We start from the raw sequence: 115,343 nt of genomic DNA, 5'->3' as shown, positions 1-115,343 counted from the left end.
AGCAGCACGAGTTAAAGATACCTTCCTCAGCCCCCGACTTCAATATTATCTCCATTGGCTTTAGTACCATACACCAGCAAAAACTGCTAATTGGTTATACGTTTAATAAAATTATCAATGAAACAGACTTCACCACAATAGACACCTTCTATGTGGCTACCCTAGATGAAACAACACTAGAGCTCAAGGGAATCCAAAAAGATACCCGATCCACTTATCCCGGAGGGATCAATACGGTACAATCCTATAGTTTCAATGATGAAGAGGGAAACTATTATTTTATGGCTTGCCCAGGTATAGCTTTAGGAAATATTCCCTCAAAACCAACTGCAATCTTTAAAATTGATCAGAAGTCAACTCAAATTGACCCGAATTATTTCTTTGATTTAACAGCACAGACCCATAACCACGCTTATGGAATGTGGTACCTCGGAAACCATCAAGCGATTGTACGAAGCGAACGTAAAGATCGCTATACCGATTTTAGCGACCACCACTCTACTTATCAATTTGAATATTTTCTTGTTGACCTCAGTACCAAAAGCACACGCAAACTCAACCTACCATTTGACAAAGGCACCCGTAAAGAATCTGTACTTGTTGAAAATGGTAAAGCATATATCACCATTGATGACAGCTCAGACAAGCATCAGGTTTGGATTTATGATATCAAATCAGGAGAAATAAAGGTAGGCCTTCAACTGGATCAGGCTACGGACTTTATCGTAAGAATCGATCGACTAAATTAATTTCAACTGTAAGACAGACTTTTACAAAAAATTTTCTTTTTTTTCACAGTAGGACCTTCGGTAAATCTAGACTTACGCTACTTAGATAATATGTATTTAATCTAAATAAGTGTATGTCAAATTTTAGGGCGATATCTACCTGTGTATTGCTATCATTTTCTTCTACTCTCTTTGCCCAACAATACGGTGTATTGCAAGGTCAAATAAAAAGCTCAAAAGATGGGAGCTTATTACATTCGGTTAGTATCAAAATAAAAAATACGCAGCTAGGAACAACATCAGATCCATCGGGAAATTTTCAACTGTCGCATATCCCCTTCGGGAAATATAAAGTGCTTATATCTGCCGTAGGCTACACTAGCCGAGAGGTTCAAATTGATATACCTGCTACTGTTACAACAAAGATAAACATTGATCTAGATCCGTCAGCGCAACGATTGGGTACTGCTCAAGTTGATGGAAAATCGGAAAGTACAAAACTGAAGGAAACAGGATTTGCTGTTAATGCGATTGAAACTAGACAATTTGCCAATCTAAATCTCGACATCAATCAAGTACTATCTCGTAGTCTCGGTGTAAATATCCGCGAATCGGCGGGTCTAGGTTCTGATTTCAAATTTTCCATCAACGGGCTTTCAGAAAAACAAGTTCGCTTCTTTATTGATGGTATTCCAATGGAAAACTTCGGTTCAGGATTGACATTAAACAACATACCTGTCAACCTAATTGAACGCATCGAAGTATTTAAAGGTGCCGTTCCAGCGTATCTAGGTTCGGATGCACTCGGTGGTGCCGTCAATATCATCACCAATCAATCTGCCGGCAATATGCTGGACGCCAGTCTTGCTTATGGCTCCTTCAACACTATGCGTGCTGCGGTAAATGGTCGATTTACAGATCACAAAACTGGACTTTCTCTTCAATTAGGGGCCTTTCATAATCTTTCGGACAACAATTACTGGATGCGCAACAATCCTAAAAATGAGGCACCAATTAAGGTTATTGAAAATGAAGACATCGTAGAACGTGACGCCAAACGCTTTCACGATAGATATCGTTCCGATATGGCACAATTCGAAATTTCTTTATCCGACAAATCTTGGGCAGATAAGATTTCATTAGGATTGACTTATTCAGATTTCAACAAAGAAATACAGACTGGTGCCAGCCAAAACACCGTATATGGTGAACTTCGCAAAATAGGCAACTATATAATGCCTTCTTTCAAATACAAAAAAGACAACTTTTTGATCGAAAAGCTAAATATGAACGCCTATGCCTCTTATGGCATCGACAAATACCGTGTTATCGATACAGCTAGCCAAAGCTATGGTTGGGGTGGTGGAACAGGAATCCCTTTAGCAATTTCGGGAGAACTCAATGATATCAAAACCATCTATCATTATAAAAACAAAAGTGCGCTAATACGTACAAACTTTAGTTATGAGTTAGACGAATTCAACGCTCTCAACCTCAATTATAATTTTGCACATAGCAGCAGGTCTGCAGAAGAAGAACTTGGTAATGCGAAAAGCAATCCATTGGGGACTCCCAACACCATATCCAAAAATATCTTAGGACTCGCCTATCAAAATCTTGCATTGGACAAACGTCTCAGTACATCCATTTTTACGAAGTTGTACAACTTAGGAACATTTGCCAGAGATGTTGTCTATTTCAGTGGCAGCGATGGCAACGGTTATACAAATAAAGACACCCGGTTCAACAAGAACTATATCGGCTATGGCCTGGCCTCCCGATTCAGCCTAAGACAGAATCTCGGAATCAAGGCATCTTACGAACGTACCTATCGCCTCCCGGAATCTGAAGAAATGTTTGGTGATGGGATCAATATCATCGCCAATAACAAGCTGAAACCTGAGAATAGTAACAACATCAATCTCGGTTTTTATCTCAATCAACACTTTGGTAAACACAGCCTTAACTTTGAGAGTTCTTATTTCCTACGGTATGCACGCGATTTTATCTATTTCAAGCCTACGGGTGGGAAATTCTCCAGTTACCAAAATTTGGACAAGACTACAATCAATGGCATTGAAGCAGAATTAAAATATCAATATGCTAATTTGTTAGACTTTTCGATCAATGGTACGTACCAAAACTCAACGAATAAGTCCAAATATATTGATGGGCAAACCGCTAACCCCGATATAACCTATAACGACAGAGTGCCCAATCAACCTTGGTTGTATGGGAATCTCAATTTGAGCATCTATAAAAATAATTGGTTAGCACCGGATACTAAATTGCAGTTTATCTGGTCCTCAAACTACACACACTGGTATTACTTGGATTGGGAAAGTGTGGGTAGTAAGGAATCTAAAAACCAAATACCTACACAATTTATCCATAATGCAGCTCTTTCCTATTCTTTTGCAAAAGACAAATACAATATTTCTGTCGAATGCAGAAACCTGACCGATGAGCTGGCTTATGACAACTTTAGGTTACAAAAACCAGGGCGTTCATTTCACGTCAAACTCCGATATTTCTTAAATAGCTTTAATCACAATTAATTATGTTTTCAAAATTAAAATCCACAGCAATTCTCTTTAGCGCGGGCATTATTGCGACATTGGCCGCATGTTCCAAAAACAGTCCTGGAGGCGAAGTAGAACCTCCTGCACAGGAAAGTGCAAAATATGGTTTTGTTGTCCAGGCAGGAACACCAGCAGCAACTTACAATCTTGTAGCTAACTCCTTAACAGAAGGAACCCTTACCACTGCCTCTAACGGTGCAAAATCCAATTACGCAGCCATTACCTCAAAAGGTGAATTTTATTACGGAATCGACACAGATTCTAAAACATTAGTCAAATACACAAGTGATAACTCCAAAATTACAGTTGTCAAAGAAATTCCATTTCCTGCGATCAGCTGGGCGTATTACTCCAGTTTCTATAAATGGAAAGATGACAAAACACTGGTTCTGTTTAGTTCAGATGCTGCAATTCAATTTGAATATGCTATTCTCGATGTTGAAAACATGAAAATCACCAGCAGTGGTAAATTGAATATCCCCGGTTTAATGGATGGCTATTATTTCTGGGCTTACAATGCCGCTTTTATTGGTGATAAATTATACTTAGCCTACACACAGGAAAACAATGATACAGGCATCTCTGTCAGCAAAACGTATCTGGCTAGTATGGACTATCCTTCGATGAGCAATATTACAGTGACACAAGATGACCGCTTTACCTTCCCAAGTCATTACACCTTGAATGTACAGTCATCATTTACGGAAGATCAGACAGCCTATTTTATTACTTCGCCTACAATTTGGTCAACAAAAACAACTGGTGAACCTTTCGGAATCTTTAGGGTACAGAATAATTCAAAAGAGATCGATCCAACTTATTTCTACGAATTGACCGACCGTACAAAAGAAGAAGCTGTGGGACTTACATATGTAGGTAACAATAAGGCCGTCGTTAGAATCTTGGATAAAACTAAAATTAAGGACTCAGATTCTTATGGGACAGAATATATCACGAGCTTCTATTTGGTTGACGTAAAAGCGCAAACCAAGACAAAAATCAATATCCCATTGGCCAAAGGAACTCCTTTTGCCGAAAACGTAGTGGCGGATGGGAACAATATTTTCATTGCTGCGAATACAGCAGAGGGCTACTATGTGTATCAATACAACACTTCGTCTCAAGCTGTCTCTAGAGGACTAAAACTTGAAGGTATAAATGCCGTCAATAAAATGGTCAAATTATAACGATAATTAAAGAAGGTCGCTTTGTAAGCATGATGGAAGTACTATTCCTAATGCCTACAAAACGACTTTCCCACAGTCCTTACTAGGGGACGATGATCAAATCCGTCAATTATGTTAAGTAAAATTAATGCCTGGCTCCATCTTTGGTTAGGGCTTGCTGCCGGTATACCCGTCATTATACTGGGAATTACAGGCTGTGTACTTGTTTTTGAACATGACATCAAAGAATTAACAACAAACTATATCCACATCGAATCCCGAACAACAGAAGAGCAGCTTCCCCCTTCCGCAATTTACAGATCCGTAAAGAGGGTTCTGCCGGATAAAGATATAGCAAGCGCATGGTATTATGGACTTGATAAGTCCGTCAAGGTCAGTTTGGATCATTCCGATAGTCTGGTCTATGTAAATCCCTATACAGCGGAAGTATTAGCCATTGTAGATCATGAAGATTTCTTTCACTTGATGGATGAAGGACATCGCCATCTATGGATGCCTGTTAAAATAGGCCGACAGGTTGTTGGATGGAGTACCTTCATTTTCTTTATCCTGCTGATCACAGGGCTAATTCTTTGGTGGCCAAAAAAATGGAACAAAAGATCGAGAGAACAAAGTTTTACAATCAAATGGAAAGCGAAATTCAAAAGAATCAATTATGATCTACACAATGTGCTCGGCTTCTATTCACTGACAATAGCCTTAGTAATGTGCTTAACAGGACTCATTATGAGCTTTCCTTGGATAAGAAGTTCTGTAGTTTGGCTGACAGGCGGTTATCCAAATAGACCTAAAATAGAGAAAACGAATGAAGAAGAGCAAATTGACAGGCCTTTAAATGACGCGCTACGAGTAGCCGACCAAATTTGGTATAAGGTACGCTATGAGTATGCCAAGTACAACAAAGAAGCCGTTATTGTCCATTACCCCGAGCGTGAAGACAAAACAGTCTATGCATGTACCGACATGGAGGGTGGAACTTGGAGGGATCTCAATTTCGATCGATATACACTTGAATTGACAGGCAGAAAGCAAGGTCCCATTGATGAAGCGAATACCACCGAATGGCTGATGCGCTCCAATTATGCACTCCACACTGGCTTTATTGGTGGAATGACAACAAAAATCATCTATTTCATCGCCTCACTTGTATGTGCAACCTTACCAATAACAGGATTCTATATCTGGTGGGGAAAGAAAAGAAAAGCTATAAAAAAACCGAAACGCACACAATTAGCAACTACTTAGATTTTAGCAATACCGTAACCATACCATTATGCTCTACTTCAATCGTCATATCTTGAGTCTTCTATTCATTTGTACCGTATCCAGTAGCTTTGCCCAAAAAACCAGCCACATCAAAGGTCAAATTATCGGCGAAGATAAGCATGCCATTCCTTACGTCAATATCAGCCTTCATCAAGCAAAAGATGGCACATTAACGAAAACTATCGTCGCAGATAGTACAGGGCATTTTATTTTCGGAGACACAAAGGCAGGCCGTTATTATATAAAAGTAAAAAGCATCACGCATCAAGAGACCTTTAGTCCGCATTTCAGTTTAGATGAACAACTTGGCGGATACGATCTCGGCCAGATTGTGCTATTAATGAATAATGCTTATTTAGCAGAAGTGTTGGTTCAACGCAAAAAACAATTTATTGAACAGCAAAGGGATAAACTGGTATTCAATGTTGAAAACTCCATGCTTGCTGATGGCAATAATGGACTTGAACTACTCAACAAGCTACCAGGTGTAACCGCAGATGACAACGGAAGCTTAAGCATTAAAGGGAAATCAGGTGCTTCGGTAATGATCAATGGAAAACTGACTTATCTTTCCGGTGACCAACTGGCCAACCTATTGCGCAGCACATCTTCCATTGATATCAGCAAAATTGAGCTTATGTCCAACCCTAGTGCAAAACAAGATGCGGCCGGGTCAGCAGGAATTATCAATATTGTTTTGAAAAAAGGAATAAAACAAGGATGGAATGGTTCAATTTCCCTCAACGGTGGCACAGGCAGGGGCATGCACCTTGGCGGTAGTCTCAATTTAAATTACCGCACGGAGAAACTAAATGTATTCGCGATCTATAATCAGTATCATCAGAACCTTGAGTATTTTAACTCCCTCACACGCTACTTCTATTCGGATCAAGGTAACCTCCCCAAATCTTATACACAGCAGGAAAATAAAATACAGCCAAAGCTGCGGTCGAACAATTTTAGAGCTGGTATAGATTATAACATAGATTCCAAACAGACACTTGGTGTACTTATCAATGGCGGATTTGGCAAATATCCGAAGTATGAACCGACGACAAATAACTTCAGAAACTTTGACGATAATCAATTAATATGGTCCTCATCTACGATAACGGAAGGGAAAGAACGCTGGCGGGATATGCTCTACAATATCAACTACACGATCAAATTTAATGAGAAAGGGCACGAACTAAAAATCGACCTCGATCTTGTCGACCATTATTCCAAAATGGATCAGCAGCTAAACACGAATTATACGAAAGCAGATGGCACCCCACTCAACCAACCGTCGTCACGTCGAGGAGACATTCCCTCAGACAATAAAGTGTACGTCGCCAAGTTGGATTATACACTGCCCCTGGCCGAAGGGTATAAACTGGAGACAGGCTGGAAAGCAAGTCATGTACGTACAGAAAATGACCTGCATTATGACACCTTACAAAATGGTCAATACGTTCCTGACCTGACAACTAGCAACCATTTCATTTACAAAGAAACGATACAAGCGGGTTATATCAATTTATCCAAAAGCTGGACTAAAATTTCGGCACAGGTTGGTCTGCGAGGAGAACACACACGTACATCAGGCAATCAAATCACGCTGAATGAACAATTTGAAAAATCCTATTTCAAGCTATTTCCATCAGCATTTCTAACTTATGCCGTCAATGAAAAAAACAAATTACAGACAAGCTACAGTTACCGTGTGCAAAGACCATCATTTTGGGATCTCAATCCATTTCGTGTATATACCGATCCTTTTTCCTATTCGGAAGGCAATGCCCGTCTGAATCCTGCTTACGAGCATTCTCTTGAACTTGGCTATACATTTGTCAACAAATATATTTTTACCTTAAACTATGCGAAGAAAACCAATGTTGTTAACGAGATCATTGGTACGGATCCAGCCAATCCATACATTACCTACGAACGACCCGAGAATATTGGTTCGTTTAGAAATTACGGCTTGTCCATTATCGCCCCTACCCAATTGACAGCTTGGTGGTCAGCTACGCACTTCGCAAATTATTACCGTAATGAATATGATATTCCACAAGAGAATGGCTTGATCAGTCGAAAAGGCAATACGCTTACACTAAATAGCCAGAACACATTCAAATTGCCTAAAGATTGGTCTTTAGAACTAGGCGGGAACTACGTGTCCGGGCTGACAATAGGGTTAAGTCAGATCAAGAGTTACGGTCAAATATATACTGGCATCCAAAAAAATATACTCAATAAAAGAGCATCTGTCAAACTAGTGGTGAATGATATTTTGAGGACCAACAATCGTCGCTATGAGACCGTTTCGTCAACAATAAGGCTCGTAGGGAAATCGAACCCTGACAGTAGGACGGCTATCCTCTCATTTAATTATCGATTTGGCGGGGTTAGCGATTCGAACAGCCAGCGTTCAACCGGATCCGAGGAGATCAAAAATCGACTCTAAACTCGTGACAGTTAGCTAACTTTATACTAATGCCAAATTTTGTACCTTTGTAAAAAATTATCGAAGATGTCGGTCAAGATTGGTGAAAATATTGATTTGGGTAAATTCCCTTTGTTATTAGCTCCGATGGAGGATGTAAGTGATCCTCCGTTTCGCTATGTGTGCAAACAGAATGGTGTTGATTTAATGTATACTGAATTTATTTCTTCAGAAGGACTAATCCGTGATGCTGCCAAATCTGTTCAAAAGCTAGATATTTTTGAATATGAACGACCTATTGGTATCCAGATCTTTGGTGGAGACATCGAAAGTATGCGTCAATCGGCTGAAATCTGTACAAAAGCGGGCCCAAATTTAATCGATATCAATTACGGATGTCCCGTTAAAAAAGTAGTCTGCAAAGGGGCTGGTTCATCCCTGCTACAGGATATTGATAAAATGGTTGCCATGACCAAAGCTGTCGTTGAAGCGACAGATCTGCCTGTGACAGTGAAAACACGCCTTGGCTGGGATGACAATACAAAAAATGTATATGAGGTTGCCGAAAGATTACAAGACGTAGGCATCAAAGCACTGGCAATTCATGGACGTACGCGCGCACAATTGTACAAGGGTCAGGCGGACTGGTCCATGATTCGGGATATCAAACGTAATCCGCGTATCAAGATTCCAATTTTTGGAAACGGTGACGTAGACTCTGTCGAAAAAGCTGCGGCTTGGCGACAAGAATTTGAAGTTGACGGCATTATGATTGGCCGTGCAGCAATCGGATACCCTTGGATCTTTAGAGAAATCAAACATTTTTTCAATACTGGTGAGCGTCTAGAAGGACCTACCATTGCCGAACGTGTCGAGGTTTGCCGGACACATCTGAACAAATCCATTGAATGGAAAGGTGACAAATTAGGTATTTTTGAAATGCGTAGGCATTATGCGAATTACTTCAAAGGAATTCCTAATTTTAAAGAGTACCGAATGAAATTAGTCAGCTTACAAAGCCAGGCAGAGATCCTTGAGGTACTGCATGAGATTGAACACTCGTTCATAGCAGAACTTATCTAAAAATAAAAATGGCGACACCTAAACAGGTGTCGCCATTTTAGCCTATATCGAATAAATTAATTTCGTCGCAATAATTTCATTAACCCATTTTTTTCCAGAAAAAAGGTAACCACAAGTAGTATCAAAAGCATGGCATTACCGATCCAGATATTGCTATGGAAAACCTGAAAACTCAACCAGGAAATTACAAGTCCCAAGCCAAGGTAAACAGTAATCTTGATCATCTTGTAGGGTATAGGATAATATTTCTGTCCCCAATAAAGCGAAAAACCGATCATGACCAAATAGACCACTGTCGTAGACAAAACAGCTCCAACATAGGAATAAGTTGGAATAAGCCAAACATTAAGCACAATCGTCATTAAGGCTCCGATACCAGATATATAGAGTGCATATCGTGTCTGGTCCGTCAACTTGTACCAAATTGACAGGTTCATATATATCCCCAGAAGGACATAATTAAACAGTAAGATTGGAACAATTTTGAGCCCAGTCCAATAAATAGCGACTTCTGATTCGTTCCCTTTGATAAAGTATTTCAGCCAATCCAGATTGACTGTCAATCCAACCATAGCGACAACCATCAATATGACAAAATACTCCATAATTAAAGCATAGGTTTTGGAGGCATTTTGATTTTTAGAATAGGAAAAAAAGAACGGTTCAGCACCTAACCTAAAGGCAGTTACAAATAAACTTAAAAATACAGCTAATTTAGCCACTGCTCCATATATACCAAGGTCCCTAATTCCTACTTCACCAGGCAGTAGTTTTGGGAAAAACATTTTATCCAGATTTTCATTTATAATAAATGAAATATTTGCGATCAATATTGGAAAGCTATATTTCAGCATTTGATCCATTAACTTTTTATCCAAGGTAAGTCGGAATGTAAGCAACTCTGGCAAGAGCAAAATCAACGTAACGACACTAGCAAAAAGGTTTGATATAAACACATAGCCAATCCAGCCCTCCTTAAACCACGTTCCGGCAAATTCAGCCCAAAATGTATATTTATGTACCCAGTCAGGTAAGAAAATGATAAAGAACAAATTTGAAAGAACAGTAATACCAATATTAACGAACTTCAAGGCACTATATTTATACGGCCGACCTTCAGCACGCAATTTTGTAAATGGAACAACAGCAAGTGCGTCGGCAACAAGAATGAATGCAAAGTATTTAATATATTGCTCATAGAGGCTTACATCGCCACCATCAGCAAACCAAGCGGCAATTGGTCGCGTGAATACAAAAACTGACAGCAGGAGAATGCCCGAAGTAGCTAAGGTAACGAAGAAACTATTATTGTAGACTTTATTTTTATCTTGCGGTTCGACCTTCTGTAAATAACGGAAATAAGTCGTTTCCATACCAAATGCTAATACAGCATTCAACATAGACATCCACGCATAAAAATTAGAGTAGATACCATAGACTGCTGCATCTTTAAACTTACGGAGATAAAGTGGAGTCATCAAAAACCCTATCATTCTAGAAACGATAGTAGTTATACCGTAGATAAAGGTATCGCTGAGAAATTTTTTGATTGTAGACACTAGGCTTAGGATTGAACTCTTTTAACTACTTCAAAATTAGAAAAGCTTTTAAGTTCGCCTTCCTTGACTTCTACACTTTCAACAATTGCACCTTCGGGGCCTTCTTGGCAGAACTCCAACAGTGAATCCAGTGCAAAATCATCGCCCTCGGCTTCAATATAAACGGAACCATCTTTTAAATTGACAACAAAGCCTCTCACACCAACCTGATCTGCTACTGCTTTGGCTGTCAATCTAAAAAAGACTCCCTGAACTTTACCCCTTATTGAAATATTCAAATGTTTCATCTGTAACTTATTTTTATTCCATCGATCAGATGGAGCGTACCATATCTATAATTTTACGATTATAATTATGGACGTTTCATAAGGGCAAAAGTACAGAAGTTTTTGTAGAATTAAATACTAAGCTAGACGTTTAACTTTAACATCATCATTCAGACGCATATGTTCCATCCCTTGCAACAACACGATACCCGGTTTTTTACCGACCTCCAACGATCCAAACTCATCTTGAATATTTAATGCAATAGCGCCATTAATGGTAGCCCATTGGATAGTCTGTAAGAAATCAAGTTCCTCAAAATGCGTATGCAATACCTTAAGCTCCTCAAGGATAGATAAAGTATCGTTTGAAGCTAAACTGTCCGTTCCGATCACCAGACGCTGTCCAGCATTCATAAAATTATGAACCTTTGGCAATGTTCCTTCAATATAAAGATTTGCTTTTGGACATAAACACCACACCACATCACGGTCCATACGTTCTACAAAATCTAAATCTTTTAACGAAGTATAGGTATTATGAACCAACAGTAATCTATTCGGATAAGGTAAATAAGGAAGATAAGACTGAATGGAGTTTCTCGCCTGCGCCTTGATGGCATCAGCATTTTTTCCTATATTCTTATAAAAGTCTAAGAATTCACCCATTTTATAACGGAACAGCTTATTCTCTTCTTCACTTTCTTGATTGTGAATACTGATAATATTTGTTTCCGGAACCATTTTCTTGAATTTTTTGAAAAGTACCTTCGAACAAGAATAGGGAGCGTGGGGTGTAATGGATACATGACCATTCCTAAACTCTTGGGTTAATGATTTGGCCTCTTTTAATTTAAAATCAGCTTCCTCAGGTTCAATTCCCAGCACTTCCACAAATGTGTGATATAGAATCTGTGAATTTTCCTTCAATTTTGATGAATTATCAGTATTAGCATGATCCCCAACAGCGACAATACCATTTTCGTACATTTCCCGATCGGCTTTTGCCATAGCATCGTCTATTTTCTTCATCGATGCGGACCGCGTTGTCATTACCTTACTCAAAAAGCTCGGAAGTCCCGTACCTTTAGGAACGATCCCTTTCATATGTGACAATTCAATGTGACAATGTGCATTGATAAATCCTGGAATTATCACTCCATCGTATTTCTCAACCTTAGCTTTATCTGTAGATGTAAATGAAGTCGGGTCATAGATACCTTGAATTACCCCCTCCTCATCTACCGAAACAATACCGTCTTTTATCGGCATTGAAGTAATCGGTAGAATATAATTAGCGCTTAAATATTTTAACATTTTATCTCCTCACTATCAATTTAGTAACTAAAAAATTTTGACCTGTATGAATACATACCTCTAGTAGAAAAATTCATGCCAAGGTACCTAAAAAGAACAATAAATACCAAAAACAACAATTTGAATAAAAATTTAAACCAAAACGAAATAACTCGCTAAATACCTCCTTTTTCATTTGTCATAAATTACTTCTTTATACAGCATTTCAATTTTAAATTTATATATTCGCAGCATCGAATAGGGGTGCCTTGTTTTGTCAGGAACACAAATAAAGGCTGAGATTATACCCAACAGATTAAATTCTGTACACCTGATCCAGATAATGCTGGCGTAGGGAGAGGTTAGTTAAATAGTGCGGTCATAGTAACCCCTTGCTATGATTTGTTTAACTCAAACAAAATACATTACCATGATCAAATTTTTGATTTGTAGCTCCTTAGCTACTATTTCAAGCCAAATTGCTATTGCGCAATACAATCTGACAATTAAAACTGTAGACAAGATCAATCAGAATCCCTTACAGCATGTTTCCGTATCCATAGATGGTCAAGCTTCCTTTGCCGGCCAATCGGATAAAAATGGGCTGATTAAACTCTATCGCATCAATACCGGTAAACACCATCTCCAAATATCTTCTGTAGGTTATAAAACTTGGAGCCGAAATGTAGATGTTAAAGACAACTTGGAACTTACGGTCGAATTAGAACCCGCTACAATTCAAATGGAAGAGGTGCTTGTTCAATCTACCCGTGCCAAAAGAAATGCACCCACAACCTTTAAAAATATCTCCAAAGAGGAAATCTCTCGTAATAACCTCGGCCAAGATATCCCATTCCTTTTAAACCAGACTCCATCAGTTCAGGTAAATTCCGATGCCGGTGCCGGCATAGGTTATACCGGAATGACGATCAGGGGATCTGACAATCAACGAATCAATGTGACATTAAATGGGATTCCGCTAAACGATGCAGAGAGCATGGGGTCCTTTTTTGTCAACCTGCCCGACTTTGCCTCTTCTACCGAGAGCATCCAAGTTCAACGTGGTATTGGGACTTCAACGAATGGTGCGGGATCATTTGGAGCCTCATTAAATATTCAGTCCAATACTTTAGTCGAAACCCCTTACGCAGAACTCAACAATTCATTTGGCTCCTATAATACCTGGAAAAATACAGTCAAGGTAGGTACCGGACTAATTAATGACAAATTTGCCTTCAATGCCAGACTATCTCGAATCAGTAGCGATGGTTATATCGAGAGAGGTAGTTCAGACTTACAATCTTTCTATGTGGACGGAGGTTATTATGGCAAGAAACATATTTTAAAAGGAATTGTATTCTGGGGAAAAGAAAAGACTTATCAAGCCTGGAACGGCGTTCCCGAACCATTGATTACCGGAGATCGATCTCGCATGGATGATTATGCAGATAATGCACTCGAAATCTCCGGTGCGGAGAAGGATCGTTTCATGGACGCTGGCAGGAATTACAACCTATACACGTATAAAAATCAAACAGATAATTACACGCAGAAACATCATCAACTTCATTACACGAATATCCTGAGCGACAAATTGACGCTCAATACAGCCTTACACTATACAAGAGGTTATGGTTACTATGAAGAAATGAGACCGGGAGATAAACTAAGTAAATACGGTTTACCTAACGTCATCATTGGTAAGGATACCATACAAAAAACAGACTTAGTCCGCAGAAGATGGTTGGATAATTATTTTTACGGCATGACTTACGCCCTGAATTACAGACCGAATGATCAGCTTGAAATTACTTGGGGTGGAGCTTATAATCAATACAAAGGAAAACATTATGGCCAGGTGATTTGGGCACAATATGCATCAACAGGCTTTCTTGACGACAAATACTATTTCGGGAAATCACAAAAAAATGATTTCAGCAATTTCTTAAAAGTCGATTACAAACTAGACAAATGGATATTAATGGCCGATATTCAATATCGGAATGTAGATTACCACATGTATGGTGACGATGATAAGGTAAAAAATTATAATTATCATCCTAAGTTCAATTTCTTGAATCCTAAAGCTGGTGCAACTTATTTGCTAAATGATCATTCAAATGTATACGCGTCCTATGCCTTTGCACAAAAAGAACCTGTTCGTAAGGATTTTATAGAGAAAAATAGCGCATTACCTGACCCTACCCCAGAGAAAATGCAGGACATTGAATTGGGCTATCGCTTTACAAATGAAAAATTCAATATCGGGTTGAATGGATATGGCATGTTTTACAAGGATCAGTTGATCCCAACAGGTGAAATCAGTGATACTGGTTCTCCGATTCGACAAAATGTCAAAGATAGCTATAGAATGGGTCTTGAATTCGATGGATCATGGAACATCAGCAAGCAGTTCAATTGGAAAGCAACAGCTAGTTTCAGCCAAAATAAAATTAAAGATTTTGAAGAGATTGTGAAAGATATTAACGGCGTCGATCCCGATACCAAAATTTTCTATTCAAAGACAAATATTGCACTCTCTCCGGGAACTATATTGTCAAGTAACCTTTCTTATAGTCCAATAACATCACTTACATTCTCGTTTCTATCCAAATTTGTAGGAAGACAATATTTAGATAATTCATCTGCGAAGGAGAGAAGCATTTCCTCTTATTTTGTCAACAATCTGTTAGCAAACTATAGCTTTACAGCATTAGGCATCAAAAACATCAGTGCAGCATTACAGGTCAACAACATCTTCAACGAAAAGTACGAAGCCAATGGCTACACCTTTGGTTGGATGGAAGGTGATACCCGAAAATATTATAATTTTTATTTTCCTCAAGCACCAACGAATTTCCTACTGGGCTTGAATTTCAAATTCTAGAAACAATTTATTTAAATAAAAAAACGTCTCTTTTTTCCTGAGGAAGCAAGAGACGTTTTTTATTTAATATACCGGATAATTTGCACATTACATCGTGTTTGATAATCGGAATTTTTACCTTTGGTTTTATACTTTTCATTATGCGCGCAGTTATACAACGAGTGAAAAACGCCTCTTGCACGGTTGACAATCAGATTACAGGCCAGATCCAGAAGGGTTTAATGATTTTATTAGGAGTTGAAGAAGCAGACACAACAGAAGATCTGAAATGGTTAGGACAAAAATTCATCAACTTACGCATCTTCGAGGATGAACAGGGTTTGATGAATAAATCGATACAGGATGTAGACGGAAATATCTTACTCATCTCACAATTCACCCTCTTTGCTCAAACAAAAAAAGGAAACAGACCTTCCTTTATCAGAGCAGCAAAACCGGATAAAGCCAAACCAATGTATGAAGAAATGGCTTTACTGTTAAGTCAATTACTCCAAAAAGAGATTCAACTTGGCATATTCGGAGCAGATATGAAAATTGACCTACTGAATGATGGTCCAGTTACCATCGTCATGGACACAAAAGATAAGGACAACTTTTAATTTTTTATTGAACACAAGATGACTATTAAAGAAGCACAAGAGGTTATTGACAAATGGATCAATAGTACCGGAGTACGTTATTTCAACGAATTGACTAACACCGCCATACTCATGGAAGAAGTCGGTGAAGTTGCCCGAATAATGGCTCGACAATACGGGGAGCAATCTTTCAAAAAATCAGACAAAGAAGTCAATTTAGCAGATGAAATGGCCGATGTATTATTCGTTTTGATGTGTCTTGCCAATCAAACGGGAATTGATCTAACAGAGGCTCTGGAACAAAATCTTCAAAAGAAATCAATTCGGGATGCCGACCGCCATAAAAACAACGAAAAACTTAAATAATTAAGGATAGTGTTGTTTATACAACTCTTTGAGATAATATCTAAAATTTTAAATCGAATACGATGTATAAATTCATAACCTATTCGCTCATAGCGAGCATATGCTTTGCCTCTTGTGCGACAAAACAACAGCTAAATACTAAGGTCGAGCAGGCTAGTACTTTTAATAAGGCTGCCGTAGTCACAGCGCATCCTTTGGCTTCAGAAGTTGGTGTAAAGATTTTAAAACAAGGTGGAAATGCGATAGACGCTGCAGTTGCCGTACAATTTGCCCTTGCAGTGGTTTATCCCAATGCAGGAAATATTGGCGGCGGCGGCTTTATGCTCTACCGTGATCATAGCGGCCAATTGGACGCACTCGACTTTCGCGAGAAAGCTCCTTTAAAGGCATCACGAGATATGTATCTTGATGCACAAGGCAATGTTATTCCTGAACTGAGTCTGTATAGTCAATTAGCATCAGGTATTCCCGGTTCTGTTGCGGGTATGTGGGAAGCACACAAAAAGTATGGTAAATTACAATGGAAAGATCTCCTACTTCCCGCAATCCAGCTAGCCAGAACAGGTTTTAAAATCAGTCAAAGACAGGCCAATGAGTTTGAAAGCCATAAAGATCGTTTTGTCAAGCTGAACCCTGCTGGCGCCGCGATTATCAAAACTACCCTATGGAAACCTGGCGACCTATTTATTCAAGAGGAACTTGCAAAAACACTGGAAAGAATTGCGAATGATGGTCGAGACGGTTTCTATAAAGGTAAAACAGCAGACTTACTTGTCGCTGAAATGGATCAGGGAAAAGGAATTATTACACACCAAGATCTCTTGGATTACCAAGCACTTTGGCGTACTCCAATTTCCACAAATTATAGGGGCCACAAAGTTATTTCCATGCCACCACCTTCGAGTGGAGGAACATCTCTTTTAGCCCTGCTCAAATCTGTAGAGCAATTTCCACTACAGCGTTGGGGCTTTCAATCCGATTCAACTGTTCGTGTCATGATTGAAGCTGAACGCTATGTATATGCCAATCGGGCTAAATATTTAGGAGATCCTGATTTTATTAAGGTGCCGGTCCAACAGCTTATCGACTCCAGCTCAAATGCACATAAACTCAATTCATTCAATTTCCATAAAGCGACATTAAGCAAAGATGTCAATGCAGATGTCATTCCTGGTTATGAAAGTGAGCAAACGACACATTTCAATATCGTAGACGAACAAGGGAATGCAGTATCCATTACAACAACACTCAATGATTCTTATGGCTCAGGAGTATTTGTAGCCGGTGCAGGCTTCTTGTTAAACAATGAAATGGACGATTTCTCCGTCAAGACAGGTGTCCCAAACATGTATGGGCTTACAGGGGAAAAAGCGAACGAGATACAGCCCGGCAAAAGAATGCTTAGCTCAATGACACCCACTATTGTAGAAAAAGATGGTAAACTATTCATGGTTGTGGGAACCCCGGGAGGATCAACCATCATTACCTCTGTTTTTCAGACCATCCTCAACGTTATTGACTTCAGACAAAATGCCCAATCGGCTGTGAGCCTGCCAAGATTTCATCATCAATGGCTTCCTGATCGCATTGACGTCGAAAATAACGCAATCGATGTCAATCTACGTGACCAATTGACAAAAGATGGCTATACGATAAATCCGAGAGGGGCAATTGGCCGCGTGGAAAATATACTTGTATTACCAAATGGCAAATTACAAACAGGAGCCGACCCACGTGGAGATGATACGGCAAAAGGTTATTAGATTAAAAATGATTAAACTATTTGCGGCAATCTCGATCTTATAAGAAATAACGCATTATGATTCTTAAGAACTATAACACAATTTTCAGAACAACATTAGTTACGACATTTATATTGATCTTGTTTTCGAACTGTAAAATGCTGCAGGGGCCCGATTTTACAAAGGTACAGGTGGGTATGAGCAAAGCACAAGTTATTCAAAAACTTGGAAAACCAGATGCCATTGTGGCTGCAAAGAAGTATCAGGATGGTATTTTAGAAATCTACGAATATAATACTCCTCAGCTTGAAAATCCTACAGATTCAGCAGCAGGATTTCGTCAATATTGGTTACATTTTTTTAATGATGAGCTACAGGAATGGGGTACTAAACGTAATTATTCACCTCGAGAATACGATCATTATTACGAGAAATACAGAAGACATCATTAATTATGATGCAAAAAAAACCTGTTATCTGAGATAACAGGTTTTTTTTGTATAGGATGATCTTACATCATTCCACCCATACCGCCACCCATTGGAGGAGCACCAGCACCTACAGGGTTTTCTTCAGCTTCGTCAGCCAATACACACTCAGTAGTCAATAACATTGAAGCAACTGAAGCTGCATTTTCTAAGGCCACACGAGATACTTTAGTTGGATCAATTACACCAGCGGCGATTAAGTTTTCGTAACGGTCTGTACGTGCGTTGTAACCGAAATCTGCAGTTCCTTCTTTCACTTTTTGAACGATTACTGCACCTTCGATACCAGCGTTATTACAGATCTGACGTAATGGCTCTTCGATAGCGCGTTTGATGATGTCAATACCGATTTGCTCATCTTCGTTGTCACCTTTAAGGTTTACCAAAGCTTCAGTTGAGCGAATGAATGCAACACCACCACCAGCGATAATACCTTCTTCAACAGCTGCACGAGTTGCATGTAAAGCATCATCAACACGGTCTTTTTTCTCTTTCATTTCAACCTCAGTAGTTGCACCCACATATAACACGGCTACACCACCTGACAATTTCGCCAAACGCTCTTGTAGTTTTTCGCGATCGTAGTCAGAAGTTGTTGTTTCGATTTGTGAACGGATTTGAGCAACACGTGCTTTAATATCCTCTACATTACCCGAACCATTGATAATAGTTGTGTTATCTTTGTCAACTTGAACTTTTTCAGCTTGACCTAAGTAAGATAACTCAGCATTTTCTAATTTGAAACCTCTTTCTTCAGAGATAACAGTACCACCAGTTAAGATAGCGATATCTTCTAACATGGCTTTACGACGGTCACCGAAACCTGGAGCTTTAACAGCTGCAACTTTCAACGAACCACGGATTTTATTAACAACTAATGTTGCAAGTGCCTCACCATCTAAATCTTCAGCAATGATCAATAATGGTTTACCAGTTTGAACTTGTTTCTCCAAGATTGGCAACAATTCTTTCATGTTGCTGATTTTCTTGTCGTAGATCAAAATGTATGGATTATCTAATTCCGCTTCCATTTTGTCAGAATTTGTCACAAAATATGGCGACAAATAACCACGGTCAAATTGCATACCTTCCACAGTTTTTACTTCTGTTTCAGTACCTTTTGCCTCTTCAACAGTGATAACACCGTCGTTACCTACTTTTTCCATTGCTTGAGCGATCAAAGCACCAATTACTTCGTCGTTGTTAGCAGAAATAGTAGCAACTTGTTTGATTTTATTGTTGTCTTGACCAACTTCTTGAGATTGAGATTTCAAGTTAGCAACTACAGTTGCAACAGCTTTGTCAATACCACGTTTTAGATCCATTGGGTTAGCACCAGCAGCTACAGATTTGATACCTGGAGCAACAATAGCTTGTGCCAATACTGTAGCAGTTGTCGTACCGTCACCAGCTTGATCAGCAGTTTTAGAAGCGACTTCTTTTACCATTTGTGCACCCATATTTTCTAAAGCGTCTTTCAATTCGATTTCTTTCGCTACTGAAACACCGTCTTTAGTAATTACTGGAGCACCAAATTTTTTCTCAATAATTACGTTACGTCCTTTAGGACCCAATGTTACTTTAACTGCATTTGCTAAAGTGTCTACACCTTTTTTAAGGGCCTCGCGAGCCTCAACGTTATATTTTACTTGTTTTGCCATTTTTATATGAGTATTTAGTATTTCAAGAAGAATAATTAGAATTTAATATAAAATCGTAAGGCCGATCTGATCATTAACATATCTAATTTTACAACTCCACCAAAATAACCTATTAAATTTTTATTTGAGCCAAAAAGCTCCTTTTTAAATAACCTCGTCGTATGAATTAGATAACAGCGTAAATATCAGACTCACGCATAATTAAGTATTCTTTTCCTTCATAAGTGATTTCAGTACCTGCGTACTTTCCGTACAATACTTTATCACCAACTTTAACAGTTAACGGCTCGTCAACTTTACCTGTACCTACAGCAACTACTGTACCTTGAGATGGTTTTTCTTTCGCTGTATCGGGAATATATAACCCTGAAGCTGTTTTTTCTTCTGCAGGAGCAGCCTCTACTACTACTCTATCTCCGATAGGTTTGATACTTAATGCCATAATTAATTTACTTTTTATCTGTTATTGAATTTATTTTAATGTTATAATCGATATAAACACATCATCTTTTATGCCAATTGTAAATATGAAGGCTTATAAGACAATTTTTCACAGAAAACTAACATGCCGATCGACAAAAATTCATTTTGCTGTCACACTGTCATTTTCTGTCTGCCAGTCTTACTCCTCTCTGCCGCAGTTTCAATAAATTAACGCTATAGATACATTTCTTTGTCTTTCTTTTCAACCGAGTGTGGCGAGTCTACGGATACGAGACATAAAAAAGCCCCGTTTGCTTTCACAAACGGGGCCTATAACTTTTTACTGACAACTATTTTTTAGCTTCTTCAGCTGGTTTCGTTGCAGGTGTAGTCGCTGGAGCTTTTTCCTGAGATTGAGCAGGAGCTGCTTGCTCTTGTCCCGCAGGAACACCAGCAGGCTTTTGTCCAGTACCCAAGTTCAATGGACCTTGCTGCGCAGGAGTCTCGATTTGACCTCCCAAACCACCTTTAGATGTACTTGGTGATGTACCGATAATATTTACACCTAAGCTAAATATCATAATGGCAATAACCATGATCCAAGTACCTTTTTCCAAAAAGTCACCTGTACGTTTTACCCCCATAAGATTCGTTCCACCTGAAAAACCAGATGACAAACCTCCTCCTTTTGGATTTTGGATTAAAACCAAAAACGCTAAAATAATACTAGCTAATATGATTAGACCGATTAATAATCCTTGCATCTCTTATGTTATTAATTTAATTTCTTTTCTAATTCTGTTATGCGTGCCGCAAAGTAAGCATTTTTTTCTGGATATTTCAAAACTAATTTTTTGTAAACCTCTATTGCTTTTGGATATAAGCCTTGTTCCAGATAGATCTTAGCAAGCGTTTCGGTAACAAGCGAATGCTGATCCTCCGAGCTTTTTCTTGCTTTGTTCTCCAAGTCTAATTTTTCTGCTTGCAGGGGTTGAATCATAGGTTCTTCACGAATAAATTTTTCAATTACCTCGTCAGTTTTACGCGGTATCTGAAAAGCTATTGTCGTTTTAACTTCATCACTCAACTTTGCTTCAGGTGATTGCAAATGAAAGATATTCTCTCGAATCTGTTGATCTAATAGCTGGCTATCCAATTTCTCATGAATTTTAGCAATATCATCATTAGACGGCATCATTGGACCTAATGGAGATTTTACATAGGGCTGATAAGTATCAGCATATTCTAATCTCGTTTTATGTAACCACCATAGGAAACTATATGGCATCGTATCATCATCATAAACAGAAACACGCTCTTGACCATCGCTCCCTTCGACGACAGATTCCGCTAAAGGGGCAGCTACAGTGGGAATCTCCTCCGAATCGGCAATAATTTCTTGCTGCTGATCGTTGTTGGCTCTAAAATAATCTTTTGCAACCCCGGCTTGAATCAAACGATCCAATTCATCAACCTCCACGCTCTTCTCTTCAATTTCGACCAACCCTTCATCGTCGTTTAACACCTCTTCCGTAATAAATTCATCTTGCTGCGTTATTGGCGGAGGCGCTACCGCCGATTTACTATGAACAAATTCATACAGCCAACTTGGAGAGGATGCATAGAGTAAAGTAGAAGACAAATTCTGAACAGAACCATGTTTTCCAAAAACTTTACGGTCATAGACAAACCGTAAGCTTTGGGCATAGGGGTATTTCTCAATCAATGCTAAAATAAGATCTTCCTCTACGCTGTCCGGATGATTGATTGCTTGAAAAAAAAGCTCGTTATTGGGTAATGATATATTAAGATTCATCTTGAAAATAGAATTACCAATTAGCAAACGCTTTGTTATATATATCTTCAGTTAACATCTGAATAATTTCCTTACCCAAAGTTTCTTCCTGTGCACTCTGAAGGTTTCCGGCAAACTCCTTAAATCTTGTAAAAGGCTGCTCAAAATCATCCTTCGGATTGATTTTATTATGATAAGCGACTTTAATCGTAATAGTCAGCCTATTCATTGCTGCGCGGTCAGTCCCTGCTTCAACAGCCGCAGGACTTATTGTATACTCTGTAATAAATCCCTCAAAGGTAGCATCTCCATCTTGATTCACCTGACTCAATCGCGATTGATTACGGATACGCTCTTTGAGAGCTTCCGTAAAGTTCTGACTTAATGTCGGATAAACCAAAGGAGCTATATTTTCGAAATATTGAATATTGACAGTTTTCATTCCTTCGGGAATGGAACCTCCAGTAAATCCATATTTTACCCCACAACTATTCATTACGAATAGAAAGATGACTGTGAGAAGAGTATATAAAATTTTTTTTGACAACATCTGTAAACCTTAATCTAAATTTAAGTCTTTAATTTTTCTATACAAAGTTCTTTCAGAAATTCCCAGCTCTTGCGCAGCCGCTTTACGCTTACCGCGATGTTTTTTCAAGGCTTTCTTTATCAAATCAGACTCTTTATCAACAAGAGATAAAGATTCCTCGACTTCTTGGGCATCCTGCAGATATTCATCCTGTGAAACGGGATTTTTCAATACATTTGCAGTGTTTGCCGGAGAATGTATAGTTAACGTTGGTGTTGCAGTATAATTTTCCGGTTCTGACTTCAATTGTGGTTCAATCTCCTGGTACAATTGATTGATGTAGGGAGAGTTTTGATCAAAGGTGTTAGAATCGACACCTTTCTGTATCAATTCAACCACCAATTTTTTCAGATCAACCATATCCTTTTTCATATCAAATAGGACTTTGTACAGCAAATCTCTCTCTGAAAAATCTTCTTTTCCGTTATTATTTGAAGGAACTACCGCAGGCAAACTTGTACGTGATTCATTAGGCAAATAATTTTGAAGTACATGCGCATCAACAACACGTTCTTTCTCCAAAACAGCAATTTGTTCCGCAACATTTTTTAATTGACGTACGTTTCCGGGCCAGCTATAGTTCCGTAACATATTCTGTGCATCTTCGGTCAATTGAACCCCAGGGGTACGGTATTTTTCAGAAAAGTCCACAATAAACTTACGAAATAATAAGTTGATATCCTCCGGTCGTTCACGTAATGAGGGTACACGCAATGGTACAGTATTCAAGCGATAATAAAGATCTTCGCGAAATTTACCTTTTTGTACAGCTTCAAACACATTCACATTTGTCGCAGCAACAACACGTACATTTGTCTTCTGCACCTTAGATGATCCTACCCGTATATACTCACCTGACTCCAATACACGCAATAATCTCGCTTGCGTACCCAATGGTAACTCGCCTACTTCATCTAAAAAGATTGTTCCGCCGTCAACAACTTCAAAATACCCCTTTCTAGCCTCATGAGCACCCGTAAAAGAACCTTTCTCATGACCAAATAATTCGGAATCAATGGTTCCTTCTGGTATAGCTCCGCAGTTAACCGCAATAAAAGGACCGTGCTTACGTGAGCTCAATTGATGGATAATATGCGAAAAAACCTCCTTACCACTCCCACTCTCACCTTGTATTAATACGGAAATATCAGTTGGGGCCACTTGTCGCGCAATATCAATAGCACGATTCAACAACGGCGAATTACCGATAATTCCGAATCTATTCTTTATATCTTGGTTATCCATAAATTTCCTGTTGGAAATAAAATAATCTCAGTTTTTTAATCAACAATCTTACCCAATAATGTAGCAGAGGTACATGATTCGATAAGCACGTTCACATAGTCGCCTTGTTTAAATCGAGGGTCGATTGGAAATACCACTAAAGCATTTTGATCATTACGGCCACAAAAATCGAACTCAGACCTTTTTGAAAATCCTTCAACAAGTACTTTACAAACTTTTCCAACAAAATGTTGGTAACGATATAAACTATGATCGCGTTGTTTATTAATAACTTCTGTCAAACGACGTTTTTTTACATCTTCTGGAATATCATCCGCATATCTTTTCGCAGCCAAAGTACCTGGTCTTTCCGAATAGGCAAACATATAGGCAAAATCATATTTGACATAATCCATCATAGACAATGTTTCTTGATGTTCCGCTTCTGTTTCTGTACAGAAACCTGTAATCACATCCGTAGAAATAGCACAATCAGGTATAATACGACGGATTGCATCTACGCGTTCCATATACCACTCACGATCATATGTACGGTTCATCAATTCCAATACTCTGGAATTTCCAGATTGAACCGGCAAGTGAATATAATTACAGATGTTTTCGTGTGAAGCGATCGCATATAGGACCTCATCGGTAATATCCTTTGGATGGGAAGTTGAAAAACGAACCCGAAGAAGAGGGCTGACTTCTGCAACCATTGTAAGCAAAGTGGCAAACGTGACAGTTTCGCCCGGTTCCTCACCTTCAGCTACTGGAGCAGTAAATTTATAGGAATCCACATTTTGGCCCAACAAGGTAACCTCCTTATATCCTGCATTGAAAAGATCTTGAGCTTCCTTCACAATAGACTGTGGATCACGGCTACGTTCACGACCGCGTGTAAAAGGAACAACACAGAATGAACACATATTGTCACAACCACGCATAATCGAAATGAAAGCCGTTACACCATTTGAATTCAAACGGACAGGATTAATATCCGCATAAGTTTCCTCTCTCGATAATAAAACGTTAACAGCTTTAGCACCATCATCTACCTTATCAATTAAATTTGGTAGATCGCGATAAGCATCTGGCCCCACCACAACATCCACCAACTTTTCTTCTTCTAAGAATTTCGATTTTAGACGCTCGGCCATACAACCTAGTACTCCAACGATCATTCCAGGATTTTTTGCCTTAGCAGCTTCAAATTCCTTTAGACGATTGCGCACACGCTGTTCTGCATTTTCACGGATTGAACAGGTATTAATAAAAACAACATCAGCATCCTGATAATTCTTAGTGGTTTCAAATCCCTTATCCAACAAAATAGAAGCAACAATCTCACTATCCGAAAAATTCATTTGGCAACCGTAGCTTTCAATATACAGCTTGCGTCCATTACTTAAAGTCGGATCTTGTTCTAATAATAATGCCTCACCCTGACGAGATTCGTCGTGTTCCTTAGTGGTATGTGTTAAATCTAGCATAGCTCGATATTCAATAGAATATAATTTTTATTATTTCCGATGGAATAACCAATGCAATGACCTATCTTTTGGTGATCTGATTTTATGCCCTTAGTTATTTCAAAGACTACAAAGTTAGAAATTTAAATCCATATAATGACAGTTTGTCAGATAGAAATATGGTTTACGCTTTGTCAAATTTCACAAAAAAAGCGTCGATTAAATCAACGCTTTCTTATGACTCGAAATCAAGATAAATTTGTTCCAGGAGATTATTCCCGAAACCTATTTACTGACCTGCTTGTTGTTTTGCTTCTTTTTTCATTTGATCACCTGCTACAATAACGATCTCAACACGACGGTTTTGAGCGCGTCCTGCTTCCGTATCGTTGCTTGCAATTGGCTCAGAGAAGTTTCTACCTTCGGTTCTGATACGCGAAGAAGCTAAACCTTTCGAAACCGCAAATGCACGTACCGAATTCGCACGATCTAAAGATACCTTTTCATTTGCAGCCAATGTACCTACATTATCTGTATGTCCGATCACCAAAATTTCAGTACCTTGTTCTTTGTTCAAGGTTGTTACCAAATTTGCGATATTATCTTTAGCTGACGCTTTTAAATCTGATTTATTGAAGTCAAATAAAATACCTGAATCAAACTTAACCACGATACCTTCCGCAGATTGCGTAACTTCAGCTCCCTCAACAGTTTTAGAAATCTCAGCAGCTTGTTTATCCATTTTTTTACCGATCAATACACCAGCAGCACCACCAATAGCAGCACCTGCCAACGTACCGATAGCCGTATTACCAGCTTTACCGCCGATCAATGCCCCTAAAGCACCCCCAGCAACACCACCAATTACACCACCTTTAGTCGTATTATTTGTATTTTGGATTGTAGAACAACTTCCAAATAACATAGCTGAGGTCGCAACAGTCAAACCTAATACAGCTAATTTTCTATTCATTTTCATATGTATGCTATCTAAGACTTTTAATATTCAAATTAAATACCGTTCTACTAAAATCAAACAAAGTGCCAAAAGATATTTTTATCAACTTTTTTGTTACAAAACACTAAAAAAGGGCTATAAAACTTCCCGAAATGACGTTGATACGCTACAAAATCTTAAACCACCTTCTCCCATTCTTTATAAACAGCTAACAGCAGCAGAAGCAAAATGTTTTTACTTTTCTTGTGTCTTTACTTCAATATCGGGTAAAAGAGATCCTTTCGGCCTTCCTTTGGCATTAAAATCGTCCATAGACTGTTGCACATAATGCATCAGATCATACTGTCCCCAATGCTCCGCTAGATCAAATGATGGACGGTAGCGCACCATAAAAGCATCTAATTCTGTGCTATCCAGTTTCGTTAGATTTTTGACAGCCTCACGAGAAAAAATACGATCAACTTGTAGCTCCTCTTTCTCCCTGTCCATAAATCGCCCAAAACGCTTCGCATTTTTAGCTTCCCGTCCAAAAAGATTATAAAGGGCGGTTGCAGGACTGCCTAAATAGGTTCCAAATTTATTTTTACCACCATTATAAACACCCTTTTTACCGTAATTGCTCATGGCATCATTTAATTCCGCCTCTTTAGTCTTTCGCTCGACAACAACTGTTTCCAATCGAATACCCTCCTGCAATTCGACATAAAACTCATTCAGATTTGTCAGAACAGTTTTTACAGGAGAAAAACCAACTTTAGTGAAAGATAATGAATCACCAACAGATGCATCTATGGTAAAAACTCCAAAGGAATTTGTTAAAGTCGATCTGTGAGTCCTCAAATTCAGAACAACGGCATCACCGATACGATTACCATTACCTTTTTGCAATACCATTCCAGAAACTTTCTGAAGGTGTTGTGCCGTTGCCCCGAAACTAGTCAACAACAGCAAGAATAGCCCCAATATTCCTAAATGTATATGTATTATTTTCATCCTATTATTTCTCTTCAATTATCCCAATTGGTTTGCCTGTGGCATTCACTCTATACAAGTTCATTGGGTCAAACAGCCGCTTTCGCAAGAACAGTTTATAATTTATTTCACTCTTATGAATTATCCGTTACACCTAACCTACTTCGCTAAAAGTAATAATAGTTTGACACTTGTACTGTTAAAAAAGTTTAAATATTCTTTCTTTATCACTTGTAGGGATAAAAAACAAAATTAGCACCTTCTGCAACGACAACAAATAAACACATATAATCTTTCGCTGGTTTATAGTTTTGGATAAAAGAAGATTTTCGATCTTCCTGAATAATATCCATTTCTACAAATTCTTCCAATGTAGAGGCGTTTATTGTCCATTTCGTTTCCAATTCCTTGCGATCTAATATCACCTCACCAACGGAAACTTCATGCTGATGGGCCACAAAAATCGGATAATCGGAATAACCTTCTTCCACAATCTCCAGTGCGACTTCACGAATTGATTCACTATAAAAATCGAGATCTACCTGCAAGCTTTTCAATGGACTTTGCGCTGTAGGCGGCGTATTTTCCTCCCTTGCAGATCCCGAAAATAAATCTTCTACTTCCATAATTTTACTTCCTTATTTCTAACAGAACAACATTTTCAACATGTTGCGTATGTGGAAACATATCTACTGGCTTGATACGTTTCACCTCATATTTCTCACCTAATAACACGAGATCTCTTGCCTGTGTAGCAGCATTACAGCTGACATAAACAATGCGCGGCGATTCCATTTCCAACAAACGAGCTACCACGTCAGCATGCATTCCCGCACGTGGAGGATCTGTAATCACGACATCCGGTTTACCATGTTCAGCGATAAAATCTGGTGTCAACACATCTTTCATATCGCCAGCATAGAATTTTGTATTATTAATATTGTTGATGGATGAGTTGACTTTTGCATCTTCAATAGCAGTAGGAACATATTCTACACCAACAACTTCTTTCGCTTTCTTTGCCACAAAATTTGCAATCGTACCAGCACCAGTATATAGATCATAAACTAATTCATCACCTTTCAGATCCGCAAAATCACGTGTGATCTTATACAGTTCATACGCTTGTGCAGAGTTTGTTTGATAGAACGACTTAGGCCCTACTTTGTAACGCAGCCCCTCCATCTCCTCGTAAATAAAATCACGACCGGCATATACATGAATATCCTGATCAAAGATGGTATCATTACGTTTCTGATTTATAATGTACAATAAGGAAGCAACTTGTGGAAACTTTTCCTTAACAAAATCCATCAACAATTCAACCTGTCCTTCTTCTGGATAAGCAAACACCACAATTACCATCATTTCCCCGGTTGAAGAAATGCGAATAATCAAGTTTCGTAATACACCGCTGTGTTCACGTAAATCGTAGAAAGTCATACCTTGGCTAAGCGCAAAATCACGAATGGTATTGCGAACTTCATTTGAAGGATCTTCCTGCAGAAAACAGTGATCAATATCCAAAATTTTATCAAAACGTCCTGGCACATGAAAGCCCAGTGCATTCATTTCCAACGTCGATGCATCCTCATCTACAGATGTCAACCATTTTTTATTGGAGAACGTATATTCCAACTTATTTCTATAGTATTCCGTCTGAGTTGAGCCCAAGATCTCTTCCATCGAAGAAGTATCCACTTTTCCGATACGCGACAATGCATTGTCAACCGATTGTTGCTTAAATTTTAATTGTGCATCGTAAGTCATATGCTGCCACTTACATCCACCACAAACACCAAAATGTTCACAAAAAGGATCTACTCGATAAGAAGAGGCTTCATTTAAACTGGTGATACGAGCTTCCGCAAAATTCTTCTTCTTGCGCATAAGCTCCACGTCAACAACATCACCGGGAACAGCTTTTTCTACAAACAAAACCAAATCGTCGGTTTTTCCAACACCTCTACCCTCTTCGGCGATATCAATGATGGCAATATCTTTCAAGAACTTTTTCTCTTGCGGAATTCTTCTACTCATAGCTCGCAAAAATACAAATTTATACCGATTTTTCATCTGCATAAATTATTTATAGCCATTGATTCTCAACGATTACGGGACAGACTCATAAAGGATCAAGTGCAAAACCTATTTTCTTATTAGTAACCTTATTATAAGTCTCAAGCGAATAGAACACTGGGGTCAGATTCGGACCTTGTTCGTACCACCTTCGGACGACAACAGACACTGACCAGCCCCCGAACAGACTTTGTATAGACTCTGAACAGGAAAAACCTGGTCAAGATTCATTCAACAATTATCACTTATTCAATCAGTTCCGAAGGCTGTCCGAAGCAGGTACGAATACAATACGAAAACAGTAAACAATGTATCACAAAAGAATATTAAAACAACAACCTTACTGGACTGTTGCCTGAACGAGATAGGGCAGAATTTCCTTCTGAAAGGAAATAAAATTTTTGCGTACATCCGCATCAGAAACTGCAGTAAAAGCAAAAGAAAACACAATACTTTTACTTGACTTGATCAAAAAAGTCAATTTTTCTTCACTGACAGCTTCATTAATTTTTTCATTCTGAATAAAGGTACTTAGCAATAGAAATTCTAAATCTTCAGAAAGTGTTTTTAAATATTCCTGCGCATTTGCGGATTCCCGGATAAATTCCCAGCCAATCAACTCATTGCACGCAGTATAAGTCAGCCTGCTTACCCGTAGAATAGTAGATGCTAAAAAGGAAGCCATATCATCTTCATATTTTGTCGTTTTCAAAATATCCTGCAGACTAGCTCGAAGATAATCCATTAAAATAGCATGCAAAATCATTTCCTTACTATCAAAATACTTATACACAGTCGCTTTCGCAATCTTAGCTTTTTTTGCCAATGTATTCACACTGGTTTTATGATAGCCGTTTTGACGAAAGAGCTCACGTGCTGTTCTTTTTATGGATTCAATGATGTAATCTGGTTCCATATACTTTAGATAGTACGAATGTTGAATGTCAGCTAAAAAGAATAAAGACTAAAAAGCATCACACTGTTCTCTCACCTTGTTATAGAGAAGAATAATGTGATGCCATAACCTTTACGAATATTAATTTATATTAATTCCGTCTCAAATTGAGACAAGAAACGTGTATCATTTTCAGAGAAAAGACGTAAATCTTTAATCACATATTTAAGGTTTGTGATCCGCTCAATCCCCATACCGAAAGCAAAACCGGAGTATTTTTTACTATCGATACCACAATTTTCAAGTACATTCGGATCAACCATACCACAACCTAGAATTTCTACCCAACCAGAGTATTTACAAAGGTTGCATCCAGCACCTTTACAGATTGTACAAGAGATATCCATTTCGGCCGAAGGCTCTGTAAATGGAAAATATGAAGGACGGAAACGTACTTTAGTACCTTCTCCGTACATTTCCTGAACAAAATGATACAAAGTCTGTTTCAAATCAGCAAAAGAAACATTTTCGTCTACATATAAACCTTCTACCTGATGAAAGAAGCAGTGTGCACGTGCTGAGATCGCTTCATTTCTATACACGCGTCCGGGCATAATTGCGCGGAATGGCGGTTTACCCGCTTCCATCAGACGTACTTGAACCGAAGACGTATGCGTTCTTAGTGTAATATCATTACCTTCCTGTTTTTTGATAAAGAAGGTATCTTGCATATCACGCGCAGGATGCTCCGGCGGAAAATTCAGCGCCGAGAAATTATGCCAATCATCCTCAATTTCGGGACCTTCCGCAACAATGAAACCCAATTTTTTAAAAATTTCAACGATTTCTTTACGAACCAAAGAAATTGGATGTCTAGACCCCAACTGAAATCCCTGACCAGGCAGTGTTAAATCACTATCCAATTCTTGAGATTTTTGCTTTTCCCCTGACCCAAACTTCTCTTGGGCTTCTTTGAATGTATTTTCCGCCAACTGCTTAAATTCATTCAACACCTTTCCTAAAGTACGTTTCTCATCAGGCGTAACGGTTTTGAATTCATCAAAAAGATTTTTCACAATCCCTTTGGAAACCAAAAACTTCAATCTGAAATTTTCTACATCGGCTGAAGAAGAGGGTACAAATGCCTTAATTTCTTCAGTATACTGCGTAATTCTATCTTGCAACATAATTAGAGCAAACATAGCCAAAATTTCTGCCAAAAAAAAATTTTGCCATTCGGCTGACGATCACGAAAAAACACAAAGATGTAAATAAAGTAAAAGAGCAGACTGATGTGTCTGCTCCTAAATTTATTAATGTCTTTATTTTGAAAAGTAAAGTTTTTACATAATCACAAATTCTTCAACTTAAAATGGCAATGGATTATCCTCTTGATCATTCTCTGTAAAATCAACTTCCACTTCTTTGTCTTCGACTTTCTGTGCTTGTGTATTTCCAGTATTAGCAGCACTTACACCACCATTTGGCTCAAAGTCCGATTTTCTTCCCAAAAGCGTAAAGGTTTCAGCAACAACCTCCGTAGCGTAACGTCTAATACCTTCCTTATCCTCATAAGTACGCGTCCGTAATCGGCCTTCGATGTAAACTAACTTCCCCTTTGTTAGATACTTTACCGCCACGTCTGCCAAACCTCGCCACATCACAATATTGTGCCATTCGGTTTGTTCTACTCTTTTCCCGTCCTTGTTATACGTTTCTGATGTAGCTAATGGAAAACTGGCAACAGAGACATTACCTTCTAAATAGCGAATTTCGGGATCTTTCCCAAGATGGCCCACTAAAATGACTTTGTTAACTCCTGACATAATTTAAAAGCATAAATGGTTAAAAATTTGATCTTTCCAAAAAGGCAAAGATCAACTTGTGTTTAGCTAATTTATCTAAATCTTTTAAAAATACATAATCCCAATTGGATTTTTTTTGAATTAGATCGCCTTCTAACCGCACTTCAAAAAAGGTCGCATAGATATTCTGATGGCTCAAAACATGTTTTGTCTGAGTCTGTAATACCCGTAAATTTACATTGGCCCCAAAGTATCGAATAAAATCCTCATATTCAAGAAACTCCGGAATTGTCATCGAATGTTTTGATTCCAATAATGGAAACTCATATAAATTCTGCCACACATCTCCTTCTCCACGTTTGGACATCAAAACTTGATCATCTTCTTTAAGAATAAAGTAATTGAAATACCGGTCTCTACTTGCCTTCCCTTTAAGTTTAACAGGCAATTTATCCACTTCTCCTTTCAGCGCAGCATAACAGAACGGACGAAACATACAGACCTCACACAGGGGTTGCTTGGGCTTGCAGTGGATAGCCCCAAAATCCATAATCGCCTGATTATATAATGCAGGATGTACTTGATCGAGATTTTCTTTAGCTATAGCTGTAAAGATTTTCTTGCCTTCAGTAGAATTTATTGGGGTTTCAATACCATAATATCGAGAAAGCACACGAAATACATTTCCATCTAAAACCGCCTGAGCTTCATTATTAGAAAAAGAAGATATCGCAGCAGCTGTATATTCCCCTATACCAGGAAGAGTTATTAAAGTCTTGTAATCTATGGGAAAAACCCCATTATATTGGTCACGAACAATTTTAGCAGCTTTGTGCATATTTCTACCCCGAGAATAATACCCCAGGCCCTGCCAAAGATGAAGAATATCATCTTCCGCTGCATTCGCAAAATCAACAACAGTCTTAAATCGCTCCACAAAACGTAAATAGTAGGGTAAGCCCTGCTCAACGCGAGTCTGTTGCAGAATAATTTCAGAAAGCCATATTTTATAGGGATCTTTTGTTTCTCTCCATGGAAGATCTCGCTTATGTTGCTGATACCATGCTTGCAGTTCCTCACTAAATATCATAAAGGCAAAAATGCATAATTTTTACCTAATCCAAGCATTCGATCATTCAAGGATTGGCCTACGGATGTAGGTGATCTGCTCATCTGGTTCTAAAATAGTATTTTCCAATGCGATTGAACCGGTATACTTTTCTTTCAGTGCCTGATAGAGTCGCCCGTCATAAGAAACTGCAAATCGTCCATCTGCTTTTAAATAAACAGGTAAATGTCTATTCCCCACATCAAAACAAAATTCTCCTACAACCGATAGGTTTTGGCTATCGAGCAGCACACAAAGACAGGGTAAAATATTCACCTGGATAAAAAGGTCTCCCTGATGATAAATACATTGACCAGAACGCAATGCATTGCCTTCATCTCGTTGTATCCGGACAATATTCCCTCTTCTTGTTTTTCGCTGAATGACCCGCTTATTGACTTCATAATAGGAAATATCCAGAATATCGGAGTCACGGCCCAATTTAACATCATCAAAATCAGGGATGACATCAATTACGATCTCATTGAATATCCCATTCTTATGCATACTTAACCCCTTCTATCGCCCCTGTTTCAACAACTTTTCTACTACTTTTTCGAACAGACTTCTTATCCTCAACAAGCTCCTCCTCCTTCTCCTTCTCCTTCTCCTTCTCTATTGACCTTACCATGCTATTTTCTTTCTTTTCAGAAAGCTTATGCTGCGTAAAATCCCAGCACAACTGTCCTAGCATATGTAAGAAGTCGTATAATAGCTCGCCATCGGTCCCCAATGCACGCAGAATAACCACATCTGTCGATGCCTGCGTAAATCCATAAGAGATATCGTTATATTCGACTGTTAAGATCTCATCAAGCTCCTGTTTGAGTTCTTGCGCAAAAAGTGCAGAAAATAAAAATGTCGCCTGATGGGTATAACCTTCAAAAAACAACATTTTTTGGATCGGTTGACTTTTAGGGCTCATTAGCTGATTATCAATAAATGACAGCTTACCATTTCTAAAAATCTTCGTTTGTGTATGCAGCCTATTAAATTCAAAAGCTTCTTTCATGTGAATTCTCCCTACACTGATAATATCACCCCACATCAAAACCGCATCCTCTGCCAAATGAATGTGATTGCTGGCTTTGAAAATGGAATCTTTAAACGGCGTTACAGGATGTGGAATGTAATGAAACACGCCTCCTGCGTTAACATGTACATCCGTATGCTGTCCCGCTCCGGTTTTCATGGGATGTAGCTTATTGAATGACTGCGTGAAAAGCTTCAATTGTGCTTCCTCTTTCACATGAACATCAATATGTAGGTAATCGGTATCCATGATCCCTGGAGATGCGCTCATAATGATCATTTCCAAATGATCTGTCAACCCGGCCGCCCCATAATGCGTCAATTTATAGGGAGCATTATGATAACTTTCTTTCAATCTGCTTCTACCTTCTTCCCGGGCGACATTTAATACGATTTTACTATCCATATACGCTAATTTTTAACCTACCGGCTCCAACAGAGCATATTTTTTGATCCATGTTTTCACGTCTTCCAGGCCTTCGAGTGTCATTAGATTTGTAAAAATAAATGGCCGTTCACCACGCATGCGAATTGTATCCTGACGCATCACTTCCAGATCAGCATGTACATAGGGCGCAAGATCAATCTTATTGATCAGCAATAGATCTGAACGTGTAATGCCAGGCCCTCCTTTACGTGGCATTTTTTCACCTTCAGCGACATCAAGAACGAAGATGGTCAAATCTGCTAGATCAGGGCTGAAAGTTGCTGTCAGATTATCACCGCCACTTTCAACAAAAATTAGCTCTACATCTTCAAAACGATGAGCCAGTTCTTCGACTGCTTCAATATTCATCGAAGCATCTTCACGAATAGCTGTATGGGGGCAGCCGCCAGTTTCAACCCCAATAATCCGCTCCGCAGGTAAAGCCGAGTTTTGCTGTAAGTACATCGCATCTTCCCGGGTATATATATCATTCGTAACTACACAAATACTATAATTTGCCGACATTGAACGTGTCAAACGTTCAATGAGCGCAGTTTTGCCAGATCCAACAGGACCTGCAACACCAATTTTCACATAATTTCTCTTCGACATCTTTTATTTCTCCTTTTCTAATTTTTAAGAGATGTAAATTCTTGTATATAATTTCTCATGTTGCATGCATCGAATATCTTGCGCAATACAACAATTTCCGATCAGGTCATCATCCAATTCAGGTTGTAAAGCCACCAGTTTATTAATTAAAGGCTGCAGCTTAAACAGAATTTGCTGTGCATCCATTTGACTAATAGGAACTAGTTTTGCACAATTTGTCATAATGCCATTCAATGAATTATAATAAAAAGCACTCAGTGCATCTGTGTAACTAATTTGCTGTGCATGAGCAAACATGGCAAATGCCATCGCATAATGACCATGAAGCTCCTGTGTATTGATTGCCTTGAGATAGGTCGAGCAACGCTTGACGGGTTTTAACTTTTCCGTCAATTTTAAGAACCTTATGCCTAATTTCTTGCTAGCATCCCTAATCTCATAGGGAGCTTTAAATGCCGTAATCAAAGCATCAAGTTCCGCTATCTTCTTTTTTGTCGCCCTTGATTCACACAACTGCCAAGCCTTATGGAAAAAAGCGGCGTCGTTATAATAGAAACTATGTTCCAATAAGGTCTGTGCATATTCTTTTGCTGTTTTAGCATCATGTACAATCTCCTTATTAATATAAGTTTCCAATCCATAGGAATGGGTAAAACCTCCAATCGGAAATACAGAATCATTGATTTGCATCAATGTCAACAATGGATTCATATCTAGTTTTATTAATTTACATCCCTTTTGCCAGTGTAATTTTATTTTGGGCCACCGCATACTGATGGATCCGTAATGTATGGGTTCTTTCGATTACCCGGAGCTCCCTAGTCGGAGAGAAACCTGCCCTCTCCAGTGTTTCCCATAGTGGATTTTCATATGCAGCAATGATTTCGTGAGCTGCGTTAATGAAAACAGGAATGTGTTTATTGCCAATTTCAAGACATATCCGAGCCATATCCAGCACATTCTTAGGTCGCACAACAAGGCAAGGACAGGGTAATATCCGGACAACAATACGCAGCTCTTCTGTTTCAAACAGAATGTCACCATCAAACAAGGACTCCTCTCCTAGATTTTTGAATCCTATTTCTCGCCCCAGAACAGTGAACCCGCGGATCACACGTTTTTCGGTATCGAACCATTCGAGCTCTAAAAAATCCAGCTCTACAGAATCCTGTTCCAAACCATCCGTCCAAATATTACCCTTAACGTCACTTGCTAATAACATAGAGACCTCATTAGAATAAGAAGTAACGTTGTGCCATTGGAAGTTCTTTCAATGGTTCACAAGTAGCCAATACGCCATCTACAGTTACCTCATATGTTTCCGGATTAACCACGATATTTGGTGTTGCATGATTGTGTACCATATCCTTTTTCATCACGGTACGGCATCCCACTACCGGCAGACACTTCCGTGATAAGTTTAATTTTTGGATATTTCCATTCTCTAAAGACACTTTCGAAACAAAGTTGAAACACAGTTTTGAAACGGCTTTACCATAATTCCCAAACATCGGTCTATAGATAATCGGCTGTGGTGTAGGAATTGATGCATTGGCATCTCCCATTTTAGCCCCTAAAATCATACCTCCTTTGATGACCAGTTCGGGTTTTACACCAAACAGTTCCGGCTTCCAAAGAATCAAATCCGCATACTTTCCCTTTTCAATTGAACCGATATATTGATCAATACCATGTGCTTTCGCTGGATTTATGGTAAATTTGGATACATAACGTTTGACACGGAAATTGTCATTTCCTTTTCCTTGATCCTCAGCCAAAGGGCCGCGCTGAATCTTCATTTTATGCGCAGTTTGGAATGTACGGGAGATCACCTCACCTACACGTCCCATAGCTTGACTATCCGAACTCATAATCGAAAATACTCCCATGTCCTGTAAGATATCTTCAGCAGCAATTGTTTGTGGACGGATACGCGAATCCGCAAATGCCACATCTTCTTTCACATTTTTATCCAAATGATGACAAACCATCAACATGTCCAAGTGTTCCTCGGCGGTATTCACTGTAAAAGGTTTTGTAGGGTTGGTAGATGCAGGGAGAATATTGGGATACATGGCGATCTTAATAATATCCGGCGCATGCCCTCCACCGGCACCCTCTGTATGGAAGGTATGGATAACACGGCCATCTATTGCAGCCACAGTATCCTCCAGGAAACCTGCTTCATTAAGCGTATCTGTGTGGATAGCGACCTGTACATCATATTTATCAGCAACTTTCAATGCTGCATCAATCGTGGCCGGAGTCGCCCCCCAGTCTTCATGAATTTTTACGCCAAGCGCCCCTGCCTCAATCTGCTCCTCGATTGGCTTCGTGGTAGAAACGTTACCTTTTCCGAAAAAACCAACATTGATAGGAAGGTTTTCAAAAGCTTCAAACATACGCTCGATATACCACTTCCCAGAAGTCACAGTTGTTGCAAGTGTTCCATCAGCAGGTCCTGCACCACCGCCAATAAAAGTAGTTACACCAGAGTATAGAGCAGTTTCGATTTGCTGTGGTGAGATAAAGTGAATATGCGTATCGATACCCCCGGCAGTCAAGATATATCCAGCACCACCATGCACCTCCGTAGAAGCACCAATTACCATACCTTTAGTTACGCCATCCTGAACATCGGGATTTCCCGCTTTACCAATACCTACAATTTTACCATCCTTAATACCGATATCGCCTTTTACAATACCCCAGTGGTCAATGATAATGACATTAGTGATGCAAAAATCCAACACCCCCTCATCGCGCAAGGCACGAGCCGATTGCCCCATACCATCGCGAATAGTTTTACCGCCACCAAATTTGTTCTCTTCTCCGTAAACATTGAAATCTTTTTCAATTTCAATGAAAAGCTCTGTATCTGCCAGACGAACCTTATCTCCAGTGGTCGGTCCAAAAAGAGCAGCATATTTGTCTCTTGGGATATAAAGTTCCCCATCAACATATTTTACTGATGATTTATCTAAACCTAGTTTATCTAAACCAAGCGCATGTAGACCAACGGTAGAGCCCAAAGTGGTGAGCCCTACGACTTTAATCCATTCGCGTCTATTCCATCCTCCCATAGTTACTTAGATTGTCTGAATTTTAATTTTTTCATTTTATCAATGGCTTTGGTTTTCACCGATTGATCTGTATACTTCCCATTTGTCAATCCATTAAAACCGTGGATTTCCTTACTTCCGCCAAACTCAACCAGAACAACTGATTTTTGTTCCCCTGGTTCAAAACGAACAGCGGTACTGGCTGGAATATTCAAGCGCATCCCAAACGCTTTCTCTCTGTCGAAGGAAAGCAACTTGTTCGCTTCAAAAAAATGATAATGCGAACCTACCTGAATCGGTCGATCACCTTCATTTTTCACAACAATGCTTGTGGTTCTATGCCCAACATTAGCTTTGATTTCCTCTTTTTTTAAAATGTATTCTCCTGGAATCATATCATTCAATATTTATTAACGAATAGGATCATGGACAGTCACCAATTTAGTACCGTCCGGAAAAGTAACTTCGATCTGAACATCATGGATCATTTCGGGAACACCTTCCATGACTTGGCTCCTTTTCAATAAAGTAGTACCATAGGACATTAAGTCTGCCACAGACCTTCCGTCCCTAGCCTCCTCCATAATCTGGGCACTGATGTAAGCGATACACTCTGGATAATTTAATTTTACCCCGCGTTTCAATCGCTTAGCTGCCAATTCGCCGGCCAAATGCAACAGCAGCTTTTCTGTTTCTCTCGGTGTTAAACGCATAAAAAAATAATTATTTGTTAATTTGTTAAAGGAATTATTATAAAACTGGAATGGTAAAATAAGCCCCAAAGGCTAGGCGGTTGTACTGACTCTTGGCCATATCTATATAGCCCTTATAGTTTACGGTGTTACCGACGTAACCTAGATAAAACCGAAGATCCTGGTTATGAAACGGCTTATGTTGCAGCGCCGCAAAATAGGTCCAATTTTGGCGGAAATTCTTACCGAGTTGCTTATCATCCCGCGATCCCGCGATCTCATAACCACCTTTCAGTGCCAGCTCCCATTTTTTACTCAAAAATTGATCATAGCGCAATATCGCAGAGCTATAGTTAACGTCTTTTGCCAACACCCGATGATCACCAGTTCTACCATAAAACTCATTGATCGCAGAAGATGCAATCATTGCGTGATCAACACCGAGATAAGAGTACTGTAAGTCCAGATACAACATCTGCTTGGAAGTTTTGAACTTATTCGCCAAGGAGACTGAATGATTCGTATGCCCCTTTGCAAACTGTGAGATATTATAGGACCATTTGGTATTAAAACGCTTGTCCATAAATGCACCTACCCAAGTGAAATAGGCTCCCATTGGTACACTAGAGCGTTCCAAATCACCTACAGCAAAACCATTTCTTGTATGAAGCTCCATAAAACTATCATTGGTCGTGTTGTAAACTTGGGCATGCAACGAATGATTCGGGTTGACTTCATAGGATAACATTCCTCCGACTACAAAGAGATTCAATATACGGTCGACATAGTCGGTAAACTTATATTCGTAAATTGGGTTATTTTCGAACTCATAACTCCCAACCATCGCACTTTGCTTACCGGCCGTAACAGACCACTTCAGATCTTTTCCAAACTTGTACTTGATCAACGCCATATCCAATGCCCGCGAGCCATTATCCTGACTCGTTGGTGCAAATGACCTATTCAAACGAAAACGCACTTTATAAGAAAGTCGATCATTGTAATCTCCACTCATTAAAATACGAGCGTCATCAAGATTTGCTTTTGCCTGTGATGAACCATCTCCATTGTCTGTTTGCAATCCTGCTCTTAATAGGACATCCAGTTGAAATGATTTTGCTCTTGCGGGTTCATTCAACAGCAGACTGCTTCTCTTCGCTGGAATAGAATCCGTTTGAGCTTGCTCCTGAGCATGTAAGGAAGCTATGCCAAGCCCCAGTGTTGTAAAAAGTGAAAGTGTTTTTTTCATCCTTATGTTTTGTTCCAATATGGTCGGGAAGCGTTCCAGATTTTCAAATCATCATTCAATTTGAAAAATCAAGAAAAATCCCTGCGATATACCTATCTCTGGCACAAGTATATCACAGCCACCTAAAAATGGAATAAGGATGAGATTAAAATGAAATTAGAAAGGTGTTTTTGGGATTGTAACCACGACTAAAGTACCTTGACCTTCGGTAGAACGCAACATTAATTCGGCACCATGGAGATCAAAAATATTCTTAGCTAAAACAAGGCCCAAGCCATTTCCATAGATATCACCGACATTAGAAGCGCGGTAAAAAGAGGTGAAAATGTGCGGTTGGTCTTTCTGAGGAATGCCTATCCCTTGATCGAACACTTTTATCGTAATATTTTTGCTATCGCTACTAATTGCGACAACAACCTGCTGTCCGTTACCGTACTTAAATGCATTTGAAATAATATTGCTAAAAGCAATAAAAAACAGATCCGGATTGGCAAAAACTGTAAGTTCATCACTATCTTCTGGAATTTCCGTTAGATCAAAAGAAAGTTTTAACTCCTTGTGAATACTCTTTTCAGCTTTATAGATTTCATAAAGCAACTCATCAATTCGAATAATTACTTTATTGTCCACCTCACCCTTAAAACCCATCCGAGATAGTTGCAAAAGATTATTGATGATAAGCTCCATTTTATCAGCATATTTCGCGATTGTCTGCAATGAATAGTAAGCCTCATGTTCCTTTGGCAAAAGCTGCTGCGCTAATTCGGCCTCCCCTCCAATAATTGTCAGCGGGGTTTTAAGAGAATGAGAGGCATTTCCGATAAAACTCTGCTGAGATTGGACCGAAATATCCAATCGGCTAAGCATTGAATTTAAGTTTGCAATCAAAATACCCAATTCATCTTTACCATTACTGAATTTACTAAACAAGCGATGGTCCAAATGTGCGATATCAACTTTATCTAGATCATTGTTGATGTCCTTAATGGGTTTCAATAATCGGTCAGCAAAGTAAAAAGACATCAGTACGATTAAAAAAATAGCCAAAATTCCCCCTGTGATCAACGTGCGATCTAATTGGCGTTGTTCTTCATGACCATAATCATCGATCCCCTCCGATACCACAATCAAATTTTCGTGATGAAGATGATCGTAAAAGAATACAGCAACAAATGCAGTCTTCCCATCCATATACCTTCCCTTCCCATGGTGGATTACATCGGTATAGAATGTCTTTGGCATCGGTAGCTCGGGCCTGAATTGGACACTGTCACTCCCCTTGCTAACGCGAATGAGATGATCAGTTCCTTCAGATAGTTGTTTCAGGTACTTACGTTTTACCTGAATATAAAGTTCTCTGTTTTCATCTTTCTGATGGACGATATGGTCGCCGACAATTACAGCATTCTCTTCTAGCCGGTGAAAAAATTTGGTCTGCAGACTGTCGTAAGTGAAATAAGATACATAAATGGCAAAAACGACAAGCAGCAGCGTACTGATGATAGAAAAGAGGAGAACTATTTTGGTCCTAATTTTCATGACGGATTACATACCCCATACCGATCACGGTATGGATAAGTTTACGTGAAAACTGTTTATCGATCTTTTTCCGAAGATAATTTACATACACATCAACAACATTGGTACTTAAATCGACATCCATCCCCCATACCTCCTCTAAAATATCGATCCGGCTCAATACTTTATTTCGATTGAGCATTAAAAATTCAAGTAAACGAAATTCGGTGGCGGTAAGAATAATAGGAGAATTGGCACGTTGAACCGATTTACTGTCTCGATCCAATTGAAGATCATCAAACACCAATATGTTTTTCTGCTCCGTAATTGTTTTTGATTTACGGCTATAACGGCTTATTCGAGCCTTTAACTCCTCCAAGCGGAATGGTTTCGTCAAGTAATCATCTGCATCCCTGGCAAAGGCCTCAACGATATCCTCTGTTTGATTTAAAGCTGTCAAGATAATAATGGGAACTTCATTATTCGACATTCGAATATTTTTACAGACATCTAAACCGTTCATACCGGGCAGCATCACATCCAATAGGATGAGGTCATAATGATTCAGTCCAGCCATTTTTAAACCGGTATACCCATCCATGGCAATACTGATATGATAGCCCTCTTCTTTTAAGCCTCTTTCGATCAATGATATGACGGATGGTTCATCCTCTATAAGCAATAGTTCCACAGATATCTTTTTTAAGCAGTAAAAAATTCGAGGTTTGTAAAATACAAAATTAACATTTCACTTTTCCTGTAAAAGCGACATTCCTAAATTATTTCGTTTTTTCTTGACGGTTATATGATAGTAAGACTTAGCAATCCCTTTTGATCGGACTGCTTATACCTTGCTTTTGGGACTGACCTACCAAATACCGATGGGTTCCCTAGCTAAGACCTAGTTCGATAGGTCAACACTAGGTCTTAGCTAGGGGATTACTAGGAATAAGAGCGAATAAGGGGTACGACAGGAGCGAACAAACCCATAAGCACAAGTGAAGCGAAAATCATTTTTGAAACATCCTCCTCAAATAACGAAATATTATTTCAAAAACCCGTCTAAATTCGATATTTTTGTAGCTTAAAATCACAAAATGAAACAATTTCTTATTTGTTTGTCACTAATATTCTCTCTTTTTATAGAAAAAGGATTCACCCAGCAGAAGCTTTACAAAATTTCTTACCAATTTGCAGATCCTGAAACGGGTACCGATACTTCGGCTTCGGAGTTTATTAAAATATTAGCTGGAAATGGCGATGCGTTAATGCATGCCTTTATTTCGAAAGATCAGATGAGAATTGAGAATCTGCTTTTCGGAAAATCGGTACAAATAAGTAATATTTCTAAGGGTACATCCTATCTATTAGATGAAACAAACAAAACTTATTCTCCTACAGATTTAGCATCGGGTCAGCTTATTGAGACTTCAAATGAAAGTGATAATTATGCCTATTCCAGCGATTTTGAGATCAGTTTGGTTCCCAATGAGAAAAAAACCATCGCTGGTATTGCTTGCCAAAAAGCACTATTCAACATAGCTGGAAGCAAAGACAAACAAACGGAAATTACCGTCTGGTATGCCGCGCAATTACCAAAGCTCTACTGGGGAACCTACGATTATCTTGAAAAAGTACCAGGTGCAGCATTATATGTCGGATCCGCTGGACTGGGTATTGAAGCCAACAAAGTCGAGGAAATTAATTTTGACCAGTCACTCTTCGAAATTCCTGAGGGCTATGAAGAGGGGGAAGCTGAAGCAACTGTTGCCGACTCCACATTAAACGACTACTTATCATGGTATCAGGATCCCAGTACGGAATATTTCGGCGTACAAGACAGCTTAGGGAACAAATTAACACCTGCTAAATATACTGCAATCTATAGTTTCATAGGAGATTACGCCATCGTAAACGATGCTGCACAAATGTTTGGCCTAATAAACCTGCATGGTAAAGAAGTTATTCCATGTCAATATGAATCGCTAAGCCTAGAAACTGAAGGTGGCCCCGTGGTTTACATGAAGGATCTTAAGTATGGTCTATTGGATACAAACGGCAAAATATTGCTTCAAGCCAAATATGACTTTATTTCTGTGCCAAGCTCAGAATACGCTCTTTTCACGGAAGGAGAACATATTGGTGTCATGGATAAAAAAGGCACTGTTTTGCTTCCAGCAAAATACGAAACCATAGCAGATTTTAAAGATAATCTGGCATTAATTATTGCCAATCAGTCTTATCAGCTCATTAATAAAACAGGTATTAACCTACTCAAATCCGAGTATGAATTCCTGTCATTTGCCGGAGAGAAACTCTTGTTAGCATTCAAAGACGATAAATATGGATACATAGATTATAACGGAAATATTGTCGTACCTTTTAAATTGCAAAATGCGCAAGCTTTTGAAAACGGACTAGCACTTGTGACTGAGGACCTCGAAAATTTTTATTATATTGACACCAAAGGGAAGTTTATCAAGAAATATGAAGAGTAATCCACAGACATTCCACTTATCAACATTACATCGTGGAAAATATATGTTAATCTTGTTGACTTCGATCTTATTCATCGGAATGGGCATGTCTAAAGTTCCCATCCAGGAAATTCTCAAGATTATCATCGCTCTTTTAATGATTCCTTTAGCATTGTATGTGGCCATAAAATGTTCGACCTTGTCTTCTCTCTGGGTTCTGGACGATGATACGCTGCAGATTAGCAATGCGAAGAAAACGATTGTTTTTCCACTGAATCATATTTCCCACATTCGCAATCTAAAACGATCTGGGGGCAATTTGATTATTATTAACCAGAATAAAGGTCCTGCCTTTCGGACCTGGCGCAATAAATTATTTCAAAAAGAAGACGATCTTCCCCTACTAACAGAGGCACTAAAAGCAGCCAACATTGAATATTATGATATGTAAGCGTCCTCGGTAACATTTGTTACAGGCTTTTGCAGACACAGTATGTACCTTTGTAACATAACTTAAGAACATTGTTATGCTATTGGAATACATCAAACAACCATGGCCCTGGTATATCTCGGGTCCCTTAATTGCGCTGGTCATGTACCTCCTATTGAAACAGGGAAAGGATTTTGGCATGTCCAATAACCTACGTACCATGTGTACAGTATTAGGTGCCGGTAAATCATCTTCATTTTTCCGCTTTGATTGGAAAACCCAAGCCTGGAATTTATTGGTGGTTCTCGGAACAGTGATTGGTGGTTTTATTGCCCACTATTTTCTGAGCGATGGCACACCTACCGAAATCAATGAAAAAAGTATTGCAGACCTCAAGGAGCTTGGCATCATCGACCATATACAGGGCTACCTCCCCGAATCTATTTTCGTTTTTAATGGTTCCCTATTTCAGTTTACAATTCTGAGCATCGGTGGATTATTAATTGGATTTGGAACACGTTACGCAGGTGGATGTTCATCAGGTCATGCTATTTCAGGCTTAAGCAATTTTCAGCTTCCTTCCTTGATCGCTGTCATCGGTTTTTTCCTGGGTGGAATCATCATGGTTCATTTCTTATTTCCTTTAATTTTTGCATAAATGAAAGCATTAAAATTTATACTCATTGGCATACTGTTCGGGGTTATCTTGTACAAGTCGGAGGCTGCATCATGGTACAGAATCTACGAAATGTTTCAATTTAGATCCTTTCATATGTATGGGATTATTGGAACAGCCCTAACAACCGCCATTATTATCGTACAAATAATCAAAAGGAAACGACTCAAAGATAACAATGGTGAACAAATAGTGTTCCCTGACAAAGACAAAAGTATAACCCGATATCTAGTCGGAGGAACAATATTTGGTTTAGGATGGGCATTAACAGGTGCATGCCCCGGACCTCTATTTGCCTTAATTGGTGCCGGTTACTGGACACTGGGAATTGTCCTCTTATTTGCCTTATTGGGCACTTGGCTTTATGGCATATTACGAAATAAGTTACCACATTAACTGTCACAACCTATTTTATCATAAACTGTCCCAGAGATAGGAATCTAACGTCTGCGCCAATATTCAAAATTTTAAGAACAAAAAATGGAATCAATATTTATAGCTGGTTTTATATTAGCTGTCCTGGTCGGACTGTCAATGGGTTTGATGGGTAGCGGCGGAAGTATTTTAACACTGCCCATATTTGTTTATATTTTCCATATCGAACCTCAGTTTGCACTTGATTACTCCCTTTTTTCTATTGGTGTATTAGCGCTAGTCGGATCCATTTCTCCGCTAAAAAAACGCGAAATTGATTTAAAAACTACGGCAATCTTCCTCATTCCATCATTAATTTCGGTCTATTTGACGAAACGTTATCTTTTGGTGGCTATACCAGAATTGTTCCAAGTTGAAGGTATAGAAATTTCCAGAAACCATATCATCATGTTATTATTCTCCATCGTGATTTTAATTTCTGCAACGGCAATGGTACGAGGGAGTAAACATGTTCACATCAGTCCTTTCATCGGCGGACTAAGACAGCTATTGAAAATCATTTTGGTCGGATTACTCGTTGGGATCATGACAGGCCTGGTCGGTGCAGGTGGCGGGTTTATTATTGTACCAGCATTAGTGTTGTTGTTGGGAATCCCACTTAAACAGGCTATTGCCACATCGTTGTTCATTATCGGATTAAACGCTTCATTTGGTTTAATCGCTAATTATCACTTTTTGGAACATATGAATTGGGTTATATTAACTACCTTTACGTTAATCACTTTAATAGGCCTCCAAATTGGTTCCAAATGGAAAGACAAGCTGGATGCTGCAAAATTGAAGAATATTTTCGGGTATTTCTTAATTAGCATTGGCATCCTAATCTTTGTCTTTGAAATCATTCAATTTGTAAATCTTTAAAATCACACATTATGTTTTTTCAACACATTTTCGAATCATCTTTAGCACATTCGAGTTATATCATTGGCTGTCAAGCCAAAGGTGTCGCTATTGTTATTGATCCTAAAAGAGATGTAGACACCTATCTGGAGATCGCAAAAAAGAACAATCTAACCATAACACATATCGCTGAAACACATATACATGCCGACTATCTCTCCGGCACACTTGAATTAATTGCATTAACAGGCGCCCAAGCTTATCTATCCGATGAAGGTGGAGAGGATTGGCAATATGAATTTCCTCATATCGGACTAAAGGATGGAGATCAATTTCGTGTTGGAAATCTAATTTTCAAAGTCGTTCATACACCTGGGCACACCCCGGAGAGTATTAGTTTTGTATTGATCGATACACCGGCCACCATGGAGCCTGTCATGATCTTCACCGGGGATTTTGTGTTTGTCGGTGATATTGGGCGTCCAGATCTACTGGAAAATGCCGCCGGATTGGTTGGAACCAAAGAAATCGGTGCTCATCAGATGTTCCAGTCCTTAAAGTACTTCCTGACTCTACCTGATCATATTCAAGTATGGCCAGCACATGGTGCTGGATCTGCCTGTGGAAAAGCACTAGGTGCCGTTCCCAGCTCAACGGTGGGTTATGAAAAAATTCGCAATTGGGCGCTCCAGTACCAAAATAACGAAACTGCTTTTGTGAAAGAATTATTAGAAGGACAGCCCGAGCCGCCACGCTATTTTGCCATGATGAAAAAACTCAACAAAAAAGCTCGTCCAGTTCAGACCGAAGTACCACAATACCGCAAACTAACTAAAGGTACTTTCCTTGATTTATACCAAGCAGGAACGACATTAATAGATACTCGAAATAAGATTGATTTCGCAAAAGGCTATCTCCCGAATAGCATTAACATTCAGAATAACAAGACATTCAACACCTGGGCGGGTTGGGTACTTAATTATACAGAACCTTTCATTCTCATTGTCGAAGAAAGTCAATTGGATGACGTTGCCCGTAAGCTTATGCGTATAGGATTGGATCATGTCGCAGGCTATATTACACCTGATACAATTGCACAGCTTGGAATTACATTGGCCCATCAGCAACTGATCGATTTCGAGGAAATGAATGCAGCATTGGAGAAACCCAATACACAAATACTCGATGTACGCAATACAAGCGAATTTGCTGAAGGGCATTTACCCCACGCCACACATCTCTTTGTTGGAACACTAGTAGACAATCTCCATAAAATTGACCCAAGCAAACGACTTTACTTACATTGTCAATCTGGAGATCGGGCAACTATAGCGGCTTCCCTATTAGCAAAAAATGGGATCAAGGACGTCAAAATCTATAGTCCTTCAATTAACGAGTGGAAAGCAAAAGGCGGAGTACTTGTTCAACACGAATAAGAACAGGTACTTACTTCCCCTGATCGGTTTTCAATACAGCTACATAGCTGATTCATACCTGCTTCGCGCCACATTCGAAAATTCGCTATTGATTCTATACTGATCCTCCACCGGTTTCTTACTAAATGAGTAGAGGATCAGTAAAAAAAGAACAAATGTTCCGAAGCAAGTGCCAACAAAAGCCGAACCTATAAACTATTTCTGGTGATGCGCAAAAATTCTATCGCCTCGTCCTTCTTCTCTTCCATTTTGCCTTTTTTCTCGACAAATTGATGGTTATAGATAGTCAGATACTGATGATCATCAGTGTCCGACTCATAAACTTCTGCCGTAGCAAACGAAAAATGCTCTTCTTCGTCAGAAAGATGATCGTATACATAGGCAAAATCATGATTTCCCAACGAGCTTGCAACAGCTTCCTTATCATCCACAAATTTTAACCTTCCTGGCAATGCTCGTTTAGTCATCCATACTTCATCCTTCTCAGAAAACGGATAGATAGTAATACCACGGAAAGCCATGATGATGGGTGTAATCAGAATAATCCCCATCTCAATGGCCCAAACTGCCCATAATGCGCCGCCGGAAACCGGACTTTTTTTCAAGGTAAACGTTCCAACTTCATTCAATCCTTGCATCGCTTCCCAAATAAATGACGGATGTAAGAAAAATGCTTTGAATCCCTCCAGATTAAATGAAGATTTTACCCAAGTGTCTCCTCCCATGGTTCCTTCAGCATTATACATTAATGAAACAAATAAAGCCCACTGTGCATAAAAGCCCAAAATTGCAATCAATAAGGTCATCAAAATGGCTATACCTTTATTTCTTAATTTCCATTGTTTGAAACAGAAATTAAGAATATAGAATATTCCTGCGCCAAATCCCAACGTGATAAATACATTAAAATAAATAATAGGAATGAACCATTGCAAAGCGATGTAGACAATTGCTAAGATAACTGCACCGATGGCACCTAGCACAAGAGAGCCTATTAATGCCAATGCTGGAGCCTTTCCCGAGGGCTTATAATATAGATTTTCCATAAAAAAAAGTAAAATTGATTTTTAACTCAACAGATAAATCCCCTAACCAAAACCAAGCCAATTCTTATTAGACAGGGAAATTTTCGTCAAGATTTGATGACATTCACCACTGGCTTCTCGTTTAAGTGTCATTTATTGAGACAATTTTGTAAGTTTGGAGCATGAAAATCAAAATTATATCCTTTTTTACACTTGCATGTGTATTAAATATTTGGGGGGCAACAGTGAAAGCCCAAAGAAAAGGATTCTGGCAACAGAAAGTTGACTACAGCATGGACGTCAACGTGGATGAAAAAGCATACCAGTACGATGGAAAAATGACCTTGAAGTATAGTAATAATTCAGGCCAATCGTTGAAAAAAGTGTACTTTCACTTATATTTCAATGCTTTTCAACCAGGATCGATGATGGATTACCGCTTAAAAAACATCAGTGATCCCGACAAGCGAATGGTCACTAATCTAGGTACAAAAGAAAAACCAATATATCAGAGCCGTATCGGCGAGCTTAAGGCCAATCAGATTGGTTATCAAAAAATCAAGAGCTTGACAATGAACGGAGCTAACACCTCATTTAAGATAGATGGAACGATCTTGGAAGTCACTTTACCAACGGCAATCCAAGATGGAGAAACAGCCAGTTTCAATATGGAATGGACCGCCCAAGTTCCAGAGCAAATTAGACGGACCGGTCGAAATTCTGCGGAAGGAGTAGCACTTTCTATGGCACAATGGTATCCAAAGATGGCTCAATTTGATGAATTCGGATGGCATTTGGATGAATATACGGGCCGTGAATTTATTGCCCCTTTTGGCAACTTTGATGTTACCATACACCTCAATAAAAATTATGTCGTTGGTGCTTCAGGTGTTCTTCAAAACCCATCAGATGTCAAGGGTTATCAACAGAAAGCGAAAGTAAAAGCGGTCGACAATAAAGCAACCTGGCACTATAAGGCCCAAAATATCCACGATTTTGTATGGGCTGCAGACCCCAAATTTGTTGTGGATTCCGCTTCAAGTAAAAATGGCATAAGGGTGTATACCGTATTCTTGCCAACAGACAAAGAAGTGATCTCGAATTGGAAAACAGCAATAGGCCTTTCTACCGAATTCTTTGACTTCTGTAGTGCTAAGTTTGGTAAATATCCATGGCCAACTTATACCATCATTCAAGGTGGAGATGGCGGAATGGAATATGGTACAGCTACGCTTATCACAGGTGGTCGCAATCTAAAAAGCCTTGTCGGTGTAATATTCCATGAATCGGCACATTCTTGGTACCAACAATTGTTTGGAATCAACGAAACCGTCGATGAATGGTTTGATGAAGGCTTCACATCCTATGTCGAGGAATTGGCTATGCAGCATATCTTTGAAAAAAGAGGTGCCATAGCATCTAACCCGCAAATTGCAGCCTACCGTGGGTATTATAAATTGGCCCTTTCAGGTAAAGAAGAACCAATGAGTTTACTGGCAGATTATTATAACACCAACTATGGTTACAGCAACGAAGCATACAACAAAGGTGCCGTACTTGCAGAACAGCTGGGTTATATTATTGGTCAGGAAAATTTAGAAAAAACCTTCTTGAAATTCTATGACATCTGGAAGTTTAAACATCCGACACCAAATGATTTCAAACGCGTTGCTGAAGATATTTCCGGTATCAACTTAAAATGGTATTTCAATCTGTTTATCAATACAACACGTCAAATCGATTACGCCATTGAAAAAGTAACAGATACAGAAATCCTATTGGCCAATAAGTCCAATTTTGCCATGCCACTGGATGTTCTGGTAGAATACACCGATGGAAGCAAAGAATTATTTTATATCCCTTTACGTGAAATGCGTGGAGAAAAACCGGAAGAGCATTTTGACATTTACAAAGGTGTTAAAAGAACCGTGCTTGAGGATTGGTTCTGGACCAAACCCGACTATACAATCCATGTGTCGAAAACACCAAAAACGGTAACAATTGATCCTTCCTTACGATTAGCGGATGTAGAATCGGCAAACAACAGTTTTAGTAAATAAGACAAGCGAAACGCCCTCGGGTCTGGAAATACGCTGTCCAGACTCAAGGACGTTTCTTAGTATTGAATATGATTATTTCCCTCTTGGCGACCCATTTATACGCTGCTCAGGGGAATAACCATATTCCATGTACGTTCAAATTGATAGGGCTCTGAACCATCTCCCGTTGCAGCAAACAAATGCGTAGGTTTTCCATTTTCAAAGAGTAAAAACGGTCGTTCAAAATTGGCCTGATGACTCGTCGTGCCATCATCCCATTGAATTGTTTTAGAATAAGCTTTTACAGACTTCGAAAGATGCCAATCTATGCCGTCTTTGGAATAAGCATGTATCCCGCCTCCCTCTTCACCACAGATCTTTCCGTAACGGTCCTTCATAATCAGTTCAAACTGCTGACCATTATACCACACAAATGGATCTTCAACGTCATTTTCATGGTTTTGGTCCGTATGAAAAGAAAAAATAGGCTTGTCCGATAAACGTTGATAAGGTCCAAGAAAGGAATCCGCTTGCGCCGCGCCCAATAAAAGTGGTGGATTATAATTGACTGGGGAGGATTTATACACTAAATAAACCTGTCCATTAGGCAAGACAACGGGAGAAGGATTGGAAGTAATGGAGGCATCCCATTCTCCTTTACGCGGATTCAAAATCGGTTGATCAACTCTTTTCCAAGGGCCTGCAATTGTCCTCGAGTAAGCCATCCCAATACGTTTATGCATCCAGGCTTTCTGGCCGAGCCCTGATTCCCATACATTTTCTGTGAAAGGAGGATTCGGTTCTTCGTAGTTATTACCGAAATAATAAAGCACGTAAAAGTCACCATTTTTTACAATTCGGGGATTATGAGTGGTACAACCATCAAAATATTTTTTACCACGAGCGGGCAGTACAACTTCAACAAATTCGTAAGGTCCTTCTGGAGTATCTGAAATAGCTCTGACGACCTCCGAATTTGTAACCCAATTGCCAAAACCATATTTCTTGCTCCAACGTGAGGCAAACATATGATATCTTCCGTCTTCTCCTTTTATAACCGAAGGATCCCAGATCCAATAATCTTTCATAGCAAAGCCTCCCCCTTTTGGCGCTGGTAGTAATTTATCGATAAAGGATCCTTCTAAGCAATCGGCCCTGACAACACCGTTTGCAGAAAGCAATAGCAAGCCGGAAGCTCCGGCTACATTTTTCAGAAAGGTGCGACGAGAGGTTTTCATACGTTTGATTTTTAGCAGAATAACATAATTTATTAATCTATTTGATAGAATCCGACGAAATAATCTATATTCAACTAAGCCTGATGCACTTTCTAAAATTTTTCGGAAGGAGCGATCCCTCCTCCGCCAAATTAGGTTTTATCTATTGGTGCTTCTACAAATAAATCTTGATAACAAGATAAAAAATAACTGCCTTACTGTCAACCTTCTTTTGGATGATTTTTTTGATCAATAGCTTACTCCCCTCCATCAAAATAAACGCTTGTACATGTTTCGGAAGACCTCGTCGAGAGAGAAGAAAAAATTCGAATAGGAGGTGAAGTTGCCATGGTCTTGGTATATTTGTCCCCATGATTTATGTCCACATCCCCTTCTGTAAACAGGCTTGTCATTATTGTGACTTCCATTTCAGCACTTCACTCCAATACAAAAGTGAAATGATCAATGCATTATTACAGGAAATTGAACTTAGGGCTCCCTATTTGGAAGAGAAAAAGATTGAATCGATCTATTTTGGTGGTGGTACTCCTTCCCTATTGGAAGGAGACGAAATAGCACAAATCATTGATACTATAGCAAAACATTTTGATATCGCCAACAATGCCGAGATTACCCTGGAAGCAAATCCAGATGATCTGAATCAGGCAAAAGTAAAAAGTCTCAGGAATACACCTATCAACCGATTCAGCATCGGGATACAGTCTTTCTTTGAAGAAGACCTCAAGTGGATGAACAGAGCCCATAACCAACAAGAAGCTACGGCCTCGATTATGCGGGTGCAGGATGCAGGCTTTGAAAATATTACCTGTGATCTCATCTACGGTTATCCATTATTGACTGATGAAAAATGGCGCCACAATATGCAACAGCTAATTGACTTTGCAATTCCTCATATTTCTTCCTATTCCATGACGGTGGAAAGCAAGACAGCATTGGATCACTTCATCAAAAAAGGCATAAGCCCAGCTATTGATTCTGATCGGGCAGCAGACCAAATGAATCTTCTCATCAATACATTGAAAACTGCAGGATACGAACAGTATGAAATTTCAAATTTTGCAAAAAATAAGCAATATGCGTGTCACAATACGAATTATTGGAAAGGCAAACATTATCTTGGCATTGGCCCTTCAGCGCATTCTTTCAATGGAACCGCTAGATCCTGGAATATTTCCAACAATGCAAAATACATCTCTTCCATTCATTCAAATCAGCTTCCTCTGGAAGTAGAACAGCTGTCGACCTTGGACCAGATCAATGAATGTATTATGACATCGCTTAGAACAATGTGGGGCCTAGATTTAACCGAGCTGGAAAATAGATTTGGACAGTATGTTAAAAATAGCGTATTGGAAGATGCAGCCTTATTCATAGCTGAAAAAAATCTCGTTTTGGATGACAACAAATTGTGTTTAACGGATACAGGGAAATTAATGGCAGATCATATTATGTCAGCGTTGTTTATTATAGAAGATTAGCAATAAAACATATAAATATTAACAAAAACATAATAATAAAACTATAAAAACATATAAAATTACGAAAATGAAAATATAACTCCTTTTTTCATACAGTTTGTGCTATGTTTGCAACATAATCTATTATAAAATTATTATGTCACACAAGCCATCTTTTGACCAAGAGATCAAAAGTTATCAAGCCCAACAAAATGCTGCAGTAAGCTTAATCCAGATTGTTAGCAACCTATGGTACAACCATGCCGTCGAACTTGTCTTTTTTCGAAATCAGCTCATTGATGTAAAGTCCAGTTCAATTCTCAACTTACTCAGCGAAAGCACTGTTCTTGCAGAAAAACCACTAAACATATTTGAAACACTCCACACTGCTCAGGCCTTAGAGAAATTACCACTTTCTCCCGCACGCATCGATATTGGAAAATTAGCATTGCAGGTCAAGAGCTACAATGTTGACCACACAGAGCTTGTCAATTTTATCGGAGACGAGTTAAAGGACATTAACCAGCAGCAGGAATTAAAACCGCGAGATGTTGTCCTCTATGGATTTGGACGTATTGGTCGTTTACTTGCCCGTGAACTTATAAACAAAGCGGGATCGGGGCAACAGCTTCGCCTGCGCGCTATTGTAACACGAGATGCAAACGATGCCAAATCTCTCTTGAAACGGGCAACATTATTAAAAACTGATTCGATACATGGTGAATTTGAAGGAAAAGTATTAGTCGATGTAGAAAATCAAGCACTTATTATTAATGGTATAACTGTTCACCTCATTTCTGCCAAACAACCCGAGGATATCGATTATACAGCGTACGGCATACAGGATGCCTTAGTCATTGACAACACCGGAGCTTTCCGAGATGAGCAGGAGCTTAGTCGTCACTTGCTGTCTAAAGGTACTCTCCAAGTTCTATTAACAGCTCCCGGAAAAGGAGTTCCCAATATCGTTTATGCAGTCAACGAAAAAGATATAGATCTACAAAAACAGTATATATTTTCTGCAGCTTCTTGCACCACCAATGCAATTTCCCCTATTTTGGCGGTTCTGGAAAATAAAATAGGTATTGAAAAAGGCCATATTGAGACCATACATTCATACACAAATGATCAGAATCTTGTAGATAATATGCACAAGAAATCTAGACGTGGGCGTGCCGCCGCACTGAATATGGTGATTACAGAGACTGGCGCTGGCAGCGCTGTCTCAAAAGTACTTCCTTCGTTGGCAGGTAAGCTGACTTCCAACGCCATTCGTGTCCCCGTGCCAAATGGATCATTGGCCATTTTAAATCTTGAAACAAAATCTAAAATAACTGTCGACGAGATAAATGAGCTTTTAAGAGAGGCTTCATTTCACGGCGAACTCGTTGAACAGATTAAATTTTCAAAGGACGATGAGCTCGTTTCCTCAGATATCATTGGCAGCACTGCTACTTCAATCGTTGATGCCCCCGCTACTATTGTTTCTGCCGACGGCAAGAATGTCATTCTGTATGTTTGGTATGACAATGAGTATGGATATTCACACCAAGTTATGCGTTTGTCACGCCATATCACAGGTGTAAGAAGATATACTTACTATTAACAGGCAATGCTCAAAAATATAAAAGGCGGCACCATAGCTAGTCATGGTCGGAAGATTCTTCTTCCGACTTTTTTATGTTTACACTAGCGCCCTTAAGATACTTCATAATGATCTGTGTCGCTCCAGCTTTCTGTAATACATACGCACGAGCCAATTTGCCTGCTTCTTGACAAGCAGACTGATCCTGTAGCCTACAAAATACGTTCTTCAGTTGTTTACTGTTCGCAATGGAAAAACCTGAGCCATTTTCTACAAGATCTTTAGCTTCTTGAAATTTTTTGAAATTAGGGCCAAAAAGAACGGGAATGCCATAAGTTGCCGCTTCAAGCGTATTGTGTATTCCTACACCAAATCCTCCCCCGATATAGGCCATTTGACCGTAACCATAAAGGGAAGACAACATGCCAATATTATCAATAACGAGTACATTTGATTCCGCTACTCCTGTAGCACTATAAGTCGCCATTTTGGAAAAACGTAATGCTGTTGGCCAAAGATTAAAAATACTCGTTAAGTGCGATTCATTAATTTCATGTGGAGCTAAGATCAATTTATAATTGGCGTAACCCTCAAACAATTCCTGCAAAATCTGTTCGTCTTCTGGCCAAGTACTTCCCGCAACCAAAACAGGACTATCTCCGATAAATTGCGCTATTTCAGGAATCATCCGCCTATTTTTAGGAAGGTTCACAACACGGTCAAACCGGGTGTCCCCTGCGAGGCTTGCATTTCTTATCCCAAATTCCTTTAGTAGGCGTACACTTTCCTCATTTTGGACAAAAAAATAGGTCACATAACTTAAAATTTTTAGAAAGAACGTTCCGTACGCTTGGAAGAAAATCTGTTCAGGTCGAAAAATAGCAGAAATTAAATAAAGTGGAATAGAGCGCTTATGTAGACCTTCAAAAAAATAATACCAATACTCATACTTGGTAAATAGAACAAAACTAGGATTTACAAGATCTAAGAATAACCGAGCATTCTTTGCGGTATCATAAGGGAGATAAAAAACGTAATCTGCCAGATCGGTATTTTTACGGATTTCATAGCCAGAAGGGGAGTAAAATGTTACAATGATTTTATGATCCAAATAATTATTTTTCACGGCTTCCAGAACTGGCCGTCCCTGTTCAAATTCACCTAATGATGCAAAGTGAAACCAGATATGTTTTTGGGAAGTATCAACCGTTTGTTTCATCTTGGAATACCAGTCTTTTCTCCCCTTTACCATCAGTCTCGCTTTGGCATGAAAAGGGGTCAAAATACGCAGTAAGAGTCCATAAAGAACAATTCCAATTGAATAAAGCAAACGCATGTTTTTAAAATAATGTTTATCTTAGTCAAAGATATTAAACCCATTTCATTAAAAGGAACCATTGAGTGGAAAATAAACATCGCAAGCGAATTTTGATAACAGGTGCTGCAGGCTTCCTAGGTTCCCATCTTTGCGATCGCTTTATTGCAGAAGATTATGATGTCATTGGAATGGACAACTTGATTACCGGAGACCTACAGAACATTGCACATTTATTCAAATTGAAAAATTTTGACTTCTATCATCACGATGTATCAAAATTTGTCCACGTGCCTGGACATCTGGATTATATTTTACACTTTGCGTCGCCAGCAAGTCCTGTCGATTACCTTAAGATCCCAATACAAACACTTAAGGTCGGATCCTTAGGTACGCACAATCTCCTCGGATTAGCCCGTGCGAAACAAGCACGCATATTGGTTGCATCTACTTCAGAAGTTTATGGAGACCCATTAGTTTCTCCTCAATCCGAAAACTATTGGGGCAATGTAAACCCCGTAGGACCTCGAGGGGTATATGATGAAGCAAAACGTTTCCAAGAGGCAATAACCATGGCTTATCACAACGCCCATGGTTTGGATACCCGTATTGTCAGAATATTTAACACCTTTGGTTCAAGAATGCGCCTCAATGACGGTCGAGCTATCCCGACGTTCATTGCTCAGGCCATACGTGGAGAGGATATCACCATTTTTGGGGACGGCTCACAGACACGATCATTTTGCTACATTGACGATCAAATCGAAGGTATCTATCGATTGTTGCATTCCGATTGCGTATATCCCATCAATATAGGTAATCCCGACGAAATTACCTTGCTTCAGTTGGCTCAAGAGATCATAGCATTAACAGGAAGTTCAAGTAAAATTACTTATGAATCCTTACCGGTAGATGACCCTAAACAACGGAAACCCGACATTGAAATGGCCAGATTAAAATTAGCTTGGCAACCTGAGATAGACCGTAAAACAGGATTAAAAAAGACCATTGAATTTTACAAAGAGATTCCTTTGGAAACCTTATCACATAAAGACTTTACTTACTATAATCAACAATAATGAACAAAAAAATATTAGTCACAGGAGGAACAGGTTATATCGGTTCACACACAGTAGTTGAACTTCATCAAGCAGGATATGTTCCAGTTATCGTTGACGATCTATCGAATTCAAACATTAAAATTTTAGATCAAATCGAGAAGATCATTGGTGTTAGACCCGAATTCCATCAATTCGATCTCTGTGATACAGACAAAGTCAATGATTTTGTAAAAAACAATACCGACATTTCAGGCATTATCCACTTTGCAGCATCTAAAGCTGTCGGTGAATCGGTGCAAAAACCGTTAAAGTATTACCATAACAACTTCTTTTCGTTAATCAACTTATTGGAATCTTATCAAAATAAACCAATTAATTTTGTATTCTCTTCAAGCTGTACAGTATATGGTGAGCCCGACTACCTGCCTGTCGACGAAAGTGCTCCTGTAAAAAAGGCGACTTCCCCATACGGAAACACCAAACAAATAGCAGAAGAAATATTACAAGAAACTGCTTCAGCATATGACAACTATAATATTATTGCATTACGTTACTTCAATCCAGTTGGAGCCCATGAGTCCGCATTAATAGGCGAGTTACCAAATGGTGTACCTCAAAATCTATTGCCTTTCATAACGCAGACTGCAATTGGAAAAAGAGAGAAACTAACCGTTTTTGGATCAGATTATGATACGCCAGATGGCTCTTGCATCCGCGATTATATCCATGTGGTTGATTTAGCTAAAGCGCATGTTGCTGCTATCAAATTATTGGAACAAGGTAACCCAAATGGAAAATACGACGTATTCAATGTGGGAACCGGAAATGGCTATTCTGTTCTTGAAGCGATTAAAGCATTTGAAAAAGCCTCTGGACAAAAATTAAATTACGAATTTGGTCCTCGCCGTGATGGAGATATTATCAAAGTATACGGAGATGTCACTAAATCAGCTAATCAATTGCATTGGAAAGCGGCTCTCGGCATTGACGAAATGATGGCCTCTGCTTGGGCCTGGGAAAAAAATCTACAGGAAAACCCGCTAGATTAAAAAATAAAAGAAACGTCCAATATCGCTGACATTGGACGTTTCTTTTATTTTTTTGCTTATTTTTCTCTATTGATACCCTCGATTATGGATAATCAAGGTCCTTATACAAGCTCCTTATCTGAAATATATTCCATCAGTACACCAGCTTGATCTCCGAGCTTCTTTTTCAAGCGCTGCATAGATTTTTTTATCGCGTCTGGAGTAACCCCCAATACGTTGGCTACTTCCTTATTATTTAGCCCCAGTTTCATAAGCACAATTACCCTCAGATTAGATTCCGTTATATCGGGAAATCTAGATTGTATATCCTGGAGTAAATTGGGAAATTCTTTTACTATCAATAATTTAAATTCCTGCCATTTCTCTTCAGTGATGAGATGTGACTGCAACAATATTTTTAGCTCCTCGCGATCTTTTTCAATAACATTCCCTTTTTCTTCAAGCATCGCAGAAAGTACATTTATCTGTTCATTATTCCGCTTAAGATAAGCGACGTATTCTTCAACTTGGCTTTTAGAGCTCACCAGTTCCCTGTCTAATTCTGCTTTTGTATACTTTAAATTAAGAAGCTGATATTCATAGTCACGTATCCGTTTTCTAGCACGAGATCGAACAGCATTATAAATAAAAAAGAATAACACCAATACCAATAAACTTAATATTAGCCATAATCGCCTCTCAGCTTGCTTTTTCTTAATAACAGCTTGTGCCAGCGATAATTTATCGGCATACTTTTGCTTGTCGGCCATAAACTTCAATTGGGACAACACCGGATCACCATCTAAAAAACGTAGTGAGTCTTGGAGACGTTCTATTCTTCTTCGTGCATTCAGCTCACGACCGATATCGTTACTTTGCATCGCCAAATTCAACTTGTGAATCTCAAGTTCAAGTATTGTCTTCTTATCATCCGAGCCCAATAAAAGAGATTCAGCTTCCGCAATCATATGACGAACATCCTGCGTTTCCTTATTCGCTATATTTAATCGAATACGCATCACTAAGGCGAAAATTGTATTTCGGTTATTCCCGAGAGATCTGGAAATCTCAAGATCTTTATCTAGGAGCAATAAAGCCTTATGGTAATCCTTCATACCTTCAAACACAGCCGCCTGATTACCTAAAATCTTCGCGTAGCGTAATGAGTCATTTTGTGAAAGTGCTAAAGTTTGAGCCAATTCAAAAATTTTCATTGCCTGCAAGGTATCACCACCACTTTTCAATGTCAGTAAACCTAAATTGTCCAAGATTTCAGCTTTCAATTTCGGTGAAATTTGTTCTTGTCGTTGCCCTAAATCCAGATATTTAATTCCAGAAGTATAATCACCTAAAGTTCCAAAAAAATAGCCAAGCTTCTTGTAAGTTTGCGTTAGGTCTAAAACAAGTTCTTTCGGTATATCTTCGAGCCCTTTCTCTCCTTCCAGGATAAAAGGTAATGCCTCAGAGGCTTTCAGACATCGGTATAGGTAAAAGCCATACATTATCTTTACCCAAATACGTACATTTTGATAGCTATAGCCTTCTTCAAGGTTCAGCGCTTTTAAATAGTATTTATCACTAAAGTTATTTCTTGCGCCTTCGGCATTAAACGACTGATCCGCCAGTAAACAATAATAGATTGCCAAAAGTGCCTTATCATTTTTTCGTACCGCTTGGCTAAAATATGGTGCAAGATATCTACTTAAAGTTAGACTAGAGGATTGATACTGCTCTGATCCTTTTATAATTGTTTCGTAAAAGTTCTTCTCGTCAGTCGAAGAATTAGAGTCCATTAGATCCATCCCACAGACAACATGACAAGGCATGATCGTTAGGAAAAGAAGAAATAGAAGAAATCGAAACATATCGGCACAGGCATTGAATTTCGCAATAAAAATAAAAAATAATTTTAATTAAACCATCATAAGACAAAATCAACCCACACAAATCATCCCTACCGTAAAATAACACTCCGCTTTTGTTCAAGCATCAAATAAAGAAATCAGATATTAGGCAAAAAACAAAGCGGCGATTTAAAAGAGTAGCGAATTAGCCTTTGCATATAGATAATTACTCCGCATCAAAATGATAAATGCGATTTGGAGTAATAGCTTGCGTTAATTGGACATCATATTCATTCTTATCTGAAATAATATCAATTGGATCAAAAAAGGATAATCCTACGCGCTGTACATCCGCTTTACAACCAGAGAAGAAACGGTCATAAAACCCCTTTCCATACCCTACTCTATAGCCCAAAAGATCAAAGATTAACAAGGGAACTATAATCATATCAATAGCAGATGAATCCACTTGAACACCCGATATTGGTTCAGAAATACCCCATTTATTCGTTTCAAATATGGTATGTTGATCCAATATATAGTGTTGCATCGAACAATCTTCAAAGTTAGATCGGGAAATTACAATCGTTATTTGCGGAAAATGTTGCTGTACATAATTGATAATTGGATAGGTATTCGGTTCGTGGTATTTTTCTATGGGAATGAATAAATGTAGAAATCCCACCTTTGAGAGATCGAGCGTTGTAAACTGAAAAAGGAGACGTTCATTAAGTGAATTTTCGCTTTCCAATGGCAGCTGACATCTTTTAGTTTTATATTCCAATCTTAATTCCTTTTTTGATTTCATTTTTAAAATAATTACTTATTAAAGATCGGTCTCATTTTCCATCAAAAGAGCCCATTAAAGTCCATCTCTTTTACCTCAGTAAAAATCACATTCCTGCCAATTCAATTTTATTTAAAGCCCAAAAAAACTAGAAATTCTAGTCGGCGGCAGAAAAACTGGCACTCAAATTTATTCATATTGTATAAAAAAACGGCCTTGTAGCGAGCGCTATCAAGACCGAATAATCAACCTAAACCTAAAATCTTTCTATTATTTTACGCGCTCGATATAACTACCAGTTTGCGTATCAACTCTTACTTTCTCACCTTGATTAATGAACAACGGCACCATAATCTCAACACCTGTCTCTACAGTCGCCTTTTTCAATGCATTTGTAGAAGTATCTCCTTTTACAGCCGGTTCAGTATATGTAATTTCCAATTCTACACTTTTTGGAGCTTCTGCCATAATAGGCTCGTCGCTTTCAAAAGCAATAATTACAGTCATTCCCTCTTTCAAGAAACGCGCTGAATCACCGAACAAAAATTTCGGGATATTAAATTGCTCGTATGTATTATTATCCATCACCACGAAGAACTCACCATCTTCATATAAATATTGATAATCACTCGTTTCTACACGTGCGATCTCTACAGACTCGTCAACTCTAAAACGGTATTCAACTAGCTTTCCAGTTTTAACATTGCGCATTCTCGCTTGATAAAACGCACGTAAATTGCCTGGTGTACGGTGTATATATTCTTCTACGGACACTAATTCTCCGTTAAATCTTAAGATATTTCCTGATTTTACCTCTGATGCCTTAGCCATTCTTTGAATTGAACTTTAAACGGTTATCTCATTATTGAGTCGTCAAAAGTACAAAAACTAATTGTGTTATTAAAATTTCATTCGCTACTTTTTAAAATCTACAATGGAAATACTTTCATCGCAGAATTCATACTCTTTTTTTTGGTTCGAACAGACGATAAATAATCTGGATGGCAACTTTGTCCGGTCTATCAAGCTAAGATACCATTGTTCACCCGCACTATCCAAATTACTTGTAGGTTCATCCAACAAAACCAAGTCAGATGCAGAACAGCAAGCCAGTGCCAGCTTTACACGCTGCCGCATACCTGAGGAAAAAAAACGTATCTCTCTGTCCAGTGCATGTGCTAATCCCAACAGGCTGACAACAGTTTCTTTATCAAAGGAGGGAAGATAATTTTTAAATTTAAAATGGAAATCAATCAGCTCATTTAAGGTGAATTCCTCAATCAGTTCAACATAAGGAGCTGCGAGAGATAGTTGCTGATAGATATTGTCCACGGGTAGGACTTTGTCTCCATCCGTATAGGTCAGTTCACCCGCTGAAGGTGTCAAACAACTTGAAAGTACTTTTAGAAAAGTAGATTTCCCTGAACCATTATGGCCAAGGATGGCATAACTCTTGCCGGACTCGAAGGTATAGTTTATATGCCTAAAAATCCATTCGTTGTTATACCTCCTACCAATGTCTTTTAATATAATTTTCAAATTCACTAGAATCGATAACGCGATTACATCGCTCTATTATTGAATCCTTTCATGATACCCCGACCTGAGTTCCGAATAAAATCCAAGATTTCATCACGGATTTCTGTTGCCTGATACTCAGCTTCTATAATTTCTATCGCTTTAGCCAAATTTCTGTTTTGGACAAAAAGAATGCGATAAAGGTTCTGAATCTCGGCAATTTGCTCTTCGGAAAACCCTCTTCTTCTCAATCCAACAGAATTAATCCCTGCATAAGAAATCGGTTCACGCGCGGCCTTTACAAAAGGAGGAATATCCTTACGCACCAATGAACCACCAGTAACAAATGCATGCGAACCAATTTTGACAAATTGGTGTACAGCTACCATTCCAGCAAGTACCACATAATCACCTACAGTAATATGTCCAGCAAGTGTACTGTTGTTTGAAAAAACACAGTTATCACCTACTTCGCAATCATGCGCAACATGACTATAAGCTTGGATCAAACAATTTTTTCCAATGACCGTTTTATACCTATCCTTGGTTCCTCTATTGATGGTTACACACTCACGAATGGTTGTATTATCACCAATTTCAGCTGTAGTAATCTCCCCATCAAATTTTAAATCTTGAGGTTCCCCAGAGATTACTGCACCGGGATATATTTTACAGTTTTTTCCAATTCGAGCTCCATCCATGATCGTCACATTTGAACCTATCCAGGTGCCTTCACCAATGACGACGTCTTTATAGATCGTTACAAATGGTTCGATGACCACATTTTTAGCAATTTTTGCCTCCGGATGAATATAAGCTAATGGCTGTATCATCTATACTACTTTAGTTGTTATTTACTCTTACGATCTGTGCCATAAGCTCCGCTTCACACACAATTTTTTCTCCTACCATCGCCACACCTTTCATTTTTGCGATACCTCTTCGAATCGGCTCCATTAAGTCACATCTAAAAATAACAGAATCTCCTGGAGTTACCTGTGCTTTAAAACGTGCATTCTCAATTTTAAGGAATAAGGTTAACCAATTCTCTGGATCAGGAACTGTCTTTAGAACCAAAATTCCCCCAGTCTGAGCCATAGCCTCCACTTGCAAGACACCCGGAAATAATGGTGCTCCAGGAAAATGTCCCATAAATAGATCTTCGTTCATGGTAACATTCTTTAAACCTACAACATGCGTCTCCGTCAATTCGAGGATTTTATCCACCATAAGCATGGGCTGACGATGCGGTAAAATTTTCATAATTTCTACCGTATCGTATAATGCAGGCATATTTGGATCGTAAACTTTAATTTTTTTACGCGTTTTATCTTTCTTGATCTGCTCTTTTATCTTTTTTGCAAAAGCAACGTTTGCAGCATGGCCTGGACGAGCAGCCATAATATGGCCTTTCAGAGGTCTTCCCACTAGCGCTAAATCTCCAACCATGTCCAACAATTTATGTCGGGCAGGTTCATTTTGATAACGCAATTGATTATTGTTTAATATTCCTTCTTTAGCAACTGCAACGGTTTCTTTATGGAAAAGATGCGCTAATTTTTGCAGCTCCTCAGGAGAAGTCTCCTTATCCACAATAACGATCGCATTACTCAAATCCCCCCCTTTAATAAGTCCATGATCAACCAACATTTCCAATTCGTGCAAGAAACAAAACGTACGCGAAGAAGCTATTTCAGATTTAAAATCCTCAATTGATGTAATCGCAGCATGTTGGCTACCCAAGACAGGCGAATTGAAATCGATCATACAAGTCAACCGATATCCATCCATCGGCATGCCCAATATCTCGACTTTACGATCTGGCTCCGCATAATGGATATTATTAGATATCTCATAATAATCTCGATCAGCATCCTGTTCTTCAAATCCTGCCTCCTCAAACAATTTTACAAAAATCGCTGAACTCCCATCTAGGATGGGTATTTCAGGGCCATCAATATCAATCAGCACATTATCAATCTGTAAACCAATTAAAGATGCCATCAAATGTTCAATTGTACTCACACTTGCCCCATTCTGCGTAATTGTCGTTCCCCTGGAGGTATCCGTAACATTATCCGCATCAACCAAAATTTCTGGTTGTCCCTCTAAATCTACACGTCTGAACTTAAACCAGTGATTTTCCGGAGCCGGTTTAATGGTCATCGATACAATTTTTCCTGTATGAAGACCTACCCCCGAAATCTCAACCTCGTTTTTGATGGTTCTCTGTTTTACATTCATTTCTAATAACATATTTTTAAATCAAAACTTCTTTTGATAAAACATTCATGCATTAAACTATTTAGATGAATCTATATAGATCGGCTCTGAATAATTGTTTCATCACAATTAAAGAACAGTTTATTTTCAATGAAAAATAATTATTTCAATTTTTTTTCTACTAACTTTTCTAACTCTTGAATCCGTTTTTCTAATTCAGGAAGACGTGCAAAAATCACATTAGAACGCAATTGCGGTTGGTAAGGCATCACTGGGGTGCCGCCCCACTTTTTACCTTCTTCTTTAATTGATCTATTCACTCCTGATTGGGCCTGGATTTGAGATCCCTTTGCAACAACGATATGTCCAACAACGCCAACCTGACCTCCCAAAACCACATGCTCTCCGATTTTTGAGCTACCGGAAATACCTGTTTGCGCTGCGATTACTGTATTCTTTCCAATATCAACATTATGGGCAATTTGGATCAAATTATCCAACTTAACACCATCACGCACTATAGTCGCTCCCATTGTGGCTCGATCGATTACTGTATTGGCACCAATCTCAACATTGTCCTCCACTTGAACGTAACCAATCTGAGGAACTTTTTTATATGTTCCATCTTCCTGTGGTGCAAATCCAAATCCATCTGATCCAATCACAACACCAGAATGTACGACGACATTTTTTCCAATCTTACAATCGTGATAAATCTTTACCCCAGGATAGAGCGTTGTATTATCTCCAATCGTAACTTTATCTCCAATATAGACTTGCGGGTAAATTTTCACATTGTCTCCAATAGAGGCACCTCGACCAATATAAACAAATGCACCTATATACCCACCTTGGCCGATCTCAGCTTCAGCATGTATAAAATGAGGTTCCTCACGTCCGCTTTTGTCAAGACGAAACTCATTATACATGTTCAGAATAGTGGAGAACGCCGCATAAGCATTCTTTACCCGTATGATCGTCAATGTCGGTTTGGTCTCCTGGATCAATTGTAAGTCATCGTTAACAATTACAATCGAGGCATCAGTAGTATAAATAAAATGCTCATATTTTGGATTTGACAAAAAAGAAAGATCGCCTTTTTTACCTTCCTCAATTTTGGCAAGGTTACCTACAGTAACTTCTGGATTTCCTTCAATCCGTCCTTCTAATAATGTCCCTATTTGTTGAGCAGTAAATTGCATGGTACAAATCTATGTTTTTTTATTAAAAAATAACTACTTGCTGGAAGTAATTGCAACATAACCCACCTCTTTTGGATAACATAAAGCATATTTAGCCACATTTTTCGATAATGCTTCTAAATTTCCGAGATCAGAAGCTTCTGTTATATCCACAAGTTCACCCGATTTCAATAATATTTTAATTTGATCCTTGGAAGAGTTATAGGCACGGTTTTGAATTTCCTGCGTAAACACATAATAATGAATATCCTTTTGAGCCACACCCATTCTTTCCTGTACTTTCGTCTTCACCAAATCAATATATGCCGGTGTAAATGGTTTATCACTCATGATAGAACGATAAAGATTACGCTTCATAACGCGTTGGCACATTTCACTTAGAATATGATCCCCATGACGCTCCCATGTTTTTATGGCTGACATAATATCCGTATCATCTAAACGAGTAAACCAATCCAAATGTAACGGGTCATCCAAAAAATTACTTTTGTTGATCTGCTGACTTAAAAACCAATGAAACGCCGGAGTAGCGAAGAGCTTGTCACCGGCAGCCGTCAAATATTTTGCCCGCTGCAAAATTTTAATTAACAACTGTTCAGCACCAATAACGGTCTTGTGCAAATACACTTGCCAATACATCAGTCTTCGAGCAATCAGAAATTTCTCAACAGAATAAAGTGCTTTATATTCCACCACAATCTCATCTTCCACCACATTGAGCATTTTTATGATGCGGTCAAATGAGATCACACCTTCTGATACACCTGTAAAGAAACTATCTCTATTGAGGTAGTCCATTCGGTCAACATCCAATTGGCTCGACACCAATTGATGAAGAAATTTACGTTCGTATTTATTATTAAAGATTGTAATCGCAAGGCTTAGTCTTCCCCCCAAATCATTGTTGATTCGATCCATTAAAAGGGAGGACAATAGTTCGTGAGAAACGACTTCAATCAAACTATGCTCCAAGGAATGTGAAAAAGGACCGTGACCTATATCATGGAGCAAAATTGCCGAAAGAACGGCCTCCTCTTCTTCCTCAGCAATTCTAACGCCTTTGCCTTTCAAAGTTTCCAAAGCCATAGACATTAAATGCATCGCTCCTATGGCATGCTGAAAACGAGTGTGCAAAGCACCGGGATAAACAAGATGTGTCATGCTCACCTGTTTGATATAACGGAGCCTTTGAAAATAAGGATGTTGCACTAGGTCAAAAACCAATCCCGTCGGAATCGCAACAAATCCATATACCGGATCATTAATAATTTTATTTTTGTTCAATGTGGCGATAAATTAATACTATCATCAACACTATAAATATGAAACCGAGCCCCTTAAACATGAACTCCTGGTTAACACTAGTATAAACTTAAAACAAAGATAGTTAGTTCATCGTTAAGAAATGTTAAAAATAAAATCTAAAGCACGATATTTGCTTATGTTAGCACTAGATCGCAAATCCGATCTCCCCCACTAATAGACATATATAATAACACGATGCAAAAAACACATATTCTTTGGGCTGACGATGAAATTGACTTTCTAAAACCACATATTTTATTTTTAGAAAGCAAGGGATACAAAGTTGACACAGTCAATAATGGGAATGATGCCGTTGAAGCCTTTAAAAATGGTTTTTTCCATCTCGTTTTCTTAGACGAAAATATGCCTGGACTTACAGGTCTTGAAACACTTGCCATACTCAAATCGATCAATCCGACTGTTCCTATTGTTCTGGTCACAAAAAACGAAGAAGAGCATGTCATGGAAGATGCTATCGGCTCCAAAATAGATGATTATCTCATTAAGCCTGTCAATCCTAAACAGATCTTGATGACGATCAAAAAATTGACCGAGAACAAGCGTCTTGTGAATGAAAAAACATCCATGGCCTATCAACAAGACTTCCGCAATTTAGGGATGATCCTAAATGACAACCTGGATTTCAATCAATGGTCGGAAGTTTACAAAAAACTCGTCTATTGGGAATTATCACTTGAAAAGCTTGAGGACAATAATATGCATGAAATTCTGACGATGCAAAAATCCGAAGCAAACATGCAATTCTCTAAATTTATAGAAAACAACTACATACAATGGATCAATCGCCCCGAGCAGGCACCCATCCTATCACATCAACTATTTAAGAAGAAAGTATTTCCAACGTTGGAAGATGAGATCCCAACATTTTTCTTTCTAATAGACAATTTGCGCTTCGATCAATGGAAAATTATAAATGAGGTCATCACCGATTATTTTAGACTTGAAGAGGAAATAAACTATTTCAGTATTTTACCGACAGCAACACAATATGCTAGGAATGCTATCTTTAGTGGTTTAACTCCGTTAGAAATGGAAAAACGCTTTCCAAAATTATGGCAAAACGACGAAGATGAAGGGGGCAAGAATTTATATGAGGATAAATTCTTGGAAGATCAGGTTAAACGGTTATATCGCAAACCCATAAAACACTCCTATACAAAAATATTGACACTTGAACAGGGAAAGGATGTTTTAGACAATCTCGGTAATTTGATGCACAATCAACTCAATGTATTAGTATATAACTTTGTTGATATGCTATCTCATGCACGTACGGACAGTTCGATGATTCGCGAATTAGCAAACGACGAAGCAGCGTACCGCTCACTCACTTTGTCATGGTTTGAACATTCGCCACTATTAGAGGCCATGAAATGGCTTTCACAAAAGAAAGTTCGCGTAATTGTTACAACTGACCACGGCACCATCCGTGTAAAAAAACCAAGTAAAATAGTGGGTGATCGAAACACAAATACAAATTTGAGATATAAACAGGGGAAAAACCTGAACTATATCGACAAGGATGTTTTTGCCATCAAAAATCCCCATGACGCACAGCTGCCTAAACTTCATGTTAGTTCAACATACGTTTTCGCGAAAGAAGATTCGTATTTTGTTTATCCCAACAACTACAATCAATTTGTAAATTACTTTAATGGAACGTTCCAGCATGGTGGGATCTCTTTGGAAGAAATGATTATCCCCTTTGCGACATATTTACCGAAATAGTAATTTTGCAACATGGAAATTATCGTAAATACGACAGCAGGTCTATCTCAAGCTGCGCAGACACTTTTAAATAGTTTTCCAAAGGACCGAATTTTTCTATTATATGGTCCAATGGGAGCTGGAAAGACAACCTTCGTAAAACACCTGTGCACGCAATTGAACGTAAAGGATAGCACCTCTAGTCCAACATTCTCCATTGTAAATGAATACGAATCTGCCACGGGGCCAATATATCACTTTGATTTTTATCGCATTAAAGATGAGCAAGAGGCATTCGATTTCGGTTATGAGGAATATTTCTATTCAGGTGCATACTGTTTTGTGGAATGGCCGGAAAAAATCCCAAATTTACTTCCTGAAGAAGCAAAAGAAATACATATCAGCATCATAGATGCTACAACACGGAAAATTTCGATTCGTTAATCTACCTTTTTTGACTCTTACTATGGCTCACTCATCTTGTCAATATATTCCATCTGATATCCATGTGCCCGGATTAGCGGCTATACATGCCGAACACCTTAGCTTTTCCTTTCACGAGAACAATGCCCAATTTGCTGTTGAAAACAGCTCTTTCGATATCGAAGAAGGGAAAATAACGGCTATCATCGGTGAATCCGGCAGCGGAAAAAGCACATTGCTTAGACTTATCTATGGCTTATTGGAACCAACTGGCGGTATTGTACGCTACAAAGGCTGGCAAGTCCCCACACGTAAAGACAAGTTAATTCCCGGCCACGATGCCATGAAATTAGTCTCACAAGGCTTCGACGATTTGAATACTTATGCCAATGTCTGGGATAATGTTGCTTCACAATTACCCAATACAGATATCAAACGCAAGCAAGACAAAACAGCGGAAATATTGCAACGTTTACGCATAGACCACCTGGCACGAAAAAGAGTAGCAGACATCAGTGGTGGAGAAAAACAACGCGTAGCAATCTGTCGAGCGCTAATCAACGAGCCCGAAGTTTTACTAATGGACGAGCCATTTAATCAGGTAGACGCCTCTTTTCGCGACACTCTGCAACAGGATATAAAAGATATTGTCAAAGAAACTGGGTTAACAGTCATTTTAGTTTCGCACGATCCAACAGAAGTACTTGCCTTGGCAGACAATCTTATTGTGATGAAAGCAGGTAAAATTTTAGATCAAAATAATCCGCATCTACTTTACAACCAACCATCTCATCCTTATACCGCTCAATTACTGGCAAAAAGCAATATACTGCAAGTTGAGCAAGCTCAAAATTTAGGCATAGCAAGCGAAAAACCAATCGCGATTCATCAAGAATGGATTTCAATAAGTCCTTCAGAAGAGTCAACTTTCTTTGTAAAAGATGTCCGATTCAGAGGTTTTTATTATGAAATCGTCGTCAGCAATAATGAAATTAACTTACACGCGATTATCACATCGCAGGTAATTCCACAAAAACAACAGGCTGTTGATCTAACGATATCCCATTGGATTGCTTTTGACCATTAATTTGATACCCTAGTCTTGTGTTTTTAGCCAAGACAAGAATGCGTCAAACCATAATTTATCTGAGGTCTTGTTAATTAATCCAAAACCGTGCCCCCCTTGCTCAAAGGTATAAAGCTTATTGGGTACTTTTTCCCTATCCAGGGCAGCCATCATTCTATAGCTATTTTCTATAGGTACAGCCATATCATCTTTGGCGTGCACAAAGAAAACGGGGCAAACTTCAGGAGACACCTGCAAATTGGAAGAAAACAGCCTAATTAGATCATCCGACGGGTTTTCTCCGATGAGATTAATACGCGACCCTTTATGTGTTATATCATTTTCCATAGAGATCACTGGATAAATTAGCCCAGCAAAATCAGGCCTTAATGAAATATGGGAGGGGTTTGCAATATAATCTTTTTTAAACTTTGTAATTAAAGTAGATGCCAGATGCCCGCCCGCAGAAAAGCCAATCACCCCCACTTTTCGAAATTCGGGATGTAAAGTCCTAATTAATTGCATCGATCGTTGAGCATCTTGAAGTGGCCCAATTGATTTGTCGCGCATAATATTCGGTGAAGGCAATCTATACTGTAAAACAAATGCTGAATAACCATTTTTTATGAGTTCTTTCGCAACAGCATGCCCCTCGTGGTCCATCGCGATATGAGAATACCCCCCGCCAGGAATAATAAGCACTGCAATATTCTTATCAATACCTTTATCTGGCGTATAAGCGAACAACCTAGGGACATTTTTTTCTAAATTTACAGCTTCCTTATCCGTAGCGTTAGGAATGGAATCTGTATAAAGGTTTATTGTTTCCTGCGCCTGAACGAAAGAAATCAACGAGCATAAAATCATAAAAACTTTTTTCATTAGAATAATAATTTATAAGGTATTTCATAACAGATCAAGTTCTAAAGATTACCTTCAGGAACTCGTCAAGATTAATCAGCTATAAAGAGGAAACAACTAAGAGATCCAAATCTTTCGCAGTCATATTAAACCTTGAGGCCATATCTATATTCGTAAGATTACCCTGGTATAAATAAATGGAACTTCTGATGCCTGGATTCTTCCAGATTGCATTTTTCAATCCCCCGAGTTCAGCAAAATCAAGCAAAATCGAAGTAAAAATATTGCTCATGGCATACGTCGCCGTCCGTGCTACCCGAGATGCGATATTGGGAACACAATAGTGAATAACATCAAATTTTCGAAAGATAGGTTTATCATGAGATGTCACTTCCGAAGTCTCGAAATTCCCCCCTTGATCAATGCTTACATCTATAATAACGGAATTAGGTTTCATTTTAGAGACCGTCTCTTCCGAAATCACACAGGCAGAACGCCCGTTACGAGCTCGTAAAGCGCCAATAACCACATCTGAGCTGATAACGGCCTTGTTTAAAATAATAGGTTGTATAACGGAGGTAAATACACGGCTACCCAAATTGTTTTGTAGACGTCTAAGTTTATAAATCGAATTATCAAAAACCTTGACCTCTGCCCCCAGGGCCAAAGCCGTTCGAGCGGCTTGCTCTCCAACGGTTCCCGCTCCAATAATGACAACTTCTGTGGAAGCCACCCCTGTCACACCGCCGAGCATCAGTCCTTTTCCTCCAAATGCATTGCTCAGATATTCTCCCGCAATTAAGGTTGCTGTTGCCCCTACAATTTCGCTCATCGCGCGAACCACTGCCAGGCAACCACCTTCATCCCTCAGATATTCGTATGAAATTGCGGTAATTTTTTTGTGCATTAATGCCTTTAGTACATCCAAATTCATTAACGACGGTTGCTGGGAAGATAATAAGAGCTGCCTTTCTCTCATCAACTTAACTTCACTGATCGTAGGACTACCAACTTTAATAATTAGATCGGCTTGATATACTTCTTCCCGTGAAGACACGATACGGGCTCCCTGTTCGCTGTAATGATGATCTAAAAAATTGGCCCCACTGCCCGCTCCTGTCTCAATGATTACCTCGTGCCCATTTTCTACCAATAATGCAACCGCTAATGGCGTCAAGCAGATCCGCTTTTCCTGCAGCGAGGTTTCTTTTGGAATGCCTATAAATAAACTTTTTGCATTCTTTTTCTTCTCAAACAGCATCTCTTTTGGAGAAATCATAGCCTGACTCGCAAGCTTTCCTAACTCATTCATCTTGTAAAATTGATAGTTAGCTAAAATTACAATAAATAATCAATCTTATCAAACGAAGATAAATTTGCCTCCCCCCAGCTTTGGAATGAAACAAATTTATCTACATTTGTCTTAATTAATCAGATATAATACCATGCTCAGTAAAGTGAATATAGTGCCCCGGTGGATCATTTTTTTATTGGATATCTTTAGTGTCTCCATTGCTTATCTGCTTGCAAATGTCATTTACTACGATTTTAACTTCGATTTTCTGCTCGATATTGATTTTAGTATTCGTTACATTTTATTCATAAGTGTATGCTCTTTGTCATTTTACCTGTTCAAGATGTATACCGGGATCGTTCGTTACACAAGTGCCATCGATTCAATACGTATATTATCAACGATAACATTCAGTGTGTTCATTCTCTTGGTTATCAAATTAGTGATCCAGGCTAACGAGATTGAACGAAACATTCCAACTGCGCTCATTATCTTCTTTGCGCTCTTCTCCTTTCTTATTTTAACCGTATATAGAACGATTATTAAAATTTTCTTTCTATACACAAAAAAAGTCAGCGGTTCCAGAAAAAAAACACTAATATATGGTGCTGGTGACTTGGGGATTGCTGTAAAAAGAACACTAGACCATGACGTACGCTCCAAAAATGCTATAGTAGGATTTTTAGATGATAATGAGCAAAAGATCAACAAAGTAATTGATGGAACCAAAATTTACGCTTCTCAAAAGTTTAGCCACCTCATTAACACGCTAAATATTGAAGAAGTCATCATCGCCTCGCACAACATTCCATCGGACCGCAAAAATGAAATCACAGACGTTGCACTTGAAAAAAATGTAAATATCTTAACGCTACCACCCGTTAAGAAGATTATGAATGGCGACCTTAATCCTAATCAGATTCAAAAAATCAGAATCGAAGATTTGCTAGAAAGGGATCCGATCAAGATTAATGACGACCATATACTAAGCCAGACAAAGGGCAAAAGGATACTAGTTACTGGAGCTGCTGGTTCAATAGGAAGTGAGATCGCATCCCAATTGGGGAAATACGAACCTCAAATGATTATCCTTTGTGACCAAGCGGAGTCACCACTCCATAACCTCCAGCTTGACCTTCAAGATGAGTTCCCAAATCAGGTATATCATACTTATATCGCGGATGTTCGAAGTACAAGACGTATGCACTTACTTTTTGAAACATTCAGACCGCACTATGTATATCACGCAGCAGCATACAAACATGTGCCGATGATGGAAAACCACCCGCTAGAAGCTGTACAGACCAACGTCATGGGAACAAAAAATCTAGCTGATTTAGCCGTAGAATTCCAGGTCGAGAAATTTGTTTTTGTTTCCACAGATAAAGCAGTAAACCCAACAAATATCATGGGAGCAACCAAACGTATTGCAGAAATCTATGTACAATCATTAAACAATCATTTGGAACACTCATCGAGAGAAAACGTTCACACCAAATTTATAACAACCCGCTTTGGCAATGTCCTAGGCTCAAATGGTTCAGTTATCCCCCGATTTAGAGATCAGATTCAAAAAGGTGGTCCTGTAACAGTTACCCATCCCGAAATCACCCGTTATTTTATGACCATTCCTGAAGCATGTCGATTAGTTCTTGAGGCCGGAACAATGGGACAAGGTGGAGAGATCTTTGTCTTTGATATGGGGAAATCAGTAAAAATAGTTGAGCTCGCTAAAAAAATGATCCGTCTTTCTGGATTTAAACCAAATGAAGATATTGAAATAAAATTCACGGGATTAAGACCTGGAGAAAAATTATATGAGGAATTATTAAATGATTTAGAGAATACCTTACCGACTCACCACGAAAAAATCATGATCGCCAAAGTCAGGGAAAATAATTATGATATCGTGTGCATGAAAATTGAGGAATTGCAGCAGCGTTTAGCGACACAAAACAAAAACGAAGTTGTCTATCAAATGAAAATTATTGTACCCGAATTCAAAAGTAAAAATTCCATCTACGAACAACTGGACAAGGAAATAGAATTATCAAACGAGTCGGAAAACTAAAGTTAATTCACTTTAAAATTTGCAAAACACTTGCAAATTTGCTCGAAAAGTGTATTTTTGCAATCCATATTTTACTGATTAGTAATGTCTAAAAACACAAATAATACAAATCAAGGTTTCAAACCTTCAAAAGGATCTTTTTTTCAAGATAACCAAAAAAGTGTAGTGTTCATTTTAGGTGGTATCGTTGTATTGATCTTACTTTATTTTGGATATCAAAAGCTTTATCTAGATCCAAGAGCAGAAGAAGCTTCAAACCGTATGTATAAAGCAGAGCAGCTTGCTACAATTGATTCTTTGCAAAACAAAGCAATCATGGGTGACGGTGCATTTCTTGGTTTTAAACAAATTGCCGACGAGTATTCAAATACAAAATCTGCAAATATTGCTAATGCGTATTTAGGCGGTTTATATTTGCGTCAAGGTAAATTTGATGAAGCGGTGAAAGCACTCGAAAAATACTCGCCTACTGGAAGTCAAATTTTAGATCCTTTGGTCATTGGTTTAACAGGGGATGCTTACTCAGAATTAAAAGATTACAAAAAAGCAGCGGACTATTATAAGCAGGCATCGGAAAAATCAAGCAACTCCTATACAACGCCACTCTTTTTGAAAAAATTAGGGCTTGTATACGAAGCACAAAATGATTACAAAAGTGCAGAGAGCGCTTACAAAAAGATCAAAACAGATTTTCCGGAGAGTCAAGAGGCTTCGACAATTGATGGTTTATTAGGTCGTGTACAAGCACACCTTTAATAGGATCAATCTAGAGAACATAATAAAAAAGAGGCTATTTCATAGCCTCTTTTTTTGTGACCATCTAAAATCACTATCTTTGTTACTATTATGGCAAGTAGCATTAAAAATTTATCAGACTTTTCGCATATCCAGGTTGCGGATGCAAGTCCATTCAAATTTGCAATCGTTGTTGCACAATGGAACGCAGAAATTACTGGTGCATTATTGAATGGTGCAATTACAGGCTTAGAAAAGCACGGCGCTAGGGAAAGTAATATCCAGGTGATCGAGGTTCCTGGGAGTTTCGAGTTAATTTCTGGAGCAGATCTCGCACTCAGAAATCAGGGTTTTGACGCCGTTATCTGCTTAGGCTGTGTCATTCAGGGAGAGACTAGACACTTTGATTTTATTTGTGACGCAGTTGCAAACGGCATTGCCAATGTAGGGCTCAAGTACAACAAACCCGCTATTTTTGGTGTGTTGACAACGGATAATCTACAGCAAGCATTGGATCGTGCCGGTGGTAAACATGGCAATAAAGGTGAAGAAGCTGCTATTACAGCTATACAAATGGCTCATATTGCCAAAAAATTCTAGTTTGGTATCAATTTTGCCTACCATTCAATGATGAAAAGTATTTTTGAGCACAACGTAGAAACTCAGGTACTTCATATTTTGAATAAATCGATTAATAAGATATTCACTTATTTTATTAATCGATTTTTATTTTTCACTAGCATAAAAATGCAATCATCAAGCCGGATGCTCCCGATTCTGGAGTTATTTGCTTTGTGATTGTTTCTTTAAAAATAGGATTATGAAAACATTATCGAATGTACTATTGATATTTTGCCTTACTTTATGCTGTCAGCTCGATGTTATAGCACAAGGTGATAGTCTAAACAAACAGATATGGCAAAGTATCGGTGGCCAAGGTAAATGGGACTCCTTACAATTTTTAGCTTTCTCAGCAAAGGGAAATACGATTTCAGATCAATTGTCCAATGATGAGCGCAAATTCTTATTCAATCGCTCAACCGGAGAATGCAGGTTTGACGGCTATAGTGGAACCGATCAGGTAACTTATCTGTTTAATTTTAAAAATAGCAGCGCTGACAAACTATACGTTGGAGGAAATTTAACATCAGATGGTGCTGAAATTAAAAAATCAATCCGAGGCCAACTATTTTCAGATCTCAATCTCCTCCTTTTACCCACGTTAATTGGGCAGAAAAATGTCACGCTAAAAAGTCAAACCGAACGCTTCATTGGCGGACAAAAGTTAACAATAGCAAATATCAGCTCGTCTGGTTCTATTTTTGGTCTAAAGATAGATGGATCTATTTATATAGATCAAAATACCGGCGAGATCACTTATTACGAGTACACCGACAAAGGGGAGAAAATTACTTATGAAGTAAGCAAATATAAGGAGATCGGGGATGGCATACGGCTACCTAGTTTTTTTTACGCTACGAATAACGATAAGAAGAGCTGCGTATTTTCCTCTATTTCATCCTTTGTACAAGTAGAACAGAAAAAATTCACAGAACTATAATATGATTAATTGGATAGAATTAAATACAGAAGAGCAGTTACAGGAACTTTACCAATCCGATAAAGTCGCGGCCATCTTTAAACACAGCACTACTTGTGGTATAAGTAATATGGCCAAGCGTAGCCTGGAGCGAATGTCAGCTACTTCTGACCATGATTATGCTATTTATCTTCTAGATCTCTTGCGCTACCGTTCACTATCGAATGAAATTGCTCAACGCTGGAACGTAGAACACCAGTCGCCACAAATATTGATCGTCGAAGGGAAGAATACCCGATATGATGCTTCGCATGGTGATATTCAATTTGACGAAATTGAAAAATACCTGACTGCACTTTAACTTTAAGGTTACCACCTGTAAATGCTATAAAAACCACAAAACTTATCCCAAGTGATCAACGGGTTATATTTCGTTTATTGATCACTTGGGCTACTTTATGAGTATAAAAATAGTAGAGTAACTATTTATAAATTTCTACGGTAATCTTGCCATCTTTAGTCACAGTTCCCCGATACATACCGGCTGTATTAAAAGGCATAGCGACACGACCATTTTTGTCCAAAACAATCATCCCCCCATTACCGCCCATCTTACCAATACCTTCGATCACTTCCTGACTTGCCTGCACAACATCTTCACCTTTATATTCCATTAATGCTGACACTTTATAAGCGGCTACATGACGAATATAAAACTCTCCCCATCCTGTACAAGAAACTGCACAAGTTTCGTTATTAGCATAAGTTCCAGCTCCGATAATTGGAGAATCACCGATCCGCCCAAACTTCTTATTTGTCATCCCTCCTGTCGAAGTACCCGCCGCCAAGTTACCGTATCGATCCAAAGCAACACATCCTACCGTACCAAATTTCGCATCTTTATTAGTCACACCCAAACGTGAGCCCTGTTTTTGATCATGATCCAATTGCGTTTTGATATTATCTTCTTTTTTAATTTTCTGTAGAGACTCCCAACGCGCTTTGGTCCAAAAATAGGAAGGATCCACGATTTCCAGTCCCGCTTGTGCAGCAAATTGCTCCGCACCCCTACCGACCATCATCACATGCTCAGATTTTTCCATCACCGCTTTAGCTGCTGAGATCGGGTTTTTTATAGTCGAAACCCCTGCAACAGCTCCTGCAGCTAAAGTCTTTCCATCCATAATCGCGGCATCCAGTTCATTTCTCCCATCGTGTGTAAAAACAGCACCCTTTCCGGCATTAAATAATGGTGAATCTTCCATGACATGAATAGCAGATTCAACTGCTTCCAAACTGCTTCCTCCTTGCTGAATTTTTTCATAGCCAACTTTGAGAGCTTGTTCCAATACTGTTTTATAAGCCTGCTCCATCGAATCTGTCATATTCTTTTTCAAGATTGTGCCAGCCCCGCCATGGATAGCCAAGATAAATTCACCTTTAGCTGAAGTTGTCGATTTTCTATACGATTTACAGGACATCGCCAATAGGCTTCCCACCATGATCATGACGCATATCTTCAGATTATTCATCTTCTTTCTCCCACCATTCTGAAGATTGTAAACCATCTATTTCACGACGGTCCTTTTTCGTAGGGCGTCCGGTACCACGATCGCGCTTTAGGACTGGAGCATGAAACATGGATTTAAATCCTACGGTTTCTTCAACTGGTGTCTGATCTTCATAAAATTGAACTGCTGTCTTTGCATCAACACGACGCTCTAAAAGACCCGTGACTTTTACCACTTTTTTCTCAATTCCTTTTTGGATATGATATACATCGCTAATCTTAACTTCGTAAGACGGTTTTATATTTTGGCCATTTAGTTTAACTCGTCCTGCCTTACAGGCTTCTGTTGCCAAAGTTCTTGTCTTAAATAACCGAATTGACCACAAATATTTATCAATTCTCAATTTTTCCAATGTTCCTGCCATATGACAAAAATAACTATATTTTTAGAACCGATATAACCAAAAGCAATTATAGAGAATTCCAGTAAAACTGAGTTCAATTATTAAAACGTCTTTAATTCGTTCGCATGAAGAGCTTAATAGCTAATTGCAGGCAAGTTATCACCAAACCCATACCAACTCCTCACTGCAAGCGGATTGTTAAAACGGTATCTGCATAGTGAATGCACCTTTAAAAGGTGGACTCAACGTGGACTCACCGTGCACACACTGTGGTTACGATTAGGAGTTGATTATAAGTTGGTACGGTGTTGGTATCAGGAAAGTCTATAGCAAGGAACAATGGATAAAGTTGTTTTTAAGTCCAACTTTATCTAAGTTTGTACATCAAAATAAACTAATTCAAATAAGCAAACAAATAATATGGTAGAGCCACTAAAAAAATTGATTGAGGAAGCGTGGGAAGACAGACAATTATTAGAATATAAAGAATATACAGAAGCGATCCGTGCTGTTATCATGAAGTTAGATAGCGGGGAAATCCGTGTGGCTGAAATGATCGGTACGAGATGGCATGTAAATGATTGGATAAAAAAAGCCGTCATCTTATATTTCCCAATCAATGATATGCGTGAAATGACTGCTGGTCCTTTTGTGTTTCATGACAAAATGAAATTAAAAACAGACTACAAACATACGGGAGTGCGTGTTGTACCAGGAGCTTCCGCTCGTTTAGGAGCCTATTTGGCTAAAGGAGTGATTATGATGCCTTCTTATGTTAATATTGGTGCTTATGTAGACGAAGGTACTATGGTAGATACATGGGCAACTGTTGGCTCTTGTGCGCAAATTGGTAAACATGTGCACTTAAGCGGTGGCGTCGGAATTGGTGGTGTATTGGAACCCGTACAAGCAGCTCCCGTTATTATTGAAGACAATGTATTCATCGGATCAAGAGCGATTGTGGTCGAAGGTATTCGTGTAGAAAAAGAAGCCGTATTAGGCGCTAATGTTGTATTGACAGCATCAACAAAAATTATTGACGTGACAGGACCTGAGCCAGTTGAATATAAAGGTTATGTACCTGCCCGTTCAGTTGTGATTCCAGGATCTTATACGAAGAAATTTGCAGCTGGAGAATATCAAGTTCCTTGTGCTTTGATCATTGGTCAACGTAAAGAGTCTACAGACAAAAAGACGTCATTAAATGACGCATTACGTGATCACAATGTCGCTGTTTAACGTTAAAATTAGCATTAAAAAATAAAATGAGTGGATTCGTAGATCGAGAAGATTTGAATAAGGCCTTGGAGACGTTAAAAAATGGAGGACTGATCTTATACCCCACAGATACAATTTGGGGAATAGGCTGCGATGCTACCAATCCAGATGCGGTAGAAAAAGTCTTCCAGCTGAAAGGAAGAGATAAATCCAAAAGCCTGATCGTCTTATTACATAACGACAATCAATTGGCGAGTTATGTCAATGAGATCCCAGAGGTTGCTTATCAACTTATTGAATATACGGAAAAACCATTGACAATTGTTTATTCGAATGCCAAAAACCTTGCTTCCAACGCAATAGCGGAAGACGGATCAATTGGCATTCGGATTGTTAAACATCCTTTTTGTGAACAGCTTTTACAACGGTTCCGCAAACCAATAATCTCCACTTCGGCAAATATTAGCGGTGAACCCACAGCAAAAGATTTTGACGAAATATCTGATGCTATCAAAGGGGGAGTGGACTATATTGTCGCCTACGACAGAGATGTAGCAACAGATGGAAAATCATCTACCATTATGAAACTGGACCCAAGTGGTAAATTCGAATTTATTAGAAAATAGTATGAAAAAGATTTTTTTATTTTTTGTATTAGGGATTGCCCTTGCCAACCTTTCTTTGGCACAGCAAAAGGACATTCCTTCAGCCAAGCCAGGTGTAAAATATGGAAAGGAAATCGCTGCTTCCAATGCAATATCAGTATCAAAGCTTGAAAAAGAACTCAGCAAAAAAAATACTTTCAACGGGAGGATAGAAGGCAAAGTTGTTGAAGTTTGCAAGAAAAAAGGCTGTTTCATGACACTGCTACGAGATGGTGAAGAACCAATTACAGTTCGTTTCAAAGACTATGGTTTCTTTATGCCAGCAGATATTATTGGTAAAACAGTTGTCGTCGAGGGTATCGCAAAGAAAAAGGAAGTTTCTGTTGCTTCTTTACAACACGCGGCCAAGGATCTTGGCAAATCACAAACTGAAATAGATCAAATTACACAACCCAAGAAAGACATTAGTATTATAGCTGATGGTGTTCTGGTTGTAAAATAGAATTTTCATACGCTTACCCTATCGTTTCTCTGATGAAAAGATTCCAAACCTCAGCTTGCCACTCCATACGAGTGGATGGGAATTTAATGTCCTTCGAAAAGCCTGTTATTATGGGTATACTTAATGTGACTCCGGATTCGTTTTATGATGGCGGCGACAATACAACAGTTGAATTAGCGGTAGAGAAAGCAAGGAAACTACTACTTGAAGGCGCACAAATTCTTGATATTGGTGCTTATTCCTCCCGCCCGGGAGCCCCGCTGATCTCTTCACAGGAAGAAATGGATCGCGCTATCCCCCCAATTCGCGCAATTAAGGCTGCATTTCCGGAAGCTATTTTATCAATCGATACTTTCCGCGCTGATGTCGCGGCTTCGGCAGTCGAAGCAGGGGTTCATATCGTTAATGATGTATCTGGCGGCACACTAGACGATGATATGTTTGTTACAATAGCGAAATACCAAGTTCCCTATATTCTCATGCATATGAGAGGTATCCCTGAAAATATGCAAGAAAAAACCGAATACAATGACATTGTAACAGATGTAGCGACTTTCCTCGGTGAGCGCGTAGCCAAATTGAAAAGTCTCGGGGTAAAGGATATTATTCTAGATCCGGGTTTTGGTTTTGCGAAGACAGTCGAACAGAATTATGAATTGCTCTATCGTGTCAATGAGCTCCACTACTTCGAATTACCCATATTGGGCGGAATCTCCCGTAAATCCATGATCTATAAAAAAATCGGAATCACAGCCCAAGATGCATTAAATGGTACGACTGCTCTAAATACCTTGTTGCTCGAAAGAGGTATACAGCTACTCCGGGTACATGACGTAAAGGAAGCCAAACAATTAGTTGATCTCTTCTATACATAGTTCCAATTATGGAGAGACCTATTTATAGCGGAGATATACCTGTATTTTTTCAACTGTTACATCGGTAAGTCAACACGCTCCCCATTCTTCCAATAACAAGGTCTGTAGCTAGCGGGGACATTTCCAACTGCTCCCGAAACATAAATATCATCTCCATCTACATATATCCCGAAAGCCTGGGCACGGTCCTCAAGTTCATGAAGTTTTCCATTTTTCCAATAGCATGCAGTATGTCCCGTACTATTAGAATTGTATTTATTGATTAGTCCTACGGCATACACATCAGAACCCGATTTGGTGATTTGCCAAACCTCTCCGTAACGTTCGTCCAACACAACCGGTTCTTCATTTTTCCAATACACGGGCATACCACAAAGTCCACCTACATAAAACTCATCCGATCCTGACGCATAGATCGTACTGACGCCTTTAAAATAAAGCACATTCTTGGGAAGTGACAACAATGTGAACGATGAATTACCATCCCATACAAATGGTGTTATGGGGCGCAAAACCTTTCCCGTTTCAGAGGAAGTGATTTCCCCCAGAAAACCACCAAAATAAGGCCTTCCACTATAAAAATCAACAGCGGAAATATTCCCAATGTTATCCCCCTTCATACTTATCATGGTATTGTCTTTATAATAGAAAATCTTACCTTCATTTGCCAGGCTCCCTTGGTTAAATTGATAGTTTTGGAGCGTACCATCTAGGTTTTTATAAGTATAAACAGTTCTAGATTTTTTGTCTACGGATTGTCTGTAACCAGATTGATTTCCGACAAGTCCCGTAAAGGTAGCTTGGTTCGAATTGTCTCCATTGACCCAATATTTTGTATTCACATTTCCTCCCTCAGCCCTAAAACCGCTGACGAGCACATTTCCCTTATTGACTAAAATAGAATATCCCCCAGCTAAAGGGCCTTTGTCATCATTTGAGTTGCCTTTTTTACAACCGACTAGTCCTCCTATAAAAGCTAAAAAGAAGAATGTTCGGCACAACATGGAAGAGATTTTCGTAGAAATACTGAAAAGGTTCATAATCGTAATGCGTTTGTTAAACGGAATAATTGAAATTAGTTCTTTTTCTTTAAATAAAAACGATGTTACTTCCGGATACGCTACAGATATTTCTTCTGCATAGTTCTCTTTCATCGGTACCTATGGTGGGTCAATTTATTTACTTACAAAGGCAGCATCGCTTAATGTTTTAATAAACGCGACGATATCCTCCTTTTCGGCTTCGGTCATAGCAATCCTATTGCCATTTTCTTTAAGCAAAGGATCTAAATTAGCTGCATCCAATACCCCATTATCAAGATAGTCCAAAACCGACCTTAACGTTGGAAATTGGCCAAAACTTCCATAAGGAGCCGTATATTCGGCATTTCTTAAAGAAGGTACCCGAAAAGCCATGTAATCAGAAGAAACTCCTGTTACCCTCGCTCTTCCAGCCTCCTCCATATTTTTATTTAGCGGAAAGCCTATATTCCTAAAACTTTGGTCAGTAAACAATTCCGTCGCATGACAACCGGCGCACTTTAGCTTAAACAACTTGTATCCACGTTCTTCTGTTTCCGTAAACTTTTCTCCTTCATTTCTTTTCACTTTGTCATACTTGCTATTCGCTGATACTAAAGTGTACTCGTATTGTACGAGGCTTTTATAAATCCGATCAGGCGTTATCCCCCCATCACCAAATGCCTTTTTAAATAAATCTTTGTAATCATCATCGCTACTAATTTTACTGATCACCTCCAAAATAGAGGAATTCATCTCCTCATGCGTGATGATGGGAACCAATGGTTGCTTTTCCAGTTCAAGAATGTTACCATCCCAATTGTAAAATTTCATAAAGGCCAAATTCTGTAAGGGCGGCGTATTCCGCAATCCGACGCGATCGTATATACCTAGCGCTTGCATTTTTCCATCTGAAAAAGCAAGAGAAGGATTATGGCAGCTTGCACATGAGATCGTATTATTACCACTAAATCGTTTCTCATGAAATAGCTTTTCACCCAATTCGACGCCATATTTTGTTGGTTTATTATCACTTACAGAATTATTCAGCTTGGGAAAATCTGTTGGTATAAAAAAAAGAATCTCGGGATTATCAGTGTTATCCGACACCAAACTATCCTCATCATGACAGGATAATATGAATAACAACATAAACAATATCCCGACCACCATTTTCATCTGCATAGCTATTATTATAAAATCATCATGGATAGCCTATACTCAAACGTGGTATAGGCTATCCGTAGTGATCTTTATCTGGTTACGTTAATTTTTGACTTTTTCTATAGCGAACATTCCAACGCGATCTTCCTTACCGTCTCCGCCGAGGTTATTGACATACGTTACCATGACCTCCATCCCCTCATGTTGTTGTGGTGCTGTCTCATATTTTTCATCGATAATGATCTTATTATTTCCACTGAATAGCTTATCAAAATCTGCCTTAATCGTAATCTCCGGATGGTTACCACCAACGACAAGTCTTGTATTTAAATCCAAGGTGATATCGCGATAAGCATCTACCCCCTGTACATAGGTATCCGGTTGCCCAGACTTTCCATTTAATGTACTTCCAGTATGAATCGTAAATTTCTGATGATTACTCTCATAAAAGCCCTCCAATTTGGCAAAACGATAGCCCGTCGCCCACTGCCAATGCATTTGGGTATCATTAGCACCTGCAGCCGCATAAAATACAGGGAACCTAAACTGATCCAGGGTGTTTAGTTCCTGCTTCACTCCAAATCCAAACTTAAGCTGTTTATACTCTCCTACAGGTATGTCGGCCAACGTATAGTCCAGGCTCGAAAGCTTTGCCTGATTGACCACCGTAGCCCCCTTGTCTAAGTCATTTACATGATAAGGAATTTCAGTCCCATCAGCCTTAATAAGCCTGATATTGCTAATTACATACTTAAGCTCCGAAAATTGATGCACTTGCCCATTCGCCGAGGTATTCGTTGTAGCCGCAGGAGATTCAGCTCCGCCTAAGACGATTGTCGTATTTTTAAATGTATTGTTGAAATGCAAATTAACATTATTGGCAACATCTTCACTTTTACTGCATGAAATCATGACCAAAGAGATCATCATAAGTTTTATTGTATTTTTTTTCATTTTATACTAAGTTTTAAATTATTAAAAATTGATTTTTAAGGATGTGAACATATTTCTACCCATACGGGGTATATTTCCCCAATCCGCATAGGTACTATAGTATTCATTGAAGAGATTTTCAGCACCAACCTGAAATACAGCTGTCAATTTTCTTATCTTGAAATTATAGTCAGCAGAGACATTCCAGATTTTATAAGAAGCCGTTTGGTCCTCACCATATTCGGGACTGTAGTTGACCTGACTAAAGTCTCCGTTGATGGAAGTCTGCACACCAATCATTTTATACCGGTAATGCAAAGATGTCTGGTAACTTAATGGACGTATAAAAGGCAGGTTTCCACCCATATTGTCCTGCCCTCTGGCATAAGTAAGTACAGCTTTCCAATCCAGACCCGGCAAAATCTGGTACCGCGCATCGAGCGCTAGATTAAACAATGTCGCATGATCTAAGGAGGTATACCCTTTCACACCTACGGATTGATAGTTCATCGGGCTACCCAAACTCAAAATTCGTCCAATAATGTAATCTTGGATAAAGAAATAGTTTGCCTTAGCACCAATGCTCAATCTCCCCGTCTTGAATCCGGCACTGGCATTGGCTTCATAAGAAACCTCATTTTTTAAATCCGGATTTCCGATGTAATCATAGCGATCGAAACTATTATAAATGTAATAACCATAAGCTTCCGAAACGGAAGGAGCCCGGTGTCCAAACCCTGTACCTACAGAAAAGTCAAACTGACCAATATTTATTTGATAGCTGGCATGTAGGCTCGGAAGAATCCTATTTTTCTTTTGTGGGGAACCGGGATGGAAGATCCAGTTAAATTCGATGTATTTCGAATAGTTATAGTTCAAACCCAATGAACCCCCAAAGACAACTCTACTGATATTGGAAAGATCCAGCGTGTTATTCATCGCTACACTCGCAAAACGTGTGGTCACCCATGGCCAGCTATAGGCAAACATGGTTTGCTTGGACCTGTCCTGAGGATACATACGCATTTCTGCTATAGATAGATTATCGTAAGCATTTACTTGTATTTCCGAAGAATAACGATCTTTCTGCAGATTAATTTTGGACAAAAGGCCGTAGGTTGTGCTCCAGCCAGGCATATCCATATGAACCAGATTTTCTGGACGAGTCGTATCATCCATATAGTGTTCAACTGCATTAAAATAAACTTTGGTATCCCACACTTTTACCATGCCTTCTTCAAACAGCTGTTTGTATGCCGCTGAAGTAATAATTGCTCTCGACAGCCAAAGGTCCATTGGTAAAGCTGGGAAGCCTACATCTTTAGCACGATCAAAAATAGCATCCACTCGAACAGCGGAAAGAGGACTTGTTTTATAGGCCAGGCCTAACGATGCATTGAATTTATTATATTGAGAATGCCTTACTTCATTGTCATTGCCATCATAATAATTCCCTGCCTTCCGGAAAGCAATACTTCCATCTGCCACAAATTTGTCACTTGAATAATATAAATTTCCAAGATTAAAGGTCTGCTTATTATTGAATTCAAAACCTGTCTGATAGGCTCCACCAATTTTTTTCTGTAGACCAAACGAGGTATTTCTTCTTTTCAGATCTATACTTCCTGCCACAGTAGCCCCATGTAAATTCCCCTCCTGCCCGGATTTAATAGCTATAGATGAAAGATTATTACTCTCGACATACGACGTTATGGGATCCATTTTATCGGTACATGCTCCAAAAACATGCATTCCATCGATCGTTATTGTAGAACGCTCACTACTCATGTTATTGAGCAGCGGTTCCCAGGCATAAGCACCACGTTTGATAAAACTAATATTACTCGCAGAAGCCAAAAACTCATCTACAGAAACTGCCATCTTCAATTCGTTCTCAATCCTCCTTTTGACAGCTGCATTAACCGTAACCTCCTCAAGACGTCTCGTTGTATCACGCGTAACAGCATTGCTTTGTCCATTAACATTCAATCCCAAGAAAAGCATCGAGAGACTAAAACTTATCTTCTTCATAGCCATTAGAACAGAATATCAATGTATAACTCACTTTTACGTCCTTCTACACCCGGTGTAAAATCCCTTGGCACCTCCGTCCCTGCTATTACCCGCCCGTTTTGATTGACCAAAATAAAATTTAGCGTCCAGTTGCCTGTCATTGTGTAATTCACAACGCCTTGATACAATCCATCTGCCTGTTGTACCAGATCCTTATTATTCGGCGAAGAATGGTTACCCATCGAAGGTTCTGGCATCCGCGGATCCAATTGCAGGACATATCCATTGACAGTGGTATAAGACAATTGTGCGGCATCCAATTTATAAATCCCAGCAACCAATTTATTCTCAGAAACATTCGGCTTCCGTGGAGAAATCAACGCAATTATATATTGCTCATTATCTTTCCCTGCAAATGTGGTCATGTTAAGATTCTTGTTTGTCTGCGGCTTTACAGTTACATTTTGTATAGCCGAAAAATTCTGATCGCCAATTTTAAAATTGATTTCCAAACTCCAGGTCGTTGTTTCAGAGCTCGTATTGATAAATACACTATAACCGGAAAAATAGCGACCATCTAAGGTATAATCCAATACCGATTGGTGTGGACAGGAAATTTTCACCCCATGAGCATCGGTCTGGATTGGTCGAAAGCCGACCGAAGAAACCTCCACTGGCTCATTTGTTTGCTGCTTATTAATTTTCACCCGAATATCATTGTACCCCCGATACAATACTCCCCCTAAGGCTTCGATACGGATATTATAACCCGAAGAAACAGAACTCGAAACCTCCTTAAACTCCGGATTCTCCTCAACTGTATTTCCCCGTTCAGCCTCATAATCTGTTTTTTCCTTTGTACAAGATGTTAGGAAGAGGCATATAATCATGATATAGAAACCAGCGCTTTTTATATATAAATCTCTCATCTATAATTTTTCATTTGTGGTGAAACTATCAGATTAATTCATCCCCTCATGTGATTATTCAAGCATAATTTTTTGTACCCATGAATCCGTCTCACGCAGTTTGAATAAATCATAACGGTATCATCAGTTACGAATGGATCTATCTCATCATATAGATGAATCTACTACAGCTCCATTCAATTTCAAGAGAATTGAAACCAATGAATGATCTAAAGCTACATAGCAATGCAGACCAAAGAATCAAGTCGGTTCCATTGAAATAAATAGTAATCCGCCGTCAACGATCGATTACTTAATCAAATAAATTACTAGCTGGATCTAAACCAGAGGGGGGTGAAATATCGTAAAGATGGGGTTATAGGAATAATCTTCTTTATATACCGGAAGCAGGCGCTCCACAGTGGCTTCATAAAGAGTTGCGTTCTTAAACGTAAAATCTTGTGTATTATTTATAAAAACAACATCGATAATGCGAAATTCAAGGTTTTTTTGTTCCTTTTCCTCATGTTCGCGCATCTTTTTCATCAAAATACATTGTCCTCTACAGGCAAGTGCATTGTCATTGAAGCGATTGATACATTCGTAACGTGCGATATAATCCCTATTCAGTTCGAAGACCGTCCACAGCCATACCGTCGAGAAACTCTGTAAGAGCATCAGGGGTAATAGAATCCATATAAACAGTCTGATTTTCATTCGAATATTTTATTCTCAATAGCAGCTCCTATCAGGAAGATTACTTTTTTCTTGTAAACTCACCGAATCAAGCTTAAGATCATTCGCTTTGAGAGCTGGACAAATATAACAAATGAAACTTGGAATAAACAAATTCCATTAGAAAGAAAAAGTCCTAAGTAGAAAACTACTTAGGACTTAGAAAACTCAATTTTTATTATTTCGCCGCAACCGTCAAGACAGCTTTCTTATTTCCGGCAGCTAAATCCAAGGTAAAGACATACGTTTTACCTGATTCTAATACTTTACCAGTTTTTATACCAAGATTGCCCGAGTCACGTCCATTATTGCCATCCCCCACAAATACAATATCACTTGTAGTTGTCACATCTGTACCTCCAAATTCACCTCCCCATCCTTTTTGATGGAAAAATTTGAAGTTGATGTTATCCGAGTTTATAGATTCTCCGGCCTCAACAGTTATCTGGTATTTCTTGTTCCCTAGCGGGGTCAAACAAAGCGCTTTATCTGTATTCCAACCCACCTGATTACTGGATACTTTAGGTTTTCCGATTCCTTCGCCAATAATCCATACTGCGCCGCTTCCGTCATCTTGCAATTTCGCTAAATCATTGCCTGTCATCACTTCAACAACAAAGTATTTTAAGGCAAAGTCTGCTGTAACACGGTATTTCCCTGTCGTCCCATTAAAAGATAGGGTTCCATCAGCAGCCTTGGTAAAGAAATCAGGATCAATCCACCAATCTTGTAGATCTGCAATCCCCTCAAAGGTCATTGGTTTTCCTTGAGCTAGATCAATTTCGACTTTAGCATGTTTATCATCGAGACGACTAAACTGCGACCCATTCAGTAGTATGACAATAAATGGCGATGCCTGAAATGTCAATGTATTAAATTGAATTGGATAAACACCAGAAGTTGAATTTGAAAATGGAATTTCGGCAGTAGAACCGAAGTTAACCATATTATTCACCCATCCAAAATTCATCGCATTGCCTTGTACACCTACTTTTGGCGCTTGGATATAGCCTTTTACTTCTGCTGGAAAGTTTTCTTTTGCTGCATATTGGTTACGTCCTACCTTTTCCATTCGATAGGACTTGGATTCGGTGACCAGCGTTAAATATGGAAAGTCCGGTCTGCTGAGACTAATATCAAAAGACTGTTCGCTCGTCTTTTGGCTAATATTCTGCAAGACAAATTTTAGTGTTGCTTTCCCGTCAGGAATATTTTTCAGAAAAGGAACATAAATCTTCCCTGTATAATCTCCATTTTCTTTGGTGCGGATTACAGTTTCCGTTACCTTATCATCTGTAAAATACAATTGGGCTTTAACTGTTGACAGCGCAACTTTATCATCCGAAACGTGGACCTGAAATTCAAGGCTATCCCCAAAACTTGCCGTTGAAATGGGCGATTTCAATTCAATCTTTGGATCTCCTATTTGATAGGTATATTTTTCATCCTTTTTACAGGAACTGACTGCAGCAATCGCAGCGGTTCCCAATAGTATATTGATGAGATATTTTTTCATTTGTTCATAATTTATGCGCTATCCACGAGATAGCGCTCAGGGTTCATAATCCTTCGGTTAATATGTCCAGCGGTAAGAAACTACCGACTTAGCTGGTACATCATAGCTAAAATGATGTTTACCATCTGCCAAGGTGATTTTACGGCTGTCACCAGATTCGTTTAGCAGAACAACCGCATAGGTCCCATCTGTATTTTGGAACGCAGTATACACCAGGCCTTCCGCTGTGTAGCCAGAAGTACCAATCCGCGTAGCTCCTGATTTGACCACCGAAGAAAGATGACCAACAATATAATAATGCGAATTGCGTGTTATATTCTTATAATTTGCCTTACTGATATCCACGGCTCCGTAACACGTCTGACAGCCTCCTTCTCGATTAGGCCCTTTGTCGGTATCTAACATCAAATTCCAAACAATAACACCCTTGCTCCAATTGTTTACGGTACCAAGTGCGACTTCGCGCATATCCTCCATTAATCGCTTTTCGAGATTCCGGCCATCATTCCATTCTCCAATGGATGTTTCTGTAAATATCAGCTCCTTGTCTGGGCGTTGATTATGAATATCTATTAGCTCTGCTTTATCACCACCATAGTTATGGTATGCTGCACCTGCGATAAATGAAGCCGCGCCTGCATCGTTATAGATCTTGATTGGGTAATCCATCTGATCGGCAATATTATCATAGTTATAATTGTGGTCAAACGCATAGATTTTTGTTGACAGGTTTGCCGCTCTTAATTGTGGCCCCAAAGCTTGTTTGACAAAAGCTTGTTGTTCTTGCCAGGACATGTAAAGCGACGCAGAGTTTTTCCGGTTTAATGGCTCATTTTGAACGGTAATCGAATAAACATGAATGCCTTCTTTTTTCATTGCCTGAATCCATTGAACAAAATACCAACCATAGTCCTGATAATATTTTGGATTTAACTGACCACTGGTCCATGAATCAAAAGGCTTTAAATCTGTCAGGTTGTTCACTTTCATCCATTTCGGTGGAGTCCATGGGGAGCCCATGATTTTTATGGATGGATTGATCGCAAGTATTTCTTTCAGCACCGGAATGACATATTGCGTCTCTTCCGACTGTAGTCCAAAATTCTCCTTTCCTTCCTTATCCCAACAGGTATACTCACTCAAAGAAAAATCAGAACATCCAATCGCAATCCGGATATAATTCATCCCCATCCCATCCTTATCAGAAAACGTCTCTGTGAGGAATTTCGTTCGGTCTTCCTTATTCATTTTCATTAGATTATAACAGGTAGAACCTGTAATCGCTGCACCGAATCCATCCATCGTCTGGAATTTTTGCGTAGGATCTATCGTAATAGTATTCGGGGACATATTGAATTTGGAACTAAAATCCACAAAGCGTTTTCCAAAATCTACGGAACGGCTACCTGTTGTTGTGTAGATAGTTACATCGCCACTTTTTTTAATATCTTCCCCTTGTGAAGGTGTATAGCTGTCACGGTTACAAGATGTTGCCGTTATCAAACAGGACAACAAGAATGTATATATCATAGTTGTATTATTATATTTCATCTGTTAATAATTTTTTTCCATCCATCGGACGGAACTTCCCATTGTTAAATCAATTAATAGCCAGGATTCTGAACTAGATTAGGGTTCTGATCAATTTTTGGTTGCGGAATCGGCAATCGGTAGGAGTTTTTCGTGAAGGGATACACCTGTGCTTTTCTCCCTGCATCTTTTGCATAAACAGCATTCATAACAGACTCCACTTTGTCTAACCGCACCAAATCAAACCAGCGCTGTCCTTCAAACGCTAATTCCAAACGGCGTTCCTTCAAATATGCTTCGAATAAGGCGTCTTTATTTGAACGAACAGCTGTTGCCAATTTCGGTAATTTAACCCGTGTGCGAATTTTATCTATAATATCGGCAGCCCCCGATAAATCTGATCCCTGTTGAATTAATGCTTCCGCTTTTAACAATAAAAGGTCCGCGTAACGAAGCTTGACAATGCTATTAAATGCAGACCGCAGCTTAAACATGAACGGGTAGTTATTTGAAGGATAATAATTGCTCCAGGTTGTCGAATAATAGACGATCGATTGCCCCGAACGAATTTGATCACCTTCATTGCTATAAGCCTGTATCAAATCCCGAGACGGAGTTACCCATTTTGCCCATGTAAAGTTATTATCATAATTGGACAAATCCCTTCCAAACATCCAAGTTGCCCAATTGCCACCTCCGGCAGTGAACTGCGCTTCCAAAATAGATTCCTTTGTATTACGTTGCGCAAGATCCGTATTACTCGCATTCATCGCATATAAATCCGAATAATTAGGATTTAAGTCAAATCCATCCGCAGTCAATGCATCGACATATTGAATAACTTTAGCATAATCCCGAATTGGTTTTTCGGCATAGATCTTCGCTAACATCGCTCGTGCGACCGACTTTGTAAATAAGGTTTTGTTTCCGTTATTGTTAGCAGGTGCATCAGCTAACCCGTCCATCAGATCTTTTTCGATCTGCTTGTAGGCCTCCTCTTCGGTCGCCTGCTTAGGAAAATACTGCGGATAAACTTCTCCTACATTATCCCCCGTAATATCAGGTGCGATTGTGGTAATGACAGGGACCGATCCAAAGATGCGGACCATATCAAACATCGCTAATGCGCGGAAAAGCTTAGCCTGTGCTTTATAGTTCCTAATTTCCGTATCGCTCACCGATTTATCAGCGACACTATCGACATAAATGATCAATCGATTTGCTCGTCCAACATCTTCCAGATACCTTCCCCAATCCCGGTCAACAACAGAATTTGATCCCTCAATTGAATTATTCTCAAAAGGTACAACTTCTGCTCCTGTCGTTCCTGCATAGGAATTATCGGCATGCGAATCACCAATCAATAACAAATCAAGATACCAATGCTCCTGCCTGTCTTTCATCTGTTGGTAAATTCCAGCTAGATAGGTCTCAACCTCGGACTTATTCTTAAAAACAACCTGAGTTCCAGTTTCAGTCTTCCCCTGACTAACATCCGAATAATCTGAAAGTGGATCACGGTTTAATGAACAAGAAAATAAAAACAAAGAGCCAGTTAGCAGAGAAAGAGTGTTACTTATATATTTTTTCATGATACAGACAATTAAAACTCAATATTAAGACCTAAAACAAATGAACGGTTCTGTGGATAGGTCCCCCAATCAATACCTTGGATTCTAGACTCAGATCCGCCAGAGAATTGGTTTACTTCTGGATCCATACCTGAATATTTTGTCAACGTAAACAGATTACTTACAGATAGATAAGGCTGTATTTTATTGATACCCATGCGTTTCAGTCTCTCCGGAGAGATGGAATAGCCCAAGGAAACATTTTTCATACGCAGATAACTTCCATCCTCAACAAAATAGGTTGAATTTTTCATATCAAATCCAGCCTTAGGAACGTTGGTAATCTGTCCCGGTACTCTCCAGCGATCCAATACAACGGTCGTTTGATTTCGACCATCATACATACCTTCTGTTTCCATGCGACTGGCATTGAAAATATCGTTCCCATAAGTTCCCTGAATGAATATGCTTAGATCGAAATTTTTCCACGAGAAACTATTTGTCATACCATACACAAACTTTGGAAGAGGATTGCCGATATAAGTGCGGTCACTTGATGAGATCTTTCCATCACCATTTAGGTCGCGATACATAAGCTCGCCAGTTTCAGGGTTTACACCATCCGATATATAACCGAAGAACCCTGCAAGCGATCTTCCCGGCTCATTCTTCACCACAAAATCATTGACATAATCATTCGTCTTGACATCGTAGTACACTTGTTGTAAATCCAGCTGTTTCAGTTTATTTCTGTTAAAAGAAATATTAAAATCTGTATTCCAAGTAAAGTTGCCGGTCAGATTTTTCGAATTTACGGCAAATTCAAAACCATGGTTATTCAGCCGGCCGCCATTTCTTTGGATTGTGGTTGCTTGCTGTCCTGCAGGCAAGCTCGCATTCATCAAGAGATCCTTGGTATCCTTGTTGTAATAATCGGCACTGACCGTTAGCCTGTTGCTCAACATGGTGATATCAAAACCGATACTCGTTGTGCTTGTGGTCTCCCAGGTCAAGTCTTTAGCCCTTAAGATTGTTGGTTTATTGATATTTGGCACAGCATTGTCCTTTCCCTCTACAAACCATTGTTGACGTTGAATACCGCTCAATTGCAGATAAGCGTAGTCACCTAATCCATATTGATTACCTGTCTGTCCCCATCCTCCACGGATTTTAAAGTCATTTATCCAATCGACGTCTTTCATAAAATCTTCAGAGGAGATTCTCCAGGCAGCCGAGACAGAAGGAAAGTATCCCCAGCGCCGCTCGGGGCTCAGCTTCGAAGAGCCATCGGCACGCATATTCGCAGTCAACAAATACTTACCATCGTAGTTATACATTGCACGGGCGAAATAGGACATAATTCCCCAATTAGAAGCAGAGGATCCTGTTCTATCCCAAGAGATCTTGTTCGCCGCATTAAGTGTCTCAATGATTCCGTTTGCATAGTTTGAACCATAGATATAGCTTCTGGAGTACTTAGAGTCTGTCCAGGAAGAACCGCCCATTACTTCTAGATTATGCTTACCAAAGCTTTTGCTATATGTTAAGATATTATCCCAGGTCAATACAGTATTTGTATTGCGAAGATCAGAGGCCTCTCCAAATTGATTTCTTCCCCATGCTGTCGTCCAAGGATCCAAGAAGGTCGTCATCACCCCAGATCTTCTATCGAATGAAAACGAAGTTTTCCAAGTGAAGTTGGGCATAAAGGAAACCAGTGCACTTCCTGTAGCAACGAGACGATTTTCTCGGTTATTATTATTCCTTGTTCTTGCTAAGTTTTCCAAAGGACTGGTAATGTTGCTAATACCATAGAAATTATTATAGAATCGATCTGGATTTGACGGATCCCATACAGGGGCATAGGTCGGTGTTGTAATCACTGAGGTCACTACCCCACCACGATTAGACCCTAACCCAGAAGTAATTCCATTGTCATTGTTATCGGAATAATTGATATTCGCATTGACCTTTAACCATTTCCGAACTTGGTTATCAATATTAGCACGGAAATTATACCGCCTAAAGAAGGAGCCTTGTAATGTCCCATTTTCATTCAAATAACCGCCACCCAAATAGTAACGAAGTTTCTCATTACCATCTGAAACTGATATTTGATGATTTTGCTGAATCCCCGTTTTGTAGGTCTCTTTAAACCAGTCTGTCTGATCCAACAATCCTTCCGGAAGGTTGACAAGACCTATCTCGTCCTGCAAATCTTTGTATTGGCTAGTATTTAAAACTTTGACAGTATTATTGACAACATTGGCTGTCCATTGTGTTCCAAGTGTAATTTTTGCTTCACCTGCCTTACCTGATTTTGTTGTCACGAGGATCACACCATTTGAACCGCGAGAACCATAAATAGCCCCAGATGATGCGTCCTTGAGGATTTGGATATCAGCAATATCATTCGGTGATAAGAATTTAATATCTTCCACAGGAACTCCATCTACCACATACAAAGGAGTAGTGTTGCTATTAAAAGAAGTTATTCCTCGAATTTGAATCTGCGGAGCAGAACCCGGCTGACCATTTGGCTGAATAACTGTTACACCAGCAGCCTTGCCCTGAATGGCTTGACCAAAATTGGTAACAGGTCTCTTTTCCAGATCCTTGGTGGATACAGAAGAAATTGCCGTCGTGACATCCTTTCTTTTTACGCTGCCATAACCTATGACAATGACATCTTCAAGTACATTAGTAGAAGAATTTAATTGCACAACCATGGTACTGCCGGCAGGCAATTCTTTGCTGTCGTAACCAACAAATGTAAATTGAAGTATACTGCCCTTGCTTGCCGACATTTGAAAACGGCCCTCCCCATTACTGGATACAGCATTATTACTTCCTTTCTGCGTAATGGTCACTCCAGAAAGAGGTTTCTGATCTTGGGCATCCAGGATTCGTCCACTGATTTGAATTCTGTCTTGTGCAAACACAAAATTCACCAAGGTAAACAAGAAAGCCAAGCCCATTGAAAAGGCTACTTTTCGAGTAAAGTAAATCATATGAAATAAAAAAATTGGTTATTGTTTAATCTTTTGGTTATTCCAAAACGGCAATGAGTTTCCCCTCCTTCATTGCTCAAAACAAAACTAAGATCGCCAAGACGGAGAAAAAAGAGCTAGTACTCAAAAAGTACCAGATAAAAAACACAACAAACTAACAGAGAGATTATTACAAAATAAACTAACCTTTAAAAAGTACCTAGATGAGTGTATAATAGTCGTTAATCAAGTCAATTTACACGTATAATCCAACCTTTACGGTCGATCAATTACTGCAATTTGACATACAGCAGCTTCAAAGGCATCCCGATTTCCTGCGGCTTTATTACGTACCTTTGTTCTGTAATTATAAACTGTCCGTAGAGAATAGCGAAGGAAGCTTGCAATCTTTACAGAGTCATCGATCCCTAATCGAATTAAAGCAAAAATTCGAAGCTCAGTATTTAACAGTTCTGTCTTTTTGGGATAAATCTTCTCATCATCCTGAAGCAAGGCATTGAATTCATCAACAAAAGTCGGATATAGATTTAAGAAGATACGATCAAAGTTAACATAGAGCTGCTGCACCTCTCTTTCCTCCATTTGCGTAGACTTCAGCTGCTCTCTCAACGCGTCCCATTGTTGATTTGTAGCCTTCTTTAATAATACTTTTCTAATATCTTCCATTTTATCGATGTAATTCGAACACATATCAAAAAATTGAGCGATATATTCTTCCTTAATATGGTTGGATTCCGACAATTTAAAGTTAGTTTGATTGATCTCATTATTCAATGCGCGAAGCTGCTGATTGGTGGCCGATAATTCCGATCGTATTCGTCTCAAATGCTGTACTTGCCTGTAAATAATGACAAGTCCAATAATAACTCCAATTAATAAAATACTAACGACAACAACCAAAGCAACCAATTGCCTGTTCTGGCTGCTGATTTTCTGCTGATAGGCCGCATTGATGATCGGATAAGAAGAAGTCCCCTCGATAATACGATAACGTACCTTACACAACATGGCGTCGTCGATCGCTTTTTCGATAAATTGAAATGCCCGGTCGAAATCCTGCTGGTCATAATAAGTTAATGCCAGATCATGAAAGGAAGCGTTGTCGCGGTTTGCCATTTCGATATCCGCACTGGCCGATATGGAAAGGTAATAAATTTGACTTTTTGTATCCTTTTCATATTTATAAATTAGCCCCAGAAAGTAAGCGATCAGCGCTCTTTGCTCAATATCTCTTTTATTTTCTTGCCAAAGGACCAAGAGCTGCTTTTTAGCATCCTCCCGATTACCGTTAAACAACGTTTTTATAGCAATCGCTGTACGGTACTCTAAGGAAGACTTAGGTAGAACACTTAGCAATGAATCGCGATACCGTTCACTCGCTTGATAATACTCAGGGCGATTATTGCTCTGACCATAATGGCTATAGAATGAACTATAAGCATCATAATACTTTGCCAGGAGATCTTTACCAAGTAGAGACGGCTCAACTGCTCCCAACAACTTTGACGCCTCTATATACCGTCCGATGGTAGAATATACCCAAGCCAAATCTAAATGAATCACCGTTTGCAATGAATCATTATTTAATGGAGCCAGCTTCTGACATAGTAAGATATAAGAAAGTGCCGCGTCCGAATCAAATTTCTTATAATTTTCAAAAATTTCGTAATTCTTCTTCAAAAACTGAACGGAGTTAGCTTCCAGTGCCTTTGCCTCCTGTTTTAACTTCTCTAGCTTATCCTCTCGGTTCTTGACATAAATCTTCTGATTTTCCATCAAATATTCCAAGCGCTGTAAAACTCTGCTACTATCTGGCTGTATCTGGGCTAATAGACTAAAACTAAAATGAGAGAAAAGAATAAAAAGAAATATGCGCTGTAACATAATCGACTCGGTTCAAAATAGTGTCGACTAAACTACATAAAAATAACAACAAAACCTTCAAGACTTCGCAGGCACCAACAGCAATGAACATGAAATGAAGATTCTTTCTGACCTATAACATCAGACACTTTCATAAAAAAAGAGGGCATCTCACGACGGCCTCTTTCCCTGACCCTATAAAAGGATCTAAGAATTAACAAGTTAATTCTTTATCGCATGAAAAATAGTTTTCTGTTTTAATCTGTCAGATCTATTGCCAGCCCCCTCCCAATGCTTTGTAGAGCAGGATCTGATTCAATGTATTCTCCTTCTCTAATTCCACTTTACCTATTTGAGCTTCGAGCGACTCCTTCTGTGCTGTTACAACATCTAGTGATGTTACCCTTCCAGCGATGAACAATTCTTGCGCAGCCTCTATGGAGAGGTTCAATGCTTGAACATGTTCATCGACAAAGTTGCGCCGCTTACCAATAGCCTCCTGCGTCATGATTACATTAGAAACCTCATTATAGGCATTTAAAACGCTTTTTTCATAATCCACAAAAGCGATTCCATAATCTGCTTTGGCAATCTCATACTGCGTTTTCAACTGTCTTTGATTAAAGATCGGTAGTGTGATACCACCAAATAAATTATAAGCAATAGATTTATCGAGATTGAATAACTTATTGAAACTAAAGCTTTGCAATCCGATAAAAGGACTTATAGCGACAGAAGGTAGAAAAGCTAAACGTGACGCTTCCTGATTATTTGAAGATGCAATCACTTTCAGATAAGCAGCCTTGATATCTGGGCGTTGATTAACCAAATCATCTGGAGTACCAAAGCTCATTGCATAATATAAATCTGTATTTTCGGTATATGTACTTCTTACAATAGGCTGATAGAATCGTCCCAATAAGCCATTGATATGATGTTCCCAAAGTGCGATCTCTTGAATCAACTGTTCCTTTGCTGCTTTGGAATTGGCCAACAGCGCTTTAAATTGTTGTACAGAAAGTTCAGTGGCATAACCAGCATCCTTTTTTACTTCAACAACTTCCAATGCATTTTTGTGTAACTCAATATTCCGATCATAGACTTTGATCTTCTGATCCAAAGCAATTAATTCATAATAAGCCGTGGCAATATTAGATACCAATTCCGTTTCCAATAGACGTTTCCCCTCCTGCTCCGCTAAAAAGCTAAAATAAGCAGCTTGCCTTTGGCTCCTAAGCTTGCCCCAAAGGTCAATCTCCCAAGATGAACGAAGTCCAATAAAATAGTCTGGGATAAATGGTTCAGGCAATTTCTCATCACTTTTCAAATTCTCCGAGAAATTTGAATCGTAGTTACCAATTCCTGATTCCGTATAATGTCCATATTTCCGTATTCCCCCTTCTACTGCAGCCTCCACAGTTGGGCCTAATGCAGCCTTGCGCTGTTTAAAATAAGCTTGTGCAGATGCTAAACGTAAAATTGATTGACGAATATCGAGGTTGTTCTGCAAAGCAGAATCAATCAGAGAAACTAACTTTGGGTCTCTAAAAATTTCCTTCCAAGATCGACCGCCGACATTTAAACTATCTGGTGAAACATCCTTGGAAAATGAGCTTGGCACATTTACTTTCTGCGGCTGAAGAGATTTTTTGGGAACTGAACAACTTCCAAGTAAGATAAGGGCAGCGATTACTAAAGAAGCTTGTTTTACCACCTGTTTTTTGTTATCCTTTTTTGAAAATAAGACGACCAGTCCCGGAATGACAATAACTCCGAGGATCGTCCCGATGAGCATTCCACCTACCGCAGCAGTACCAATACTTCGATTCCCCAAAGCACCTGCTCCACTGGCCATCATCAGCGGTATCAACCCCGCAATAAATGCAAAGGATGTCATTAATATCGGACGTAACCGGGCAACAGCACCTTCGATGGAAGCGGTCACAATATCCATTCCTTGTTTATATTTCAAATTGGCATACTCCACAATCAGGATCGCATTTTTGCCCAGCAAACCAATGAGCATGACCAATGCAACCTGTGCGTAAATATTGTTTTCCAATCCAAAGACTTTCAGGAAAATAAATGCACCGAATATTCCCGCCGGAAGACAGAGCAGAACTGGTAATGGCAACAAAAAGCTTTCGTACTGTGCACACAACAGTAAATAAACAAACAACAGACAGAGCGCGAAAATATACAAAGCCTGGTTCCCTGAAATCTTCTGTTCCCGTGTCATACCGGACCATTCAATGCTATATCCCTTTGGAAGAGACGACGCTATTTTTTCCACCTCTTCAATTGCCTGTCCAGAGCTGAACCCTGCCGAGGACTGCCCTGTAATCATCGCCGAACTAAACATATTATAACGAGTGATTTGTTCTGGACCATAGATTCTTTCCATCGAAATAAAGGCATTGTAAGGCACCATTTCACCAGTTTCATTTTTTACATACAGACGTAAAACGTCTTCCGGTCGCTGCCGGTATTCAGGGCCTGCCTGTACCATCACTTTATACATTTGTCCATAACGGATAAAATTCGTAGCATAAAGACTTCCCATTAATGTCTGCAGCGTATTCATAGCATTCTCTACCGATATCCCCTTCTTCGCGGCCATATCGTAGTCAACCTTCAGCATATACTGTGGAAAATTCACGTCAAAACTGGAGTTGATATCCTGAAGAACATCACTTTTTTCCATGTCGTCCATAAACTTCTGTAATACCTCGGCCGTCTTATTGAGATCCTCATTACCGCTACGGTCCAATAAACGTAATTCAAAACCCGAAGAGTTACCAAAACCGGGGACTGTCGGCGGCGGAAAGAAGTCAATCTCTCCATCCGCAAAATCTTTTGTTTTATCGCGCAATTCTTTAATGACATCATCTACCGTTTGATCTCGCTCTTTCCAAGGTTTAAGATTGATCATCCCCATCCCATAGGAAGCACCAGATACTTCAGTTATGATACTGTACCCCGACAACGTAGACACCGTTTCAACAACCTCCAACTTACGAGAAACAGAGTCAATTTTATCCAGTACACGCTCCGTACGATCTACTGTAGCCCCGGGAGGTGTTGTCACAGCAACGTAGATCATGCCCTGATCTTCCGTTGGAATAAATCCAGATGGCAATATCGCGCTACTTCCCCAGGTGGCCACAAAAAAGACACCCAGCAAAAGCAAGGTCAATCCCCTACGGGCGCTGGTTTTCACCAAAATCCCTTTGTAACCAAAGGCTGTTTTATCATATACACTGTTGAATTTTTTAAAGAAACGATCCAACCAGTTATTCGATGGCTTGCGGTCATGCGGTGATTTTAGGAACAAGGCACACAAAGCTGGTGTCAGCGTCAATGCATTGATCCCCGAAATAACGATCGCAGCAGCCAGTGTCAGTGAAAACTGACGATAAAAAATCCCCACAGGGCCTGAAAGAAACGCTACAGGAACAAAGACGGCAGACATGACTAAAGTAATCGCCACAACAGCACCTCCAACCTCTTTCATAGCCTCTAATGTGGCCTCCATAGGTTGCAAATGCTCTTCCTCCATTTTGGCATATACGGCCTCAACAACCACAATTCCATTGTCCACGACAATACCAATAGCGAGTACCAAGGCAAATAAGGTCAATAGGTTGATCGAAAATCCAAGCATCTGCATAAAAAACAGTGCTCCGATCAAACAGACAGGTACTGCTAAAATAGGAATTACCGTCGCCCTAAAATCCTGCAAGAAGATAAACACAACAATAAAAACCAGAAGGAAGGCTTCTAACAAAGTCTTGATAACAGAAGAAATTGACGCATCTAAAAAGCGGGATACGTCATAACCCATGGTATAGGTCATACCTGTCGGAAACTGAGTTTCTTTTAATTCTGCCATCCGGTCCTTTACACGCTGGATAACCTCCTGTGCATTTGATCCCGGTAATTGCTTCAGCATAATGGAAGCCGATGGGCGCCCATCAGTTTTGGATACCATCTCATAATCCAATGAGCCAAATTCAACATCAGCAACATCCTTAATACGGATTATGGATCCACTAGCATTCGCGCGTATAGGTATATTGGCATATTCTTCTATTTCAGTAAATTTTCCCGGATAACGCAGTACATATTGCTGCATATTGCGCATTTTATCCGAACTGATACCTGTTTGTCCGGGAGCGGCCTCAATATTCTGCTTTCGTAATGCTGCTACGACATCTTCTGCGGAAATATTATACGCTGCCATACGATCCGGTTTAACCCAAACACGCATCGCATAATCCCGCATTCCCATGATCTGAGCAAGACCAACACCTTCGATACGCTTCAGTTCTTTCAGAATATTGATATCGGCAAAGTTGTAAATAAACCGTTCATCCGCAGTTTCATCGTCAGTAAAAACATTCAGATACATCAACATCGAGTTGACCTCTTTTTCTGTAGTTACCCCCGCTTTGATAACCTCTTCAGGTAACTCATCCAATACGGTAGTGACTCTATTCTGCACGTTTACAGCAGCAATATCCGGATCCGTACCGACTTCAAAGAAAATCTGAATCACTGTGCTTCCGTTATTAGTTGACACCGAATTCATGTAGGTCATTCCCGCAACACCATTGATTGCTTTTTCCAAAGGAATGGCTACTGCATTTGTACTTACCTCTGCATTTGCTCCTGTATAATTAGCATTTACCACCACCGAAGGTGGTACGATATCAGGAAATTGTGTAATAGGTAACGTAAACAGAGCCAGCAATCCCAAAAGCGTGATAAACACCGAAATGACCAACGATAATATGGGCCGTTTTATAAATGTTTCAAACATAATCTATCCCTCCGTTACAGCTTTCTCAATTTTGGATTAATCTTCATTCCGCTACGTAAACTTTGTACGCCCTCATACACCACCTTGGCATTGGGATCGAGCCCCCCATCGACAATGTAATAATGCCCTACACGTGGCCCGGCAACAAAAGGTGTCATCTTCACCGTACTATCGGCCTGCATAGTGTACACATATGTTTTATCCTGAATTTCAAATACCGACTTTTGATGTACAAAAGTATGCTCACCCGTTTCCATCGGCACGGCAATTTTACCCGTTGCTCCGTGCTTTAGAATATGCTCCGCATTAGGAAATTGTACACGAAGGGCAATAGACCCCGTATTGGCTTCAAATTCACTTTCCACCAGATGAGCAATCCCCTCGTGTGGATAAAGCTCCCCATTTGCCAGAATTAATTTGACAGATTTTTGCGTTTCCTTGCCATTCAGCTTGTCACGCATTAGTGCCAGATATTCCCTTTCAGAAATATCAAAATAAACGTTCACTTTACTTAGATCAGAGATTGTGGTAATCAGGCTTCCTTCTGTCAATAAGGAGCCTTCTTTTAATAAAATCCGGTCTATACGTCCATCAAATGGAGCTTGAATGACTGTATAATCTAATCTCGTCTGGGCTTGATTAACCAGCGCACGAGCCTCCTCGATTTTGGAATTGGCAGCCTTTAACTGTATTTTCAATAAATTATACTCGGAAGAGCTCACAATATTCTTGTCAACCAATTTTTGTGTCCGCTCCATTTCCAGTTTGATCTTTTGCGCCTCAGCAATAGCATTGTCGTACTGTGCTTTGGCTTTTGCAAGTTCCGAACGATATTCTTCATTGTTATATTTAAATAATACCTGTCCTTTCTTTACCCAAGCCCCTTCATCCACATAAATTTTATCTAAAAAACCATTTAGTTTCGACCGGATCTCGACATTTTTCAAGGCTTGGATATCAGCAATATATTCCTGATAAACGGTTGTATCCATTACAATTAGTGGTGTAATGGGAATATTTTTAATCTCTTCTTTTTGATCAGTGTTAGCGTTGGAGGAGCGGCATGAAGCCAGCATCCCTACCATACCTGCGAAAAGGCACAGTACAAATAATTTGTTCATAGGGGAATAATCTTCTTTTTAAAGGTCCTATAGAATACCCAGTTGATTTTCATCAATGCCGGTAGTCTTTAGACCAGGGTATTTCATAAACGATAAAAAATGTAACGTGTTAAACCCTCCTAAAGAAATTCAAAATCGAAACTTAGGAGAATATGTAAGATGGAAGCGGCTAAGTTCGATATAGCAAAGAGAGGCCCTAGGGGCTTCAACAGCTTAATATCAAGATAAAATAAACTGGGGGCAGCTTCCCGCTAGAAAATTTAGGGAGAGTAACTAGAAGGGCCGAAAACGGGATAAGAAACGGTAATATCCCGGCAAGCACAAGGTTTTAGATCGATAAAAAGGGTGTTCATCGTCCTTTGCAAAACATAATGCCGTAAAGAGGATACCGAAAACAAAAATAAAAATTGGCAATACCTGACTATTGAGCGAAAATATACGATAGTCATCCTGCAACAGTACCTTTTCTTCCTGGGAAGAATGAATAGGCTCCAAATCCAATACATCATCCAAAAAATACTCCACAATGGTTTCACCTGCATGCAAAACTTGCCCCGTTGCCGAAGAGAAAGACTCATAGGTCAACAGATTAAGGTATGCAAAGAGTGTTAAAAAATGAAATATTTTACCTAACATATCGAAATTTCGAACCACAAAGGTATAACTTTAAATAGCCAAGATTATTTTATTCGTGTAAAAAAACCATGACAGCTTAAAAATTAGCTATCATGGTTCTTAAAAATTACCGCTGGCACAATGTCGTGCTATTCATTGGTATTAGTTAATTGACACCTGTCCAGCAGAACATTATTTTTCATTGCTAAAAGAATATGGAGCATCCTCTTTTTTGGTTCCTCTACTCTTATTCGGTACATCGCTCATTTTAAATTCAAGATTTGCCCCCTGCAACAAATCGTTATACCGAATATAATTTCGACCATAAGGTTTTCCATTCCAGGAAAGCTGATTCACGTAGACCTGCTTCGATCCCTGCTGTTTAGCTTGAATATGCACTTTCTTTCCATTCTCAAGCTTTAAAGTAACTTTGTCAAATTGGGGTGAACCAATCACGTATTCGCCCGATCCTGGCGAAACAGGGTAAAATCCCAAAGAAGAAAAGACGTACCAAGCTGAAGTCTGACCGTTGTCTTCGTCACCACAATACCCATCAGGTGTAGGTAAATACAATTTATCCATTATCTTGCGCACCCAATACTGTGCCTTCCAAGGTTCTGCTGCGTAGTTATACAAATAAGGCATGTGCTGGATCGGCTGATTTCCGTGGGCATATTGTCCCATGTTCATCACCTGCATTTCACGCATTTCGTGGATCATACCACGGCTCTTCATTCCTTCATAACTCGGGATAACGAATACTGTATCCAACATGGATACAAAAGACCTATTACCTCCCATTAAATTAATCAGTCCCTGTGGATCATGGAATACACAAAAGCTCCAATGCCATGCGTTACCTTCTGTATATTCGCGAGACCATGCACTTGGATTAAAATCTGGGACAAATGAACCGTCTGTCTTTTTCCCGCGCATTAATTTTGTACTTGGGTCAAACAGATTTTTGTAGTTCATCGCTCGCTTTGCATAAATAGCTGTTTCAGCTTCCGGCTTGCCAAGTGCCTTGCCAAATTCATAGATACACCAGTCATTGTAAGCATATTCCAATGACCGCGCTACATTCTGGTCCACTTTTACATCAGCAGGTATATAGCCTAGTTGATTATAATATTCATAACCAAAGCGTCCTGTTGAAGAGTGTTTAGGATATGCACTATTGGCTCCATGTTTCAATGCTTCCCATAATAGCTCCTTGTCATAGCCTTTCCGATCAGTAATTAACGCATCTGCGACAATAGACGCAGAATTGTTTCCGATCATCGATGCACGATGCCCCGGTGAAGCCCACTCAGGGAGGTAACCACTCTCCTTATAAGCATTGACCAATCCTTCCTGCATGCGATCGTTCATTGAGGGATACAATAAATTCAACAGCGGAAACAAGCTCCTGAATGTATCCCAAAAACCTGTATCTGTGAACATTTCCCCAGGTAAGATCTGGCCATTGTAAGGGCTATAGTGGATACGCTTACCATTGCCGTCAATTTCAGAAAAATCTCTAGGAAATAATGTTGAGCGGTATAGACAAGAATAAAATGTACGTAATCTATCAATATTTAGGTCTTCAACCTGGACGCGGCCAAGGACGTCGTTCCATTGCGCTTTACCTTCATCAACAACTTGCTGAAATGTTTTGGACTTCACTTCTTTTAGATTAAGTTCTGCCTGCTCAAAACTAATAAAGGAAGAAGCAACACGGGCGATCACCTGATCACCTCTCCTCAATGATGGAAAACCTACAATTGCTCCGGCGTGATTATCCTGAATCTCCAATTCATCTTTACGTATCGAGCCGCTTTTTACACCAGCTTTGTAAGAGAAGGGTCTATCGAAAGTAATGACAAAATAATTCTTAAAATTCTCCGGAACACCGCCGCTATTTTTTGTTGAATAACCAATAATTTTATTCTCCTGAGGAATTACTTTAATATAAGAGCCCTTATCAAATGCATCGATAACAACATAAGCGCTGTCGGTTTTGGGAAATGTGAATTGAAAGATTGCAGCACGTTGTGATGGCGACAATTCTGTTGTCACATCGTGATCAGCAAGGTAAACACTATAATAATAAGGGTTAGCAATTTCTGCTTTATGTGAAAACCAGCTCGCCCGCTTTTCTTGATCAAATTGCGGTGTGCCTGTTACCGGCATGATGGAAAACTGACCATAGTCATTGTTCCAAGGACTTGGCTGGTGGGTTTGCTTAAATCCTTTAATTTTATCTGCCGTGTAAGTATATACCCAGCCATCGCCCATATTGCCTGTTTGTGGCGTCCAAAAATTCATACCCCAGGGACGAGCTATTGCAGGATAAGTATTCCCATTAGACAATTCATACTTCGATTCTGTACCGATCAATGGATTAACGAAATCAACTGGCGAGGCCTGCTGTGCCATACCCGTATGGATCGCGAATAGAGAAAGAATACTCCCTGTTAGTTTTTTAAAATTAAACATAAATTATGTATTTGGTTGATAGTACAAGCAAAAAAGCTAAAACGTATTAGTAAATATAGGTAAGATAATTAAATATAGGAGAGAGTAAGGTGAAAAAAGCAGCTGTAAAATATCCCAGAGACAGAGTCTATTTTACAGCTGCTTTTTGAAATCGTCAAGCTGACGATTTTAGCACTATTATTTCAGCCGATGCTTTTCTTCAGCACTTACTGAGGTAGTTCCAAAAGTCTAAATTCACTCATCTGGAAATTTGACCCAGAAGAAACCGATTTCACAACATACCGATAATGCGTGTAAGGTTTTGAATTCGTAAAAGTGAAATTGACCGATTTATTTCTATCTGCTGGTGTAGTACCAAAACTATACCCCGTCACAGTACCTAATGTTACCCATGACTCACCATTGTCAGACGCCTGTATCTCCCAGTCTTTAGGGTCCCTCTCAACAGCATCATTTCCCGTGGTTATGGTATAACCATTAATAGTTTGTGGTTGATAGAATACAAATTGCCAATACATCCCCGGCTGATACCCCCCAATAAATAATTTCGTTTTGGTATCACCGTCTATAAGCTTCTTCGATCCTTCACCTGCATCAGGGCCACTGGAGTTATCCTGAGAAATTAGGAATGTATTATCAATATTTGTCCAGTCTTTTATAATGCCTAGATCTGTAAGCATCTTTGTAATGACGATTTGAGATCCCTTGGGGGTTTTTACATTTAGCTGGTAGGTTTCGAATTTTCCCACCTCAATCGATATATCTGCCTTCTCCTTATCAGAAACTTGCTCATATTTATCTTTATCAGTCATCTTTGACCAAGTAACTCCTTTGACTGCAATATCACTAGCATAAGTCAGGATCAGTTTTCCAGTTCCATTTTTTGCAGCATTGAATCGAATTAACTTTTCTGCATCGATTTTAATCACCGCTTCCCGTTGTGCCCAATCGCCATTTTCATTGAGAACTTTCAATTGAACCGTAAAATTTCCCGTAGCTAAAAAGGTGTGTTTCGGTGAAGTTGTCGACGAAGTGCTATCATCCCCAAAGCTCCAACGTGTTTCTATATAATCTTTTGACTCATTTGTAAATTCAAAAGTAAAAGGGTCATCCTTGGCAACCTGCTTGATAGAAAAAGCAGATACTGGATTGGGAAGCTGGGGCTTGTCGACAACCACTTCCTTTTCTTTACTGCAGCCTAATAAGGTAAACAATAAGAGTATACAATAGCTATATTTCCCTAATTTCATTGTTGTAAATTTCATTGTTGTTATACATATAGTGATCACAATACCTATAAAAATTCGATCATACGCCATTCCGAACATTGGAATAAACTATTCCCTACATTCTCCGTGATATTCAAACGATAAAATTTATAATTCCCCGGTTTTTGAACATTAAATCTTCTTGTCTGTATTCTATTTGGAAATTCTTCATTAGTTCTGACATCAATCGTGGTCCAATTGGTCCCATCTAAAGAAGCTTCAAGAGACCAGCTTTTGGGATCCCGTGCGATAGCATCATCTCCAGACGTGAGCGTATATGCTCCAATCTTGAGCGTCCGCGTAAACGTTAGCGTACATTGTAGATCACCCGTAAATGCACTTTGTAAGAACTTTGTATTTGTGCGATTATCAACCAGCTTTGAACTGCCCTCTGCAGCATCAGCACCACCATTATTGTCCCGGTTGACGGTAAGTACAGCCTCTCCTGTTACATCAAACTCGACAACCTTCGCACAATCAATCAAAATCGTGGTATAATTTTTCTGTGGATTAATAACATGGAGGGTTGGATCCTTGAGGTAGACCGTTACAGCGAGATATCTATCTTTATTTTTTGTGATAATATCCCAAGGGATTGAGATGTTGAAAGCGGCTGCGGATTTATTACCCAAAACCTGCACGCGTGAGGGAATAGCATATTCGTTTTCTTGCAATCCTATGGTATTCTCCGGAATCTTCTTTTTCGCTATCCAGTTCGCAATTGAATCAGTCGTTCCACGTACCTCCACATAAAACCACTTGCTTGGAAAGGAAGCCAGCGAAACACCTAATGGTATTTCAATGCCAGAAGGGGTTGTATTGTAATTATTATGATCGCTAGCCAGGATAATATTCCCAGGTGAGTTGGTGATCGAAAGATAATGGATATCTTCCGCCGTAAGCAAGTTTTTAGAATCCAACGTAACAATGACACTATTGGGATTTCCCAATTGGTTACCTTTTCCAGGGTTTGACAATTTATAAGACAGTATAAATTTCTTACCATACACACGTTCGATCTCGGTGCGGGAAATCGTCAATAAAAAAGAGGTCGTATCGGCACCATATTGAAATTTAACGACGTTTGGGAAAGAAAATGCGGCATTGGGGAGCGCAACAGCATCCTTTAATGTTCCCGACTCAATTAGTTTGGTGATTGTATCGGTATTCAATTGGAGTTCAACATCAAAAGTCTGTGACGCTGGGCTACTCAATTTAACCTTCATCGGAACCTGTACATAGTCATTTGTTTTGATTAAGTCCTCTCCCCCTCCTTCTGCGATAACTTGAACAGGAGCTCCTCCCTGTAAATTAAACCCTTCCAGATCATTTTTTGAACAGGCCAAAAACTGACTCAAGCCCAAAAATATTGTTATAAAATAAAAAAGTCTTTTCATGGTCTCTTTTTTTAGATTATTTATCTACCCAAACTCGTCCATCCAATTGCCAATTCTCCTGTCTGGCGATCTGTAGCCAACTAAATATTTGCGCTGTTATATCTGTACTTTTGGGCACCAATGTGCTTATTGTCTCAACAGAAGGAGCACAAAGGAAATCATTGAGTTTGGAAATTTCGTACGTGGAACTTCCAAGTTCTAATGTGTTCCCATAAGGTCCCTCATCGTAAAGTACACCATCGGAAACAGTTCCGACGATAGGCCAATTCGCAGCAAGATTTGGAAAGTAAGGGTGATCCTCATTGATCCCCACCTGACAATTGTACTGTGAAATAACCGCCAAAGGCAAAGCAACCTTCCAGAATCGTACGTCAGCCAAATAATAGTCGCCTTCATTCCAATTGCTTCCTCCATTGACCAACCCCAGCCTAAATTTCTCAGGACTGCTGATAGCTCCCCATGAACTGACATCCATCTCATTGCCGGGAAGACCATTTGTGTAGGTTTTAATTATTCGCTTCCCTTCGCTCGTTATCGACCCAACAATGGTCACATTATTCCAGGTTGCATTGTTCAATTTTGGACCGTTCACCTCGCCACTGCCATTAGGACCTCGCGCATTAAACATCCAATAATCATCCTTAAAAGCCATAATCCATCCATTTGTTGGTGCCCCTGATTCCCATTTCTCCCGCTTACCAATAAAAGATGGATAATTGGGAAATCTATATGTATTATTGGGTCCTTTATTCTTCTTAACTTTTAATTCAATCGTAAATTCCTCTTTATCGCCCAGATCAAATACTGGATTATCTCCTTCAGTCAATTCTGCATAGACTCCGCCTTTAAACCTTAAAAAATCACCAGAAAAACGACTCCCTAAATAAGGTTTATTGATATACCTCGAATTGTATTTCGGTGAATAGAAAATCGTAAAGGTATTGACATTCGGATTGCTAAAGATTGTATTGTCATTCTGCGCCGGAGGTATTTCAAAGGGTCCTCCTTTACTTGAAGTGATAATGACCAACCAATTCTCCTTTTTATAGGTAGAGCGTTGTTCTAGCGCTTTGGTGATTTCCCCAACCTGTTTATCAAAATTCTCTATTGCGGTTTTATAGCTGGCACTACTGTTATCATATTGACTTGCTTTTCCAGCCTTATCGACTGCTGTAAAATGAGCAGTCAACATGGTGATTTCAGGAAGTTTTAGTCCTTCCTTCACTCCATTCACAACTTCTGCATCCGAATTTTCCAGTTTAGCCGCCGCCACAGGTGCCAAATGATCAACAAATAACTTGGAGCTACTGTACACTTTAAATTCAGTACTCTTTGCATTCGCTGCTACTCGTGTATAAACAGTTGGAAAAGTCTGAAAGTTATTATTATTAAAATTATCGCCAATGACCAAATGCTTATTTTGACTCACTCCAGTAATAATACTGGCTAGATCAGCCCCTGTTCCATTTAGATCGTCATGTTCTTCGCTCAACGAAACCCATGAATAAATAGCATGATTTAACAAACCATTCATAACGGGTATATTTGCCGTGCGAACAGATTCGCCTCTAGCGCCGTCAACAATCAACAGCAATACCTTCGGTTTACCATACACTAAATCCAATGTGTCTTGTTGCCCTTCATTATCCGGTATCAACCGTCCGAATTCTTCCTTGCAAGACAGTACTGTCGATAAGAACAACAAAGACAGTAGCCATAGCTTAATATTTCGAAAATTATCTTTAAATCTCATCAGTTTAAAGTTTAAGTTATTGTTCCAATTTAATTCGAATCAGATTATGAACCTCTTCATTGTTAAACCTATCAAAGGAGCCCATCAAAAGCAATGCGCGTTTCCCATCCTCTGTTTTAGTTTCAACGGCTTTATTAACATATCCGGAGAAATACCCCGATGTATTGTAATCACTATTTAATTCCCCATTAGCATTTAGGATCATAAAGCCATTTCGCGCAACATTATTATAGCGTGCAAAATCTCCAGCTACCACAATTAAGCCATCATTTAATTGCATCGCACTTGCGGGCTCTCCGCCCTCGAATGTTTTGGCCTTAAAAGTAGGATCCAGCGTACCATTTGCATTCAACAGCACTACTTTTATGGCAGTTGCGCCATTATACTTGCTAAATGCGCCTACGACCAAGTATTTATTTGTCAAGCTATTATATGTCACTGAAAACACATTATAGTCGGCTCCTGCCCCCCCCGTATTGAATGTTTCATCTAGGGTTCCATCAGCATTTAGTCGTGTAATATAGCCTTTAGATTGTCCATCAAAGCGATTGAAAGATCCATATACTAGAATCTTTCCTTTTAAAACACCAGTATTGTGGTAAACCGACGCTACTGCCCCATTCCCGCCGGTAAAAGGCTTACCATCAGCCGCAAATCGAAACGTCTTATCCAAGGTACCATCAAGATTCAATCGAGCCACATGCCTAATCTCCGTACTATCTAGGATAACAGTATCTCTTGTTTCTAGCTTATTAGGTTTACCGTAGGTGCGACGGATATAATATCTAAAATTCCCTGTCGCTAAGATTTTTCCGTCAGATTCATAAATATTACCCACATTGCCATCAAATCCACCATTAAAAGTCGGATAATATTTCAGTGTATCTGCTTGTCCTGGCCGACGAAATGGTTTAATACCCATGGTATCGATGGCTCCAGTCGTATAAATTCGTGTCAAATTACTGATATCTGAATTCCGCTGACCATACCCCGAAAACGAACCTGCCAGAAAGTAGTAGTTCCCTAATTTTAAGATACTATTTAATGAATTATTGGCTCCAGTACCTATCCTAAAACTGGCATCGTAAGTACCATCAGCAAATGTTCTCACCAAACGATTGATGGGTCGTATTGCGCCTTTATTATTATAATTTGTAAAAGCTCCTGTAAAGATCATTTTACCGTCTTCCAAAAAGATGACATCTGAAACCGTCCCGTTTGTGCCTACACCGACTTGAAAGGTTGCATCTACAGACACATTTCCTAGAACTGTAAATTGTGGTCCAAAAAAGACAATATCATCAATCGTTACCGAGAGCACCCCTGTACTCGCAAAAGGGGGAACTTTGAGTTTAACATGATCTGCTGTCAATTCCACAATTTCCGCCTTTTCCCCGTTTACTCTTACAATGGCCTTATCTTTATATTTATCCAACCCTTTAATGCGCATAATCGTTTCTGTGCCAGTTTTTCCTGATTCAGGCTGCATTTTATCTGTTGGATTAATTTCTATACCAAGTGCCGGCAAGCCTTCTTCATAAGGAGCCGAAAAAGTTTTATCTTCTTTATTACATCCGAAAAAGAGGGGGATCATAAACAATAGAGCCAAATATCTGCCCATAATTTTGTACATAACGTTCATAATTTAATCTACATCTGGTTAATAACGCTTACTCTCCAATATATCTAACATAATATCATATTCTTGAAACCCAAACCTTGATCTGGTATAGTCAATCACATGAACAACTCCGTTATCCGGTTGAATATCTGATGAGGCTACAGGGCAGGAAATCCAGACCGAAGGCCTACTCACGTCGGGTATATAAGAGATATAGAGCTGCCTATAGCCCATATATTTTAGCCGGGTCACATTATTGGGATCGGCATCATTAATTGCATCATTATAGACCACACCAATATTAGACACTGTATTCCCTAATGCAGTATAATTTTGACCTTTATAAACATTCAGGAGATCAAAATCGATTTGTGGATAGTCCATCAACTTACGCTTACCGGTAAACATATAACGCAATAAGTATTTTCGCCAAATGGTACTATCAACATCTGCCAGCGTTTTTATCGTATCCCGTCCCAAAGTATAAAGCCTGCCATTGACACTGTATATATCATCGACCGTAATTCCCTTTGCCTGTCCTATTAATGTCTTGATATTTTCATCCCGGGGAGCAAAAAAGGTGAACTCCTTGGTCTTAAAATCCTCTTCAAGCCCAGCTAAACGTATGATTTGTGCTATCGTATCAAATTCCCTCGGCTTTGAATCCAAATACGCCATAATTGATCCATTAAATTTCGCCTGTGCCAAGCCTCCGTCTTCGTAATATTCATCCTGTTTACAGGATGCCAAACTACAAAGCAATGCCACAATCATCATCAACACATATCCGCTAATATTATCTTTTCTCATAGTATACACCTATTTAGTTTTCACCTGTCCAATAACCATTTAACACAATTTTTGAATTGAAATTTTTAGCCGAAGCATCCAGTGGCCACGTCCATGCTCGTCGATTGTATTGATCAATCGTCATTGGATCCATCGTCCATTGTGGGTTTAATATGCGTCTTGTCCGAATCAAGTCAAAATATCGAACCCCCTCACCGATCAATTCTCGGCAGCGTTCTTCAAAAATGAAATTCTTGAGATCGGTTCCCCCACCAGAATATCGCGACGCTTCGGCACGATCGCGAACGATATTGAGTACCGAAATAGCCTCTGCCTCTCGTGATCCGCCTAAATTCGCCAACGCCTCTGCCTCTAAGAGTAGCGCATCAGCATAGCGAAATATCATAAATGTATTATCAGGATTAGAGTCTTCATTA

The 115,343-nt window shown here is 39.2% G+C and carries 99 protein-coding genes (2 of these 99 running past the window's edge); 34 read left to right on the top strand and 65 right to left on the bottom strand.

Features of this window, described 5'->3' with window-relative positions; all coding sequences use genetic code 11:
• The 6 genes from AB1Z56_RS23060 to dusB form a co-directional block, all read left to right on the top strand.
• A protein-coding gene (locus AB1Z56_RS23060; RefSeq protein WP_426790298.1) for a hypothetical protein crosses the window boundary here: on the top strand, window positions 1–749 show its 3' portion. It extends 340 nt beyond the left edge of the window; only the last 749 of its 1,089 coding nucleotides appear in the window; its start codon lies off the left edge, out of view; the stop codon is at window positions 747–749.
• Between the two features lie 113 nt (window positions 750–862).
• The gene (locus AB1Z56_RS23055; RefSeq protein ID WP_426790297.1) at window positions 863–3,286 is read left to right on the top strand and encodes a TonB-dependent receptor domain-containing protein; all 2,424 of its coding nucleotides are present in this window, start codon (window positions 863–865) and stop codon (window positions 3,284–3,286) included.
• 2 nt (window positions 3,287–3,288) lie between these two features.
• Window positions 3,289–4,497 carry a hypothetical protein gene (locus AB1Z56_RS23050; protein WP_426790296.1) on the top strand — a complete coding sequence of 403 codons (1,209 nt, stop codon included), beginning with the start codon at window positions 3,289–3,291 and terminating at the stop codon, window positions 4,495–4,497.
• A 111-nt stretch (window positions 4,498–4,608) separates the two neighbouring features.
• A complete protein-coding gene (locus AB1Z56_RS23045) occupies window positions 4,609–5,742 on the top strand; it encodes a PepSY-associated TM helix domain-containing protein (RefSeq protein ID WP_426790295.1) in 1,134 nt (377 codons plus the stop codon).
• A 28-nt stretch (window positions 5,743–5,770) separates the two neighbouring features.
• Entirely contained in the window at window positions 5,771–8,212 is a 2,442-nt protein-coding gene (locus tag AB1Z56_RS23040) for a TonB-dependent receptor domain-containing protein (protein WP_426790294.1), read from the top strand.
• A gap of 66 nt (window positions 8,213–8,278) precedes the next feature.
• Window positions 8,279–9,274, top strand: a complete 996-nt coding sequence (gene dusB, locus AB1Z56_RS23035) for a tRNA dihydrouridine synthase DusB (protein WP_309359963.1) — start codon at window positions 8,279–8,281, stop codon at window positions 9,272–9,274.
• A gap of 56 nt (window positions 9,275–9,330) precedes the next feature.
• On the opposite strand, the gene AB1Z56_RS23030 is transcribed toward dusB, so the two are convergent.
• The 3 genes from AB1Z56_RS23030 to AB1Z56_RS23020 form a co-directional block, all read right to left on the bottom strand.
• Window positions 9,331–10,767 carry a lipopolysaccharide biosynthesis protein gene (locus tag AB1Z56_RS23030; RefSeq protein ID WP_309359961.1) on the bottom strand — a complete coding sequence of 479 codons (1,437 nt, stop codon included), beginning with the start codon at window positions 10,765–10,767 and terminating at the stop codon, window positions 9,331–9,333.
• A 71-nt stretch (window positions 10,768–10,838) separates the two neighbouring features.
• On the bottom strand, window positions 10,839–11,120 hold the full coding sequence (locus AB1Z56_RS23025; protein WP_309359959.1) for an acylphosphatase: 282 nt from the start codon (window positions 11,118–11,120) through the stop codon (window positions 10,839–10,841).
• A 117-nt stretch (window positions 11,121–11,237) separates the two neighbouring features.
• The gene (locus AB1Z56_RS23020) at window positions 11,238–12,413 is read right to left on the bottom strand and encodes an amidohydrolase family protein (RefSeq protein ID WP_426790293.1); all 1,176 of its coding nucleotides are present in this window, start codon (window positions 12,411–12,413) and stop codon (window positions 11,238–11,240) included.
• Window positions 12,414–12,822: 409 nt separating this feature from the next.
• On the opposite strand from AB1Z56_RS23020, the gene AB1Z56_RS23015 reads away from it, so the two are divergent.
• The 5 genes from AB1Z56_RS23015 (at window position 12,823) to AB1Z56_RS22995 (ending at window position 18,417) form a co-directional block, all read left to right on the top strand.
• On the top strand, window positions 12,823–15,279 hold the full coding sequence (locus AB1Z56_RS23015) for a TonB-dependent receptor (protein WP_309359956.1): 2,457 nt from the start codon (window positions 12,823–12,825) through the stop codon (window positions 15,277–15,279).
• Window positions 15,280–15,419: 140 nt separating this feature from the next.
• On the top strand, window positions 15,420–15,878 hold the full coding sequence (dtd, locus tag AB1Z56_RS23010; RefSeq protein ID WP_309359954.1) for a D-aminoacyl-tRNA deacylase: 459 nt from the start codon (window positions 15,420–15,422) through the stop codon (window positions 15,876–15,878).
• Between the two features lie 18 nt (window positions 15,879–15,896).
• The gene (locus tag AB1Z56_RS23005; protein ID WP_075990824.1) at window positions 15,897–16,223 is read left to right on the top strand and encodes a nucleotide pyrophosphohydrolase; all 327 of its coding nucleotides are present in this window, start codon (window positions 15,897–15,899) and stop codon (window positions 16,221–16,223) included.
• 62 nt (window positions 16,224–16,285) lie between these two features.
• A complete protein-coding gene (gene ggt, locus AB1Z56_RS23000; protein ID WP_426790292.1) occupies window positions 16,286–17,986 on the top strand; it encodes a gamma-glutamyltransferase in 1,701 nt (566 codons plus the stop codon).
• 56 nt (window positions 17,987–18,042) lie between these two features.
• The gene (locus AB1Z56_RS22995; RefSeq protein ID WP_426790291.1) at window positions 18,043–18,417 is read left to right on the top strand and encodes a hypothetical protein; all 375 of its coding nucleotides are present in this window, start codon (window positions 18,043–18,045) and stop codon (window positions 18,415–18,417) included.
• Between the two features lie 59 nt (window positions 18,418–18,476).
• On the opposite strand, the gene groL is transcribed toward AB1Z56_RS22995, so the two are convergent.
• The 26 genes from groL to AB1Z56_RS22865 form a co-directional block, all read right to left on the bottom strand.
• Window positions 18,477–20,114 (bottom strand): chaperonin GroEL, encoded by a 1,638-nt coding sequence (gene groL / locus AB1Z56_RS22990; RefSeq protein ID WP_070561631.1) that lies wholly within the window; start codon window positions 20,112–20,114, stop codon window positions 18,477–18,479.
• A gap of 166 nt (window positions 20,115–20,280) precedes the next feature.
• On the bottom strand, window positions 20,281–20,556 hold the full coding sequence (locus tag AB1Z56_RS22985; protein WP_028070710.1) for a co-chaperone GroES: 276 nt from the start codon (window positions 20,554–20,556) through the stop codon (window positions 20,281–20,283).
• Window positions 20,557–20,887: 331 nt separating this feature from the next.
• Window positions 20,888–21,301 (bottom strand): preprotein translocase subunit SecG, encoded by a 414-nt coding sequence (gene secG / locus AB1Z56_RS22980; protein WP_309359945.1) that lies wholly within the window; start codon window positions 21,299–21,301, stop codon window positions 20,888–20,890.
• Between the two features lie 11 nt (window positions 21,302–21,312).
• Complete coding sequence (locus tag AB1Z56_RS22975) at window positions 21,313–22,353, bottom strand: hypothetical protein (RefSeq protein ID WP_426790290.1); 1,041 nt, start codon at window positions 22,351–22,353, stop codon at window positions 21,313–21,315.
• A 13-nt stretch (window positions 22,354–22,366) separates the two neighbouring features.
• The gene (locus tag AB1Z56_RS22970; RefSeq protein ID WP_309359941.1) at window positions 22,367–22,828 is read right to left on the bottom strand and encodes an LptE family protein; all 462 of its coding nucleotides are present in this window, start codon (window positions 22,826–22,828) and stop codon (window positions 22,367–22,369) included.
• Window positions 22,829–22,891: 63 nt separating this feature from the next.
• Window positions 22,892–24,166 carry a sigma-54 interaction domain-containing protein gene (locus tag AB1Z56_RS22965; RefSeq protein ID WP_309359939.1) on the bottom strand — a complete coding sequence of 425 codons (1,275 nt, stop codon included), beginning with the start codon at window positions 24,164–24,166 and terminating at the stop codon, window positions 22,892–22,894.
• Window positions 24,167–24,201: 35 nt separating this feature from the next.
• Window positions 24,202–25,638 (bottom strand): tRNA (N6-isopentenyl adenosine(37)-C2)-methylthiotransferase MiaB, encoded by a 1,437-nt coding sequence (gene miaB / locus AB1Z56_RS22960; RefSeq protein WP_426790289.1) that lies wholly within the window; start codon window positions 25,636–25,638, stop codon window positions 24,202–24,204.
• A gap of 268 nt (window positions 25,639–25,906) precedes the next feature.
• Entirely contained in the window at window positions 25,907–26,596 is a 690-nt protein-coding gene (locus tag AB1Z56_RS22955) for an OmpA family protein (RefSeq protein ID WP_172462318.1), read from the bottom strand.
• Between the two features lie 213 nt (window positions 26,597–26,809).
• On the bottom strand, window positions 26,810–27,568 hold the full coding sequence (locus tag AB1Z56_RS22950; protein ID WP_426790288.1) for a hypothetical protein: 759 nt from the start codon (window positions 27,566–27,568) through the stop codon (window positions 26,810–26,812).
• A 206-nt stretch (window positions 27,569–27,774) separates the two neighbouring features.
• Window positions 27,775–28,173, bottom strand: a complete 399-nt coding sequence (locus AB1Z56_RS22945) for a hypothetical protein (protein WP_313266230.1) — start codon at window positions 28,171–28,173, stop codon at window positions 27,775–27,777.
• A 4-nt stretch (window positions 28,174–28,177) separates the two neighbouring features.
• Entirely contained in the window at window positions 28,178–29,587 is a 1,410-nt protein-coding gene (rlmD, locus tag AB1Z56_RS22940; RefSeq protein WP_309359931.1) for a 23S rRNA (uracil(1939)-C(5))-methyltransferase RlmD, read from the bottom strand.
• A gap of 379 nt (window positions 29,588–29,966) precedes the next feature.
• Window positions 29,967–30,542 (bottom strand): TetR/AcrR family transcriptional regulator, encoded by a 576-nt coding sequence (locus AB1Z56_RS22935; protein ID WP_293903230.1) that lies wholly within the window; start codon window positions 30,540–30,542, stop codon window positions 29,967–29,969.
• Between the two features lie 125 nt (window positions 30,543–30,667).
• Window positions 30,668–31,708: a phenylalanine--tRNA ligase subunit alpha gene (pheS, locus tag AB1Z56_RS22930; protein WP_293903227.1), complete on the bottom strand. Its 1,041-nt coding sequence runs from the start codon at window positions 31,706–31,708 to the stop codon at window positions 30,668–30,670.
• A gap of 180 nt (window positions 31,709–31,888) precedes the next feature.
• Window positions 31,889–32,347: a single-stranded DNA-binding protein gene (locus tag AB1Z56_RS22925; protein WP_293903224.1), complete on the bottom strand. Its 459-nt coding sequence runs from the start codon at window positions 32,345–32,347 to the stop codon at window positions 31,889–31,891.
• A 19-nt stretch (window positions 32,348–32,366) separates the two neighbouring features.
• Window positions 32,367–33,416: an A/G-specific adenine glycosylase gene (gene mutY / locus AB1Z56_RS22920; RefSeq protein WP_426790287.1), complete on the bottom strand. Its 1,050-nt coding sequence runs from the start codon at window positions 33,414–33,416 to the stop codon at window positions 32,367–32,369.
• 42 nt (window positions 33,417–33,458) lie between these two features.
• Window positions 33,459–33,941 (bottom strand): urease accessory protein UreE, encoded by a 483-nt coding sequence (locus tag AB1Z56_RS22915; protein ID WP_293903218.1) that lies wholly within the window; start codon window positions 33,939–33,941, stop codon window positions 33,459–33,461.
• Window positions 33,934–34,872, bottom strand: a complete 939-nt coding sequence (locus AB1Z56_RS22910) for an urease accessory protein UreD (protein WP_426790286.1) — start codon at window positions 34,870–34,872, stop codon at window positions 33,934–33,936. Before AB1Z56_RS22910 ends, AB1Z56_RS22915 begins: the two co-directional genes overlap by 8 nt.
• A 12-nt stretch (window positions 34,873–34,884) precedes the next feature.
• Window positions 34,885–35,505 carry an urease accessory protein UreG gene (gene ureG, locus AB1Z56_RS22905; RefSeq protein WP_293903212.1) on the bottom strand — a complete coding sequence of 207 codons (621 nt, stop codon included), beginning with the start codon at window positions 35,503–35,505 and terminating at the stop codon, window positions 34,885–34,887.
• A 24-nt stretch (window positions 35,506–35,529) separates the two neighbouring features.
• Window positions 35,530–36,216, bottom strand: coding sequence for an urease accessory protein UreF (locus AB1Z56_RS22900; protein ID WP_309359922.1), 687 nt, complete (start codon window positions 36,214–36,216; stop codon window positions 35,530–35,532).
• A gap of 16 nt (window positions 36,217–36,232) precedes the next feature.
• Window positions 36,233–36,727 carry an urease accessory protein UreE gene (locus AB1Z56_RS22895; RefSeq protein WP_309359920.1) on the bottom strand — a complete coding sequence of 165 codons (495 nt, stop codon included), beginning with the start codon at window positions 36,725–36,727 and terminating at the stop codon, window positions 36,233–36,235.
• 10 nt (window positions 36,728–36,737) lie between these two features.
• Complete coding sequence (ureC, locus tag AB1Z56_RS22890; protein WP_426790285.1) at window positions 36,738–38,588, bottom strand: urease subunit alpha; 1,851 nt, start codon at window positions 38,586–38,588, stop codon at window positions 36,738–36,740.
• Between the two features lie 2 nt (window positions 38,589–38,590).
• Entirely contained in the window at window positions 38,591–38,962 is a 372-nt protein-coding gene (gene ureB / locus AB1Z56_RS22885; RefSeq protein ID WP_075990804.1) for an urease subunit beta, read from the bottom strand.
• Window positions 38,963–38,977: 15 nt separating this feature from the next.
• The gene (gene ureA / locus AB1Z56_RS22880) at window positions 38,978–39,280 is read right to left on the bottom strand and encodes an urease subunit gamma (RefSeq protein ID WP_046674789.1); all 303 of its coding nucleotides are present in this window, start codon (window positions 39,278–39,280) and stop codon (window positions 38,978–38,980) included.
• 37 nt (window positions 39,281–39,317) lie between these two features.
• Window positions 39,318–40,508, bottom strand: a complete 1,191-nt coding sequence (locus AB1Z56_RS22875; RefSeq protein WP_426790284.1) for a porin — start codon at window positions 40,506–40,508, stop codon at window positions 39,318–39,320.
• Between the two features lie 156 nt (window positions 40,509–40,664).
• On the bottom strand, window positions 40,665–42,047 hold the full coding sequence (locus AB1Z56_RS22870) for a sensor histidine kinase (protein WP_426790283.1): 1,383 nt from the start codon (window positions 42,045–42,047) through the stop codon (window positions 40,665–40,667).
• Window positions 42,037–42,717, bottom strand: a complete 681-nt coding sequence (locus tag AB1Z56_RS22865) for a response regulator transcription factor (RefSeq protein WP_309359910.1) — start codon at window positions 42,715–42,717, stop codon at window positions 42,037–42,039. Before AB1Z56_RS22865 ends, AB1Z56_RS22870 begins: the two co-directional genes overlap by 11 nt.
• Before the next feature lie 406 nt (window positions 42,718–43,123).
• Here AB1Z56_RS22865 and AB1Z56_RS22860 point away from each other — a divergent pair, with 406 nt between their 5' ends.
• The 6 genes from AB1Z56_RS22860 to AB1Z56_RS22835 all read left to right on the top strand — a co-directional run bounded on the left by AB1Z56_RS22860 (window position 43,124) and on the right by AB1Z56_RS22835 (window position 48,320).
• A complete protein-coding gene (locus tag AB1Z56_RS22860; RefSeq protein ID WP_426790282.1) occupies window positions 43,124–44,524 on the top strand; it encodes a WG repeat-containing protein in 1,401 nt (466 codons plus the stop codon).
• Window positions 44,514–44,954 carry a hypothetical protein gene (locus tag AB1Z56_RS22855; RefSeq protein ID WP_309359906.1) on the top strand — a complete coding sequence of 147 codons (441 nt, stop codon included), beginning with the start codon at window positions 44,514–44,516 and terminating at the stop codon, window positions 44,952–44,954. The genes AB1Z56_RS22860 and AB1Z56_RS22855 overlap by 11 nt, the downstream gene beginning before the upstream one ends.
• A gap of 76 nt (window positions 44,955–45,030) precedes the next feature.
• Window positions 45,031–45,591, top strand: a complete 561-nt coding sequence (locus tag AB1Z56_RS22850; protein ID WP_426790281.1) for a YeeE/YedE family protein — start codon at window positions 45,031–45,033, stop codon at window positions 45,589–45,591.
• Window positions 45,592–46,005: a DUF6691 family protein gene (locus AB1Z56_RS22845; RefSeq protein WP_309359902.1), complete on the top strand. Its 414-nt coding sequence runs from the start codon at window positions 45,592–45,594 to the stop codon at window positions 46,003–46,005.
• Window positions 46,006–46,089: 84 nt separating this feature from the next.
• Entirely contained in the window at window positions 46,090–46,905 is an 816-nt protein-coding gene (locus AB1Z56_RS22840; protein WP_426790280.1) for a sulfite exporter TauE/SafE family protein, read from the top strand.
• Between the two features lie 11 nt (window positions 46,906–46,916).
• A complete protein-coding gene (locus tag AB1Z56_RS22835; RefSeq protein WP_426790279.1) occupies window positions 46,917–48,320 on the top strand; it encodes an MBL fold metallo-hydrolase in 1,404 nt (467 codons plus the stop codon).
• Window positions 48,321–48,508: 188 nt separating this feature from the next.
• Here AB1Z56_RS22835 and AB1Z56_RS22830 read toward each other — a convergent pair whose 3' ends face one another.
• A complete protein-coding gene (locus AB1Z56_RS22830; protein ID WP_426790278.1) occupies window positions 48,509–49,366 on the bottom strand; it encodes a hypothetical protein in 858 nt (285 codons plus the stop codon).
• 161 nt (window positions 49,367–49,527) lie between these two features.
• Between AB1Z56_RS22830 and AB1Z56_RS22825 the strand changes: the two genes are divergently transcribed.
• Window positions 49,528–51,405, top strand: coding sequence for a M1 family metallopeptidase (locus AB1Z56_RS22825; RefSeq protein WP_426790277.1), 1,878 nt, complete (start codon window positions 49,528–49,530; stop codon window positions 51,403–51,405).
• A gap of 95 nt (window positions 51,406–51,500) precedes the next feature.
• On the opposite strand, the gene AB1Z56_RS22820 is transcribed toward AB1Z56_RS22825, so the two are convergent.
• Complete coding sequence (locus AB1Z56_RS22820) at window positions 51,501–52,622, bottom strand: glycoside hydrolase family protein (RefSeq protein ID WP_426790276.1); 1,122 nt, start codon at window positions 52,620–52,622, stop codon at window positions 51,501–51,503.
• Between the two features lie 350 nt (window positions 52,623–52,972).
• On the opposite strand from AB1Z56_RS22820, the gene hemW reads away from it, so the two are divergent.
• Window positions 52,973–54,100 (top strand): radical SAM family heme chaperone HemW, encoded by a 1,128-nt coding sequence (gene hemW, locus AB1Z56_RS22815; protein ID WP_426790275.1) that lies wholly within the window; start codon window positions 52,973–52,975, stop codon window positions 54,098–54,100.
• 136 nt (window positions 54,101–54,236) lie between these two features.
• On the top strand, window positions 54,237–55,685 hold the full coding sequence (locus AB1Z56_RS22810; RefSeq protein WP_309359888.1) for a glyceraldehyde-3-phosphate dehydrogenase: 1,449 nt from the start codon (window positions 54,237–54,239) through the stop codon (window positions 55,683–55,685).
• 37 nt (window positions 55,686–55,722) lie between these two features.
• Here AB1Z56_RS22810 and AB1Z56_RS22805 read toward each other — a convergent pair whose 3' ends face one another.
• Window positions 55,723–57,000 (bottom strand): 3-deoxy-D-manno-octulosonic acid transferase, encoded by a 1,278-nt coding sequence (locus tag AB1Z56_RS22805; RefSeq protein WP_426790274.1) that lies wholly within the window; start codon window positions 56,998–57,000, stop codon window positions 55,723–55,725.
• Window positions 57,001–57,065: 65 nt separating this feature from the next.
• Between AB1Z56_RS22805 and AB1Z56_RS22800 the strand changes: the two genes are divergently transcribed.
• Window positions 57,066–58,058, top strand: coding sequence for a UDP-glucuronic acid decarboxylase family protein (locus tag AB1Z56_RS22800; RefSeq protein ID WP_426790273.1), 993 nt, complete (start codon window positions 57,066–57,068; stop codon window positions 58,056–58,058).
• Window positions 58,058–59,089, top strand: a complete 1,032-nt coding sequence (gene galE, locus AB1Z56_RS22795) for a UDP-glucose 4-epimerase GalE (RefSeq protein ID WP_309359883.1) — start codon at window positions 58,058–58,060, stop codon at window positions 59,087–59,089. The genes AB1Z56_RS22800 and galE overlap by 1 nt, the downstream gene beginning before the upstream one ends.
• A gap of 101 nt (window positions 59,090–59,190) precedes the next feature.
• On the opposite strand, the gene AB1Z56_RS22790 is transcribed toward galE, so the two are convergent.
• The 8 genes from AB1Z56_RS22790 to AB1Z56_RS22755 all read right to left on the bottom strand — a co-directional run bounded on the left by AB1Z56_RS22790 (window position 59,191) and on the right by AB1Z56_RS22755 (window position 67,926).
• Window positions 59,191–60,933 carry a helix-turn-helix transcriptional regulator gene (locus tag AB1Z56_RS22790; protein WP_426790272.1) on the bottom strand — a complete coding sequence of 581 codons (1,743 nt, stop codon included), beginning with the start codon at window positions 60,931–60,933 and terminating at the stop codon, window positions 59,191–59,193.
• A 205-nt stretch (window positions 60,934–61,138) separates the two neighbouring features.
• Complete coding sequence (locus AB1Z56_RS22785; RefSeq protein WP_426790271.1) at window positions 61,139–61,720, bottom strand: 5-formyltetrahydrofolate cyclo-ligase; 582 nt, start codon at window positions 61,718–61,720, stop codon at window positions 61,139–61,141.
• A gap of 249 nt (window positions 61,721–61,969) precedes the next feature.
• A complete protein-coding gene (efp, locus tag AB1Z56_RS22780) occupies window positions 61,970–62,530 on the bottom strand; it encodes an elongation factor P (RefSeq protein WP_313266256.1) in 561 nt (186 codons plus the stop codon).
• 84 nt (window positions 62,531–62,614) lie between these two features.
• On the bottom strand, window positions 62,615–63,244 hold the full coding sequence (locus AB1Z56_RS22775) for an ABC transporter ATP-binding protein (RefSeq protein WP_309359876.1): 630 nt from the start codon (window positions 63,242–63,244) through the stop codon (window positions 62,615–62,617).
• Window positions 63,245–63,261: 17 nt separating this feature from the next.
• Complete coding sequence (gene lpxA, locus AB1Z56_RS22770; RefSeq protein ID WP_075990789.1) at window positions 63,262–64,050, bottom strand: acyl-ACP--UDP-N-acetylglucosamine O-acyltransferase; 789 nt, start codon at window positions 64,048–64,050, stop codon at window positions 63,262–63,264.
• 10 nt (window positions 64,051–64,060) lie between these two features.
• The gene (locus AB1Z56_RS22765; RefSeq protein WP_309359869.1) at window positions 64,061–65,461 is read right to left on the bottom strand and encodes a bifunctional UDP-3-O-[3-hydroxymyristoyl] N-acetylglucosamine deacetylase/3-hydroxyacyl-ACP dehydratase; all 1,401 of its coding nucleotides are present in this window, start codon (window positions 65,459–65,461) and stop codon (window positions 64,061–64,063) included.
• A 140-nt stretch (window positions 65,462–65,601) separates the two neighbouring features.
• Window positions 65,602–66,642, bottom strand: coding sequence for a UDP-3-O-(3-hydroxymyristoyl)glucosamine N-acyltransferase (lpxD, locus tag AB1Z56_RS22760; protein ID WP_293903124.1), 1,041 nt, complete (start codon window positions 66,640–66,642; stop codon window positions 65,602–65,604).
• A 33-nt stretch (window positions 66,643–66,675) separates the two neighbouring features.
• Window positions 66,676–67,926, bottom strand: coding sequence for an HD domain-containing protein (locus AB1Z56_RS22755; protein WP_426790270.1), 1,251 nt, complete (start codon window positions 67,924–67,926; stop codon window positions 66,676–66,678).
• Between the two features lie 216 nt (window positions 67,927–68,142).
• On the opposite strand from AB1Z56_RS22755, the gene AB1Z56_RS22750 reads away from it, so the two are divergent.
• Genes AB1Z56_RS22750 through AB1Z56_RS22740 form a run of 3 tightly spaced genes read left to right on the top strand, consistent with a single transcriptional unit; the run spans window position 68,143 to window position 71,185 of the window.
• Window positions 68,143–69,696 (top strand): PglZ domain-containing protein, encoded by a 1,554-nt coding sequence (locus AB1Z56_RS22750; RefSeq protein ID WP_426790269.1) that lies wholly within the window; start codon window positions 68,143–68,145, stop codon window positions 69,694–69,696.
• A 12-nt stretch (window positions 69,697–69,708) separates the two neighbouring features.
• Window positions 69,709–70,119 carry a tRNA (adenosine(37)-N6)-threonylcarbamoyltransferase complex ATPase subunit type 1 TsaE gene (tsaE, locus tag AB1Z56_RS22745; RefSeq protein ID WP_309359862.1) on the top strand — a complete coding sequence of 137 codons (411 nt, stop codon included), beginning with the start codon at window positions 69,709–69,711 and terminating at the stop codon, window positions 70,117–70,119.
• A gap of 22 nt (window positions 70,120–70,141) precedes the next feature.
• Window positions 70,142–71,185, top strand: coding sequence for an ABC transporter ATP-binding protein (locus AB1Z56_RS22740; protein ID WP_426790268.1), 1,044 nt, complete (start codon window positions 70,142–70,144; stop codon window positions 71,183–71,185).
• Between the two features lie 9 nt (window positions 71,186–71,194).
• Here AB1Z56_RS22740 and AB1Z56_RS22735 read toward each other — a convergent pair whose 3' ends face one another.
• Together AB1Z56_RS22735 and AB1Z56_RS22730 are read right to left on the bottom strand one after the other, a co-directional pair.
• Window positions 71,195–72,046, bottom strand: a complete 852-nt coding sequence (locus tag AB1Z56_RS22735; protein ID WP_426790267.1) for an alpha/beta hydrolase — start codon at window positions 72,044–72,046, stop codon at window positions 71,195–71,197.
• 79 nt (window positions 72,047–72,125) lie between these two features.
• On the bottom strand, window positions 72,126–73,337 hold the full coding sequence (locus tag AB1Z56_RS22730) for an alanine dehydrogenase (protein WP_309359856.1): 1,212 nt from the start codon (window positions 73,335–73,337) through the stop codon (window positions 72,126–72,128).
• 133 nt (window positions 73,338–73,470) lie between these two features.
• Here AB1Z56_RS22730 and AB1Z56_RS22725 point away from each other — a divergent pair, with 133 nt between their 5' ends.
• From AB1Z56_RS22725 to ytxJ, 5 genes are all read left to right on the top strand, one after another.
• Window positions 73,471–75,390 carry a polysaccharide biosynthesis protein gene (locus AB1Z56_RS22725; RefSeq protein ID WP_426790266.1) on the top strand — a complete coding sequence of 640 codons (1,920 nt, stop codon included), beginning with the start codon at window positions 73,471–73,473 and terminating at the stop codon, window positions 75,388–75,390.
• Between the two features lie 84 nt (window positions 75,391–75,474).
• Window positions 75,475–76,146, top strand: coding sequence for a tetratricopeptide repeat protein (locus tag AB1Z56_RS22720; RefSeq protein WP_309359852.1), 672 nt, complete (start codon window positions 75,475–75,477; stop codon window positions 76,144–76,146).
• A gap of 90 nt (window positions 76,147–76,236) precedes the next feature.
• Window positions 76,237–76,725 (top strand): 6,7-dimethyl-8-ribityllumazine synthase, encoded by a 489-nt coding sequence (ribH, locus tag AB1Z56_RS22715; RefSeq protein ID WP_309359850.1) that lies wholly within the window; start codon window positions 76,237–76,239, stop codon window positions 76,723–76,725.
• 220 nt (window positions 76,726–76,945) lie between these two features.
• Complete coding sequence (locus AB1Z56_RS22710; protein WP_426790265.1) at window positions 76,946–77,686, top strand: hypothetical protein; 741 nt, start codon at window positions 76,946–76,948, stop codon at window positions 77,684–77,686.
• A 1-nt stretch (window position 77,687) separates the two neighbouring features.
• The gene (ytxJ, locus tag AB1Z56_RS22705) at window positions 77,688–78,026 is read left to right on the top strand and encodes a bacillithiol system redox-active protein YtxJ (protein WP_309359846.1); all 339 of its coding nucleotides are present in this window, start codon (window positions 77,688–77,690) and stop codon (window positions 78,024–78,026) included.
• Window positions 78,027–78,147: 121 nt separating this feature from the next.
• Here the strand turns inward: ytxJ and AB1Z56_RS22700 are convergent, their stop codons facing one another.
• Both AB1Z56_RS22700 and AB1Z56_RS22695 read right to left on the bottom strand, forming a co-directional pair.
• Window positions 78,148–79,197, bottom strand: a complete 1,050-nt coding sequence (locus AB1Z56_RS22700; RefSeq protein ID WP_309359844.1) for an isoaspartyl peptidase/L-asparaginase family protein — start codon at window positions 79,195–79,197, stop codon at window positions 78,148–78,150.
• Window positions 79,190–79,600, bottom strand: coding sequence for an RNA-binding S4 domain-containing protein (locus tag AB1Z56_RS22695; protein ID WP_309359842.1), 411 nt, complete (start codon window positions 79,598–79,600; stop codon window positions 79,190–79,192). The genes AB1Z56_RS22700 and AB1Z56_RS22695 overlap by 8 nt, the downstream gene beginning before the upstream one ends.
• 399 nt (window positions 79,601–79,999) lie before the next feature.
• Here AB1Z56_RS22695 and AB1Z56_RS22690 point away from each other — a divergent pair, with 399 nt between their 5' ends.
• Genes AB1Z56_RS22690 through folP form a run of 4 tightly spaced genes read left to right on the top strand, consistent with a single transcriptional unit; the run spans window position 80,000 to window position 82,779 of the window.
• Window positions 80,000–80,818: a 2,3,4,5-tetrahydropyridine-2,6-dicarboxylate N-succinyltransferase gene (locus AB1Z56_RS22690; RefSeq protein ID WP_070561716.1), complete on the top strand. Its 819-nt coding sequence runs from the start codon at window positions 80,000–80,002 to the stop codon at window positions 80,816–80,818.
• Window positions 80,819–80,844: 26 nt separating this feature from the next.
• Complete coding sequence (locus tag AB1Z56_RS22685; protein ID WP_426790264.1) at window positions 80,845–81,423, top strand: L-threonylcarbamoyladenylate synthase; 579 nt, start codon at window positions 80,845–80,847, stop codon at window positions 81,421–81,423.
• Window position 81,424: 1 nt separating this feature from the next.
• Window positions 81,425–81,904 (top strand): DUF4920 domain-containing protein, encoded by a 480-nt coding sequence (locus tag AB1Z56_RS22680; RefSeq protein WP_426790263.1) that lies wholly within the window; start codon window positions 81,425–81,427, stop codon window positions 81,902–81,904.
• Window positions 81,905–81,936: 32 nt separating this feature from the next.
• Complete coding sequence (folP, locus tag AB1Z56_RS22675) at window positions 81,937–82,779, top strand: dihydropteroate synthase (RefSeq protein WP_309359834.1); 843 nt, start codon at window positions 81,937–81,939, stop codon at window positions 82,777–82,779.
• A gap of 56 nt (window positions 82,780–82,835) precedes the next feature.
• On the opposite strand, the gene AB1Z56_RS22670 is transcribed toward folP, so the two are convergent.
• From AB1Z56_RS22670 to AB1Z56_RS22570, 21 genes are all read right to left on the bottom strand, one after another.
• On the bottom strand, window positions 82,836–83,933 hold the full coding sequence (locus tag AB1Z56_RS22670) for a hypothetical protein (protein ID WP_426790262.1): 1,098 nt from the start codon (window positions 83,931–83,933) through the stop codon (window positions 82,836–82,838).
• Between the two features lie 21 nt (window positions 83,934–83,954).
• Complete coding sequence (locus AB1Z56_RS22665) at window positions 83,955–84,983, bottom strand: cytochrome-c peroxidase (RefSeq protein WP_426790261.1); 1,029 nt, start codon at window positions 84,981–84,983, stop codon at window positions 83,955–83,957.
• An 81-nt stretch (window positions 84,984–85,064) separates the two neighbouring features.
• Entirely contained in the window at window positions 85,065–85,916 is an 852-nt protein-coding gene (locus AB1Z56_RS22660) for an MbnP family protein (protein ID WP_426790260.1), read from the bottom strand.
• Window positions 85,917–85,937: 21 nt separating this feature from the next.
• Window positions 85,938–87,926 carry a TonB-dependent receptor plug domain-containing protein gene (locus AB1Z56_RS22655; RefSeq protein WP_426790259.1) on the bottom strand — a complete coding sequence of 663 codons (1,989 nt, stop codon included), beginning with the start codon at window positions 87,924–87,926 and terminating at the stop codon, window positions 85,938–85,940.
• Between the two features lie 5 nt (window positions 87,927–87,931).
• Entirely contained in the window at window positions 87,932–88,837 is a 906-nt protein-coding gene (locus AB1Z56_RS22650) for a hypothetical protein (RefSeq protein ID WP_426790258.1), read from the bottom strand.
• Between the two features lie 318 nt (window positions 88,838–89,155).
• Entirely contained in the window at window positions 89,156–89,533 is a 378-nt protein-coding gene (locus tag AB1Z56_RS22645; RefSeq protein WP_309359821.1) for a hypothetical protein, read from the bottom strand.
• Between the two features lie 196 nt (window positions 89,534–89,729).
• Window positions 89,730–91,067 carry a DUF5125 domain-containing protein gene (locus tag AB1Z56_RS22640; protein ID WP_426790257.1) on the bottom strand — a complete coding sequence of 446 codons (1,338 nt, stop codon included), beginning with the start codon at window positions 91,065–91,067 and terminating at the stop codon, window positions 89,730–89,732.
• A 57-nt stretch (window positions 91,068–91,124) separates the two neighbouring features.
• On the bottom strand, window positions 91,125–92,597 hold the full coding sequence (locus AB1Z56_RS22635; protein WP_309359817.1) for a glycoside hydrolase family 30 protein: 1,473 nt from the start codon (window positions 92,595–92,597) through the stop codon (window positions 91,125–91,127).
• 74 nt (window positions 92,598–92,671) lie between these two features.
• Window positions 92,672–94,189 (bottom strand): RagB/SusD family nutrient uptake outer membrane protein, encoded by a 1,518-nt coding sequence (locus AB1Z56_RS22630; protein WP_313266273.1) that lies wholly within the window; start codon window positions 94,187–94,189, stop codon window positions 92,672–92,674.
• A gap of 11 nt (window positions 94,190–94,200) precedes the next feature.
• A complete protein-coding gene (locus AB1Z56_RS22625) occupies window positions 94,201–97,179 on the bottom strand; it encodes a SusC/RagA family TonB-linked outer membrane protein (protein ID WP_426790256.1) in 2,979 nt (992 codons plus the stop codon).
• 255 nt (window positions 97,180–97,434) lie between these two features.
• Window positions 97,435–99,063 (bottom strand): DUF6377 domain-containing protein, encoded by a 1,629-nt coding sequence (locus tag AB1Z56_RS22620; RefSeq protein ID WP_426790255.1) that lies wholly within the window; start codon window positions 99,061–99,063, stop codon window positions 97,435–97,437.
• 250 nt (window positions 99,064–99,313) lie between these two features.
• Complete coding sequence (locus AB1Z56_RS22615; RefSeq protein ID WP_309359809.1) at window positions 99,314–103,864, bottom strand: efflux RND transporter permease subunit; 4,551 nt, start codon at window positions 103,862–103,864, stop codon at window positions 99,314–99,316.
• A gap of 14 nt (window positions 103,865–103,878) precedes the next feature.
• Complete coding sequence (locus AB1Z56_RS22610) at window positions 103,879–104,985, bottom strand: efflux RND transporter periplasmic adaptor subunit (protein ID WP_309359807.1); 1,107 nt, start codon at window positions 104,983–104,985, stop codon at window positions 103,879–103,881.
• Between the two features lie 273 nt (window positions 104,986–105,258).
• Window positions 105,259–105,621 carry a hypothetical protein gene (locus AB1Z56_RS22605; protein ID WP_309359805.1) on the bottom strand — a complete coding sequence of 121 codons (363 nt, stop codon included), beginning with the start codon at window positions 105,619–105,621 and terminating at the stop codon, window positions 105,259–105,261.
• A gap of 171 nt (window positions 105,622–105,792) precedes the next feature.
• Complete coding sequence (locus tag AB1Z56_RS22600; protein WP_426790254.1) at window positions 105,793–108,078, bottom strand: GH92 family glycosyl hydrolase; 2,286 nt, start codon at window positions 108,076–108,078, stop codon at window positions 105,793–105,795.
• A gap of 206 nt (window positions 108,079–108,284) precedes the next feature.
• Window positions 108,285–109,343 carry a PKD domain-containing protein gene (locus tag AB1Z56_RS22595; protein ID WP_309359802.1) on the bottom strand — a complete coding sequence of 353 codons (1,059 nt, stop codon included), beginning with the start codon at window positions 109,341–109,343 and terminating at the stop codon, window positions 108,285–108,287.
• A 29-nt stretch (window positions 109,344–109,372) separates the two neighbouring features.
• Window positions 109,373–110,743: a discoidin domain-containing protein gene (locus tag AB1Z56_RS22590; RefSeq protein WP_309359800.1), complete on the bottom strand. Its 1,371-nt coding sequence runs from the start codon at window positions 110,741–110,743 to the stop codon at window positions 109,373–109,375.
• A 16-nt stretch (window positions 110,744–110,759) separates the two neighbouring features.
• Window positions 110,760–112,496: a DUF4983 domain-containing protein gene (locus AB1Z56_RS22585; protein WP_309359797.1), complete on the bottom strand. Its 1,737-nt coding sequence runs from the start codon at window positions 112,494–112,496 to the stop codon at window positions 110,760–110,762.
• A gap of 16 nt (window positions 112,497–112,512) precedes the next feature.
• The gene (locus tag AB1Z56_RS22580) at window positions 112,513–114,129 is read right to left on the bottom strand and encodes a DUF5008 domain-containing protein (protein ID WP_426790253.1); all 1,617 of its coding nucleotides are present in this window, start codon (window positions 114,127–114,129) and stop codon (window positions 112,513–112,515) included.
• Window positions 114,130–114,156: 27 nt separating this feature from the next.
• Window positions 114,157–114,927: a fasciclin domain-containing protein gene (locus AB1Z56_RS22575; RefSeq protein WP_309359793.1), complete on the bottom strand. Its 771-nt coding sequence runs from the start codon at window positions 114,925–114,927 to the stop codon at window positions 114,157–114,159.
• A gap of 13 nt (window positions 114,928–114,940) precedes the next feature.
• Window positions 114,941–115,343: the 3' end of a RagB/SusD family nutrient uptake outer membrane protein gene (locus AB1Z56_RS22570; RefSeq protein WP_309359791.1), read on the bottom strand. It continues 1,145 nt past the right edge of the window; only the last 403 of its 1,548 coding nucleotides appear in the window; its start codon lies off the right edge, out of view; its stop codon occupies window positions 114,941–114,943.

It is taken from the genome of Sphingobacterium sp. WOUb80, from assembly GCF_050058145.1.
Classification (GTDB): Bacteria; Bacteroidota; Bacteroidia; order Sphingobacteriales; family Sphingobacteriaceae; genus Sphingobacterium.
This window is presented reverse-complemented; position numbering and strand designations above follow the sequence as displayed.

What these genes read in the sequence shown, in the direction of transcription:
- AB1Z56_RS22750 (WP_426790269.1), top strand. Translation starts at nt 68,143, where the DNA reads ATGCAAAAAACACATATTCTTTGGGCTGACGATGAAATTGACTTTCTA.
- miaB (WP_426790289.1), bottom strand. Translation starts at nt 25,638, where the DNA reads ATGCTAGATTTAACACATACCACTAAGGAACACGACGAATCTCGTCAG.
- AB1Z56_RS22965 (WP_309359939.1), bottom strand. Translation starts at nt 24,166, where the DNA reads ATGGATAACCAAGATATAAAGAATAGATTCGGAATTATCGGTAATTCG.
- AB1Z56_RS22700 (WP_309359844.1), bottom strand. Translation starts at nt 79,197, where the DNA reads ATGAATAATCTGAAGATATGCGTCATGATCATGGTGGGAAGCCTATTG.
- AB1Z56_RS22670 (WP_426790262.1), bottom strand. Translation starts at nt 83,933, where the DNA reads ATGAAAGAGAACTATGCAGAAGAAATATCTGTAGCGTATCCGGAAGTA.
- AB1Z56_RS22935 (WP_293903230.1), bottom strand. Translation starts at nt 30,542, where the DNA reads ATGGAACCAGATTACATCATTGAATCCATAAAAAGAACAGCACGTGAG.
- AB1Z56_RS22845 (WP_309359902.1), top strand. Translation starts at nt 45,592, where the DNA reads ATGAAAGCATTAAAATTTATACTCATTGGCATACTGTTCGGGGTTATC.
- ggt (WP_426790292.1), top strand. Translation starts at nt 16,286, where the DNA reads ATGTATAAATTCATAACCTATTCGCTCATAGCGAGCATATGCTTTGCC.
- AB1Z56_RS22805 (WP_426790274.1), bottom strand. Translation starts at nt 57,000, where the DNA reads ATGCGTTTGCTTTATTCAATTGGAATTGTTCTTTATGGACTCTTACTG.
- lpxA (WP_075990789.1), bottom strand. Translation starts at nt 64,050, where the DNA reads ATGATACAGCCATTAGCTTATATTCATCCGGAGGCAAAAATTGCTAAA.
- ureA (WP_046674789.1), bottom strand. Translation starts at nt 39,280, where the DNA reads ATGCGTTTAACACCGAGAGAAACAGAAAAGCTGCTGTTGCATTTGGCC.
- galE (WP_309359883.1), top strand. Translation starts at nt 58,058, where the DNA reads ATGAACAAAAAAATATTAGTCACAGGAGGAACAGGTTATATCGGTTCA.
- AB1Z56_RS23050 (WP_426790296.1), top strand. Translation starts at nt 3,289, where the DNA reads ATGTTTTCAAAATTAAAATCCACAGCAATTCTCTTTAGCGCGGGCATT.
- AB1Z56_RS22950 (WP_426790288.1), bottom strand. Translation starts at nt 27,568, where the DNA reads ATGAAAATAATACATATACATTTAGGAATATTGGGGCTATTCTTGCTG.
- AB1Z56_RS22615 (WP_309359809.1), bottom strand. Translation starts at nt 103,864, where the DNA reads ATGTTTGAAACATTTATAAAACGGCCCATATTATCGTTGGTCATTTCG.
- AB1Z56_RS22595 (WP_309359802.1), bottom strand. Translation starts at nt 109,343, where the DNA reads ATGAAATTTACAACAATGAAATTAGGGAAATATAGCTATTGTATACTC.
- AB1Z56_RS22860 (WP_426790282.1), top strand. Translation starts at nt 43,124, where the DNA reads ATGAAACAATTTCTTATTTGTTTGTCACTAATATTCTCTCTTTTTATA.
- AB1Z56_RS22590 (WP_309359800.1), bottom strand. Translation starts at nt 110,743, where the DNA reads ATGAAAAGACTTTTTTATTTTATAACAATATTTTTGGGCTTGAGTCAG.
- AB1Z56_RS22580 (WP_426790253.1), bottom strand. Translation starts at nt 114,129, where the DNA reads ATGTACAAAATTATGGGCAGATATTTGGCTCTATTGTTTATGATCCCC.
- ureB (WP_075990804.1), bottom strand. Translation starts at nt 38,962, where the DNA reads ATGATTCCAGGAGAATACATTTTAAAAAAAGAGGAAATCAAAGCTAAT.
- AB1Z56_RS22575 (WP_309359793.1), bottom strand. Translation starts at nt 114,927, where the DNA reads ATGAGAAAAGATAATATTAGCGGATATGTGTTGATGATGATTGTGGCA.
- dusB (WP_309359963.1), top strand. Translation starts at nt 8,279, where the DNA reads ATGTCGGTCAAGATTGGTGAAAATATTGATTTGGGTAAATTCCCTTTG.
- AB1Z56_RS22690 (WP_070561716.1), top strand. Translation starts at nt 80,000, where the DNA reads ATGGTAGAGCCACTAAAAAAATTGATTGAGGAAGCGTGGGAAGACAGA.
- AB1Z56_RS22610 (WP_309359807.1), bottom strand. Translation starts at nt 104,985, where the DNA reads ATGAACAAATTATTTGTACTGTGCCTTTTCGCAGGTATGGTAGGGATG.
- AB1Z56_RS22625 (WP_426790256.1), bottom strand. Translation starts at nt 97,179, where the DNA reads ATGATTTACTTTACTCGAAAAGTAGCCTTTTCAATGGGCTTGGCTTTC.
- AB1Z56_RS23045 (WP_426790295.1), top strand. Translation starts at nt 4,609, where the DNA reads ATGTTAAGTAAAATTAATGCCTGGCTCCATCTTTGGTTAGGGCTTGCT.
- AB1Z56_RS22820 (WP_426790276.1), bottom strand. Translation starts at nt 52,622, where the DNA reads ATGAAAACCTCTCGTCGCACCTTTCTGAAAAATGTAGCCGGAGCTTCC.
- AB1Z56_RS23055 (WP_426790297.1), top strand. Translation starts at nt 863, where the DNA reads ATGTCAAATTTTAGGGCGATATCTACCTGTGTATTGCTATCATTTTCT.
- groL (WP_070561631.1), bottom strand. Translation starts at nt 20,114, where the DNA reads ATGGCAAAACAAGTAAAATATAACGTTGAGGCTCGCGAGGCCCTTAAA.
- dtd (WP_309359954.1), top strand. Translation starts at nt 15,420, where the DNA reads ATGCGCGCAGTTATACAACGAGTGAAAAACGCCTCTTGCACGGTTGAC.
- AB1Z56_RS22895 (WP_309359920.1), bottom strand. Translation starts at nt 36,727, where the DNA reads ATGTTATTAGCAAGTGACGTTAAGGGTAATATTTGGACGGATGGTTTG.
- AB1Z56_RS22855 (WP_309359906.1), top strand. Translation starts at nt 44,514, where the DNA reads ATGAAGAGTAATCCACAGACATTCCACTTATCAACATTACATCGTGGA.
- AB1Z56_RS22645 (WP_309359821.1), bottom strand. Translation starts at nt 89,533, where the DNA reads ATGAAAATCAGACTGTTTATATGGATTCTATTACCCCTGATGCTCTTA.
- ureC (WP_426790285.1), bottom strand. Translation starts at nt 38,588, where the DNA reads ATGGGAGGATGGAATAGACGCGAATGGATTAAAGTCGTAGGGCTCACC.
- AB1Z56_RS22995 (WP_426790291.1), top strand. Translation starts at nt 18,043, where the DNA reads ATGATTCTTAAGAACTATAACACAATTTTCAGAACAACATTAGTTACG.
- pheS (WP_293903227.1), bottom strand. Translation starts at nt 31,708, where the DNA reads ATGTTGCAAGATAGAATTACGCAGTATACTGAAGAAATTAAGGCATTT.
- AB1Z56_RS23005 (WP_075990824.1), top strand. Translation starts at nt 15,897, where the DNA reads ATGACTATTAAAGAAGCACAAGAGGTTATTGACAAATGGATCAATAGT.
- AB1Z56_RS22915 (WP_293903218.1), bottom strand. Translation starts at nt 33,941, where the DNA reads ATGCATAAGAATGGGATATTCAATGAGATCGTAATTGATGTCATCCCT.
- AB1Z56_RS22985 (WP_028070710.1), bottom strand. Translation starts at nt 20,556, where the DNA reads ATGGCATTAAGTATCAAACCTATCGGAGATAGAGTAGTAGTAGAGGCT.
- ytxJ (WP_309359846.1), top strand. Translation starts at nt 77,688, where the DNA reads ATGATTAATTGGATAGAATTAAATACAGAAGAGCAGTTACAGGAACTT.
- AB1Z56_RS22685 (WP_426790264.1), top strand. Translation starts at nt 80,845, where the DNA reads ATGAGTGGATTCGTAGATCGAGAAGATTTGAATAAGGCCTTGGAGACG.
- AB1Z56_RS22720 (WP_309359852.1), top strand. Translation starts at nt 75,475, where the DNA reads ATGTCTAAAAACACAAATAATACAAATCAAGGTTTCAAACCTTCAAAA.
- hemW (WP_426790275.1), top strand. Translation starts at nt 52,973, where the DNA reads ATGATTTATGTCCACATCCCCTTCTGTAAACAGGCTTGTCATTATTGT.
- AB1Z56_RS22790 (WP_426790272.1), bottom strand. Translation starts at nt 60,933, where the DNA reads ATGTTTCGATTTCTTCTATTTCTTCTTTTCCTAACGATCATGCCTTGT.
- AB1Z56_RS22825 (WP_426790277.1), top strand. Translation starts at nt 49,528, where the DNA reads ATGAAAATCAAAATTATATCCTTTTTTACACTTGCATGTGTATTAAAT.
- AB1Z56_RS22900 (WP_309359922.1), bottom strand. Translation starts at nt 36,216, where the DNA reads ATGAATCCATTGTTGACATTGATGCAAATCAATGATTCTGTATTTCCG.
- efp (WP_313266256.1), bottom strand. Translation starts at nt 62,530, where the DNA reads ATGGCTAAGGCATCAGAGGTAAAATCAGGAAATATCTTAAGATTTAAC.
- AB1Z56_RS22600 (WP_426790254.1), bottom strand. Translation starts at nt 108,078, where the DNA reads ATGTTTAATTTTAAAAAACTAACAGGGAGTATTCTTTCTCTATTCGCG.
- secG (WP_309359945.1), bottom strand. Translation starts at nt 21,301, where the DNA reads ATGCAAGGATTATTAATCGGTCTAATCATATTAGCTAGTATTATTTTA.
- AB1Z56_RS22640 (WP_426790257.1), bottom strand. Translation starts at nt 91,067, where the DNA reads ATGAAAAAATATCTCATCAATATACTATTGGGAACCGCTGCGATTGCT.
- folP (WP_309359834.1), top strand. Translation starts at nt 81,937, where the DNA reads ATGAAAAGATTCCAAACCTCAGCTTGCCACTCCATACGAGTGGATGGG.
- AB1Z56_RS22975 (WP_426790290.1), bottom strand. Translation starts at nt 22,353, where the DNA reads ATGAATCTTAATATATCATTACCCAATAACGAGCTTTTTTTTCAAGCA.
- ureG (WP_293903212.1), bottom strand. Translation starts at nt 35,505, where the DNA reads ATGTCGAAGAGAAATTATGTGAAAATTGGTGTTGCAGGTCCTGTTGGA.
- AB1Z56_RS22635 (WP_309359817.1), bottom strand. Translation starts at nt 92,597, where the DNA reads ATGATATATACATTCTTGTTGTCCTGTTTGATAACGGCAACATCTTGT.
- rlmD (WP_309359931.1), bottom strand. Translation starts at nt 29,587, where the DNA reads ATGAGTAGAAGAATTCCGCAAGAGAAAAAGTTCTTGAAAGATATTGCC.
- AB1Z56_RS22970 (WP_309359941.1), bottom strand. Translation starts at nt 22,828, where the DNA reads ATGAATAGTTGTGGGGTAAAATATGGATTTACTGGAGGTTCCATTCCC.
- AB1Z56_RS22650 (WP_426790258.1), bottom strand. Translation starts at nt 88,837, where the DNA reads ATGAGAGATTTATATATAAAAAGCGCTGGTTTCTATATCATGATTATA.
- AB1Z56_RS22925 (WP_293903224.1), bottom strand. Translation starts at nt 32,347, where the DNA reads ATGTCAGGAGTTAACAAAGTCATTTTAGTGGGCCATCTTGGGAAAGAT.
- ribH (WP_309359850.1), top strand. Translation starts at nt 76,237, where the DNA reads ATGGCAAGTAGCATTAAAAATTTATCAGACTTTTCGCATATCCAGGTT.
- AB1Z56_RS22765 (WP_309359869.1), bottom strand. Translation starts at nt 65,461, where the DNA reads ATGAATGTAAAACAGAGAACCATCAAAAACGAGGTTGAGATTTCGGGG.
- AB1Z56_RS22710 (WP_426790265.1), top strand. Translation starts at nt 76,946, where the DNA reads ATGAAAACATTATCGAATGTACTATTGATATTTTGCCTTACTTTATGC.
- mutY (WP_426790287.1), bottom strand. Translation starts at nt 33,416, where the DNA reads ATGATATTTAGTGAGGAACTGCAAGCATGGTATCAGCAACATAAGCGA.
- AB1Z56_RS23020 (WP_426790293.1), bottom strand. Translation starts at nt 12,413, where the DNA reads ATGTTAAAATATTTAAGCGCTAATTATATTCTACCGATTACTTCAATG.
- AB1Z56_RS22680 (WP_426790263.1), top strand. Translation starts at nt 81,425, where the DNA reads ATGAAAAAGATTTTTTTATTTTTTGTATTAGGGATTGCCCTTGCCAAC.
- AB1Z56_RS22945 (WP_313266230.1), bottom strand. Translation starts at nt 28,173, where the DNA reads ATGGAAGTAGAAGATTTATTTTCGGGATCTGCAAGGGAGGAAAATACG.
- AB1Z56_RS22740 (WP_426790268.1), top strand. Translation starts at nt 70,142, where the DNA reads ATGGCTCACTCATCTTGTCAATATATTCCATCTGATATCCATGTGCCC.
- AB1Z56_RS23015 (WP_309359956.1), top strand. Translation starts at nt 12,823, where the DNA reads ATGATCAAATTTTTGATTTGTAGCTCCTTAGCTACTATTTCAAGCCAA.
- AB1Z56_RS22655 (WP_426790259.1), bottom strand. Translation starts at nt 87,926, where the DNA reads ATGAAGAAGATAAGTTTTAGTCTCTCGATGCTTTTCTTGGGATTGAAT.
- AB1Z56_RS22620 (WP_426790255.1), bottom strand. Translation starts at nt 99,063, where the DNA reads ATGTTACAGCGCATATTTCTTTTTATTCTTTTCTCTCATTTTAGTTTT.
- tsaE (WP_309359862.1), top strand. Translation starts at nt 69,709, where the DNA reads ATGGAAATTATCGTAAATACGACAGCAGGTCTATCTCAAGCTGCGCAG.
- AB1Z56_RS22810 (WP_309359888.1), top strand. Translation starts at nt 54,237, where the DNA reads ATGTCACACAAGCCATCTTTTGACCAAGAGATCAAAAGTTATCAAGCC.
- AB1Z56_RS22910 (WP_426790286.1), bottom strand. Translation starts at nt 34,872, where the DNA reads ATGGATAGTAAAATCGTATTAAATGTCGCCCGGGAAGAAGGTAGAAGC.
- AB1Z56_RS22840 (WP_426790280.1), top strand. Translation starts at nt 46,090, where the DNA reads ATGGAATCAATATTTATAGCTGGTTTTATATTAGCTGTCCTGGTCGGA.
- AB1Z56_RS22835 (WP_426790279.1), top strand. Translation starts at nt 46,917, where the DNA reads ATGTTTTTTCAACACATTTTCGAATCATCTTTAGCACATTCGAGTTAT.
- AB1Z56_RS23040 (WP_426790294.1), top strand. Translation starts at nt 5,771, where the DNA reads ATGCTCTACTTCAATCGTCATATCTTGAGTCTTCTATTCATTTGTACC.
- AB1Z56_RS22875 (WP_426790284.1), bottom strand. Translation starts at nt 40,508, where the DNA reads ATGAAAAAAACACTTTCACTTTTTACAACACTGGGGCTTGGCATAGCT.
- AB1Z56_RS22850 (WP_426790281.1), top strand. Translation starts at nt 45,031, where the DNA reads ATGCTATTGGAATACATCAAACAACCATGGCCCTGGTATATCTCGGGT.
- AB1Z56_RS22630 (WP_313266273.1), bottom strand. Translation starts at nt 94,189, where the DNA reads ATGAAAAAATATATAAGTAACACTCTTTCTCTGCTAACTGGCTCTTTG.
- AB1Z56_RS22830 (WP_426790278.1), bottom strand. Translation starts at nt 49,366, where the DNA reads ATGGAAAATCTATATTATAAGCCCTCGGGAAAGGCTCCAGCATTGGCA.
- AB1Z56_RS22955 (WP_172462318.1), bottom strand. Translation starts at nt 26,596, where the DNA reads ATGAAAATGAATAGAAAATTAGCTGTATTAGGTTTGACTGTTGCGACC.
- AB1Z56_RS23030 (WP_309359961.1), bottom strand. Translation starts at nt 10,767, where the DNA reads ATGATAGGGTTTTTGATGACTCCACTTTATCTCCGTAAGTTTAAAGAT.
- AB1Z56_RS22605 (WP_309359805.1), bottom strand. Translation starts at nt 105,621, where the DNA reads ATGTTAGGTAAAATATTTCATTTTTTAACACTCTTTGCATACCTTAAT.
- AB1Z56_RS22665 (WP_426790261.1), bottom strand. Translation starts at nt 84,983, where the DNA reads ATGCAGATGAAAATGGTGGTCGGGATATTGTTTATGTTGTTATTCATA.
- AB1Z56_RS22785 (WP_426790271.1), bottom strand. Translation starts at nt 61,720, where the DNA reads ATGAAATCAAAAAAGGAATTAAGATTGGAATATAAAACTAAAAGATGT.
- AB1Z56_RS22735 (WP_426790267.1), bottom strand. Translation starts at nt 72,046, where the DNA reads ATGAAAAAAGTTTTTATGATTTTATGCTCGTTGATTTCTTTCGTTCAG.
- AB1Z56_RS22695 (WP_309359842.1), bottom strand. Translation starts at nt 79,600, where the DNA reads ATGGCAGGAACATTGGAAAAATTGAGAATTGATAAATATTTGTGGTCA.
- AB1Z56_RS22730 (WP_309359856.1), bottom strand. Translation starts at nt 73,337, where the DNA reads ATGAATGAGTTAGGAAAGCTTGCGAGTCAGGCTATGATTTCTCCAAAA.
- AB1Z56_RS22660 (WP_426790260.1), bottom strand. Translation starts at nt 85,916, where the DNA reads ATGAAAAAAAATACAATAAAACTTATGATGATCTCTTTGGTCATGATT.
- AB1Z56_RS23025 (WP_309359959.1), bottom strand. Translation starts at nt 11,120, where the DNA reads ATGAAACATTTGAATATTTCAATAAGGGGTAAAGTTCAGGGAGTCTTT.
- AB1Z56_RS22585 (WP_309359797.1), bottom strand. Translation starts at nt 112,496, where the DNA reads ATGAGATTTAAAGATAATTTTCGAAATATTAAGCTATGGCTACTGTCT.
- AB1Z56_RS22870 (WP_426790283.1), bottom strand. Translation starts at nt 42,047, where the DNA reads ATGAAAATTAGGACCAAAATAGTTCTCCTCTTTTCTATCATCAGTACG.
- lpxD (WP_293903124.1), bottom strand. Translation starts at nt 66,642, where the DNA reads ATGCAATTTACTGCTCAACAAATAGGGACATTATTAGAAGGACGGATT.
- AB1Z56_RS22725 (WP_426790266.1), top strand. Translation starts at nt 73,471, where the DNA reads ATGCTCAGTAAAGTGAATATAGTGCCCCGGTGGATCATTTTTTTATTG.